Origin of the sequence: Micromonospora sp. DT15 (genome assembly GCF_049841475.1) — a bacterium.
Classification (GTDB): domain Bacteria; phylum Actinomycetota; class Actinomycetes; order Mycobacteriales; family Micromonosporaceae; genus Micromonospora.
The window spans coordinates 501,676-614,912 of sequence record NZ_JBNCKJ010000002.1; the positions used below are offsets into that span (position 1 = coordinate 501,676).

106 protein-coding genes and 1 riboswitch (2 of these 107 only partly in view) are annotated in these 113,237 nt (G+C 73.0%); of the genes, 50 read left to right on the forward strand and 56 right to left on the reverse strand.

The genetic code is table 11. The features are described 5' to 3' along the window. Positions 1–328, forward strand: partial view of a maleylpyruvate isomerase N-terminal domain-containing protein gene (locus ACLQ3F_RS06495; protein ID WP_357207459.1) — the 3' portion only. 239 nt of this gene lie to the left of the window's left edge; the window shows 328 of its 567 coding nt (coding positions 240–567); the start codon falls outside the window, past its left edge; it ends in the stop codon at positions 326–328. Positions 329–480: 152 nt separating this feature from the next. On the opposite strand, the gene ACLQ3F_RS06500 is transcribed toward ACLQ3F_RS06495, so the two are convergent. The 3 genes from ACLQ3F_RS06500 to ACLQ3F_RS06510 all read right to left on the reverse strand — a co-directional run bounded on the left by ACLQ3F_RS06500 (position 481) and on the right by ACLQ3F_RS06510 (position 2,986). Beyond that, positions 481–1,770, reverse strand: a complete 1,290-nt coding sequence (locus ACLQ3F_RS06500) for an MFS transporter (protein ID WP_425847076.1) — start codon at positions 1,768–1,770, stop codon at positions 481–483. Positions 1,771–1,922: 152 nt separating this feature from the next. Beyond that, positions 1,923–2,465: a GNAT family N-acetyltransferase gene (locus ACLQ3F_RS06505; RefSeq protein WP_425847079.1), complete on the reverse strand. Its 543-nt coding sequence runs from the start codon at positions 2,463–2,465 to the stop codon at positions 1,923–1,925. 32 nt (positions 2,466–2,497) lie between these two features. Next, positions 2,498–2,986, reverse strand: a complete 489-nt coding sequence (locus ACLQ3F_RS06510; RefSeq protein ID WP_357206560.1) for a DUF1992 domain-containing protein — start codon at positions 2,984–2,986, stop codon at positions 2,498–2,500. Positions 2,987–3,215: 229 nt separating this feature from the next. Between ACLQ3F_RS06510 and ACLQ3F_RS06515 the strand changes: the two genes are divergently transcribed. Then, a complete protein-coding gene (locus ACLQ3F_RS06515) occupies positions 3,216–3,866 on the forward strand; it encodes a LysE family translocator (protein WP_357258791.1) in 651 nt (216 codons plus the stop codon). Positions 3,867–3,875: 9 nt separating this feature from the next. On the opposite strand, the gene ACLQ3F_RS06520 is transcribed toward ACLQ3F_RS06515, so the two are convergent. The 3 genes from ACLQ3F_RS06520 to ACLQ3F_RS06530 are packed head-to-tail and all read right to left on the reverse strand — an operon-like array spanning position 3,876 to position 6,728. Further along, positions 3,876–4,697 carry an SDR family NAD(P)-dependent oxidoreductase gene (locus tag ACLQ3F_RS06520; RefSeq protein WP_357206556.1) on the reverse strand — a complete coding sequence of 274 codons (822 nt, stop codon included), beginning with the start codon at positions 4,695–4,697 and terminating at the stop codon, positions 3,876–3,878. After that, on the reverse strand, positions 4,694–6,025 hold the full coding sequence (locus ACLQ3F_RS06525; RefSeq protein WP_425847085.1) for a flavin-containing monooxygenase: 1,332 nt from the start codon (positions 6,023–6,025) through the stop codon (positions 4,694–4,696). The genes ACLQ3F_RS06520 and ACLQ3F_RS06525 overlap by 4 nt, the downstream gene beginning before the upstream one ends. Before the next feature lie 55 nt (positions 6,026–6,080). Next, positions 6,081–6,728 (reverse strand): TetR/AcrR family transcriptional regulator, encoded by a 648-nt coding sequence (locus ACLQ3F_RS06530; protein ID WP_357206552.1) that lies wholly within the window; start codon positions 6,726–6,728, stop codon positions 6,081–6,083. A 57-nt stretch (positions 6,729–6,785) separates the two neighbouring features. Between ACLQ3F_RS06530 and ACLQ3F_RS06535 the strand changes: the two genes are divergently transcribed. From ACLQ3F_RS06535 to ACLQ3F_RS06545, 3 genes are all read left to right on the forward strand, one after another. Continuing rightward, positions 6,786–8,135, forward strand: coding sequence for an MFS transporter (locus ACLQ3F_RS06535; RefSeq protein ID WP_425847089.1), 1,350 nt, complete (start codon positions 6,786–6,788; stop codon positions 8,133–8,135). 26 nt (positions 8,136–8,161) lie between these two features. Next, on the forward strand, positions 8,162–9,316 hold the full coding sequence (locus ACLQ3F_RS06540; protein ID WP_425847091.1) for a hypothetical protein: 1,155 nt from the start codon (positions 8,162–8,164) through the stop codon (positions 9,314–9,316). A gap of 231 nt (positions 9,317–9,547) precedes the next feature. Next, positions 9,548–9,889 carry an RNA polymerase-binding protein RbpA gene (locus ACLQ3F_RS06545; protein ID WP_091398247.1) on the forward strand — a complete coding sequence of 114 codons (342 nt, stop codon included), beginning with the start codon at positions 9,548–9,550 and terminating at the stop codon, positions 9,887–9,889. A 74-nt stretch (positions 9,890–9,963) separates the two neighbouring features. Here the strand turns inward: ACLQ3F_RS06545 and ACLQ3F_RS06550 are convergent, their stop codons facing one another. The 9 genes from ACLQ3F_RS06550 to ACLQ3F_RS06590 form a co-directional block, all read right to left on the reverse strand. Then, positions 9,964–10,482, reverse strand: a complete 519-nt coding sequence (locus ACLQ3F_RS06550; RefSeq protein WP_355007467.1) for an FxsA family protein — start codon at positions 10,480–10,482, stop codon at positions 9,964–9,966. 92 nt (positions 10,483–10,574) lie between these two features. Further along, positions 10,575–11,384 (reverse strand): polyprenol monophosphomannose synthase, encoded by an 810-nt coding sequence (locus tag ACLQ3F_RS06555; protein ID WP_425847095.1) that lies wholly within the window; start codon positions 11,382–11,384, stop codon positions 10,575–10,577. Positions 11,385–11,418: 34 nt separating this feature from the next. Beyond that, positions 11,419–13,116, reverse strand: a complete 1,698-nt coding sequence (gene lnt / locus ACLQ3F_RS06560) for an apolipoprotein N-acyltransferase (RefSeq protein ID WP_425847398.1) — start codon at positions 13,114–13,116, stop codon at positions 11,419–11,421. Positions 13,117–13,674: 558 nt separating this feature from the next. Next, positions 13,675–15,012 carry a glutamate mutase L gene (locus ACLQ3F_RS06565; protein ID WP_425847097.1) on the reverse strand — a complete coding sequence of 446 codons (1,338 nt, stop codon included), beginning with the start codon at positions 15,010–15,012 and terminating at the stop codon, positions 13,675–13,677. Then, positions 15,009–15,401, reverse strand: coding sequence for a hotdog domain-containing protein (locus tag ACLQ3F_RS06570; RefSeq protein WP_357223158.1), 393 nt, complete (start codon positions 15,399–15,401; stop codon positions 15,009–15,011). Before ACLQ3F_RS06570 ends, ACLQ3F_RS06565 begins: the two co-directional genes overlap by 4 nt. Then, complete coding sequence (locus tag ACLQ3F_RS06575) at positions 15,398–16,162, reverse strand: OAM dimerization domain-containing protein (protein ID WP_355007464.1); 765 nt, start codon at positions 16,160–16,162, stop codon at positions 15,398–15,400. Before ACLQ3F_RS06575 ends, ACLQ3F_RS06570 begins: the two co-directional genes overlap by 4 nt. Further along, on the reverse strand, positions 16,159–17,721 hold the full coding sequence (locus ACLQ3F_RS06580; protein WP_355007463.1) for a lysine 5,6-aminomutase subunit alpha: 1,563 nt from the start codon (positions 17,719–17,721) through the stop codon (positions 16,159–16,161). Before ACLQ3F_RS06580 ends, ACLQ3F_RS06575 begins: the two co-directional genes overlap by 4 nt. After that, complete coding sequence (locus ACLQ3F_RS06585; protein WP_425847101.1) at positions 17,718–19,283, reverse strand: amidohydrolase; 1,566 nt, start codon at positions 19,281–19,283, stop codon at positions 17,718–17,720. The genes ACLQ3F_RS06580 and ACLQ3F_RS06585 overlap by 4 nt, the downstream gene beginning before the upstream one ends. A 4-nt stretch (positions 19,284–19,287) precedes the next feature. Further along, on the reverse strand, positions 19,288–20,337 hold the full coding sequence (locus ACLQ3F_RS06590) for a zinc-binding alcohol dehydrogenase (protein ID WP_425847399.1): 1,050 nt from the start codon (positions 20,335–20,337) through the stop codon (positions 19,288–19,290). Between the two features lie 153 nt (positions 20,338–20,490). On the opposite strand from ACLQ3F_RS06590, the gene ACLQ3F_RS06595 reads away from it, so the two are divergent. Next, a complete protein-coding gene (locus ACLQ3F_RS06595; RefSeq protein WP_425847104.1) occupies positions 20,491–21,897 on the forward strand; it encodes a KamA family radical SAM protein in 1,407 nt (468 codons plus the stop codon). 54 nt (positions 21,898–21,951) lie between these two features. Here ACLQ3F_RS06595 and ACLQ3F_RS06600 read toward each other — a convergent pair whose 3' ends face one another. Both ACLQ3F_RS06600 and ACLQ3F_RS06605 read right to left on the reverse strand, forming a co-directional pair. Beyond that, complete coding sequence (locus tag ACLQ3F_RS06600; RefSeq protein ID WP_425847107.1) at positions 21,952–23,013, reverse strand: hypothetical protein; 1,062 nt, start codon at positions 23,011–23,013, stop codon at positions 21,952–21,954. Continuing rightward, positions 23,010–23,579 (reverse strand): RNA polymerase sigma factor, encoded by a 570-nt coding sequence (locus tag ACLQ3F_RS06605; protein ID WP_425847110.1) that lies wholly within the window; start codon positions 23,577–23,579, stop codon positions 23,010–23,012. The genes ACLQ3F_RS06600 and ACLQ3F_RS06605 overlap by 4 nt, the downstream gene beginning before the upstream one ends. A 167-nt stretch (positions 23,580–23,746) precedes the next feature. Between ACLQ3F_RS06605 and ACLQ3F_RS06610 the strand changes: the two genes are divergently transcribed. After that, complete coding sequence (locus tag ACLQ3F_RS06610) at positions 23,747–24,919, forward strand: low temperature requirement protein A (protein ID WP_425847112.1); 1,173 nt, start codon at positions 23,747–23,749, stop codon at positions 24,917–24,919. Positions 24,920–24,942: 23 nt separating this feature from the next. On the opposite strand, the gene ACLQ3F_RS06615 is transcribed toward ACLQ3F_RS06610, so the two are convergent. Next, positions 24,943–25,887 (reverse strand): polysaccharide deacetylase family protein, encoded by a 945-nt coding sequence (locus ACLQ3F_RS06615; protein ID WP_425847115.1) that lies wholly within the window; start codon positions 25,885–25,887, stop codon positions 24,943–24,945. Positions 25,888–26,119: 232 nt separating this feature from the next. After that, complete coding sequence (locus ACLQ3F_RS06620) at positions 26,120–26,314, reverse strand: CsbD family protein (RefSeq protein ID WP_088989634.1); 195 nt, start codon at positions 26,312–26,314, stop codon at positions 26,120–26,122. 156 nt (positions 26,315–26,470) lie between these two features. On the opposite strand from ACLQ3F_RS06620, the gene ACLQ3F_RS06625 reads away from it, so the two are divergent. Further along, positions 26,471–27,082, forward strand: a complete 612-nt coding sequence (locus ACLQ3F_RS06625; protein WP_355007454.1) for a histidine phosphatase family protein — start codon at positions 26,471–26,473, stop codon at positions 27,080–27,082. Here the strand turns inward: ACLQ3F_RS06625 and ACLQ3F_RS06630 are convergent. From ACLQ3F_RS06630 to ACLQ3F_RS06640, 3 genes are all read right to left on the reverse strand, one after another. Further along, positions 27,012–27,518, reverse strand: a complete 507-nt coding sequence (locus tag ACLQ3F_RS06630) for an Lrp/AsnC family transcriptional regulator (protein ID WP_112732312.1) — start codon at positions 27,516–27,518, stop codon at positions 27,012–27,014. The two genes, ACLQ3F_RS06625 and ACLQ3F_RS06630, sit on opposite strands and share 71 nt — an antisense overlap. A gap of 107 nt (positions 27,519–27,625) precedes the next feature. After that, a complete protein-coding gene (locus ACLQ3F_RS06635) occupies positions 27,626–28,768 on the reverse strand; it encodes an acyl-CoA dehydrogenase family protein (protein ID WP_425847119.1) in 1,143 nt (380 codons plus the stop codon). Next, positions 28,765–29,874, reverse strand: a complete 1,110-nt coding sequence (locus ACLQ3F_RS06640; protein WP_425847121.1) for a M24 family metallopeptidase — start codon at positions 29,872–29,874, stop codon at positions 28,765–28,767. The genes ACLQ3F_RS06635 and ACLQ3F_RS06640 overlap by 4 nt, the downstream gene beginning before the upstream one ends. 203 nt (positions 29,875–30,077) lie before the next feature. Here ACLQ3F_RS06640 and ACLQ3F_RS06645 point away from each other — a divergent pair, with 203 nt between their 5' ends. Then, positions 30,078–31,445 carry a glycosyl hydrolase family 18 protein gene (locus ACLQ3F_RS06645; RefSeq protein ID WP_357258828.1) on the forward strand — a complete coding sequence of 456 codons (1,368 nt, stop codon included), beginning with the start codon at positions 30,078–30,080 and terminating at the stop codon, positions 31,443–31,445. 63 nt (positions 31,446–31,508) lie between these two features. On the opposite strand, the gene ACLQ3F_RS06650 is transcribed toward ACLQ3F_RS06645, so the two are convergent. Next, a complete protein-coding gene (locus ACLQ3F_RS06650; RefSeq protein WP_357258831.1) occupies positions 31,509–32,396 on the reverse strand; it encodes a winged helix-turn-helix transcriptional regulator in 888 nt (295 codons plus the stop codon). A 313-nt stretch (positions 32,397–32,709) separates the two neighbouring features. Between ACLQ3F_RS06650 and ACLQ3F_RS06655 the strand changes: the two genes are divergently transcribed. The 3 genes from ACLQ3F_RS06655 (at position 32,710) to ACLQ3F_RS06665 (ending at position 35,288) form a co-directional block, all read left to right on the forward strand. Beyond that, the gene (locus ACLQ3F_RS06655; protein WP_355007449.1) at positions 32,710–32,937 is read left to right on the forward strand and encodes a hypothetical protein; all 228 of its coding nucleotides are present in this window, start codon (positions 32,710–32,712) and stop codon (positions 32,935–32,937) included. Between the two features lie 58 nt (positions 32,938–32,995). Next, positions 32,996–33,952: a 5'-3' exonuclease gene (locus tag ACLQ3F_RS06660; protein WP_357203352.1), complete on the forward strand. Its 957-nt coding sequence runs from the start codon at positions 32,996–32,998 to the stop codon at positions 33,950–33,952. 127 nt (positions 33,953–34,079) lie between these two features. Further along, positions 34,080–35,288, forward strand: a complete 1,209-nt coding sequence (locus tag ACLQ3F_RS06665) for a low temperature requirement protein A (RefSeq protein ID WP_425847126.1) — start codon at positions 34,080–34,082, stop codon at positions 35,286–35,288. Positions 35,289–35,300: 12 nt separating this feature from the next. Here ACLQ3F_RS06665 and ACLQ3F_RS06670 read toward each other — a convergent pair whose 3' ends face one another. Next, a complete protein-coding gene (locus tag ACLQ3F_RS06670) occupies positions 35,301–36,128 on the reverse strand; it encodes a hypothetical protein (RefSeq protein WP_425847128.1) in 828 nt (275 codons plus the stop codon). Between the two features lie 252 nt (positions 36,129–36,380). Between ACLQ3F_RS06670 and ACLQ3F_RS06675 the strand changes: the two genes are divergently transcribed. After that, positions 36,381–36,587 (forward strand): hypothetical protein, encoded by a 207-nt coding sequence (locus ACLQ3F_RS06675; RefSeq protein WP_007460667.1) that lies wholly within the window; start codon positions 36,381–36,383, stop codon positions 36,585–36,587. A gap of 78 nt (positions 36,588–36,665) precedes the next feature. Here the strand turns inward: ACLQ3F_RS06675 and ACLQ3F_RS06680 are convergent, their stop codons facing one another. Then, positions 36,666–37,055 carry a winged helix-turn-helix transcriptional regulator gene (locus tag ACLQ3F_RS06680; protein ID WP_425847131.1) on the reverse strand — a complete coding sequence of 130 codons (390 nt, stop codon included), beginning with the start codon at positions 37,053–37,055 and terminating at the stop codon, positions 36,666–36,668. A gap of 68 nt (positions 37,056–37,123) precedes the next feature. Here ACLQ3F_RS06680 and ACLQ3F_RS06685 point away from each other — a divergent pair, with 68 nt between their 5' ends. Then, positions 37,124–38,005, forward strand: a complete 882-nt coding sequence (locus ACLQ3F_RS06685) for an NAD(P)-dependent oxidoreductase (protein WP_425847134.1) — start codon at positions 37,124–37,126, stop codon at positions 38,003–38,005. Positions 38,006–38,180: 175 nt separating this feature from the next. Continuing rightward, positions 38,181–39,140: a TIGR03557 family F420-dependent LLM class oxidoreductase gene (locus ACLQ3F_RS06690; RefSeq protein ID WP_357203364.1), complete on the forward strand. Its 960-nt coding sequence runs from the start codon at positions 38,181–38,183 to the stop codon at positions 39,138–39,140. 211 nt (positions 39,141–39,351) lie between these two features. On the opposite strand, the gene ACLQ3F_RS06695 is transcribed toward ACLQ3F_RS06690, so the two are convergent. The 5 genes from ACLQ3F_RS06695 to ACLQ3F_RS06715 form a co-directional block, all read right to left on the reverse strand. Continuing rightward, the gene (locus ACLQ3F_RS06695; protein WP_425847137.1) at positions 39,352–40,839 is read right to left on the reverse strand and encodes a hypothetical protein; all 1,488 of its coding nucleotides are present in this window, start codon (positions 40,837–40,839) and stop codon (positions 39,352–39,354) included. A 174-nt stretch (positions 40,840–41,013) separates the two neighbouring features. Continuing rightward, the gene (locus ACLQ3F_RS06700) at positions 41,014–43,110 is read right to left on the reverse strand and encodes an amino acid transporter (RefSeq protein WP_425847140.1); all 2,097 of its coding nucleotides are present in this window, start codon (positions 43,108–43,110) and stop codon (positions 41,014–41,016) included. 87 nt (positions 43,111–43,197) lie between these two features. Beyond that, positions 43,198–43,599 (reverse strand): hypothetical protein, encoded by a 402-nt coding sequence (locus ACLQ3F_RS06705; RefSeq protein ID WP_425847143.1) that lies wholly within the window; start codon positions 43,597–43,599, stop codon positions 43,198–43,200. 373 nt (positions 43,600–43,972) lie between these two features. Further along, positions 43,973–44,743, reverse strand: a complete 771-nt coding sequence (locus tag ACLQ3F_RS06710; protein ID WP_425847145.1) for a DUF5995 family protein — start codon at positions 44,741–44,743, stop codon at positions 43,973–43,975. A 143-nt stretch (positions 44,744–44,886) separates the two neighbouring features. Continuing rightward, the gene (locus tag ACLQ3F_RS06715; RefSeq protein WP_425847147.1) at positions 44,887–47,784 is read right to left on the reverse strand and encodes a helix-turn-helix transcriptional regulator; all 2,898 of its coding nucleotides are present in this window, start codon (positions 47,782–47,784) and stop codon (positions 44,887–44,889) included. Positions 47,785–47,978: 194 nt separating this feature from the next. Here ACLQ3F_RS06715 and ACLQ3F_RS06720 point away from each other — a divergent pair, with 194 nt between their 5' ends. Further along, positions 47,979–50,231 (forward strand): AAA family ATPase, encoded by a 2,253-nt coding sequence (locus ACLQ3F_RS06720; protein ID WP_425847149.1) that lies wholly within the window; start codon positions 47,979–47,981, stop codon positions 50,229–50,231. 528 nt (positions 50,232–50,759) lie between these two features. Here ACLQ3F_RS06720 and ACLQ3F_RS06725 read toward each other — a convergent pair. The 5 genes from ACLQ3F_RS06725 to ACLQ3F_RS06745 form a co-directional block, all read right to left on the reverse strand. Continuing rightward, complete coding sequence (locus tag ACLQ3F_RS06725; RefSeq protein ID WP_425847151.1) at positions 50,760–51,326, reverse strand: dienelactone hydrolase family protein; 567 nt, start codon at positions 51,324–51,326, stop codon at positions 50,760–50,762. Positions 51,327–51,381: 55 nt separating this feature from the next. Next, the gene (locus tag ACLQ3F_RS06730) at positions 51,382–52,488 is read right to left on the reverse strand and encodes a nucleotide disphospho-sugar-binding domain-containing protein (protein WP_425847154.1); all 1,107 of its coding nucleotides are present in this window, start codon (positions 52,486–52,488) and stop codon (positions 51,382–51,384) included. Between the two features lie 76 nt (positions 52,489–52,564). Beyond that, the gene (locus ACLQ3F_RS06735; protein ID WP_425847400.1) at positions 52,565–53,548 is read right to left on the reverse strand and encodes an aldo/keto reductase; all 984 of its coding nucleotides are present in this window, start codon (positions 53,546–53,548) and stop codon (positions 52,565–52,567) included. A 104-nt stretch (positions 53,549–53,652) separates the two neighbouring features. After that, positions 53,653–54,960 carry a phenylacetate--CoA ligase PaaK gene (gene paaK / locus ACLQ3F_RS06740; protein ID WP_425847156.1) on the reverse strand — a complete coding sequence of 436 codons (1,308 nt, stop codon included), beginning with the start codon at positions 54,958–54,960 and terminating at the stop codon, positions 53,653–53,655. Positions 54,961–55,037: 77 nt separating this feature from the next. Then, on the reverse strand, positions 55,038–55,487 hold the full coding sequence (locus tag ACLQ3F_RS06745; protein WP_355007431.1) for a MarR family winged helix-turn-helix transcriptional regulator: 450 nt from the start codon (positions 55,485–55,487) through the stop codon (positions 55,038–55,040). Between the two features lie 135 nt (positions 55,488–55,622). Here ACLQ3F_RS06745 and ACLQ3F_RS06750 point away from each other — a divergent pair, with 135 nt between their 5' ends. The 7 genes from ACLQ3F_RS06750 (at position 55,623) to ACLQ3F_RS06780 (ending at position 62,180) form a co-directional block, all read left to right on the forward strand. Continuing rightward, complete coding sequence (locus tag ACLQ3F_RS06750) at positions 55,623–56,843, forward strand: MFS transporter (protein WP_425847160.1); 1,221 nt, start codon at positions 55,623–55,625, stop codon at positions 56,841–56,843. A gap of 141 nt (positions 56,844–56,984) precedes the next feature. Next, positions 56,985–57,743: a class I SAM-dependent methyltransferase gene (locus ACLQ3F_RS06755; protein ID WP_425847163.1), complete on the forward strand. Its 759-nt coding sequence runs from the start codon at positions 56,985–56,987 to the stop codon at positions 57,741–57,743. Between the two features lie 134 nt (positions 57,744–57,877). Beyond that, positions 57,878–58,351, forward strand: a complete 474-nt coding sequence (locus ACLQ3F_RS06760) for a fluoride efflux transporter FluC (protein WP_425847165.1) — start codon at positions 57,878–57,880, stop codon at positions 58,349–58,351. Continuing rightward, entirely contained in the window at positions 58,348–58,710 is a 363-nt protein-coding gene (gene crcB, locus ACLQ3F_RS06765) for a fluoride efflux transporter CrcB (RefSeq protein WP_425847168.1), read from the forward strand. The genes ACLQ3F_RS06760 and crcB overlap by 4 nt, the downstream gene beginning before the upstream one ends. A gap of 115 nt (positions 58,711–58,825) precedes the next feature. Continuing rightward, a complete protein-coding gene (locus ACLQ3F_RS06770) occupies positions 58,826–59,350 on the forward strand; it encodes a PadR family transcriptional regulator (protein ID WP_091398392.1) in 525 nt (174 codons plus the stop codon). After that, on the forward strand, positions 59,347–60,027 hold the full coding sequence (locus tag ACLQ3F_RS06775; protein WP_425847170.1) for an ABC transporter ATP-binding protein: 681 nt from the start codon (positions 59,347–59,349) through the stop codon (positions 60,025–60,027). The genes ACLQ3F_RS06770 and ACLQ3F_RS06775 overlap by 4 nt, the downstream gene beginning before the upstream one ends. Then, a complete protein-coding gene (locus ACLQ3F_RS06780; RefSeq protein WP_425847173.1) occupies positions 60,024–62,180 on the forward strand; it encodes an FtsX-like permease family protein in 2,157 nt (718 codons plus the stop codon). The genes ACLQ3F_RS06775 and ACLQ3F_RS06780 overlap by 4 nt, the downstream gene beginning before the upstream one ends. A gap of 3 nt (positions 62,181–62,183) precedes the next feature. Here ACLQ3F_RS06780 and cobA read toward each other — a convergent pair whose 3' ends face one another. The 12 genes from cobA to cobN all read right to left on the reverse strand — a co-directional run bounded on the left by cobA (position 62,184) and on the right by cobN (position 78,400). Continuing rightward, the gene (gene cobA / locus ACLQ3F_RS06785) at positions 62,184–63,887 is read right to left on the reverse strand and encodes a uroporphyrinogen-III C-methyltransferase (protein ID WP_425847176.1); all 1,704 of its coding nucleotides are present in this window, start codon (positions 63,885–63,887) and stop codon (positions 62,184–62,186) included. After that, positions 63,884–64,480 (reverse strand): precorrin-8X methylmutase, encoded by a 597-nt coding sequence (locus tag ACLQ3F_RS06790; RefSeq protein ID WP_425847179.1) that lies wholly within the window; start codon positions 64,478–64,480, stop codon positions 63,884–63,886. The genes cobA and ACLQ3F_RS06790 overlap by 4 nt, the downstream gene beginning before the upstream one ends. Next, the gene (locus tag ACLQ3F_RS06795) at positions 64,477–64,674 is read right to left on the reverse strand and encodes a DUF362 domain-containing protein (RefSeq protein ID WP_425847181.1); all 198 of its coding nucleotides are present in this window, start codon (positions 64,672–64,674) and stop codon (positions 64,477–64,479) included. Before ACLQ3F_RS06795 ends, ACLQ3F_RS06790 begins: the two co-directional genes overlap by 4 nt. Further along, on the reverse strand, positions 64,662–66,389 hold the full coding sequence (gene cobJ / locus ACLQ3F_RS06800) for a precorrin-3B C(17)-methyltransferase (RefSeq protein ID WP_425847182.1): 1,728 nt from the start codon (positions 66,387–66,389) through the stop codon (positions 64,662–64,664). Before cobJ ends, ACLQ3F_RS06795 begins: the two co-directional genes overlap by 13 nt. Then, positions 66,386–67,723, reverse strand: a complete 1,338-nt coding sequence (cbiE, locus tag ACLQ3F_RS06805) for a precorrin-6y C5,15-methyltransferase (decarboxylating) subunit CbiE (protein ID WP_425847184.1) — start codon at positions 67,721–67,723, stop codon at positions 66,386–66,388. The genes cobJ and cbiE overlap by 4 nt, the downstream gene beginning before the upstream one ends. Beyond that, on the reverse strand, positions 67,720–68,871 hold the full coding sequence (locus tag ACLQ3F_RS06810) for a cobalt-precorrin-5B (C(1))-methyltransferase (RefSeq protein ID WP_425847186.1): 1,152 nt from the start codon (positions 68,869–68,871) through the stop codon (positions 67,720–67,722). Before ACLQ3F_RS06810 ends, cbiE begins: the two co-directional genes overlap by 4 nt. Further along, complete coding sequence (cobM, locus tag ACLQ3F_RS06815) at positions 68,868–69,692, reverse strand: precorrin-4 C(11)-methyltransferase (RefSeq protein ID WP_425847187.1); 825 nt, start codon at positions 69,690–69,692, stop codon at positions 68,868–68,870. Before cobM ends, ACLQ3F_RS06810 begins: the two co-directional genes overlap by 4 nt. Further along, the gene (gene cobI, locus ACLQ3F_RS06820; RefSeq protein ID WP_425847188.1) at positions 69,689–70,462 is read right to left on the reverse strand and encodes a precorrin-2 C(20)-methyltransferase; all 774 of its coding nucleotides are present in this window, start codon (positions 70,460–70,462) and stop codon (positions 69,689–69,691) included. Before cobI ends, cobM begins: the two co-directional genes overlap by 4 nt. Continuing rightward, positions 70,459–71,814 (reverse strand): cobyrinate a,c-diamide synthase, encoded by a 1,356-nt coding sequence (locus ACLQ3F_RS06825; protein ID WP_425847190.1) that lies wholly within the window; start codon positions 71,812–71,814, stop codon positions 70,459–70,461. Before ACLQ3F_RS06825 ends, cobI begins: the two co-directional genes overlap by 4 nt. Further along, on the reverse strand, positions 71,808–72,419 hold the full coding sequence (gene cobO / locus ACLQ3F_RS06830; protein ID WP_112673096.1) for a cob(I)yrinic acid a,c-diamide adenosyltransferase: 612 nt from the start codon (positions 72,417–72,419) through the stop codon (positions 71,808–71,810). Before cobO ends, ACLQ3F_RS06825 begins: the two co-directional genes overlap by 7 nt. An 87-nt stretch (positions 72,420–72,506) precedes the next feature. Next, a complete protein-coding gene (locus ACLQ3F_RS06835) occupies positions 72,507–74,735 on the reverse strand; it encodes a putative cobaltochelatase (protein ID WP_425847191.1) in 2,229 nt (742 codons plus the stop codon). After that, on the reverse strand, positions 74,732–78,400 hold the full coding sequence (gene cobN, locus ACLQ3F_RS06840; protein ID WP_425847193.1) for a cobaltochelatase subunit CobN: 3,669 nt from the start codon (positions 78,398–78,400) through the stop codon (positions 74,732–74,734). The genes ACLQ3F_RS06835 and cobN overlap by 4 nt, the downstream gene beginning before the upstream one ends. A gap of 290 nt (positions 78,401–78,690) precedes the next feature. After that, a riboswitch (cobalamin riboswitch) is annotated at positions 78,691–78,867 on the reverse strand. A gap of 316 nt (positions 78,868–79,183) precedes the next feature. On the opposite strand from cobN, the gene ACLQ3F_RS06845 reads away from it, so the two are divergent. Beyond that, the gene (locus ACLQ3F_RS06845; protein WP_425847195.1) at positions 79,184–79,900 is read left to right on the forward strand and encodes an MBL fold metallo-hydrolase; all 717 of its coding nucleotides are present in this window, start codon (positions 79,184–79,186) and stop codon (positions 79,898–79,900) included. Positions 79,901–79,912: 12 nt separating this feature from the next. Here the strand turns inward: ACLQ3F_RS06845 and ACLQ3F_RS06850 are convergent, their stop codons facing one another. Beyond that, positions 79,913–80,248, reverse strand: coding sequence for a hypothetical protein (locus ACLQ3F_RS06850; RefSeq protein ID WP_357227379.1), 336 nt, complete (start codon positions 80,246–80,248; stop codon positions 79,913–79,915). 120 nt (positions 80,249–80,368) lie between these two features. Here ACLQ3F_RS06850 and ACLQ3F_RS06855 point away from each other — a divergent pair, with 120 nt between their 5' ends. From ACLQ3F_RS06855 to ileS, 5 genes are all read left to right on the forward strand, one after another. Beyond that, positions 80,369–80,950 (forward strand): RNA polymerase sigma factor, encoded by a 582-nt coding sequence (locus ACLQ3F_RS06855; protein WP_425847197.1) that lies wholly within the window; start codon positions 80,369–80,371, stop codon positions 80,948–80,950. Next, positions 80,943–81,662 carry a hypothetical protein gene (locus ACLQ3F_RS06860; RefSeq protein ID WP_425847199.1) on the forward strand — a complete coding sequence of 240 codons (720 nt, stop codon included), beginning with the start codon at positions 80,943–80,945 and terminating at the stop codon, positions 81,660–81,662. Before ACLQ3F_RS06855 ends, ACLQ3F_RS06860 begins: the two co-directional genes overlap by 8 nt. A gap of 13 nt (positions 81,663–81,675) precedes the next feature. Further along, positions 81,676–82,236, forward strand: a complete 561-nt coding sequence (locus ACLQ3F_RS06865; RefSeq protein WP_425847200.1) for a hypothetical protein — start codon at positions 81,676–81,678, stop codon at positions 82,234–82,236. 30 nt (positions 82,237–82,266) lie between these two features. Beyond that, positions 82,267–82,935 carry a hypothetical protein gene (locus tag ACLQ3F_RS06870; RefSeq protein WP_425847201.1) on the forward strand — a complete coding sequence of 223 codons (669 nt, stop codon included), beginning with the start codon at positions 82,267–82,269 and terminating at the stop codon, positions 82,933–82,935. Positions 82,936–83,214: 279 nt separating this feature from the next. Beyond that, a complete protein-coding gene (gene ileS, locus ACLQ3F_RS06875; protein ID WP_425847202.1) occupies positions 83,215–86,361 on the forward strand; it encodes an isoleucine--tRNA ligase in 3,147 nt (1,048 codons plus the stop codon). Positions 86,362–86,380: 19 nt separating this feature from the next. Here ileS and ACLQ3F_RS06880 read toward each other — a convergent pair whose 3' ends face one another. Next, positions 86,381–87,277: an aldo/keto reductase gene (locus ACLQ3F_RS06880; RefSeq protein WP_425847204.1), complete on the reverse strand. Its 897-nt coding sequence runs from the start codon at positions 87,275–87,277 to the stop codon at positions 86,381–86,383. A 73-nt stretch (positions 87,278–87,350) separates the two neighbouring features. Next, positions 87,351–88,604: an MFS transporter gene (locus ACLQ3F_RS06885; RefSeq protein WP_425847206.1), complete on the reverse strand. Its 1,254-nt coding sequence runs from the start codon at positions 88,602–88,604 to the stop codon at positions 87,351–87,353. Positions 88,605–88,763: 159 nt separating this feature from the next. Here ACLQ3F_RS06885 and ACLQ3F_RS06890 point away from each other — a divergent pair, with 159 nt between their 5' ends. Together ACLQ3F_RS06890 and ACLQ3F_RS06895 are read left to right on the forward strand one after the other, a co-directional pair. Next, a complete protein-coding gene (locus ACLQ3F_RS06890; RefSeq protein WP_425847208.1) occupies positions 88,764–89,756 on the forward strand; it encodes a LacI family DNA-binding transcriptional regulator in 993 nt (330 codons plus the stop codon). 91 nt (positions 89,757–89,847) lie between these two features. Next, a complete protein-coding gene (locus ACLQ3F_RS06895; RefSeq protein ID WP_425847209.1) occupies positions 89,848–90,555 on the forward strand; it encodes an alpha/beta hydrolase in 708 nt (235 codons plus the stop codon). Between the two features lie 33 nt (positions 90,556–90,588). On the opposite strand, the gene ACLQ3F_RS06900 is transcribed toward ACLQ3F_RS06895, so the two are convergent. Both ACLQ3F_RS06900 and ACLQ3F_RS06905 read right to left on the reverse strand, forming a co-directional pair. After that, on the reverse strand, positions 90,589–91,713 hold the full coding sequence (locus ACLQ3F_RS06900; RefSeq protein WP_425847211.1) for an FUSC family protein: 1,125 nt from the start codon (positions 91,711–91,713) through the stop codon (positions 90,589–90,591). 565 nt (positions 91,714–92,278) lie between these two features. After that, the gene (locus tag ACLQ3F_RS06905; protein ID WP_355007399.1) at positions 92,279–92,908 is read right to left on the reverse strand and encodes a TetR/AcrR family transcriptional regulator; all 630 of its coding nucleotides are present in this window, start codon (positions 92,906–92,908) and stop codon (positions 92,279–92,281) included. Positions 92,909–92,975: 67 nt separating this feature from the next. Between ACLQ3F_RS06905 and ACLQ3F_RS06910 the strand changes: the two genes are divergently transcribed. Then, positions 92,976–93,410: an FAD-dependent oxidoreductase gene (locus ACLQ3F_RS06910; RefSeq protein ID WP_425847212.1), complete on the forward strand. Its 435-nt coding sequence runs from the start codon at positions 92,976–92,978 to the stop codon at positions 93,408–93,410. A gap of 176 nt (positions 93,411–93,586) precedes the next feature. Then, complete coding sequence (locus tag ACLQ3F_RS06915) at positions 93,587–93,973, forward strand: FAD-dependent monooxygenase (RefSeq protein WP_425847214.1); 387 nt, start codon at positions 93,587–93,589, stop codon at positions 93,971–93,973. Here the strand turns inward: ACLQ3F_RS06915 and ACLQ3F_RS06920 are convergent. Further along, positions 93,943–94,407, reverse strand: a complete 465-nt coding sequence (locus ACLQ3F_RS06920; RefSeq protein ID WP_357199230.1) for an NUDIX hydrolase — start codon at positions 94,405–94,407, stop codon at positions 93,943–93,945. The genes ACLQ3F_RS06915 and ACLQ3F_RS06920 overlap by 31 nt on opposite strands. Before the next feature lie 140 nt (positions 94,408–94,547). Between ACLQ3F_RS06920 and ACLQ3F_RS06925 the strand changes: the two genes are divergently transcribed. The 17 genes from ACLQ3F_RS06925 (at position 94,548) to ACLQ3F_RS07005 (ending at position 111,191) form a co-directional block, all read left to right on the forward strand. Further along, positions 94,548–95,360 carry an LppM family (lipo)protein gene (locus ACLQ3F_RS06925; protein WP_425847216.1) on the forward strand — a complete coding sequence of 271 codons (813 nt, stop codon included), beginning with the start codon at positions 94,548–94,550 and terminating at the stop codon, positions 95,358–95,360. A gap of 143 nt (positions 95,361–95,503) precedes the next feature. After that, positions 95,504–95,839 (forward strand): hypothetical protein, encoded by a 336-nt coding sequence (locus tag ACLQ3F_RS06930; RefSeq protein ID WP_355007395.1) that lies wholly within the window; start codon positions 95,504–95,506, stop codon positions 95,837–95,839. A gap of 11 nt (positions 95,840–95,850) precedes the next feature. Then, positions 95,851–96,459: a glycine zipper family protein gene (locus ACLQ3F_RS06935; protein WP_357199237.1), complete on the forward strand. Its 609-nt coding sequence runs from the start codon at positions 95,851–95,853 to the stop codon at positions 96,457–96,459. Then, positions 96,456–97,154, forward strand: a complete 699-nt coding sequence (locus ACLQ3F_RS06940; protein WP_357227504.1) for a carboxypeptidase regulatory-like domain-containing protein — start codon at positions 96,456–96,458, stop codon at positions 97,152–97,154. Before ACLQ3F_RS06935 ends, ACLQ3F_RS06940 begins: the two co-directional genes overlap by 4 nt. A gap of 23 nt (positions 97,155–97,177) precedes the next feature. Next, the gene (locus tag ACLQ3F_RS06945; protein ID WP_357199243.1) at positions 97,178–98,428 is read left to right on the forward strand and encodes a phage tail sheath family protein; all 1,251 of its coding nucleotides are present in this window, start codon (positions 97,178–97,180) and stop codon (positions 98,426–98,428) included. Between the two features lies 1 nt (position 98,429). Continuing rightward, a complete protein-coding gene (locus ACLQ3F_RS06950) occupies positions 98,430–98,912 on the forward strand; it encodes a phage tail protein (RefSeq protein WP_030327509.1) in 483 nt (160 codons plus the stop codon). Next, complete coding sequence (locus ACLQ3F_RS06955) at positions 98,887–100,374, forward strand: hypothetical protein (protein ID WP_425847219.1); 1,488 nt, start codon at positions 98,887–98,889, stop codon at positions 100,372–100,374. Before ACLQ3F_RS06950 ends, ACLQ3F_RS06955 begins: the two co-directional genes overlap by 26 nt. Continuing rightward, positions 100,374–101,246: a hypothetical protein gene (locus tag ACLQ3F_RS06960; RefSeq protein ID WP_355007390.1), complete on the forward strand. Its 873-nt coding sequence runs from the start codon at positions 100,374–100,376 to the stop codon at positions 101,244–101,246. The genes ACLQ3F_RS06955 and ACLQ3F_RS06960 overlap by 1 nt, the downstream gene beginning before the upstream one ends. Then, positions 101,243–102,835: a contractile injection system protein, VgrG/Pvc8 family gene (locus tag ACLQ3F_RS06965; protein ID WP_425847221.1), complete on the forward strand. Its 1,593-nt coding sequence runs from the start codon at positions 101,243–101,245 to the stop codon at positions 102,833–102,835. The genes ACLQ3F_RS06960 and ACLQ3F_RS06965 overlap by 4 nt, the downstream gene beginning before the upstream one ends. Beyond that, the gene (locus tag ACLQ3F_RS06970; RefSeq protein WP_355007388.1) at positions 102,835–103,173 is read left to right on the forward strand and encodes a hypothetical protein; all 339 of its coding nucleotides are present in this window, start codon (positions 102,835–102,837) and stop codon (positions 103,171–103,173) included. The genes ACLQ3F_RS06965 and ACLQ3F_RS06970 overlap by 1 nt, the downstream gene beginning before the upstream one ends. After that, the gene (locus ACLQ3F_RS06975; protein ID WP_357199255.1) at positions 103,170–103,604 is read left to right on the forward strand and encodes a GPW/gp25 family protein; all 435 of its coding nucleotides are present in this window, start codon (positions 103,170–103,172) and stop codon (positions 103,602–103,604) included. Before ACLQ3F_RS06970 ends, ACLQ3F_RS06975 begins: the two co-directional genes overlap by 4 nt. Then, the gene (locus tag ACLQ3F_RS06980; protein WP_425847223.1) at positions 103,601–106,270 is read left to right on the forward strand and encodes a putative baseplate assembly protein; all 2,670 of its coding nucleotides are present in this window, start codon (positions 103,601–103,603) and stop codon (positions 106,268–106,270) included. Before ACLQ3F_RS06975 ends, ACLQ3F_RS06980 begins: the two co-directional genes overlap by 4 nt. Beyond that, entirely contained in the window at positions 106,251–106,766 is a 516-nt protein-coding gene (locus ACLQ3F_RS06985) for a phage tail protein (RefSeq protein ID WP_425847224.1), read from the forward strand. The genes ACLQ3F_RS06980 and ACLQ3F_RS06985 overlap by 20 nt, the downstream gene beginning before the upstream one ends. After that, on the forward strand, positions 106,763–107,692 hold the full coding sequence (locus tag ACLQ3F_RS06990) for a hypothetical protein (RefSeq protein ID WP_425847225.1): 930 nt from the start codon (positions 106,763–106,765) through the stop codon (positions 107,690–107,692). Before ACLQ3F_RS06985 ends, ACLQ3F_RS06990 begins: the two co-directional genes overlap by 4 nt. Next, on the forward strand, positions 107,689–108,150 hold the full coding sequence (locus tag ACLQ3F_RS06995) for a hypothetical protein (protein WP_425847227.1): 462 nt from the start codon (positions 107,689–107,691) through the stop codon (positions 108,148–108,150). The genes ACLQ3F_RS06990 and ACLQ3F_RS06995 overlap by 4 nt, the downstream gene beginning before the upstream one ends. A 30-nt stretch (positions 108,151–108,180) precedes the next feature. Continuing rightward, positions 108,181–108,936 (forward strand): hypothetical protein, encoded by a 756-nt coding sequence (locus tag ACLQ3F_RS07000; protein WP_425847229.1) that lies wholly within the window; start codon positions 108,181–108,183, stop codon positions 108,934–108,936. 50 nt (positions 108,937–108,986) lie between these two features. Then, complete coding sequence (locus ACLQ3F_RS07005) at positions 108,987–111,191, forward strand: hypothetical protein (protein WP_425847231.1); 2,205 nt, start codon at positions 108,987–108,989, stop codon at positions 111,189–111,191. A gap of 7 nt (positions 111,192–111,198) precedes the next feature. On the opposite strand, the gene ACLQ3F_RS07010 is transcribed toward ACLQ3F_RS07005, so the two are convergent. The 3 genes in view from ACLQ3F_RS07010 to ACLQ3F_RS07020 are tightly spaced (at most 4 nt apart) and all read right to left on the reverse strand, a layout consistent with a single transcriptional unit that may run on beyond the window. Further along, positions 111,199–112,044, reverse strand: coding sequence for a PmoA family protein (locus ACLQ3F_RS07010; protein ID WP_425847232.1), 846 nt, complete (start codon positions 112,042–112,044; stop codon positions 111,199–111,201). Further along, positions 112,041–112,661 carry a hypothetical protein gene (locus tag ACLQ3F_RS07015; RefSeq protein ID WP_425847234.1) on the reverse strand — a complete coding sequence of 207 codons (621 nt, stop codon included), beginning with the start codon at positions 112,659–112,661 and terminating at the stop codon, positions 112,041–112,043. The genes ACLQ3F_RS07010 and ACLQ3F_RS07015 overlap by 4 nt, the downstream gene beginning before the upstream one ends. A 4-nt stretch (positions 112,662–112,665) precedes the next feature. Next, positions 112,666–113,237, reverse strand: partial view of a carbohydrate ABC transporter permease gene (locus ACLQ3F_RS07020; RefSeq protein WP_425847235.1) — the 3' portion only. Its footprint extends 316 nt past the window's final position; only the last 572 of its 888 coding nucleotides appear in the window; the start codon falls outside the window, past its right edge; it ends in the stop codon at positions 112,666–112,668.

The window sequence follows — 113,237 nt, forward strand, 5'->3', positions numbered from 1 at the left end:
AGTGGTGCGGGCCTGCGCTGGTCTGCTGGCCGCCGCCGTCGACGCCACCTCGCCGGACGTGCGGGCCTGGCACTGGGGTCCGTGCGACCCGGCCGGTTTCGCCGCCATGGGCGTGGCTGAGACTCTGCTGCACACCCACGACATCACCCTCGGTCTCGGTGTGCCGTGGCAGCCGTCGCAGCGGCTGAGCGCGCTGGTGCTGCGCCGACTCTTCCCGGACGCCCCGCCCGGGTCGGCGCCCGAGGTGCTGCTCTGGATGACCGGCCGCGGCGAGCTGCCCGGCCGGGCCCGGCGCACCTCCTGGAGCTGGCGGGCCGCTGTCGACTGACTCGCACCGACGTTGCGGGGTGGGTGGTCGCCCGGAAGGCGACCACCCGGTTGGAGCGTCAGGGTCAGGTCCAGCTGATGCCACGGTTGCGAACGCTGCGCATGCCCTTCTCCTCTCCCCTCGGTGACGGCCCCCGTGCCCGCCAGGTGACCTCAGAGTCGGCCACTGCCTGCTTCGGCGGTAGGGATGTCGGCGTTCGAAGTCGTTCGGGCTTGTTCGACCGGGCACTCGGACGTCACAGCTCTGGGGTCGGGTCGCCGTGGCCACAGCGGCACGACAGCGAGAACCGCCACCAGACCCGACAATCCGCTGAACCCGATCACCGTGGTGGCCGGCCACCGGTCGGCGCCCAGACCCGCGAGGACCATGGCCGTCCCCTGGAGCCCACTGAGGCCGGTGATGGCCACCCCGAACGCGCGTCCCCGGTACTGCGTCGGCACCGCCCGGCCGAACAACGCGTTCAAGGGGATGGCGAAGGCGCTCGCGGCTCCGGCCAGCACCAACAGCAGGAGCATCATCCACAGCGGAGGGACCAACCAGGCCACCGTCAGCACGCCGGCCGACATCGCGGCCAGCGGCAGGATGAGCCGTGGCCGGGCCGCCGGTGGACAGAACCGGGTGAGCGCGACCCCACCGAGGGACATCCCCAACGGCGCCGCCGCCAGCAACAGCCCGACGGTGCCGGCGCCGCCGCCGTACTGTCGGGCCAGCGGCGCCATCAACCCCTCGGCCGCGTAGGTGAAGGCACTGGCCATCCACAGGACCAGAACGTAGGACCGCAGCCGCGAATCGGCGAAGATCACCCGCAGACCGACCGCCCGGCCCTGCCGGGTGGCGCCCGACCGTGTTCGAGGTGCCGCGCGGGAACGCACGCCGATCCCAATCAGCAGAGCCGAGACCAGGAACGTTCCGGCGTCCACCAGCAGGGCGCCGCGCAGCGACAGCAACGCCACCAGACTCCCGCCGACGGCGAAACCGACTACCTGCACCACCTGGGCGCAGATGTTGTCCACGCCGTTGGCCACCGCGTAGCGGTCGTCGTCGAGCACTTCCGGCATCAATGCCGCCCGCGCCGCCACGAACGGTGGCCGCATCAGGTTGACCACGAACAGGAGCACCACCAGGGCCGGCGCGGGGAGAGCCGGCAGCGCCGCCAGCGGGATGAGCGCCGCGCGGGCCAGGTCGCACGCGATCATCACGCTTCGCCGGGGGAACCGGTCGGCGAGACCGGACAGCAGCGGTCCACCGGTGAGCCAGGCCAGGTAGGAACTGGCGTAGGCGGCCGCCGCCAGTGCGGCCGAGCCAGTCTGGCTGAACACGAGATAGGCCACGGTCACGGCCGTGAGCTGGTCACCGGCCAGGGACAGCAGGTACGCACCGAACAGGTGGCGGTACTCGCGCACCGCGAACACCTCGGCGTACGTCGCGGCGCGCTCGGTCACGTCGCCCTGCCCCTCCCGCGCCGGCGGTCGTCTGGGCGCTCGGCGCAGACCGTATCCGCGTTCGCGTGGTCGCGGCCGGGAACGAGCGTTCGGACCTGTTCGGGTCCGTTCGCGACAGGTACGGACGGTCGACGCGGGAGGTGTCGACAGTGCTAGCCGGCGTGCAGCGAGTGCCGGTGGCCGTCGAGCGGGAAGGGCGGCCGGGCCGGCAACACCTCCTGGAACACGAAGCCGCACTTCTGCGCCACCCGGCAGGACGCCACGTTGTCCACCTGGTGCAGCAGGTCGAGACGCACCACGTCGGGGAACCGGTCGAACGCCCAGCGGCTCAGCGCGATGACCGCACGCGGGGCGACGCCACGGCCGCGTGCCCATGACGCCGTCCAGTAGCCGACCTCCGGGGCCGGGCGCTGCGCCGTGACCCCCTTGAGCACCACGTTGCCCACCAGCCGGACGCCGTCGGCCTGCTCTTCGAGGACGGCGAAGGTGTACCGCCGCCCGTCGGCCCAGTCGCGCAGCGCGCCTTCCAGCCACCGTCGGGCCTCGGCGGCGTTGGTCACCGGAGCTCTGGTCCAGCGGCGCAGGACCGGATCCCGGTACGCCCGCACCAGCTCATCCAGGTCGTCGGCGCACCACTGACGCAGGGCGACACCCGGCGTCGAGGGCGTGTCGGGTGACCGCGATTCGATCAGCATCTGCACAGAATGCCGTGGCGGTGGCCCGGCGGTCAGCCCCGACGGCGCCACCGCCGCCACCAGCTACGCCGGGGTCGGCGCGCGGGCGCCGGTACGTCCGCCGCTTCGGTGACGGTTGTGGTGACCTTGGGGCGGGCACGTTCGGCGCGCCAGCGGCGGATCACGTCCTCGGTGTTCACCGGGCGCACCGCGACCCGGGGGCCGTCGTCGGGGAAGCGCAGCCACGCCACGATCTGCGCGTTCAGCTGTCCCACGAAGTCGCGGACGGACTGTTCGGTGGGCAGGTCACGGACTTCGTCGGGGACCTGCTCGATGCGTCGGCGCAGTTGCAGCGACGTGGGCAGGAGCAGGTCACTGGGGAGCGCCTCGCGCTCCAGGAAGCTCTTGATCCACCACGCCTCGTCATACGGCGCCCCCCGACCGGGGATCGGCTTTCCCATGCCGGGCAGGCGGTCGAACTCGCCGCGCTGAACGGCATCCTGGATCTTCGCCTCCACTGACGCTTTCCACGCCTCGGTCACCGTGCGGCACCTCCCTGGCCACCGTAACGCGCCGCCTGCGACCGGCGACACGCCCTTGCCAGGGGTCAGCACGCCCGCGACGGTGAGCATTCCCGCCGACGGTGCTGCCGTCGCGCCGAACGTGAGTGGATCACTGCGGATCGCAGGCCACGGCCTGTCAGGTGGCCCTGGGTGGGGACGTTCAGCCCGATTACGGTCGGTGAGGGATCCATCGGACGGGGGAAGCATCATGGTGAGTACGGGTGCACTGCTGGGCATCGCGCTGGTGGCGTTGGGGCTGGTGCTCACGCCCGGCCCGAACATGGTCTATCTGGTCTCCCGCTCGGTGGCGCAGGGCCGCCGTGCCGGGCTCATCTCGCTGCTCGGGGTCGCCGCCGGCTTCGGCGTCTACCTGGTGGCGGCGGTCGCCGGACTGGCCACCGTCTTCGTCCTGGTGCCGACGTTGTACGCGGTGGTGAAGCTGGCCGGCGCCGGCTACCTGCTCTGGCTGGCCTGGCGGACGCTGCGCCCGGGTGGGCAGTCACCGTTCCGTCCCGCGCCGCTGCCACCGGACCCGCCCCGGCGGCTGTTCACCATGGGCCTGGTCACCAACCTGCTCAACCCGAAGATCGCGATCCTCTACGTATCGCTGCTACCGCAGTTCATCGACCCGACGCGGGGGCACGTGGCCACGCAGAGCCTGCTGCTCGGTCTGACCCAGATCGTCGTGGCGCTGAGCGTGAACGCGCTGATCGTGCTCAGCGCCGGCGCCCTCGCGGGGTTCTTCGCCCGCCGGCCGGTGTGGTTGCGGGTGCAACGGTGGGTCACCGGCACCGCGCTCGCGGCGCTGGCTGTTCGCATCGCCGCCGACCGCTCGCGCGCTGCCGTCGCCACGCCCTGACCCGGGCGGTCAGCGCTCCCGGTGGCGGTCGAGCATCCCCGCGGCCAGCGGCGCGGCGTCCAGGTCACCGGCGGCGAGCCGGGCGGCGAGGGTACGGCGTACCAGCCGGTCGGCCAGCGCGGGCGCGTGCCGGCCGACGGCCATCTCCAGCCGGCCGCGTGCGGTGGTCGCCACGTCCCGGGGCGCCCGCCGGGCGGTGGCGGTCCGCAGGATCGCCGCGACCACCCCTTCGACGGGCTCGGGGCGCGACACCCCTCGCAGGGACAGCCCGGCCTCGGCGGTGCTGTCGTGGATCGGTGAGGCGACCATGCTCGGGTAGACGACGCTGACCCCGACGTGGGTGCCCACCTCGTGGCGCAGCGCGTCGGCGTAGGCGACCAGGGCCCGTTTGCTCACCCCGTACGCGGCGGCGAGCGGCAGCGGCAGCACCGCCATCCGGCTGGCCACGAAGATCACCCGTCCCCGTGCGGTGAGCAGTGGGGGCAGCGCGGCGGCGGTGGTACGCCAGGCGGCGAGCAAATTGACCTCCAACTGCTGGCGGACCACCTCGTCGGGCGGCAACTCGGCCGGCGCGGGACCACCGACACCGGCGTTGTTGATCAGCAGGTCGAGCCCGCCGAGCCGGTCGACGGCGGCCCGCACCCCCGCCGGTACGGCGTCCGGATCGGTCAGGTCGCAGGCCAGCACCGGCACGTCGCCGTCGGAACGGGCGTGCAGGTCGAGCCCCACCACCCGGGCGCCGGCAGCGCTCAGCGCGGCGCCGAGGTGGCGGCCGAAGGTCCCGCTCGCCCCGGTGACCAGCACCCGCCGACCGGTCAGCGATCTCGTCACCGCCCGGCTCCGCTCGGGGTGGGGCGGGCACGGCGGGTCCCGACGCTCAACTCCCGGGCCAGCTCGGCCAGGTAGACGTCGAAGTCCACCCGCATCGCCGGGCGGCGCTGACCCCAGCGGGCGGTCGCGGCCCGCAGTTCGGCCCGGCACGCGGCGCGCTGTCGGGCCGGGTCCGGCAGCGCGTACCGGCCGGCGAGGTGCGCCGCGATCAGCTTCGCCTGCGCCTCGACCAGGGGGAAGGCGGAGCCGGTGGACTGCATCAACCCGACGAAGCTCAGCCCGGGGGCGTCGGGGTGGAACACGTGCCGGTACAGCGGCAGGGTGTCGGCGCCTCCGGCGAGCAACGCTGGGTCGAGGAACGGGATATCGACCCGGTAGCCGGTGCACCAGATGATCAGGTCGACGGTGTCGCTGCGGCCGTCGGTGAACTCCACCCGGTCGCCGTCGAGGGCGACGACGCCGGGTCGGGCCTCGACGTCACCGTGGGTCAGCCGCGACAGCAACCCGTCGGAGAGCGTCGGGTGGTCCTGCAGGAAGCCGTGCGTCGGCGTGGGCAGCCCGTAGCGGCTGGGGTTGCCGACGGTGGCGTTCAGCATCGTCTGGGTGATGCGTTGGCGCAGACGCCATGGCAGTCGGCGGGCCAACGCCCCGTTGAGGGTGTCCGAGGGTCGTCCCAGCAGGTACTTCGGTACCACCCAGACGCCTCGGCGCAGCGACAGCAGGGTGCGGGTGGCGGCGTACGACGCGTCGACGGCGATGTCCATCGCGGAGTTGCCGCCGCCGACGACCAGGACCCGCCGGCCGGCCAACTGCTCCGGACCCCGGTAGTCGTGGCTGTGGATCTGCTCGGCGGTGCAGGTGCCGGGGTAGCCGGGGTCGGGGAGGCGGGGCACCCGGTTGTGCCCGTTGGCGACGACCACGGCGTCGACGGTGACCTCGACCGGGCCCGTCGGGCCGCTGGCGGCCACGGTCCAGGTGCCGTCGGGGTGCTGGGTGACCCGCTGCACGGTGTGCCCCAGCCGGATGCTGTCGGCGAGGCCGAAGCGCGCGGCGTAGTCGGCGAGGTAACCGGCGACACGACTGTGGTCGGGGTAGTCGGGCCAGTCGGTCGGCATCGGGTGGTCGGCGAACTGGGTGCGACCACGGCTGGTGTTGAGGTGCAGCGTGCGGTACGCGGGCGAGTCCGGCGCCCCGTACACCCAGAGGCCACCGACCTGCTCGGCGGCCTCGAAGCCCACCGTTGCCACGTCGACGTCGCGAAGTGCCTTGACCGCGGCGAGCCCGGCGGCGCCAGCCCCGATCACCGCCACCCGAGGTGGTACGCCCATTGCCGCCCCCATTAATCCAACGTCTGATGGATAATCGTCGCGTGGCGGCGGCCCGTCAAGGGGTCGGCGATCCATAGAGCCCGTCGAGCAGGCGATGCACGAACACCCGGAACTCGCGCCGTTCCCGAGCGCCGGGCGCGCCCGCGGCCAGCGCCACCACATGCCCGTGCGTCGCCCACACCAGACTGCGTACGGTGATGTGCGGGGTCGGCTCGGCCAGCGCGCCGGTCGCCGCGGCGGCGGTGAGCAGCTCCGCGACCAGCCGGTACAACGGGTCGGCGTAACGCTGGTCCAACTCGGCGTGCCGCTGCGGTTCCAACCAGCGGCGCAACCACAGCGCGGTGGTCTCGGGGCGGTCCTCCAAAAAGTCGACGAAGACGTCGACCAGCTCGTGCAGGGCCCGTCGCGCCGCGTCCGGACCCGCGTCGAGAGCGGCACGGGCCTGCTCGGCGGCCTCGGTCAGCACGTCCCGCTCGGCGGCGAACACCCGGGCGAAGCACGCGTCGTAGAGCGCCGCCTTCGTACCCGTGTGGTGCGCGACAGTGGCGACGTCGACGCCGGCGGCGGCGGCGACCTCCCGCAGCCCGACGGCGTCGAAGCCCCGCTCGGCGAAGAGCGCGGTCGCCGCGGTGAGCACCACCTCGCGGGTCGGCCGGGTCTCGTCGCGGCGGGGCCGACCCGGGCGGCGGCGGGGCATGGTCATGGCCGCCATTCTGCCCCTAGAATCCAGCAACCGTTGGATTGCGGAGAGGATGCGGCGATGACCGGGCTGGACCGGCGGCCCGCGGCCGCCACCGAAACGACCCTGCCACGCGGCCCCCTGGCGGGCTTCGCGGCCGGCTCGCTCGGCATGGGCGTCTGGGTGACAGTGCCCGGCCTGCTGCTGCTCTACTTCCTCACCGACGTGCTGGCCGTCGCGCCGTGGCTGGCCGGCCTGGCGCTGCTGCTGCCGAAGGTCGCCGACGTGCTGCTGCACCCGTGGGTGGGGCACCGCGCCGACGTCGAGCAGACCCGACGCGGCGACCGTCGTCGCCTGCTGCTGATCGGCTGCGCCCTGCCGGTCGCGTTCGCCGCGCTCTTCGCGGTGCCCGGCGGCCTGACCGGCACGCCGGCCGCCGCGTGGGTGGCGGTGTTCTTCATCGCCGGCAACCTGCTCTTCGCCGCCTACCAGGTCCCCTACCTGGCCACCCCGGCCGACCTGCGCATCGGTTATGACGAACGCACCCGGTTGATGGCGTTCCGGATGGTGGTGCTGACCCTGGGCATCCTGGTCTCCGGGCTGCTGGCCCCGCTGCTCACCGGCGGCGACGCCGCGACGCGCGACGGCTACCAGCGGATGGGCGTGGTCCTGGCCGTGGGGATGCTGGTGGCCATGCTGGTCGGTGTCGCCGGCATCGCCCGGCTGCGCGGGTCCGCGCCGGCCAGCACCGCGTCCGGGCACGGCGGGTGGCGGGCGTTGCGCACGGCGCTGCGCGACAGGCAGTTCCGGTGGCTGGTCGCCGCGTACCTGGCGATGTCCACCACCACCCACCTGGTGCTCGCCGGGGTGCCCTACTACGCCGAGTACGAGTTGCGCGCCCCCGGCCTGACCACGGTGCTGGTGGCCGCGTTCGTGGCACCGGCGCTGCTGGTCACGCCGGCCTGGCTGGTGGTGGCCCGACGCGTCGGCAAGCAGCGGGCGCTGCTCGGCGCGCAGGGCGCGTTCGCGATCGGCTCCCTGGTGCTGGCGGTGGGCCGACCGGCCGGCCTGCCGGTGCTCATCGGCGCGGTGGCGGTGCTCGGGGTGGCGTTCGCCGGCATGCAGCTGTTGCCGTTCTCGATGCTGCCCGACGTGATCCGCAACGCCGGCGGCACCGGGGCCGGCACCTACACCGGGGTGTGGACGGCCACCGAGGCCACCGGCGCGGCCCTGGGCCCGTACGCGTACGCGCTGTGCCTGACCGTGGGTGGTTTCGTGGCCTCGACGGCCGGTGAGTCGCCGGTGCAGCCCGACGCCGCGCTCGCGGCGGTCCGCTACGGCTTCGGGTCGCTGCCGGCGGTGGCGATGCTGGCGGCGGTGCTGCTGCAACGCCGCTACACCCTGGACGCGACGGCCCGGGCGGCGAGCTGATGGGCCGGCACTAGACTTCGCCCTCGATGGACGCCCAGCCCAGCACCACCGAGACCCGCCCGTGCGCCCACTGTGGAGCGCCGGTGCCGCAGCGTGTCGGCGCGGGTCGACCGTTTCGCTACTGCCGCGACAACGACGGCGCCTGCCAGCGCGCCTCGCGCAACAGCCGGATGCGCCACCGCAACGCCCCCGGTCTGCCCGGGCAGGTGGCCCGCACCTGGGAGGCGGTGGACCGGCTCGACCAGATCGTCGAGACGTTGACCGAGTCGCTGCACGCCGAGTTGTCCCCGGTGGGTGTGCAGCGGCAGCTCGCGCAGGTCCGCGCGGAGGCCGCCAGCGAGATCGCGGCGGCGCAGACCGAACGCGACGAGGCCCGCGACGACGCCGAGAACGCGGCGGCCGACGCGGCGCGCGCCCGCGAGCAGGCCCGGGAGGCCCGCGCCGAGGCCGACGACGCCCGCCAGCGCGCCGAGCTGGCCCAGCGGCAGGGCGCCGCCGCCGACGAGCGGGCGCGGCACGCCGAGGCCGCCCGCGACCAGGCGCGCCACGACGCCAGCGCGGCCGAGGCGCTGCGCGCCCAGGCCGAACGCGACCGCGACCAGGCCCGCGCCGAGGCACGGGACCTGCGCACGGAGCGCGACACCGAACGGCAGCGGGTGGCCGACCTGGGCGTGGAACGCGACGCGCTGCGCGCCGAGGCCGACCGGGCCAGCCGGGCCGCCGCCGAGGCGACCGAGCGGGCCGGGCGGTGGCAGGCCGAGGTGCAGGACGTCCGCCGCCAGATCGAGCAGTCGCGCGCCGACGCGGCGCGGACCCGCGCCGAGGCCGCCGACGCCGCCCGGGCGCGCGAGCAGGCCGACCGGGCCCGCGACCGCGCCGAGGTCGCCGCCCGGCAGGCCGACGACGCCCGGCAGGAGGCCGCCGAGGTCGCGGCGCGGCTGCGCGCGGAGGTGGCGGCCCTCGCCGCCCAGCGCGACACGCTCACCGCCGAGCTGACCGTGGCCCGGCAGGCCGCGGCGACCGCCGAGGGTCACCGCACCGCCCTGACGGTACGACTCGACGCCGCCGAGACCGACCGGGATCTCGCGCAGCGGCGGGTGGCGCAGCTCGGCGACCAGGTCAGCGACCTGGCGTTGGCGCTGGCCCGCCTCGGCGCCACCACTACCAAGGACGCCACCTGACGATCGTGGCGCAACCTTCGGTAGGCTCAAGCGGTTAACCACCCCGGTGGCAGCGGACACGCACCGTCGTCCCGACCCGCCTGGGGATCACCTCACCGGGTGAGCGTCCCGGCCGGCTACCCTTGGTCCCGGCCCACCCGTGGACGCCTCACGCCCTCGGGCGGGAATGGCTCGACGGGGACGCACCGTTACACCCAGAAGACCAGCACCACGAACGAGGGGAAGTCGATCATGGGCGAGCGTATGCTGCGCGGAAGCCGCCTTGGCGCGGTGAGCTATGAATCCGACCGCAACACGGAGCTCGCGCCGCGTCAGACCCGCGAGTACCTCTGCGCCAAGGGCCACCAGTTCGAGGTGCCGTTCGCCGTCGACGCCGAGGTCCCGACGACCTGGGAGTGCAAGTTCGACGGCAGCGTCGCCCGACTCGTCGACGGCAACGAGCCGGAGCAGAAGAAGGCCAAGCCCCCGCGTACCCACTGGGACATGCTTCTGGAGCGGCGTTCCATCGCCGAGCTGGAGGACATCCTGGAGGAACGCCTGCAGGAGGTTCGGACCCGCCGCGGCCGCGCCTGAGCCGCACGACGTACGACGACGGCGCCCCCGGGGTTCTCCCCGGGGGCGCCGTCGTGTCTGTGTGTGGGGTGGTGTCAGTGCCGGCCGGGTTCGACGATCTCGCCCTCGATGGCGCGACCGCCGTCGACCACAACGGGCTGTTCCGGCTGCGGTGTCGGTTGCGGCGCACCCTGGCGCACCCGCACCGTGCGGGGCCCGAACAGGTCACCGGCGACCATCGACGACACCCGCCGCTCGGTGGCACGGCGCACCCCGACGCGGGCCAGTCGACGCACCGGCGGCACCAGCAGCAGCAACCCGACCAGCCCACTGACCAGGCCGGGCACCGCCAGCAACAGTGCCCCGGCCAGCCCGACCAGCCCGTCGGTCACCTGCCCACCCGGGGGTTGCCCGGCCGACGCCGCAGCCCGGAACCCACGCCAGGCGCGCATCCCCTCGCGGCGCAGCAGGACCAACCCCAGCAGGGACGCGGCGAACACCAGCAACACCGCCGCGCCGAACCCCAGCGCCCGTCCCACGCCGACGAACACCGCCAGCTCCAGCACCACCGCCAGCAACAGGGCCAACGGTACGAACCTCAGTCCTCGGCGCATCTCACCTCATCGCCATTCCTGCGGACACCACGGACGTGTTCCGCTCATCCAGCATGACACGGCCGCGTCCACGGCCACCGCGCCCGACCCGCTCACGGCCACCGCGCCTGGCCGGTGGCGGTGCCGTGCAGGCCCCGGCGTACCGCCTGGCGCCGGTCGCGCACCCCCCAGGCGGTGATCCGCCACAGCGCCTCGGCCACGATCTTCGGGCTCATCTTGCTGTCGCCGCGCTCCCGCTCGGCGAAGGTGATCGGGACCTCCACGATCCGTACCCCGGCCCGGTGCGCCAGCCGCGACAGCTCCACCTGGAACGAGTAGCCCTGCGAGGTCACCGACTCCAGGTCGATGGCGTCCAACGCGCTGATCCGGTACACCCGGTAACCGCCGGTGGCGTCCGAGACGGGCATGCCCAGCGCCAGGCGCGCGTACAGGTTGCCGCCGCGTGACAGCAGCAGCCGTCGCAGCGGCCAGTTGAGCACCCGCGCGCCACGGGTCCACCGGGAGCCGATCACCACGTCGGCGTCGCGGGCGGCGTCCAGCAGCGCCGGCAGGTCCTCCGGGGCGTGCGAGCCGTCGGCGTCCATCTCCACGACCGCCTGGTAGCCACGCTCGCGCGCCCACCCGAAACCGGCCAGGTACGCCGCGCCGAGGCCCTCCTTGCCCTGACGGTGCAGCACCTGCACGTGCGCGTCGCCGTCGGCGAGGGCGTCGGCGATCGCGCCGGTGCCGTCGGGGCTGTTGTCGTCGGCGATGAGGATCCGCACCGCCGGGGCGGCCCGCCGGACCCGGCCCACGATCACGGCGATGTTGTCGGCCTCGTTGTAGGTGGGGATCACCACCAGTACCCGGCCCACCCCGGGCACCTCGTCCGCGCGTCGGATCGTATCGGTCGCCTGGATCACGGTTCCTCCGCTCCCGCCGGCGTACCGGCTGTTGCTATCCGGGCCTGACCCGCTGCCGCCGGCGCAGCACCGCCGCGCCGACCAGGGCCGCCGCGGCCAGCGCGGCGAGCGCCACCTCGGGCCACCAGCCGAGGCGGGTGGCGAGGGTGCGTCCGTCGTCGAGCCGCAACTGCCGCACCACGACCTCCCGGGTGTTGAACCCGGTGGCATCGCTTACCCGCCCGTCGGGTGCGACGAACCCGGACACCCCGACCGTTGAGGCCATCAACGCCGGCCGTCCGTGCTCCACCGCCCGCAGCCGCACCATGGCCATCTGCTGGCGGGCCTCCGCCACGTCGAAGGTGGCGTTGTTGGTCTGCACCACCAGCAGTTGCGCGCCGCCGGTGACGGTGTCGCGGACCACCTCGTCGTAGGCGACCTCGAAGCAGATCACGTCACCGAGCACGGTGGGGCCGGCGCGTACCACGCCCGGGGTGCTTCCGGGCACGAAGTCGTTGCGGATCAGGTCGACCTTCTTGCTGACCATCCGGGCCACGTCGCGCAACGGCACGTACTCGGCGAACGGCACCGGGTGGCGTTTCGTGTACAGCTGCTCGAGGTCCGCGCCGGTGCCGGGGTGCCACAGGATGCCCGCATTGCGGACCTGCCCCGCGTCGGGGCCCAGCAGCACCGCGCCGACCAGGATCGGCGCGCCGATGGTGTCGGCGGCCTGGGAGATGCGCGCCCCGGCGGTGGGGTTGCGTAGCGGGTCGATGTCGCTGGAGTTCTCCGGCCACACCACCAGGTCGGGTCGCCGCTGTTGCCCGGAGGCGACCCTCTCGGCCAGTTCGATGGTGGCGTCGACGTGGTTGTTGAGCACCGCCTGCCGTTGGGCGTTGAAGTCCAGGCCCAGCCGGGGCACGTTGCCCTGCACGATCGCCACTGTCACGTCCGCGCCGGACCCGGCGGAGGCGACCGGCACCAGCAGCGCCCCGGCGGTCAGCGCGACGGCCACGACGGCCGGTACGGCCACCGGCGCCCAGCGACGCCCCGCGGCACCCCCGGCGCGTGCGGGGCCGTCCAGCGGGCTGTCAGCGCCCGGCACGGCGTCGCTCGCCGTGGTGGTGGGCTCGGGTGCGTGGTGCTGGGCGGTGACCCAGCCCTGCCAGACGGCGGTGACCAGCAACCCGCCGATGAGGGCCACGACGAAGGTGACCAACGGGGCGCCGCCCAGCGCGGCCAGCCGCAGCAGCGGCGAGTCGTCCTGGCTGAACGCCAACCGCCCCCACGGGAACCCGCCGAACGGGGTGCGGTCGCGCAGCGCCTCCTGCCCGACCCAGAGCAGCCCGGTCAGCGCCGGCCACGCCCAGCGGGCCCGGTCGACCAGCGGCGACACCCAGGCGGTGGCGGTGCCCAGCAACGCCACGTAGCCGGCCTGCAGCAGCGTCAGCAGCACCCACGGCAGGTAGCCGGTGTGCAGGTTCGTCCAGGCCAGCAGCGGGGCGAAGAACGCCAACCCGGTCAGGAAGCCCAGACCGGCGCCGGCGCGCAACCGCCGCCGGTGCGCGGCGGCGGCCAGCAACGCCACCCCGACCGGCGCGAGCGGCCACACCCCGTACGGGGGGAACGCCACCAGCAGGGCCAGCCCGGCGGCCACGGCCAGGGGCACGGCGACCCGCAGCGGCAGGGGCCGGCCCACGACGGCAGGCGCGCTGATCACCGTGGGGGCGGGTGTCTCATCCCGGTCCAGCATCGTCACCGCAGCTTCACCTCGATCACCCGGCGAAGGCTACCCGCCTGACGGTCCCGCTGGCCGGGCCCCCTGTTCGCCGATCCTGCACTTCCGGTGCCGACACAAGGGGCATTCCCGCCCACATCAACGACACAAACCGCAAGATCGCCGGGAGCGTGGGCGGGGGCATGAAATCGGGGCGCGGCTTTCGCCGCGCCCCGATGCTCCCAGGCCCTTCCCGGCCGGTGTGGCGAGGATGGGGCACGACGACCTTCGGACCGACCGGACGTGGACTGGCTGCCCCCGCCGGGCCGTTGTCTACTGGCCGTGCACCTCACCCTGCCCGTACACCGGTAACCGCGGCCGGTTCGCGCCGCCCCGCCGACCCCCGCCCGCTGGACCTGGCCGCCGCGACGATGACGCTCGAACATGTCGCTCGGCCAGCGGACGAAGGGACGAAGCGAACAACAGCCGCTTCCCGTGGTAGGACTCAAAGACGGTACGTGCCGACCCCCGTCGGTTGTCAACCCGCAGCCGGCCTGTCGTGTGTTGCGACACGGCGTGTCGGGTCGGCGAGTCTCAATGCGTACGCAGGTGCTCACGTAGCAGCGCCTGCGCGGCCGCCCGGTGCTCCTCGGCGAGCAGCCCTCCGGCGGCCAGCACGTAGTCGGCGTCGACCACCGCCGCGGCGGCGCGCGGCAGCGCCCACCCGCCGGCGTGGTCGGCCAGGACCGCCGTCAGCACCTGCCCGGACACGTCAGCCGGCGAGTGCCGCAGCACTCCACCGGAGCCCACCAGCATCCGCACGTCGCGCAGGTCCCGCCCGGCGCGCTCACCGGTGGCGGCGCCCCGGGCGTGCCGGCGCAGCGCCACCGTCGCGGCGAGGGTGGCGATACGCCGGTCCACGGACCGCTCGACGTCGTCGACGGCCAGGAACGCCGGGTCGGCCGCCCGGCGCGCCGCGGCGGCACCCAGGTCGTCGGCTTCGCCGGCGGTGAGCAGCCGTTCCTCGACGGCGGCCCGCACCACCCCGGGGGCGCTCCACCGCATGCCCAGATCGCCCTCCACGGTGCGGGCCCGCCACAGACTGCCGGCGACCTCCCGGCCCGGCCCGGTGGCCCGCTCGTCGGGCGTAAGCACCGAGTACACGTCGGTGGTGGCCCCACCCACGTCGACCACCGCCAAATCACCGCCGAGGGTGTCGGCGAGCACCTCCACACCGGTGAGCACCGCGTCGGGGGTGGCCGCCCGCACCAACCGCGCGAACCGGGCACCCCGCGACAGTCGTTTACCACCGATGACGTGGCGCAGGAACACCGCGCGGATCGCCGCCCGCGCCGACGCCGGGGCGAGCACCCCGATGCGCGGCAGGACGTTGTCGGCGTCGGTGACCGGCACCCCGGCGTCGCGCAGCAGCCCGGTCAGCTGCTCGCGCACGTCGGCGTTGCCCGCGTACACGACGGGCCGCCGCCACCGGGCCCGGGCCAGGCGGGTGGCGTTGTGGGTGATCGTGTCGGCGTCGCCGCCGTCGGTGCCGCCCACGAGCAGCACCACGTCCGGGCGGGCCGCCCGCAACGCCGTCAGGTCGGCCGCGCCGAGCCGCCCGGCCGCGACGTGCACCACGTGCGCGCCGGCGGACAACCCCACCCGCCGGCCGGCCTGCGCGGTGACCAGCGGCTCGTAGCCGATCACGGCCAGCCGCAACCCACCACCGGCCGACGAGCACACGTACCAGGGAACGTCGCGCACACCGAGCCCGGCGGTGGCCGCCGCGACCGCGGCGTCCAGGCCGTGCAGCACGTCGGTGCCCACCGTGGTGGGCGCCGACGCCGCGCCGACCAGGACACCGCCGGCCAGGTCCACCACCGCCACCTTCGTGTACGTGGAACCCACGTCGGCGCAGACCGCCAGGGTCACGACGCGGCGGGAACGACCACGGTGCCGGTCGCGGTGACCGCCACGATCGGCGGATCGAGGACCTCCGCGGCGGACGCGGAACGGTCCGGGCGACCCCGGCACACCACCGCGCAGCTCAGCTCCAGGGTGCGGCTGCGGCTACCCACCCGCGACACCCGCGCGGTGACCTCGACCACGTCCCCGGCGTGCACCGGCGCGTGGAAACGCACATCGGCGTACCCGGCGAACAGGCCCTCGTCGCCGTCGGTACGGATGCACACCTCCGTGGCGACGTCGCCGAACAACCCCAGCGCGTACGCCCCGTCGACGAGGTTCCCGGCGTAGTGGGCGTGCGAGTACGGCACATACCGCCGGTGCGTCACCGTCAACCCGAGCCGTGCGTCGGTCATGCCATCGCCTTCCGTTGCGTGATCAGGGCGTGCACGAGGTAGCTGGCCACCTCGCCGGGCGTGGTGCCCCGACCGAAGATCCGGTCCACGCCCAACTCGTCGGTCATCGTCTCGTCGAAGCGGGGACCACCGACGATCAGCAGCGGACGCCGCCCCGCCGGCATCGCCTCCCGGAACGCCGCCGACATCTCCCGGGTGTTGTGCAGGTGCGCGTCGCGTTGGGTGACCACCTGCGACACGAGCACCGCGTCGGCCTTCTCCGCCCGGGCGGTCTCCACCAGCTCCGGCACGCTGACCTGCGCGCCCATGTTGGTGACCTTCAACTCCCGGTAGTACTCCAGGCCCTTCTCGCCCGCGATGCCCTTGACGTTGAGGATCGCGTCGATACCCACCGTGTGCGCGTCGGTGCCGATGCACGCCCCGACCACTGACAGCTTGCGCCGCAACCGCTGCTTGATCACCGTGTTGACGTCCTTCGCCGACAGCAGCGCGAAGTCCCGTTCCACCACCTGCACGGCGTTGAGGTCGACCAGGTGGTTGACCCGCCCGTACACGACGAAGAACGTGAACCCGTCACCCATCGGCTTGGCGTGCACCACCATCGCCGGGTCCATGCCCATCTTGTTGGCCAACTGCACCGCCGCGCCCTCGGCGCGCTTGTCGTGGGTCACCGGCAGGGTGAACGACACCTGCACCATGCCGTCACCGGTGGTGTCCCCGTACGGCCGCACGATCTTCTTCGCGGCGTCGGCGGCGCTCATGCCGCGTCCCCTTCCAGGATGTCGGTGGCCGGGTTGCAGTAGTCGGCCTCGTGCGCGGCGACCCCGTCGAGGCCCTTGCCGCGGTCCGCGGGCCGCTTCATGATCCCGAAAGTGCCCTCGGCGATCGCCGTGAGCAGCGTCTGCTCACCGATGCGATCCAGCAGGTCCAGCGCCTCACCGAGGACCTGGTTGGCGCGGCGGCGGATGAACCCACCCGGCGCAGGCACGAAGTCCTCGTGCAACCCACCGGCCGCGCCGAGGACGTACCGCACGTTCTGCAGGGCGATGTCCCGGTCGGACAACCACGGCGTCACCACCGCCTCGGTCATCATCCCCACCAGCAGGATGCCCTGACCGGTCAGCGCACCGGCCAGGTTGAAGAACCCGTCGAGCAGGTTGCCCCGGAACACGTCACCGGTCATGTGCTTCGTCGGCGGCATCCACTTCAACGGCGCGTCGGGGAACAACTCCCGGGCCAGCAACGCGTGCGCCAACTCCAACCGGAACGACTCCGGCACCTCCGGATTGATCTCGAACGCGTGCCCCAACCCCAACTGCCAGTCCGCCAACCCCGCCTCGTGCGCGAAGAACTCGTTGAGCAGCTGCGACACCGTCACCGTGTGCGCCTCGTCGACGGCGTCGGCGGTGGTCAGGTAGTTGTCCTCACCGGTGTTGATGATGATCCCGGCGCGGGCGTGCACCTGCCGGGAGAACCGCTGGTCGACGAACGTGCGCACCGGGTTGATGTCGCGGAACAGGATCCCGTACATCGAGTCGTTCAACATCATGTCGAGGCGTTCCAACCCGGCCAGGGCCGCCATCTCCGGCATGCACAGCCCGGACGCGTAGTTGGTCAACCGCACGTAGCGGCCCACCTCCTTCGACGACTCGTCCAACGCCGCACGCATCAGCCGGAAGTTCTCCTGCGTGGCGTACGTGCCGGCGAACCCTTCCCGGGTCGCGCCCTCGGGCACGTAGTCCAGCAACGACTGCCCGGTGGAACGGATCACCGCGATCACGTCCGCGCCGGCGCGCGCCGCCGCCTGCGCCTGCGGAATGTCCTCGTAGATGTCGCCGGTGGCGACGATCAGGTAGATCCACGGCCGCTGCGCCGGGTCGCCGTGGCGCTTGACGAGGCGGTCCCGCTCGGCGCGCCGCCGGTCGATGCGCCGGATGCCCGCGCCGACGGCCTTACGCGCCGCCGACCGGGCCGACGTGGCCGCCCGCCCGGTCGGCTGGGTGAACCGCACCGACCCGGCGGCGGCCTTCTGCGCCAGCAACGTCACGTCGGTGCTGCCCTCCCGCACCAGGGCGTCGAACACCGGCACCGCCACCCCGTGGCCCAACCCCACATCCGCGGCGACCGCCTCGACGAGCCGGTTCACCCACGGAATGCCATCCGGGTCGGCGCCGGTCACCCCGGCCAACCGCAGGACCGCCCGCTCCACCGACACTGTGGTGTGGCTGCGGGCCAGGTCCACCACCGGCTGCCCGGCCCGACGCGCCAACTCCCGCGCCCGCGCCACCAGCACCGGATCAAGATCAAGCTTCCCGGTCATGATGACCCTTCCTCGTAGATGACCTCACCGCGCAGCACCAGACGCCGACACACCGGCAACGGCGTCGGGTCGTGCGGACCCCGCGCCTCCGGGTCCTCGGCCTGCAACACCGGCAGACCCCGCTCCACCCCCGCCGGCGTCGACCACACCGCGAACGTCGCCGGCGCACCCAACGCCAGGACCCCCTCGACGTCCAGGTGCACCGCCCGCCACCCGCCCCGGGTGTGCGCCGCGAACGCCGAGCGCACACCCATGCGCTGCGCCGGGTTGTGGTGCGCGACCGCAGCCCGCACCGACCCCCACGGGTCCAGCGGCGTCACCGGCGAATCCGACCCGAACGCCAACGCCACCCCCACCGAGTGCATCGCACCCATCGGGTTCGACTCCAACGACCGGTCCAACCCCAACCGCGTCTCGTACATCCGGCCCGCGCCACCCCACAAGCGGTCGAACGCCGGCTGCATGCTCGCCACCACCCCGTACTCCACGAACCGCGCGATCAACGCCTTGCTCATGATCTCCGCGTGTTCGATGCGGTGCCGGGCCGCGCGCAACCGCTCCACCCCCACCGTCCGCGCCGCCGCCGCGAACCCGTCCAGGACGGTGCCGATCGCCGCGTCACCGATGGCGTGGAAACCGCCCTGCATGCCGTGCGCCGCGCAGTCCAGCAAGTGATCACGCACCTGCTCGACCGACAGGTACCCGTGCCCGCAACCCTCACCGTCGCCGTACGGCTGCGACACGTGCGCCGTACGCGACCCCAACGCCCCGTCGGCGAACAGGTCTCCGCCGGCGCCGACCGCGCCCAACTCCCGGGCCCGCGCCGCACCACCCAGCTCACCCCAGTACCCGTACACCTCCGGCAGGCCCGCGCCGGAGATGCCCAGCAGACCGGTGAAGTCCTCCTCGTCGGAGATCTCCGGGCCACCGCACTCGTGCACCGCCGCGATCCCCAACGACGCCGCATGGGCCAGGGCCACCCGCTGCGCCCCGACCCGCTGCGCCCGACTCACCGACGCCTGCGCGGCCGCCCGCACCACGTGGTGCGCGTCGCGCCGCAACCAGCCCGACGCGTCGTACCCGGGCGCCTGCGCCGCCTGCGGACACGCCGCCAGCAACGCCGACGACACCAACGCCGAGTGGATCGACGCCTGCGACAGATACACCCGCCGACCACCGGCGGCCCGGTCCAACGCCGCGGCGTCCGGCAACGTCGGATCCGACCACCCCGACTCGTCCCAGCCGTGCCCGAGCACCACCGCGTCCGCCGGCAGACCCGCCGCGAACCCCGCCACCGCGTCGAGCAACTGCCCCGCCGAGCGCACCCCGGACAACGACAACCCGGACAACGCCAACCCGGTGTCGGTGGCGTGCACGTGCGCGTCGACGAACGCCGGCGTCACCAACGCCCCGCCCAGGTCCACCACCCGATCGGCCGGCGGCGCGTCACCGTCGGTCCCCAACCAGGCAATCCGCCCACCGGACACCAGCAGCGCGGTGGCGCTCGGGTCGGCGGGGCAGTGCAGCACGCCGCCGCGGTACAACGTCGAGGGGTTCGTCATGACCTCAGTCTGCCGCGATCCGCGCCGCGAACAGCTGACGCACCCCTGGGTCGGCCCGCAACAGCCCCAACGCCAACTCCGCGTGCCCCGGCACGTACCCGTTTCCCACCAGCATCGTCACGTCCGCCGCCAACCCCTCCGCGCCCAACGCCGCGGCGGAGAAGCTCGTCGCCATGGAGAAGAAAATCACGGTGCCGCCGTCAGCGGTGGCCAGCACCGCCCCGTGCTCACACCCCGGCACGTCCACGCAGACCACCGTCACGTCCGCCGGCACCCCCAACGCGGTGGTCACCGCCGTGGACAGCCCCACCGGGTCGCGCGCGTCGGCCAACGCCACCACCGACGCCAGGCCGGAGGCCGTCAGCGCGTCGCGCTCCGCCGCCACCGGCACCACCCCGACGGTACGCGCGGCGCCCGCCCGTCGCGCCGCAGCGAGCGACAGCGACCCGCTCTTACCCGCCCCACCGATCACCGCGACTCGCACCGGTGTCGGATCACCGCCACGCCGACGCTCCTCGACGTAGCGCGACACCACCCGGGCGGTCAGCGCGGGCGCACCGCACACGTCCAGCACGGCGAGGGACAACTGGGGGTCCTCGTCGTCGGGCAGCACCGCGGCGATGGAGCGCGCGAACAGGATCGCCCACCCGTCACAGGGCACCTGCTCGCTGCGCCCGTCCCAACGGGCCAACCCATCGGTGATCACCAGGGGCGTCAACGTCAACGACACCAGGGTCGCGACCCGCTCCCCCGCCCTGAGGCCCAGTGGGGACCGCCGACCGGCCTCCTCGACGGTGCCGATCAGCATCCCGCCCGACCCGGTCACCGGGTTCTGCATCTTCCCCCGGGTAGCGATGATCTCCAGCACCTCGGCGCGGACCGCGTCACCGTCGCCGCCGTGCTTCTCCGACAACTGCCGGAAGCTCGCCGCGTCCAGGTTGAGCCGCTGCACCCGGATCCGCACCTCGTTCGGCGCGATCGCCGCCGACGTGTCCAGGCGCCAGGCCGCCTGCGGCAGCACCCCCGCCGGTTGCACGACGCGGTGCAGTCCCACCGGTGACGTCACGCCGACCTCCCCTGTCCAGCCGCCCGAAGCCCCGGTCAAGGCTCGCGTAACGGGAAAACTTACGGCAGACTAGTTTCTGTACCGAATATTTTCCAGTAGCCTTCGGGCTTCGATGATCAGCCGCAACACCGAGGAGGGGCCGTGACCCAGACCCAACCGGTTGAGACCGTCCCTCAACCCCGTCACGCCCCGGTCGCCGTACCGACCGCCGGGCAGCCCTACGAATACCACCGCCGCCCCCTGGTCGAACCCGACTGGACCCGATTCCCCGGCTGGCGCCACGTCACCCGCGACCAGTGGGAATCCGCCCAGTGGCAACGCGTCAACTGCGTCAAGAACATCAAGCAGCTCCGCGCCGTCTTCGGCGACCTGATCGACGAGACCTTCTACGCCGACCTCGAAGCCGACCAGTCGGCAATGGCCACCATGTCCATGCTGGTGCCACCACAAATGATCAACACGATGGTGCCGTTCGCGACCCTCACCACCGAGGCCCTGCTCGCCGACCCCATCCGCCGCTACATGATCCCGGTCGCCTCCGACCGGCGCACCGACTGGCCCTCACACCCCTACGCCAGCCGCGACAGCCTCCACGAGCACGACATGTGGGTCGCCGAAGGGCTCACCCACCGCTACCCCACCAAGGTCCTCGCCGAGCTGCTCTCCACCTGCCCCCAGTACTGCGGACACTGCACCCGCATGGACCTCGTCGGCAACTCCACCCCCGCCGTCGACAAACTCAAACTCACCCTCAAGCCCGTCGACCGCTACGACGCCCACATCGCCTACCTCAAGGCCCACCCCGGCGTCCGCGACGTGGTCGTCTCCGGCGGCGACGTGGCCAACGTCCCCTGGCGCAACCTCGAGTCGTACCTCATGCGCCTGCTGGAGCTGGAAACGGTCCGCGACATCCGGCTCGCCACCAAGGCCCTCATGGGCCTACCCCAACACTGGCTGCAACCCGACGTCGTCGAGGGCCTGGAGCGGGTCGCCCGCACCGCCGCCCGCCGCGGCGTCAACCTCGCCATCCACACCCACGTCAACCACGCCCAGTCACTCACCCCACTGGTCGCCAAGGCCGCCCAGACCGCCCTCGACGTCGGCGTCCGCGACGTCCGCAACCAGGGCGTCCTCATGCGCGGCGTCAACGCCACCACCCCGGAACTGCTCGACCTCTGCTTCGCCCTCCAAGGCGAAGCCGGCATCCTGCCGTACTACTTCTACATGTGCGACATGATCCCCAACGCCGAACACTGGCGGGTCCCGGTCTGGCACGCCCAGCAGCTCCAGCACGACATCATGGGCTACCTCCCCGGCTACGCCACCCCCCGCATCGTCTGCGACGTCCCCTTCGTCGGTAAGCGCTGGGTGCACATGCTCACCGACTACGACCGTGAGCGCGGCATCTCCTACTGGACCAAGAACTACCGCACCTCCATCGAATCCGCCGATTTGGAGGCGCTCAACAAGCGCTACGCCTACTACGACCCGATCGACACCCTGCCCACCAACGGCCAGCAGTGGTGGCACGACCACCGCAACGACTGACCCACCGACGGCGGCACCCCCGGATGGTCTTGCCGGGGGCGCCGCCGTCCTCCGTCACCGACAGTCCAGGCCCTGGACGTATCCGGGCCGCAACGTCCCGGCCGCGATCTCGTCGGCGTACTCCCAGAACACCTCCGGCCAGTCGCCGGCCTTGTCCATGTCCCGCAGCACCCGCCACCCGTGACTGCTCCGCAACGCGTCGGCGGCCCGCCGCACCCCGGCCTCATCCCCACTCGACCTCGCCCGCTGCCACTCCGCGATCCACCCGCAACCCACCCGCGATGTCACAGCGGCACCGAAGTGGTAGGGATCGTAGATGCCGACATCAACCAGGGTCGCGACGTCGAAGCCCGGCGGAAGCGGCACGTCCGCGAGCACCTCGCCCGCCCGCGCCAACGCCCGCTCCGGAATGACGATCTCCGGCGGCAGCGCACCCAACCACGTACGCGCATCCGCCCGGACGACGTTCGCGAGAACCCGGGCGAACTCCTTCCGGGACCAGTCACCCCCGGTCTGCAACTCGACGAAGACCCCGTCACGGGGACGGAGCAACACCTCGAAGTCGCTGGCGGAATACTCGAACTGGTCACCCGGCCAGCCGTCGACCTGCACAGCCTTCGGACGATTGACGTGGAGCCGGTCGGCGTAACGGTCGGCGTAACCGTCAGCCGGATACCAGTCGAACTCCAACTCGCGTCCACCGTTGCGAAACGTGATGGTGCCCGTCTCCTGCGTGAACCCGTACACGGTGGTCGCCTTCCAGCCGGGCCGGTTGATCAGCAGCCGCGGATTCTTCTCCGCCACCCGCATCGCCACCGGCGAGTAGACGACCGGAGCACCGGCGCTGGGAGCCGAAGCCACCTCCCCGACCTCCTCGGGCTCGCCCGGCAGAACAGAGACGGCCACGACGCCGGCAAGGACCACGACCGCCGCCGCCACACCAGCGAAGCGACGCACACTCGGTCGCCCTCGCGGTGGTTCCACGAACCGATCGAGCGTCGACTCGGACATGATCTCCCCCAGGAGGGTCTGCTTCATCCCGTCGAACTGTCCGACGAGATCCAACCGAGCGGGATCGGCCTCTCGAACCAGCCGGTCAAGGTGTTCCTCGGTCATCTCTGGTCCTTCCGGGTCGCTGCGGTCAGCACGTCGAGTACATGTCCAGGCGGGCCGAGGTCGTCACCGACCAGTTCGCGCAGCCTGGCTCGCGCCCGCGACAGCCGTGTCCGCACCACTGTGGGACCCACCCCCAGCACCGCGGCCACCTCTCGCGGCTGCAAGCCCTCCCACACGGTGAGCATCAACACCTCGCGGTCCAGCTCACCCAGACCTGCCAACGCCGCCCGGACAGCGAGCCGCTCAGGCACCTCACTGCCCGGATCGGCGGCCACCACGACGGCGATCTGCTCACGTAACCGCTCACCCAACCGCTGCCGACGAACCCCACCCCGGTGATGATTGGCCAGCACCCGCCGGGCCACGCCGTACAGCCAGAGCCGAGCTTCACCGTCGGCCGGAATGTCATGCCTGCGCCGCCAGGCGACCAGGAAGGTCTCCGCGACGACATCCGCCGCGTCCTCGGGATGCGCGACACGCCGCAGCGCGTACGCCAACAACGGCTCAAAGTGCTCAAGATAGACACGCCGGAAGCGGTCCTCGTAGTACTCAATGCCGGAGCTCACATTCACTCCATGTCCGGTGGGGCCCCAACCGTGACAGCCCTCGAAAACCACCTCGCAACACTCGGCCCAGCAGCTGCCGGCACAGCCCACAACCACCCACGGCGCTCCCTCAGCGGAATCCTCAACCCGGGACCACCACACACCGCCGACGACTACCGTCCACCACCATGAGACACCCGCGGCCCGCTCCCAACACGGGCCCCGGCGACCGGGTCACACTCGACGAGGTCTTCTTCGACGTCGTCTTCGTCCTCACCGTCACCCAACTGGCCCACGCCCTCGAAACCCACCTCAACTGGGCCGGTTTCGGCAGCAGCGCCCTGATCCTCGGCCTGCTCTGGTACCTCTACACCGGCTACGCCTGGCTCAACAACCGCCTGCCACCACGACAGAACACCACCAGGCTGCTGCTCTTCGCCGGCATGGCAGGCTTCCTGCTCAGCGCCGTCGCCCTACCCGACGCCCTCACCGGCGGCGGCGCGCTCTTCGCCGTCGGCTACCTCATCGTCGTCGCCGTCCACCTCAGCCTGTTTCTGCACACCAACGCCCGCAGCGGCGCACTGCGACTCGCCCCCTACAACATCGGCGCCGCGCTCCTCGTCCTCGCTGCCGCCGCGTTCACCGGCCCCGCCGTACCCGCCCTCTGGGCCGCCGCCGTCGTCACCCAGTCCGTCCTGCCCTACCTGCTCCCCCGCCGCCTGTCCTGGACCGGCGTACCCGAGGCCTTTCACCTGCGCCCCGGGCACTTCGTCGAACGACACGGACTGCTCGTCATCATCGCCCTCGGCGAATCCGTCGTCACCATCGGCATGGGCGTACCCGCCGACCAGCTCACCGCCGCAACGGCCACCGCGATCGTGCTCGCCCTCGCCGTACCCGTCGCTCTGTGGTGGACCTACGTCGCGGACACCCGACCCGCCACCGCGGCCCTGGCCGCCGCCGACCCCGCCGCCCGCAGCCAGATGGCCGCCCGCACCTACGTACTCCCGCACTTCCTGCTGCTGCTCGGCGTCATCGCGACAGTCGCCGGTCTGCACACTGCCGTCGCCGGACCCGACGAACCGGCCACCGTCGGCGCCGCTCTCGCCCTCGGCGGTGGCGTCGCGCTCTACCTCGTCGGCATCGCCGCCGTACGCCGCGCCCTACGCCTGCCCATCCCCCCGGCCCGACTCGCCGCCGCGGCGGCGGCACTGGCCACCGTCGCCATCGGCGTCACCCTGCCAGCGACCGTCCAGCTCGTCACCACCATCGCCATCCTGGTGCTGATGCTGGCATATGACGCCCGACGGTCCACCCACGGCGACGACGAGAATGCACGGGTCGACGCGGAACGAGCGTGATGCCCCTGGCTGCCTCGGTCGCCTCAGCCGCCGGCCAGCACCTCGGACAACGGCGCCGGCACCAGCCCTCGCTCACGCAGCCCGGCCAGGATGTGCGGCAACGCCTCATCGGTCATCGCCGCGTTCGCCTCGGTCACATGCATGATCACCACCGAGCCGGGGCGAACATGGTCCAACACCGCCCGTACCAACGGCTTCCACGCCGTCGCGAACGGATCGCCACTGACCACGTCCCCGTCGACCACCGTCACGCCCAGCGGCGCCAGCGCGTCCAACGCCGCCGCGTCGTGGCACAACCCGGGAAACCGGAAGTACCGGGTCTGCCGACCGCCGTAGGGCGCAATCACCTCGAACGTCTTCGCCACATCGCCGGCCAGCTCGTCGACCGGCAACCGGGGCAGGTCGTAGCAGTCCGCCGTGAACGCCGCGTGCCCGTAGGTGTGGTTGGCCAACTCGAAGCGCGGGTTGCCGGCGATCCGCCGCGTCACGTCCGGATACCGCTGCACCCACTTACCGGTCAGGAAGAACGTCGCCGGCACCTGCTCCCGCTCCAGCAGGTCGAGGATGCGCAGGTTCGCGTACGACTTCACCCGGCCGGCCCGCAGGCTGGCCAACATGCCGTCGGTCATGTCCGCGTCGAAGGTCAGCGCGACCTTGGCGCCGCTGCGCGGCCCGTGATCCACCACCCGCGCCCTGGTCCCGATGGACGTCGCGCCCGGCACCGTGGCAACCACCACCGGCGGCGACGAGACGCTGGCCGACGGCACCTCCGAAGTAACACCCGTCGACGGCACCGCCGAAGAGGCACCGGCCGACGGCGCACCGGCCGGGGTGGACGAGGCCGACGACCCGACGAAGACGGGCCGGTCCGGCGGCGGCACCCGGGACGCCGTGCACGCGGCACCACCGACAACGGCCACCGCCGCGAGTACGCCACACCACAACGGACGAAGCCGACCTCGAATCACGCCGTCGATCATCCCAAACGCGAGCCACCCTCACTGCCCCGCCCGCACCCCGCCCCTGTCTCGCCCCCTGCCTCGCCGATCTTGCACTTGCGGTCGTCGGATTGAGCGGGCTGCCCAAAATGCCGCAACAGAAAGTGCAAGATCGGCGAGGCGTGAGGGCTGCCAAGGCAGGGGCCGCAGCGCGACGGGTCCCCGGGCGACTGTGCGCCCGGGGACCCGTGGACCGTTCAGGTCACTTCGTGAAGGAGTCCTTCACGTTGCGGCCAGCGTCCTTAACGTTCTGACCGGCCTGCTTGGCGCGCGCGTCGCTCTGCTGGCTGGCGCCCTCGCCACGCATCCGCTCGTTGTCGGTCATGTCGCCGACGCGCTCCCTCGCGGCGCCGGCCATCTGCTCAACCTTGTTCTTTGCCTTCTCGGTGAAGCTCATCGCGCCTCCTCGGTCTGGCGGTTGTCCTGGCTTGCTTGCCCGGTCTCCGGGTGCCGAAACCGGCAGTGCCGGTCGGCACATCCGCTAAAGCATCCTAGGAAGATAGGTAGTGGGAGGTCGGCTGTCGGCACCGACCCACGATGGTTAACTGACCGGATGGGAGAGCTCCTGCTGATCCGGCACGGCGAGACCACCTGGAGCGCCAGCCTGCGGCACACCTCGTACACCGATCTGGAGCTGACCCCCGACGGCGAGCGACAGGCCCGCACCCTGGCCGCGTTCCTGGCCGGCCGGCGCTTCGTCACAGTGCTGACCAGCCCCCGCTCCCGGGCGCTGCGCACCGCGCAGCTGGCCGGGCTCACCGTCGACGCCGTCGACGAGAACCTCAGCGAGTGGAACTACGGCGAGTACGAGGGTCGCACCACAGTCGACATCCACGACGACGATCCGCACTGGAACATCTGGACCGACGGCTGCCCCGGCGGGGAGTCCCCCGCAGAGGTGGGCGAACGGCTCGACCGGGTGCTGGCCCGCGTCACCCCGCTGCTCGACCGCGGCACCGTGGCGCTGGTCGGGCACGCGCACAGCCTGCGGGTGCTCGGTGCCCGCTGGATCGGCCTGCCCCCGTCCGCCGGTGGGCGGCTACGCCTGGACACCGCCACTGTCAGCGCGCTCGGTCACGAACACGGCCGGCAGGTCATCCTGCGGTGGAACCAGCCGGCTCCTCCGGCACCCGGGACCGCGACCGACTCGGTGCCGCAGAGCTGATCTTCGGCGGCCGGTTCTCGTACGGCGTGGACAACACCACTGTCGTCCGGGTCGTGACGTTCGCCGAGGTGCGGATCTCCTGGAGCACCCGCTCCAGGTCGGTGGGGCTGGCCACCCGCACCAGCAGCAGGTAGAAGTCCTCCCCCGCCACCGAGTAGCAGGAGTCGATCTCCGGCAGGTGGGCCAGCCGCTCCGGGGCGTCGTCCGGCTGCGACGGATCGAACGGCCGGATCGCCACGAACGCGGTGAGCGGCAGGTCCAGCGCCTCGAACGACACCCGGGCGGCGTACCCCTTGATCACCCCGCGCTGCTCCAGCCGACGGACCCGCTGGTGCACGGCGGACACCGACAGCCCCACCCGCTCGGCCAGGTCGGTGTACGACAGACGGCCGTCGGCGGTCAGCGCGGCGACGATAGCGCGGTCGATCTCCTCCACGGCGTGCAACCTACCGGGAAAACGGTCGCACGGCGACGAGGTACCCGAGTGGCGGACCGCGGTGGGCCGTGACGCACCCACCGCAGCCCCACCACCACGTACCGTCGTCAGCCCTTGGCCAGTGCCCGGGAGATCACCATCCGCTGGATCTGGTTGGTGCCCTCCACGATCTGCAACACCTTCGCCTCACGCATGTACCGCTCCACCGGGTGGTCGGCCACGTAACCCGCACCGCCGAGCACCTGCACCGCGTCGGTGGTCACCCGCATCGCCATGTCGGTGGCGAACAGCTTCGCCTTGGCCGCCTCGATGGCGTACGGCCGGCCGGCGTCGCGTAGCCGGGCCGCCGCCAGGGTCAGCGCACGGGCAGCGGAGATCTGGGTGGCCGCGTCGGCGAGGAGGAACCCCAGCCCCTGGAAGTCGATGATGGAACGCCCGAACTGCTGCCGCTCCCGGGCGTAGGAGACCGCGTAGTCCAGAGCGGCCTGGGCCAGCCCGACCGCGCACGCCGCGATGCCCAGCCGGCCGGAGTCCAGCGCGGACATCGCGATGGTGAAGCCCATCCCCTCGCCGCCGATCAACCGGTCGGCCGGCACCCGGGCCTCGTCGAAGGCGATCTGCGCGACCGGGGAGGCGCGCAGCCCCATCGTCCGCTCGGCCGCCTGCGGGGTGATGCCGGCCGTGCCCGCGTCGGCGAGCAGACAGGAGATCCCCTTCGGACCGGGCCCGCCGGTGCGGCAGAAGACGTTGTAGAAGTCGGCAGTGTGGGCGTGGGTGATCCACGCCTTGGTGCCGGAGACCAGGTACGCGTCGCCGTCGCGATCCGCCCGGGTGGTCAGCGCCGCCGCGTCCGAGCCACCCTGCGGCTCGGAGAGGCAGTACGCGCCCAGCAACTCGCCGCCGAGCATGTCCGGCAGCAGCTTGCGCTGCTCGTCGCTGCCGAACGCCACCACCGGGTAGCAGGACAGGGTGTGCACGCTGACCGCCTCGGCGACAGCGAGCCAGCGGCTGGCCAGGATCTCCAGGACCTGCAGGTACACCTCGTACGGCTGCGCCGCGCCGCCGTACTCCTCGGGGTAGGGCAGGCCGAGCAGGCCGGCGCGGCCCAGCGTGCGCAGCACCTCGCGGGGGAACTCGGCGCGTTCCTCGAAGGCCGCGGCCTTCGGCGCGAGCTCGCCGTCGGCGAGCTCGGTGGCGAGACCCAGCAGGTCGTGGGCCTCGTCGGTGGGGAGGATCCGGTCGACAGTCATAGCGCGATGAGCTCCGTGGGGGTGGTGTTGAGCCGTTGCACGCCGTCCGTTGTGCAGACGACGATGTCCTCGATGCGGGCGCCGTGCCGGCCCGCCAGGTAGATGCCTGGTTCGATGGAGAACGCCATGCCGGCGTCGAGGGGTCGGTCGTTGCCGGCCACCAGGTACGGCTCCTCGTGCCCGTCCAGACCGATGCCGTGGCCGGTGCGGTGCAGGAACGCGGGACCGTAGCCGGCGGCGACGATCGGCGCGCGGGCCTCGGCGTCGGCCGCCGCGGCGGTGATCCCGGGCCGCACCGCCTCGACGGCGGCGCGTTGGGCGTCGCGCAGCACGGCGTAGTAGTCCAGGAAGTCGGCCGGCGCCGACCCGCCCGCCAGGTAGGTGCGGGTGCAGTCCGAGCGGTAGCCCGACGCCATCGTGCCGCCGATGTCGACCACCACCGGCTCGCCGACGCCGATCGGCCGGTCGGAGGTGCCGTGGTGCGGGCTGGCCCCGTTGGGTCCGGCCGCCACGATGACGAAGTCGACAGTGACGTGTCCGGCGGCCCGGATCGCCGCGGCGATGTCGGTGGCGACCTCGACCTCGGTGCGACCGGGGCGCAGCCACTCGCCCATCCGCAGGTGCACCTCGTCGATCGCCGCGCCGGCCTCGGCGAGCGCCGCGATCTCCGCCGGGGACTTGCGGATCCGCAACTCGCGCAGGACCTCCCCGGCGAGCCGTTGCGCGGCGTCGGGCAGCGCCGCGCGCAGGCCGAGGACCTGCTCGGCCCACATCCGGTCGGCGAGCCCGACCGCCGCGACCGGGCCGTCGAGGGCGGCGACGACCAAGGGGTACGGGTCGGTGCCGTCGACGTGGTCGACGATGCGTACGCCGGTGTTCGGGGCGGCCTCCGCCGCGGGACGTTCCAACCTCGGTACGACCAGCGTCGGCTCACCGTCGGCGGGCAGCACCAGGCAGGTCAGCCGCTCCCCCGCGTGGGCGTCGTACCCGGTCAGATACCGCAGGTCGGAGCCGGGTGTGAGCAGCAGTGCGTCCAGGCCGGCGGCGGCCGTCGCTCGCTGCGCGGCGATCAACCGATCCGGCGGATACAGCTCGTCGATTCCCACCCCGCCAGCTTAACGGTCGTTTGGGCAAACCCCCTATTGGCACCGGATGGCCGGAAATCCATGGGCATTGATTGACTCGGACAGTTAACACTCTTTAAGATTTGGCTGCCTCGAGGCCCACCCGTCACTGCGTCCCCCGCACCGCCCGCCCGCGACAACCCTGCGCGGGCGGGTGTCGTCCCCCGCCCACGGGAAGGCCCCCGATGTCCTCACCACTGCGCCGCGCCCTCGCCGCCGGCCTGCTCGCGCTGGCTACCGCCGGCGCCACCCTCACCGTCGTTCCCACCGCTGCGCAGGCAGTGGTGCTGCCGAACAACTTCAAGAGCGTCGGCTACATGCCCTCCTGGGCCGGCAACATCAACACGATCCAGTACAACAAGCTCACCCACATCAACTACGCCTTTGTCCTGCCCAACAGCAACGGCACCCTGCAAGGGGTGGACGGGGCCCGGCTCTCCTCGCTGGTCTCGCAGGGGCACGCCAACAACGTCAAGGTCTCCATCGCCGTCGGCGGCTGGAACGACGGCAACGACTCCGCCTTCGAGGCGCTCGCCGCCAACGCCACCAGCCGCACGAACTTCGTCAACAACCTGATCAACTTCGTCAACCAGTACAACCTCGACGGCGTCGACATGGACTGGGAGTACCCCGACCCGGGCACCTCGGCCAACAACTACACGGCGCTCATGACGCAACTCGGCAGCGCCCTGCACAGCCGCGGCAAGCTGCTCACCGCCGCCGTGGTCAGCGAGGGCGGCAGCGTCCAGGGCGTCCAGACCGCCGTGTTCAACCAGGTCGACTGGCTCAACATCATGGCGTACGACGGCGGCAGCCCGCACGCCAACTACGACTGGTCGATCAACGCCATCAACGGGTGGAAGGCCCGCGGCCTGCCGGCCAGCAAGGCCGTCCTCGGCATCCCGTTCTACAGCCGCCCCGTCTACTACAACTACTCGTACCTGGTCGGGCTCGACCCGGCGAACGCCAACCGGGACTGCGCCACCATCAACGGATCGCAGCAGTGCTGGAACGGCATCCCCACGGTCAAGCGCAAGACCCAGTGGGCCCTCGCGAACGCCGGCGGCGTGATGAACTGGGAGCTGTCGCAGGACACCAGCGGCTCGACCTCACTGCTCAGCGCCATGTACGACACCATCATGGGCGGCACCACCCCGCCGCCGACCGGGCGCACCGGTCAGATCACCGGGATCGGCGGCAAGTGCGTCGACGTGGCCTCGGCCAGCACCGCCAACGGCGCCGCCATCCAGATCTGGACCTGCAACGGCACCAACGCGCAGACCTGGACCGTGGCCAGCGACAGCACGCTGCGCGCCCTCGGCAAGTGCGCCGACATCACCAGCGGATCCACCGCCAACGGCGCGAAGGTCCAGCTCTGGGACTGCAACGGCAGCGGCGCCCAGGTCTGGCAGGCCCAGTCCAACGGGACGCTGCGCAACCCGCAGTCGAACAAGTGCCTCGACGTCACCGACAACACCTCCGCCGACGGCGCCCGGCTCCAGATCTGGGACTGCTTCGCCGGCGCCAACCAGCGCTGGACGCTCCCGGCCTGACGCCGCGCGCACAGGGTCCTCGGACCAGCCTCGCTCGTAGGGCCCCCGGTCGACGCGTCGGCGTCAGCCGGGGGCCCCGGCGTGCTCACCGACCAGGTCGAGCATCTCCTGTACCGAGCCGGCCGGGTCGGTGACCGGGAACTGCACGGCCCGCACCACCGCCGTCGGGTCGACCAGCAGCGTCAGCCGCTTGAACCGGGTCACCCCGCCCGCGCGGAACACCGGCAGCAGCAGCCCCGCTCCCAGTCGGCCGTCCTGGTCGGACAGCAACGGAAACGGCAGTTCGGCGTACGCGGTGAAGTCGGCGAGCTGGTCGGGCCGCTGGGTGCTGATCCCGTACACCCGGACACCGGCGGTCACGAAGTCCGGATGACGCTTGGCGTAGGTGGTCGACTCCAGTGTGCAACCCCGGGCGCCGGGAATCTCCGCCCAGCCGGGGGGATGGCCCTGCGTCCCCGGCGCGTACGCCCCGGGGAACAGGTAGAGGACCGTCCACCCGTCCGTCGCGGTCACCGCCACCGGGTGCCCGTCAGCGGCGGGCAGGACGACCTCGGGCAACCGTCGACCCACCAGGTCGCGCACCCGGCGCGCCTCGGCCGAGTCGGCGTCCGCCGTGGCGGTCACGTCACCGTCACCCATCAGGTACCTCGTTCCCCAGTCCTGCAACGCGATCAGCACCGGCAACAGCCCCTCGCCCTTCCCGGTGAGCAGGTAGTCGTACCGCGGTGGGTGCAGCGAGTACGGCCGGCGCTCCAGCACACCGTGCTCGACCAGCGCGCCGAGGCGCTCGGTCAGCGCCCGACGGCTGACGCCCAACTCCCGTTGCAGCGCGTCGAAACGGGTCGTCCCGCCGGCGACGTCACGCACGATGAGGAACGTCCACCAGTCCCCCAGTACGCCGAGCGCCTGCGCGATGCCGCAGTCCGCATCGGCAAGATCTTCTCGCCGCACCCGCTACCTCCGTCGCTCCCACTCCGACTATAGTACGTTCCAGATTGGAACGCGCTGGCTCGGCGAACGGGGGACGGCGACATGCACGTCGACGACCGGGCCGGGGGGTTCTGGCGCTGGTGGACCGCCGGCACGACCAGCATGGTCGGGTCGGCGGTCGGCGGTCGGCGCGGTCGCACTGCCGCTGACCGCGCTCACCGTCCTGGCCGCCTCCGCGCACCAGCCCGCACTGTCGTTTTCCGGGCCGGCGCCTCCCCTGCGCCCTAGCCTGGGACCGGGCGCCCGTGCGGGCGACCTGACCGGGAGGACCGACGTGGCAGGGAACCAGACGAACCGGGCGGCGACCCGCCGTCGCCGCCAACTGTGGGCCGGAGTCCTCGCGCTCGTCGGCCTGGTCCTGCTCGTCATCGGCGTCACCGTCGCCGACGGCATCGCGGCCTGGGTCGAGGTGGTGGTCGCGATCCTGCTGCTGGTGACCAGCTACGTCGTGCAGCACCTGGCCCGCCGGGACACCGTCTACCAGCCCGACGAGCGACGCTGACACCACCAGCGGCCGGGCGTACCCCAGATCGTCGGACGGTTGTGCCAGGCTGTCCGGCGTGGCACACCGACCCCCGATCCTGCTGATCGACTCAGCCAGCCTCTACTTCCGGGCCTACTTCGGCATCCCGGAGTCCGCCGCCAGGGCCGAGGACGGCACCCCGGTCAACGCGGTGCGCGGCTTCCTCGACATGCTCGCCACCCTGATCCGGGTGCGGGGCGCCGACCGGATGATCTGCGCACTGGACTACGACTGGCGACCGGCGTGGCGGGTCGACCTGCTGCCGTCGTACAAGGCGCACCGGGTCGCCCCGCAGGGCGGCGAGATCGTTCCGGACACCCTCTCCCCGCAGGTGCCGATGATCCTGGAGGTGCTGACTGCGGTGGGCATCACCGCTGTCGGCGCGACCGGCTACGAGGCGGACGACGTGCTCGGCACCCTCTCGGTGACCCAGCCCGGCCCGATCGAGGTGGTCTCCGGCGACCGCGACCTGTTCCAGCTCGTCGACGACGCCCGACCGGTCCGACTGCTCTACGTCGGGCGCGGCGTCGCCAAGCTCGACGACTGCGACGACGCCGCCGTGCGGGCCCGCTACGGCGTGCCCGCCGACCGGTACGCCGACTTCGCCGCACTGCGCGGCGACCCGAGTGACGGGTTGCCCGGGGTGGCCGGCGTCGGCGACAAGACCGCCGCCCGGCTGATCGAGCGGTACGGCAGCATCGCCGGCATCCTGGCCGCGCTCGACGACTCCGACTCGTCCTTCGCACCGGGCCTGCGCGCCAAGCTGGTCGCGGCCCGCGACTACCTGGGCGTCGCGCCGACGGTGGTCCGGGTCGCCCTGGACGTGCCCCTGCCGGAGCTGCCCACCGCGCTGCCGAGCGCGCCGGCCGACCCGGACCGGCTGCTCGAGCTCGCCCAACGATGGAACCTGGCCGGCTCGGCCCGCCGCCTGGTCGACGCCCTCGCCGCGCCGCGCGGCGGCGAAAAGCCGTCGACATCGCCGCAGGCGCGGTAACCGCCCGGCACGACCCGGTTGGGGGACGAGCGGGTGAACGCGGGTTCCCGCGCTCCCCCGCTCGTTACCGTCCGTCAAGGTGGACCGGACAGGTCCATCGAGTCGAGCGGTTCCGCAGGAGTAACCCGTGCACCTCCCCGCGCCGGAGCCCGGATCGCCACAGGCCAGCGGTCCGCCGGTGCGCGACCCGGAGGGCCCGCGCCGGGTCACCCTCCTCGAACTCTTCTTCGACCTGGTGTACGTGGTCGCCCTGGCGCTCATCTCGCGGGGACTGGCCGAACGACTCGACTGGCACCGGGCCGCCGAGGCACTGATCATGCTGGCCGCCGTCTGGTGGACCTGGGCGATCACCACCCTGGTCACCGACCTGTACGACCCCGAACGCACCGAGATCAAGCTGCTGATCAGCGCCGTCATGTTCGGCGCGCTGCTGATGACCACGGCGATTCCGGAGGCGTTCAACAGTCGAGGGATCGTCTTCGCCGGCACGTACGTGGCGATCCACCTGGGGCGTGGCCTGTTCCTGATGCCGGCGGTACGCCGCGAACCGCAGACCCAGCGTCGGGCGGTCCGCATCTTCGTCTGGTTCGTGGTGTCGGCGATCCCGTGGCTCATCGGCGCATTCGTCAGCGGAGACGCCCGGATCGTGTGCTGGGCCATCGCGCTCGCCATCGACTACCTCGGCTTCCGACTCGCGTACCCGGTGCCGGGTCTCGGGGTGGTGCCCGAGAAGCAACGAAACGTCACGGCGGAGCATCTCTCCGAGCGCTACCAGCAGTTCTTCATCATCGCGCTCGGCGACGCCATCCTGACGATCGGCACCATGTTCAGCATGGAGCACACCGAGGCCGACAACATCGAGGCCTTCGCTGTGGCGTTCCTGACCACGCTGCTGCTGTGGCGGATCTACGTGCACAAGTCCGGCGAGCTGCTGCCGACCGCCATCAAGGCGGCTGAGTCGCCCAGCAAGTTCCTCTTCAGCGCGCCGTACACCCATCTGCTGATGATCGCCGGCGTGGTCGTCACGGCGGCCGGCTTCCACCTGGTACTGCACGAGCCCACCGGGCGGACACCGCCGTCCTGGCTGGCGGTGATCCTCGGCGGCCCGGCGCTGTTCCTGGCCGGCCGGGCCTCGTTCGAGTACGAGGTGTTCAGCCGGGTGTCGTGGTCCCGACCCGGTGGGGTGCTGGCGCTGCTGACCATCGCCCCCGCCCTGCTGTACGTGCCGCCGCTCTTCGCGTCCCTCGGCGGGCTGCTGGTGCTGGGCGGGGTGGCCTACGCGGACTTCCGGCGTAGCCACGGCAAGCCTCCGGAGGCCCCGTCACCGCCGCACTGAGCCGCCTGCCAGCTACACCAGCGCCCCGGCGTACCCCCGGACCTGCAGTCGCTCCCGGGCACCTCCGGCCAGGCGCACCTGGAGGCCGAGCGGCGCGGCGGCGCGGCGGACGTCGTCCACGTGCAGCGATCCGTGCCGGTCCACGGTGAGCACCGGCGGCTCTTCGAGGTCACCCTCCGGCGCGTGGAACGAGAGCAGGGTGACCGAGGTGGTGAGGTAGCCCGGGTACGCGGCGCGGGCGGCTGCCTCGTCCCGGTGGACCAGCACCACCAGATCGTCGAGGTGGGCGAAGTCGGCGGCGAGGTGGCCCGCCTTCCAGTGCGCCGGTTCCTCCGCCTCGCCGGTGAGATGCCGGGAGCGGTTCGCCGAGGTGATGTAGAGGTGATCCGTCGCGGTCTCGGCGAGCGCCCGCTCGAAGAAGGCGTTGGAGGGGCAGGTCAGCCCAGGTGCGATCACCTGGGTGGTCCGCATCCCCTGGTCGATCTGCGTGAGGTGGTCGGGAAGCCGGTCGGCGGCCGGCCCACGGAAGCCGAACGGCCCGGCCCCGTACAGGGCGTCCATCAGCGCCCGCACCCGACCGACCGGCAACCGCGGCGATATCCGCGTCCAGTCGAACATCCCGGGGATCCGGCCGATCGCCGTGGTGATGCTGCCGACCTGGTGGGCCGGTCGACCCTTGGCCAGGTTGACCCGGCGTACGGTGGCCGCGTCGGGGCGCGTCACGATGGCGTAGAAGTTGGCGAACGCCGCCGCGACGATCGCGCCGCCAGCAAGCGCGCGGGCCGCGACCGCGACGTCCTCGGGGCGGTCGATGTAGAGGGGCGGTGTCGGGGCGTCCATGAGTCCTCCTCGGCGGGGCCGTGAGGCAGTTCTACGTCCACTCACCCGGATGACGGCGAGGTCGGTCGCCGATCCGATAGCCGACAGGCGCTACCCGGTGCGGGCGGCGGATGCCCGGGCGGTACACAACGGCGGACGGCATCGGCCGGATGGGGGATCCGGCGGGGGTCTTAGCACGCAACCGTTAGCCGCGCGACCCGATTGGGTACAACGGCTGCACCTCAGATCCACCACATACCTCAGGAGGCAGCGATGCGCGGCACCTCGATTCTCGGAGTCATCGTCGTGATCTGGTTGGTGATCGGCGCCATCGCCGGTGGCCAGCGCGGTTACTACAGCGGCGACGACACCAACTGCGCCGAGGCGGGCACCATCCTGGTCACCATCGTGGCCGGGCCGTTGAACTACATCGGCGCCAACCCGAAGGTCGACTGCAAGCTGCCCGAGCCTTCCAAGTAGGCAACAGACGTAGACCGGCCCGTGCCCCCGCAGTGGGGCGCGGGCCGGTGCAGTTTTCGGCGAGGTCGCACCGGAGCCCTAGCCCGACTCCTCCCCCGACCGTCGAACGGTCGACCGGTCGCGTCCCCAGGCGGCCAGCGGCTCGAGGGCGTCGTTGAGGCGCGTGCCGTCCTCGGTCAACGAGTACTCGACGCGGGGCGGCACCTCGTCGTGGGAGACGCGGCGTACGATGCCGTCCGCCTCCATCTCCCGCAGGTGGGAGGCCAGCACCTTCTCGGTGACCCCCGGAAGCAGTCGACGCAGCTCGCCGAAGCGACGTAGGGGGTGCTCGTGAAGCGCCCAGAGGATCAGCACCTTCCATTTGCCGCCGATCACCTCCATCGCGGTGTCGATACCGCAGGCGTGTCCGTCCGCGGTGCCCGGCCGGTTCACCGTCGCCATGCCCACCCCTCCGACGTGCTCGCTCACCCCCGGGTAACCACGCACTCCGAAGTGCGTACTTGATCACCTGGTGGGCGATGACCAGCCTAATCGGCATGGAACCGCACACTGTGGAGAAGCCGTCCATCACGATGCTGGGACTCGGCGCGATGGGTACCGCACTGGCCCGCGCCTGGCTTGGCGCCGGCCACCCGCTCACCGTCTGGAACCGCACCCCGGCCCGCGCCGCCGCGCTCGCGCCCGAAGGGGCAAGGGTCGCGGACAGCGCCGCTCAGGCGGTCGCGGCGAGCACCCTGGTCGTCGTGTGCCTGCTGGACGACGGCTCGGTCGAGGAGGTGCTGGCCGGTGTGGACCTGACCGGCCGGGATCTGGTCAACCTGACCACCAGCACCCCGGCCCAGGCCCGCGCCCGCGCGGCCTGGGCACGCCGACACGGCGCGCGTTACCTGGACGGTGGCATCATGGCCGTCCCGCCGATGGTCGGCGTCCCGGGCGCCGGCGGCTACGTCTTCTACAGCGGCTCGCGAGCGCTCTTCGACCGGCACCGCACGACGCTGGGCGTCCCGGTCGGCACCACCTACGTGGGCGAGGACGCGGGCTTCGCGGCCCTGCACGACGTGGCTCTCCTCAGCGCCATGTACGGGATGTTCGCCGGGACCGCGCACGCATTCGCCCTGATCCGTCGGGAGGACATCGACCCGACGGCGCTCGCCCCCCTGCTCGCCGACTGGCTCGTCGCGATGATCCCGACGGTTCGGCAGACCGCCTACCAACTGCGCAGCGGGAACTACACCGACGGAGTCGTCTCCCCTCTCGCCATGCAGGTGGCGGGCACGCCGACCTTTCTGCGCACCGCCGAGCAGCAGGGCGTCAGCCCCGAACTGCTCCGCCCCTACTTCGACCTGATGCGCCGCCGCATGGCGGAGGGAGGTGGTGAGGAGGACCTGACGGGCGTCATCGATCTGCTGGTGTGCTGACGGCGTGCGGTGGCTGGAGGCGGTGCTCGGTGCTCGGTGCTCGCGGTCGCCCACCGCACACCGCACACCGCCTAAGGCATCCTAGGAGGCTGGTTTGCGGTCCTGCGGCGTTTGTCCACGCCGGGGCCGGGAACGGCCGGTGCCTCAGTCAGCGAACGGGATCGGGAGTGTGGGCATGCAGATCGGCTACAAGCTGGCGACAGAGGGGTACGGCCCGCAGGAAATCATCCGCCAGGCCGTCCTTGCCGAACGGGCCGGCTTCGACTTCGTCGAGATGAGCGACCACTTCCACCCGTGGCTGGACGCGCAGGGGCACTCGTCGTTCACCTGGAGCGTGCTCGGCGCCATCGCGGCCAGGACCAGCACCCTGCGCCTGGCCACCGGGGTCACCTGCCCGACCGTTCGCTACCACCCGGCGATCATCGCGCAGGCCGCAGCGACCATGGCGTTGATCTCCGACGGCCGGTTCACCCTCGGAGTGGGCGCCGGCGAGCGGCTCAACGAGCACGTGGTCGGGCAGGGCTTCCCCAGCGTTCGAGGGCGACACGAGCGACTACGCGAGGCGCTGGAGATCATCCGGCTGCTCTGGCAGGGCGGCTACCAGTCGTACGAGGGCCGGCACCTGCAACTGGAGGACGCCCGCATCTTCGATCTGCCGGACACCCTGCCCGTGATCGCGGTGGCGGCCAGCGGTGAGGTGTCGGCGCGGCTCGCCGCCGAGTTGGGCGACGGCCTGTTCGCCACCGAGCCGGACGCGTCGATCGTCGAACACTACCGACGCGCCAAGGGTTCGGGCCCGCGCTACGCCGAGGTGCCACTGGCCTGGGCCACCGACGAGCAACAGGCGGTGCAGGCGGTGTTGCAGACGAGCCGATGGATGGTCACCGGTTGGAAGGTGATGAGCGAACTGCCGAACCCGGTCAACTTCGACGCGGCCAGCGCGTACGTCGAGGAGAAGCACATCCGGCAGCTCTTCGCCATCGGCCCGGACCCGGAACCCCACGTCGCCAAGGTCCGGTCGTACGTCGAGGCCGGCTTCGACCACATCGTCCTGCAGAACGCCGGCCCGGACCCGGACGGCTTTCTCGACTTCTTCGCCGGCGACCTCTCCGGCCGCCTGCGCGCGATGGGTTGACGCGCCGTGACCCTGCGCGCGAGGGGCTAACGCCGTGACGACGCCGAACCCTCCGTCTCGACACCTGATCGCGGCGGCGTCGGTGGCCACCCGGTTCAGCGGTCGGTGAGGCCGAGGCGTCACGTGACGGAGCACCGCCCGTCCGGACGATCCGTCCGGACGGGCGGTGCACTCGGGATGAACGCGCTCGGGATGGTGCGCGGGTCGACGCTCAGCGGAAGCAGTGTGCGATCGGCACCTGGCTGCCCTCGCAGTTGGTCGGTTCGTTCTCGACCACCACGCTCTCATCGTCGATCTTGACCTGGGCGTGCATGCCGAAGATGCCGCCGGGCTTCACCGTCGACGCGTTGTGGGTGACCTTGCTGGTGTAGATCGCCACCGAGCCCGCGTTGGCATAGATGCCTCCGCCCTGGGACGCGGCGCCGACAGCCTCGTTACGGGTCACGTCACTGCCGCGGACCAGCAGGTTCGCCTTCTCGGCGTAGATGCCGGCTCCGAAGCCGTGGGTGGTGTTGCCGTCGATCACGCTGTCGTCGATCGGCGTCAGACCCTTCACCGTCGAGACACCGCCCCCGTTGACTGTGGACGTGTTGCCGCGGATGGTCATCGTGCGCATCACCAGCACCGCGTCGGAGTTGGCGGCACCGCCGCCGACCTGCGCGGTGTTGTTCAGCAGCTCGGTGTCGGAGACCTTCGTCCGGGCCGAGAAGCTGGCCAGCCCGCCACCCTGGACGGCGCTGTTCTGGGTGAAGGAGACGCTCTCCACGTCGGCGGCACCACGGTAGTTGCCCAGCCCGCCGCCGTAGGCGTTGGCGCTGTTGCGGTGGAACTCCGAGCGCTTCAGCGTCAGTACGCCACCGTTGAGCAGGCCCCCGCCCTTGCCCGCGGCGCCGGAGGCGCTGTTGCCGACGAACGTGGAGTCGGTGACCACCATGTTGCCGTCGTTGAAGATGCCGCCGCCGCCCCCCTCGGGCGACAGCGAGGTGCTCTGCGTGACGGTGACCCGTTCCACCACCGCGGTGGCGCCGTGCACCACGTGCACGCTGCCGCCCTCGATAGCCGATCGGCCGTTGTGCAGTTCCACGTCGCGCAGGGTCAGCTCGCCGCCATCGCGGACGGTGAAGAAGCGGAACGCGGCGGCCTGGGCGGCCCGGGAGATGGTCGCGCCCGCGCCGTCGATCGTGATCGCCTGGTAGATCACCGGCAGGCCGGCGGTGTCGTCGGCCGGGTTGTGCGGCGGCGCGTCGGCGTCGCCGGGGGTTTCCGCGGCGTCGGCGGCCTCCCGGGCGTCCCGGATCCCGCCGTCGTACTGGTCGGTCTCGTGGAACGCCTCGGTGAGGGTGTAGCGGCACTTGGGCGCGAGGCGGAGTTCGCCGCCGCCCTCGGCGTTGGCCGTGACCAGCGCCGCCACCAGCTTCGCGGCGTCGCACGGCACCGACACCACTCCTCGCTTGCCGGTGCCGGGGGTGGTGGGACGGGCCCGCTCGGCGTCCGGTTCGGGCCGGTCGCCGGTGCGGCGGTCGTCGTCGGCTGCCGGGGTCAGCCGGGCCAGACCGGGGAGGGCGAGGGCGCGGTCGGCGGCGGCGGCCGCTCCGGCCGCTCCCACGACCAAGCTCCCCGCCAGCAAGCCGCTGGCTAAGAGCCATCGGGACCGCCGTCTGGGTTGAGTCGCGCGGTCTCCCTCTCGGTACGTGGACATCAACGGTGCCTACCTTCCTGCGTACGTGACGTGACCGCGCGCCGATTCGGGCGCGGGGGGCTCGACGGGTTCGCCGGCTACCAAACGTCACGATAGGTCCGCAATACGGACAGGAAGGCGTGAACGTGAATAGTGCCCTCTTTCATCTTCAAAGCTGTCAGAGCGGCATCAGTGTCACCCGCCGACGTGGATGCCGGGTCGACGCAGCGGGTCCCGTTCGGTCCGGCGGATGATCTCTCGCACCACCGGCGGGGTGTCCCCCCGGCCCAGGATGAGGTAGCGCGCCAGGTGCGCGATCGGGCTGCCCTCCGACCACTCGAAGTGCGCGTGCGGCCGGACCCCGGTGGCGTCCCGCAGGGCCAGCAGGATCGCGGCGATCGCGTTCGGCGCGGCCGGGCTGTCGGCCCGCAGCACCCGGAAGCCGCCCACCTCTATGCCGTGCACGCGCAACACCTGACTGAACTCCGACGGATCGACCACATCGATCTCCAGGAACAACACGTCCGCGGCCCCGGGCACCGGATTCATCCCGCGCTGCGCCCGCTCCTTGAGCGTGTACTCCTTCACCGACCCCTTCTGCCGCTTGTTGGCGATCAGGTGCAGCTGCCCGTCGTGCGCCAGCGACTCGCTGATGAACCGACGGGCCGCCTCGTCGAACTCGATTCGCTCGGCGCGCAGCTCGGTGGTCCGGGTGACCCGGGAGACCAACGAGACCACGATGATGCCGAGGATGAACAGCGCGGAGATCGTGATGCCGTCCGGCTGTTCGATGACGTTCTCCAGCAGCGCGTACAGCAGCACCAGGGTCAGCACCGTGAAGCCGATCGCGGAACCCCGCCGGTGGTGACGGGCCGCGGAGATGGTCACCGCCACCGCCCCGGAGACCATCATCGCCAGGATCCCGGTGGCGTACGCCCCGGCCTGGGCGTTGACGTCGGCGCGGAAGGCGATCGTGATGGCGACGCTGACGACGGTGTAGACGATCACCACGGGGCGTACCGCCCGCGCCCACTCCGGGGCCATGCCATAGGACGGCAGGTAGCGGGGCACGATGTTGATCAGCCCGGCCATCGCCGAGGCGCCGGCGAACCAGAGGATGAGCACGCTGCTCACGTCGTAGACGGTGCCGAACACCTCCCCCAGGTAGGCGTGCGCCAGGAACGCCAGCGCCCGCCCGTTCGCGCCGCCGCCCGGCCGGAACTCCTCCTCCGGAATGAGCGCCGTGGTCACGAAGGTCGTCGAGATCAGGTACACCGACATGATCAACGCGGCGGTGGTGAGCAGCCGGCGCGTGTTGCGGATCCGCGCGGCGAGCCGGGCCTGCTTGTCCGGGCCGTCGGCCGCCACCAGGGGCATCATGCTGACCCCGGTCTCGAAACCGGACAACCCCAGCACCAGCAGCGGGAATGCCAACACGGCGGTGAGCAGCACCTGGCCCGGTCCGCCACCGGTCGCTGTCACCGCGGCCGTCCAGTTCGACACGATGCCCGGGTCCTCGACGATCCGACCCACCGCGACCACGACGATCACCGCGTTGAGCACCAGGAAGACCGCGACCAGCGGGATGGCCACCACCACCGCCTCGCGGAACCCGAGCAGGAACACCCCGCCGAGGATGAGCAGCAGCGCCACCGTCACCACGACCGGCACCACGGACCCGTGCAGGACGTCCGGCAGGTACGGGTTCTCCAGCAGGTGCACGGTGGCGTCGGCCGAGGAGAGGGTGATCGTGATGATCCAGGAGGTGGCCACGAAGCCGAGCAGCACGAGGACGAAGATCTTGCCCCGCCAGAACGGCAACAACCGCTCCAACATCGCCACCGAACCCTGACCGTGCGGGCTCTCGTGGGCCACCCGCCGGTACATCGGCAGCATGCCGGACAGGGTGAGCACGACGATCAACAAGGTCGCCAGCGGGGAGAGCGCCCCGGCCGCCACCGCCGCGATGCCCGGCAGGTACGACAGCGTGGAGAAGTAGTCCACGCCGGTCAGGCACATCACCTGCCACCAGGCGTGCCGACGGTTCTGCCCCTCGGTCGCCTCGGGGCCGGGCGGCTGCACCTGGTGCTGGAAGAGCCACCGGCGCAGCGGGCTGGCCGGCGGCGCCGAGCGGGCCGGTGTGGCCACGCGTTCGGGCACCACGACGCCCTGCCGGCCACCCCGATGTGGGCGGGCCGGATCGCGGGCCGCCCGCAGCGCCGGGTCCGGCCCGCTCGGCGCGTGTCGGCGCCCGCTCCAGCGCCGTGGTTTTGCCCGGTGCTCGTCACCCATCGCCAGTCCCACCCTCACAGGTCCTGATCTGACGGTAGGCGGTGCCCCGGCGTCCGATCGGCGGAACCGGGTACCTGTTCGGCCTGCTCAGGACAGGTCCGCGACGGCGAGCAGCCGGGCCAGCGCGGGTGGGTCGGCGACGGTGACAGTGGCCGCCGGGTGCCGGGGCCGTCCCCCGGGCACCAGCGCCGCCACCGGCACGCCGAAGCGCAGGCAGATCCCGCCGGCCACGCTGCTGCCGAAGGTCGCGCCGCCGTCGGCCAGCGACAGGTGCGGGCCGATCGCCCGCCACCAGCGGTACGGTCCGCTCAGCTCGACGGCGGTGACGTTGCCCCGCTCGGTCCGCAGCCGCCACGGCCCGTACCGGATCATCAGGTCCCGTTCGGTGACGGCGACCCAGGCCGTCGCCGGGCGGACCCCGAGCAGCGCCAGCACCGGGCGGAACACCGGATCGAAGCGGAACGGAAACCGGGCCACGACGCCGGTCATCGGGCGCCGGGCCGAGCGGTGGGTTTCGACACCGGGCCACCCGGCCGCAGCGGGCCGGGACGCGCGGGCCGGGGGCGGGCGGCGGGCCGACGCCGGGCCAGGACGGTCATGGCGCGGGCGTACCCGATCCGAGCCCGCCGACACCCCCGGATCCGCAGGCCCTCGACGCGACTCCCGCCCGGCGTTCCCCCACCGCCGGCCGACCCCCCCGGCCGGCCGACGGCGGCAGACGGTCGACACCCCCCGGGGCCGACCGGCTGTCCCCTGAGTGACCGACCCGACCTCGGGCGGCCACACGGGGTGGAACTGGTGGGACGCGCCTCCGCGCTCCGCCGCCCCCCACGGGGCGGAGCGCGGAGGCCCCCCGTCCCGGCTACTGCAGGAACGCCCCGAGGGGCGACAGCAGCAACCGGCCGAGCGCCGCGGCGTTGTCGTCCAGCCGTGTGCGCTCACACTCTCGGGCGTCCGGATCGTGCCGGCACCGCCAGATCTTCTGCGCGTTACGCCAGGCGACATCGCGGGTGTACTCGACCAGTTCCCCCTGGTACCAGTCGTCGATGTCGCCGTTGAGCATGTCGATGAGCAGCTGCCACCGCTCCAGGTAGCCCCGGCGCAGGCCGGGGATCTTGTCCGCGAAGATTTTGTTGATCTCGAGGTAGTCGTGGTGCTGGTCGCTGCCGTCGACCGGCTCCGACTCCAGGTGATCGAACGTGGTCACCAGGGCGAACGGCAGGTCGAAGTTGATGTGCGCGTTCACCCCGGCCGCCGCCGACGGCAGCGGCCGGGCATCCGGCCCCCGCATCCGCTCGAAGAGGCACGACCACGCCCTCGGGGTGCCGGGGCTGGAGTCGGTCCACAGCCGCATCGCGTCGAAGTACCGGGCGGCGAACTCGACGTCGAGCCGGGAGAGGAAGACCGGGTCGACGAAGCGGTCGTCGTACAGCCCGTCCAGCACGCTGCTGGTGATTGTCAGATAGAGCCTGTTGAAGTCGGCCAGCGGACAACTGGCTTCCAACGGTGGCAACCGAACCAGCATGTCCTGAAGCTTGGTCAGATGATCGACCACGGCCGGCACGTCCGCGGGATGATCGGCGAGCAGGTCGACGATGTCCCGGTGCACGGGCCCCCAGACCGGTTCGATCATTTCTCCTCCATTGTGGTCGGCGGCATCCCCCGTGCCGTCGTCGACGCGGCCCAGCCTCTCAGCCGACACCCGGCCACCGGATCAGTAGAACGACGTATCCCGGCGCGCACACGCGCCGGGATACGTACGCAAGGTGGAGTCGGTCAGCCCCGTTGGTTGCGCAACTGGATCGCGCTGGCCTGCACGCGGGTACGGACCTGGAGCTTGTCGAAGATGTGCGACACGTGCACCCCGATGGTCCGCTCGCTGATGAACAGCCGCTGCCCGATCTCCCTGTTGGTCAACCCCTCGGCGACCAGGGCGAGCACTTCCCGCTCCCGGGCGGTGAGCGCCGCCAACTCGTCGTCGGACGCCTCGACCGGGACGCCGCGCGCACCGCTGATGCTGTCGCGCTCGTCCAGCGACACCCGGGCCCGCCCGGCCAACTCGCGGATCTCCGAGGTCAGCGGCACCGCGCCCAACCCCTGCGCCACCCGGTACGCCTCCCGCAGGAGCTTGCCGGCGGTGGCCACCCGGCTGCGCCGAGCCAGCAGCGCCTCGGCCTGCCGCAGGCGCGAGTACGCCGCCGGATAGGGATGATTGCGTCGATCCCACTCGGCCGCCGACGCGGCCCACAGCTCCGGATCGCTGCCGTCGAGGCGGCTGACCTCGGCGGCGCACAGCGCCAGGAAGCCCTGCACCACCGAACGCACCGGCCGGGCGGCACCGGCGCTCTTGCGGGCCACCCTCTCGGCCACGTCGCGCAGCCTGCGGACCGCCGTCGGGTCCACCTCCACGGTGCGGCTGGCGTGCGCCTCAGCCTCGGCGCGCAGGCCGTGCCAGACCAGCGCGGAGAGGATCATCACGTCGTCGGAACGGCTCTCGGTCAGGCCGCGCTGCACCGCCTGCCGCGCCACGTCGTGCCGGCCCTCCCACATGGCCAGCCCGGAGCGCAGGGTGAGCAGCGGAATGACGTGTCGCGCCCCGCCGCCGGCGAGCAGGGTCGCCACCGCGTCGAGGTCCCGACCGGCGGCCTCGATGTCGCCGTAGCCCACCGACAGCCGGCACCGGGCCAACAGCAGCTCGACGGCGTCCGCACCGGACGGTCGGTGCCGCAGGGCCGCGGCCACCACCTTCTCCGCCTCGGCCCACTGGCCCACCCGGAACAGCCCGTTGATGGCGATGGCCAGCAGCCGGGTGCCCCAGGTGCGGCCCAGGCCCAGCTCGGTCACCCGTTCGGCGCCCCGCCGGGCCACCACCACGCCTTCTTCGAGGACGTTCAGCGGCCCGGTCAGCAACTCCGCCAGGTGCAGGTACGCACACGCCACGTCCTCGGGCTGGCCGGCACGCTCGGCGGTGTCGAGGGCGTCGCGCATGACCGCCAGACCAGCGTCCGGGTCTTCCAGGCAGGCGTCGCTGAAGCCCAACGCCGAACTGGCCAGCACCACCTCGGTGGCCGAGCCCGCCACGTTCTCGGCCAACGCCAGCGCCTCGCGGGCCCGCTCACCGGCGTCGGCGTAGCGACCCAGGTGCAGCAGCAGCTCGGCCAGGCGGGCGGCGGCGCTGGCCCGGTCCCGAGGGGAGCAGTCCGCCGCCTTCAGCGCCCGCTGGTACTCCTCCTCGGCCAGCGCGGAGCGACCGGCGGCGGCCAGGTAGCGGGCGCGGCGGATGTGCAGCGCGCAGCTCGGCTCGCCACCCCGCAGCGCGGCCAGCTCCTCCAGCAGGGCCAACGCGCGGGCGTGCTCCCCACAGTGGTGGGCCGCCTCGGCGGCGTTCCCGAGCAACTCGACCCGGTCCACCGTCAGCGGGCCCGGCTCGGCGGCCAACTGCAACGCCGCCGACCAGTGCCGGTGCGCCTCGGCGTAACCGTGCAGCCGCTCGGCCTCCTGAGCGGCTGCCACCGCCGCCGGCAGGGCGCGCGCCGGCTCGCCGGCCAGGCGCCAGTGGTGCGCCAGCCGGGCCTGGTGCAACTCACCCGGCGCGGTGGTCAGCGCCTCGGCGTAGCGGCGGTGCAGCCCGGAGCGTTCGGCCGGCAGCAGCTCGTGCGCCAGCACCTCGGCCACGAGGCGGTGCCGCAGCCGGTAGCCCTCGTCGGCGCCGACCAGCAGCCGGTGCGCCACCGCGGCCCGGGCCGCGGCGATCAGCTCGTCCTCCGGCATCCGCAGCACCTCGGCCAGCAGCCAGTGCTGCACCGGTTCGACCCCGGCGGCCACCGCGTGCACCACGGCGTGCGCGTGCTGGGGCAGCGCGTCGACCCGGTCGAGGAAGATCTCCCGCAGCGTCTCGGACAGCCCGTCGCGGCCGTCGCGCAGATCCCGGGCCAGTTCCTCGATGACGAACGGGTTGCCGCCGCTGCGCTGCCACACCTGCTCGGCCGCGTCGGCGCTCAGCGTCCGGCCGACCACCGCGGCGGCGAGCGTCTCGGTGTCGGCCCGGCCCAGCGGTGCCAGGTCGAGCACCCGCACCGTGCGGAGCCGACGCAGCTCGGTGAGCACCCGGCGCAGCGGGTGAGCGCCCTGCAACGACTCGGCGCGCACCGCCGCCAGCACCGACAACTGAAGATCACCCAGGCCGGCGAGCAGGTAGAGCAGGAGCTGCCGGGTGCTGCGGTCGACCCACTGGAGGTCGTCGAGGATCAGCACCAGCGGGCGACCCTCGGCGATCAGGTGCAGGCCACGGGAGACCCGCTCCAGCAACGCGCCGGCGCCGTCCGGGCTGGCGGTCTCGTCGGCGAACATCTGCAAAAGCCCCCGCACCGCCGAGGAGGTACGGGCGGGTGAGGTGGACACCTCAGCGTCGAACCGGCGCAGCGCCTGCAACAGCGGGTGCAACGGAGAGGCGTCGCCGATGTCCAGGCAGCTGCCGGTGAGCACCACGGCGCCCCGCTCCCGCAGGCGGTCACCGATCTCGCCCAACAGCCGGGTCTTTCCCACACCGCTCTCGCCGGTCAGGAAGACCGCTGCGGTCTGCCCGTGCGCGGCTTCACCGAGCAACGCGGACCGAACCGTCTGCACCAGCTCGGCCCGGCCCACGAGCGGTGCGGTGTCCACATCGCTGGCCATGCCACGCAGCCTAATCACAGGGCCCCACACCGTTCTACGGCCGCCCACCGGTTCTGGTACTCCTCGCGTCGACTTTGCGACTAAAGGTTGCAGGTGGCCGACATACGTCGTTCGGCAGATCCCCCGTCGGCCCAGTAATGCCAATCTCCGGAGGTGATCAGGCAACAGCGGGGAGAGAGGCCGGTGCGACACCCATGACCACCAGCATCATCGTCGACACGCAGCGGACCGTCACCCCGCTCTGGCCGGTACCCCAGGAGAGGCGCGTCGTCACCGTCCTCTTCGCGGACATCGTCGGATCCACGGCCCTGGTGGACCGGCTCGACCCCGAGGACGTCCGAGCGTTGCAGCGGGCCTACTTCGACACCGTCGCCGGTGTGCTGCACCGCTGGCACGGGGTGGTGGAGAAGTACATCGGCGACGCCGTGATGGCGCTCTTCGGCGCCCGGCACTCCGACGGCTTCGACGCGTACCGGGCGGTGCGCGCCGGGCTCGAGATCCAGGCCGCGCTGGACCGACGGCCCATGGTCGACGGCATCAGGCTGCGCGTTCGGGTCGGTGTCGCCACCGGCGAGGTGGTGGTCGACCTGGGCGACGCCGTCACCGGCGGGCACGGCCTGGCCAGCGGGGCGGTGATCACCACAGCGGCCCGCCTGCAGGAGTACGCCGCGCCCGGCGCCGTCGCACTCTGCGCGGCCACCGCCCGCGCCACCGCCGGCCTGATCACCCAGCGTCAGCTGACGCCGACGCCCGTCGCCGGCCGGGTGTCGCCGGTGCCGGTCTGGCACGCCATCGGTCCGGTTCGCCCCGGCGCCGACCGGCACGACGGCCCGTTGATCGGTCGACGCCGCGAGCTGGCCACCATCCGCGACCAGTTGGGCTCGGCCATCCGAAACCGGACACCACGCTGGATCTCACTGGTCGGCCCCACCGGCAGTGGCCGCAGCCGGCTGCTGCACGAGCTGACCCGTGGGCTGACCACGGTGGACCGACTGCCGGTCCGCTGGTGCGTGGCGACCTGCCAGCCGTACCCCGACCAGGTGTTGGCGCCGGTCGCGCACCTGCTCCGCGGCCTCGCCGGGATTCGGCACAGCGACGGCCCGGCGGCGGTCCACGACCGGCTCGTCGCCGCCCTGACCCCGCTCTTTCCGCCGACCCGGGTGGCCACCGCGGTTCCGGCGCTCCAGCGGATGCTGACCACCCCGGACGGCTCGGCCACCGCCCTCACCGGCGCGGCGATCTGCCGCGAGGTCCTGCTGCGGCTGGCCGCCCACCAGCCGCTGATCGTGGCCGTCGACGACCTGGACCGGGCCGCGCCCGCGGTGAGCCGCTTCCTGCACGCGTTGTACGACGCGGCGACGGAGCGTGAGCTGCCGCTGGCCCTGCTCACAGTGCACCAGCCGCAGTGGACCGACACCCGGCCCGGCCCGGCCCGCCAGATGACGATCGGACCCCTGGCCACGGTGCAGTCCGGACGGCTGCTGCGCCACCTGCTCACCCGGGCCGGACAGCCGGTGGCCCTGGTCGACCGGCTGCTGCCGCTGATGGGCGGCCGCCCCGGGCACGCGGCGGCGTACGTCACGTCGCTGGTGGACGGTGCCGACCCGGCTGCGCTCCCGCTGCCCGAGGCCGTACGCCGGGCCGTCGGCGCGGAGCTGGACCACCTCGACGGTGAGCGGCGGGCGGTGCTGATGGCCGCCGGCACCCTCGGTGGTCTGATCTCCGGGGCGGCCGTGGACCGGGCACTCGGCTGGACACCCGGCCGGTCCGCGCCCGCGCTCCGCGAGCTGGTCACCGCAGGGCTGCTGCTCCCCCACCACGTCGACGGGTACGCGTTCGCCGCTCCCGCGCTGCGCCAGGTCGCCGTCGAACGGTTGCCCCGCGCCCTGCGGGCCGTCTTCCAACGCCGGACCGCCGCCGTGCCGCACCTCGACACGGTGCACCGGGACGCCGGCCCGCCCGCCACGCTCGCTGGTGCGCCCAACGGCTCGCCGGCGAGGAGCGCGCAGATCGTGCGCCTCGACACCGTTGGCGCTCGGACCGGCCGCCTCGATGACGTCTTCGCGTCGCTGGCTTCGGCAGGGGCGGGCGGTGCCACCGGCCCGACCCCGCTGAGGCGAGGCAGCCCCACCCCGACGATGGCCACCCGACCCGCCGCGTCGGGTCCCGCCACCAACCGTACGGCGGGCCCACGCAGGCTCCGAGCCGTCGCCTCGGCGAGCGACGTACCGCCGACGCCGGCCGCTGCGGCGTCCCGACCTCGGCGCCGCGCGAGCGGTGACCGATTCCGGGACGTCGGACAACCCGCAACGCCCATCCGCCCCACGCCGGCGAGTTCGGCCACGCAGTGGACATTCGCGGACGCCGGCACTCCGCCGGGCGTAGCACGGGCAGCACCCCGCCCACAGTTGATCCGCCCCCTGGACGACCTACCCGCCTCCGCCTAACCACCCCCACCCTCACCCCCGCCTCGCCCTGCCCGGCCCCGCCCCGCCCCGCCTCGCCCTGCCCCGCCTCGCCTCGCCTCGCCCTGCCCTGCCCCGCCCCGCCCCGCCCCGTCGATCATGGAGTTGTGGTGGGTGACAAATGCCCCGAAGACCAAGAAGTCCGGCACCACAACTCCATGATCGACGGTTGTGGGCGGCGATCTTGCACTTGCTGTCCCGGCATAAGCGGCATCCCACTGATATCGGCAACCGAAACTGCAAGATCGGCGCGGTGAAGGGCGGGGCGCGGGGGCCGGGGGGTGGAGCGGGGGGGTGGTTAGGGTGCGGAGGCTGAGGCTAGTAGCGCTTCGGTGGGCAGCGCGAGCAGGCCGTCGGGGCCACGGTAGCGGGCGGTCAGCTCGTCGTAGGCGGCACGAATGCGGCTGATCACTGCAACCGGCTGGGTCTCCATCACCAGACCTGGCTTGCTGACGCCGTTGGCGGGGCCACTCCACCAGGCCTCCGGGTCGGTGCGGTGCGGCCGGGCGCTCAGCCGGCAGCGAGGAAGGCCAGCACGCGCGGCCAGCACGCCGCGGTGGCGTCCGGGGAATACTCGGCCAGGTCCGGGTCGGTGAACAGGTGACCCACGCCCGGATAGCTGAAGACCGTCAGATCGGCACCGGCGTCGGTCATTCCCTGCTGCCACTCGTCAACCTCGTCCGGCGCGTCGTACGGGTCGGGGCCGGCGAGGTGCAGCTGCACCGGCAACCCGGGTGCGACCGCGTCCGGGGCACCACCGGTGCCGTGCAGCAGGAGCAGACCGGCGGCGGCCGGGCGCTCGGCGAGCAGCGCCCCGGCCACCCCGGCGCCCATCGAGAAGCCGGCGAGCACCGTCTCCGGTGGCAGGTCACGCAGCGCGGCGCGGGCCCGGTCCAGCACCACCTCCTGGCCGATCTTGTCGAGCAGCGCGAAGCCCTCCTCGACGGTGTCGGTGGCCGGGACGCCGTACAGGTCGGGGGTGCTGACCTGGTGCCCGGCGGCGCGCAACCGGTCGGCGGCGGCGCGCACGGCGGGTCGCAGCCCGTACACGGAGTGGAACAGCACGACGTGTCGCATCCGGCCATCCTGCCGCAGTCGACAGTGCATCCGGGGTGGCCACGCGGGGTGGACGTCAGGCCAGTGCCGTCAGCCGCCCGACCAGGTCCGTCGGTGGCGGCATCGCGGCGATCTCGCTGCTGACCTGCGCGGCAGCGGTGCGCAGGCGCTCGTCGGTGAGCAGCTGGGTCAGTGCCCGCGCGGTGATGTCCCGGGGACGCAGCGCCAGGCCGGCACCCCGGCGGGCCACCAGCTCGGCGTTGTGCCGCCGGTCCCCGGCACCCGTGGTGGCCAGCTGGGGCCGGCCTGCGGCGAAGGCACCGAAGGCACTACCCGCACCACCGTGGTGCACCAGGGCCGCGCTCGCCGGCAACGCCTCGTCGAGCGGAATCCAGCCGACCACCCGCACGTTGCCGGGCACCGATCGGGCCGACCGCTTGTCGGGGCGGACCAGCACGATCTCGGCGTCCACCTCGGCGGCGGCGGCCACCACGGCGGGCATCGGCCCCCGGTCTCCGGGGCCGGTGAGGGTGCTGCGGGTGACCAGGATCCGGGGGCGCTCACCCGGCTCGCGCAGCCAGGCCGGCAGTTCCCCGCCGCCGACATAGGACGTGTAGCGCATCGGCCAGCCGCCCTGCGTGGCAACGCTGGGCGGCGCCACGGCGAGGGCGGCGGCCGGCGCGGGCAGTTCGGTGAGGCCGTGGCGGCGCAGCGCCGCGCCGAGTCGGGCGACGGTGGCGCCGACCAGGTCCCGGCCGTCGAAGAGGGCGTTCTCCTGGCGGACGGCCGGCACGTCGAGCCTCGCGGCGGCCACCGCGCCGGCGACCGCGAACGGCTCGTACAGCACCAGATCCGGCCGCCACCGGGTGGCCAGCGCGACCACCGGGTCGACGAGTTGGTCGTTGAGCGCGCCGAACAGCAGGCCGGCGCCCCGGGTGCCGGCGGTGCCGGCCAGCTCCGCCCGCGCGATCAGCGGATGACGGGGAAGGACCCGCAGCGCGATCCGGCCGAAGTCGAAGCCGGGCGCGATGTCGTGCACCGGCAGACCCGCCTCGGCGGCGGCCAGCGCTCCGCCACCGGTGGCCACCAGCACATCGTGGCCGGCATCGCGGAGGGCGACCGCGAGCGGCACCAGGGGGAAGACGTGACCGACGAGCGGGGCGGAGACCACCAGCACGCGCATGGACCCGATCCTATGTCGACCACAGCCACACCAAGGGCCCCTTGCTGCCCGTCGGCGTCACCGACGGGTAACCGACTCACCAGGCGTAGGACTGTGGGGCTTCTCCCGGCCCGGGCCAGATCTGGTCGAGTCGTTCCACCACCTCGTCGTCCAGCCGCACGGACAACGCGTCGAGGTCCAATCGCAGTTCGTCGATCGTCGTCGCGCCGACGATCGTGGTGGAGACGACCGGGTTGCGCAGCAGCCAGGCCACAGCCACGGCCGCCGGCTGTGCGCCCAACTCTCGACACAGCCCCTCGTAGGCAGTGAGCTGGGCGCGGTGCGCCTCGACGCGTTGCCGGGTCGAGGGGTCGGTGGTGCGGCCCTGATCCAGGGCGTCGAGCGCGCCGGCGAGCAGGCCGGCGTGCAGAGGGCTGTACGGGATCAGTCCGACGCCGAGGTGACGCAGGGCGGGGACGAGCTCCTGCTCGACGGCGCGTACGGCAAGGTTGTAGAGGCTCTGCTCGCTGGTCAGGCCGAGAAAGTGGCGTGCTGAGGCAGCGGCCTGGGCGAGCGCCACGTCCCAGCCGGCGAAGTTGCTGCTGCCGACGTAGGTGATCTTGCCCTCGCGGACGAGCTGCTCCATCGCCTGCCAGATCTCCTCCCACGGCGTGGCCCGGTCCACGTGGTGCATCTGGTACAGGTCGATGTGGTCGGTCTCCAGTCGCCGCAGGCTGGCCTCGCAGGCGCGGCGGATGTGGTAGGCGGACAACCGGCGGTCGTTCGGGCCGACCCCCATCGGCTGGTACACCTTCGTCGCCAGGACGATGTCATCACGGTGCCCACTGCGCCGCAGCCACCGGCCGACGGTCTCCTCCGCGATGCCGTAGCCCTTCTGCATCTCCGGTGACTGTGGCCCGCCGTAGACGTCGGCGGTGTCGAAGATGTTGATGCCAGCGTCGACGGCGGCGTCCATGACCGCGAAACTGGTCGCCTCGTCCACCGTGTACCCGAAGTTCATGGTGCCGAGGCCGATCCGGCTGACCAGCAGACCTGAGCGGCCCAGGTGTCCGTACCTCATGGTGTCCACCAGCCGAGCGTAGGGCGGGGCCGGGCAATGCAGCCGGTGGGGATGGCCGGCGGCCTATCCGCCCGCAGCTTCCGACCCGGAACGTCGGTCAGCGGTCAGCCGGACGGTCGCTGGTCGACGATGCGGCGCATCTTGCCCATCGACCGTTCCACGGTGTCGGGGGCGAGGACGTCGACCGCGACGCTGACGCCGATGGTGTTCTTGACCAGTTGAACCAGCGTTCCGCCGGCCCGCTCGGCGGCGTCCACGTCGACGCCGGCCCGCCGCTCCACCCGCACCGTGAGGGTGTCCAGCCGGCCGTGCCTATCGAGAACGCACTGGAAGTGCGGCGAGAGCTGCGGGGTGCGCAGGATCAGCTCCTCGATCTGGGTGGGGAAGATGTTCACTCCACGCAGGATCATCATGTCGTCGGTGCGGCCGGTGATCTTCTCGATCCGGCGCATCGGGCGGGCGGTGCCGGATAGCAGCCGGGTCAGGTCGCGGGTGCGGTAGCGCACCACCGGCATCGCCTCCTTGGTCAGGGAGGTCAACACCAGCTCACCCCGCTCGCCGTCGGGCAGCACCGCCCCGGTGACCGGGTCGATGATCTCCGGGTAGAAGTGGTCCTCCCAGAGGTGCAGGCCGTCCTTGGTCTCGACGCACTCGGTCGCCACGCCGGGGCCCATCACCTCGGAAAGTCCGTAGATGTCGACGGCGTGGATGTCCAACTGCTGCTCGATCTCGCGGCGCATGTCCTCGGTCCACGGCTCGGCGCCGAAGATGCCCACTCGCAGTGAGGTGGCCCGTGGGTCGACGCCCTGGCGGCGCATCTCGTCGACGATGGCCAGCAGGTAGCTGGGCGTGACCATGATGACCTCGGGCTCGAAGTCGCGGATCAGCATGACCTGACGCTCGGTCATGCCCCCGGAGACCGGGATGACGGTGCAGCCCAGTTCCTCGGCTCCGTAGTGCGCGCCCAGACCGCCGGTGAAGAGCCCGTAGCCGTACGCGACGTGCACCCGGTCGCCGGGGCGGCCGCCGGAGGCGCGGATCGAGCGGGCCATCAGTCGCGCCCAGGTGCGCAGGTCGTCGCGGGTGTAGCCGACGACTGTCGGCCGGCCGGTGGTGCCGGAGGAGGCGTGCAGGCGGGCCACCCGCTCCCGGGGTACGGCGAACATGCCGAACGGGTAGTTCTCCCGCAGCTCCGCCTTGCCCGTGAACGGGAAGCGCGCCAGGTCGTCGAGATCCCGGCAGTCGTCGGGGTGCACCCCGGCCGCGTCGAACGCCCGCCGGTAGTGCGGCACGTTGTCGTACGCGTGCCGCAACGACCAGCGCAGTCGGTCGCGTTGCAGGGCGCGCAGCTCGTCGATGCCGGCGCGCTCGATCGGCTCCAGCTCCTCGGGACGAGGGGTGCGATCCTGCATCGGCTGCCTCCTTGGCGCGGCGGTCCCGGTGGGGCTGCGGGTACCGTACGCCCGCTGCCGCGCCGGCCGCCGGGCGGTCAGCGGGTGGCTGGCAGCCGGTGCAGGGCGTCGACGAGCGGCGCCAACTCGGGGGCGGCCTCCGCCTGAGCGAGCGCGTCGGTGAGCACCCGGTCGTGGGTGGGTCGGGTCTGGGCGAGCAGCTCGGAGCCGGCCGGGGTCAGCTCGGTGTAGATGCCGCGCCGGTCGTCGGCGCAGAGGATGCGGGTGAGCAGCCCCCGTTGTTCGAGGCGGGTGACCAGCCGGGTGGTGGCGCTCCCGGAGAGCGCGGCGGCCCGGGCGAGCTGGCTCATCCGCATGTGCCAGCCGTCCTGGCGGGAGAGCGCGTCGAGCACCGTGTATTCGACGACGGAGAGTTCGTGGTAGGCCTGCAGCGCCCGCTCCAGGGATGTCTCGATCAGCGCGTGCAGGGCGGCGAGGGTGCGCCAGCCCTGGGCGCGGATCTCGACCGCGTCGTCGGCGATGCCCATATTGGCCTCCTCGGTGTGATCTGAACGGACCCCAGACTAGCACGCTTGCGCCGATATAAAGCGCGTGCAAGTATTTCGTTGTTGGCGCGTGTAGTTGCACGCGCCGCGTATCTGCCTCCACTCGATGGGAAGACCATGTCCGTACCCCAGAAGTCCCTGCCGCCCGGCCTGATCGCGCTGGCCATCGGTGCCTTCGGCATCGGTCTCACCGAGTTCGTGATCATGGGGCTGTTGCCCGAGGTGGCCGCCGACTTCGCGGTCACCGAGCCGGTGGCCGGCTGGTTGATCTCCGGCTACGCGCTCAGCGTGGCCGTCGGCGGGGTCGCCCTCACCGCGGCGGTCACCCGCCTGCCGCGCAAACCCGTGCTGCTCGGCCTGATGGTGCTCTTCATCATCGGCAACCTGCTGTCCGCCGTCGCCGACGACTACGCCGTGATGATGGCCGGCCGGGTCGTCGCCGCGCTCTGCCACGGCGCGTTCTTCGGCATCGGCGCCGTGGTCGCCGCCGGCCTGGTCGCACCGGCCCGACGGGCGGGCGCCATCGCCATGATGTTCGCCGGTCTGACCATCGCCAACGTGCTCGGCGTGCCGTTCGGCACCTTCCTCGGGCAGCACTTCGGCTGGCGGTCGACGTTCTGGGCGATCACCGCCATCGGGGTGGTCGCCCTGATCGGGCTGGCCCTGCTGATCCCGGTGGGCGACACCACCAACGCCGACCGGCCGGCCGGTGGGCTGCGCGGCGAGTTGCGCGCCTTCACCCACCCGCAGGTCTGGCTCTCCCTGGTGATCACCGTCCTGGGCTTCGGTGGGATGTTCGGCGCGTTCACCTACATCGCCTACACGCTGACCGAGGTCAGCGGCTTCGCCTCCAGCACCGTGCCGTGGCTGCTCGTCCTCTTCGGCGTGGGGCTCTTCGCGGGCAACCTGCTCGGCGGCCGGGCGGCGGACAGGTCACTGTCGCGCACGCTGGTCACCGTCCTGGCGGTGCTCACCGTGGTGCTCGTCGGCTTCGCGCTGACGGCCACAAATCCGGTGCTGACCATCGTCGCGCTGGTGCTGATGGGCGGGTTCGGCTTCGCCACGGTGCCGCCGCTGCAAATGCGGATCATGCGGTACGCCCACCAGGCGCCGACCCTGGCGTCCGGGGCGAACATCGCCGCGTTCAACCTCGGCAACGCGTTGGGCGCGTGGATCGGCGGGGTGACCATCGCCGCCGGACTCGGCTACACCTCGCCCATCTGGGCCGGCGCCGCGCTCACCCTCATCGGTCTGGTCGTACTCCTCGGCGCGCTGCGGCTGGCCCGCCGCGACGAGCCGGCGGGAGCCGAGGCGGAGCTGGCGGGGACCGCCGTCTGACCCGCCTCGACGACAACGCCGGGCCGGGCGGATGCCCGGCCCGGCGTCGCTTCGATCATCGCCCTGCCATCTTCTCGCAATTGCAAAAGATGTGCAACAAGGTCTGGACAACGCGTCGGCGGCGTAACTAGCCTGGTCGCCATGAGTCCTTACATCGCGGATCCCTGGGCCTGGCAGGAAAGCTGGGACCGCCAGCAGGAAGCGTTCATGCCGGACCGTGAGCACCGGTTCACCGCCATGCTCGACACCGTCGACGCGGTCCTCGACGACCGACCGCCACGCGTGCTCGACCTGGCCGGCGGCACCGGCACCATCTCGCTGCGGACCCTCGCTCGCTTCCCCGCCGCCGAGACCACAGTGGTCGACCTCGACCCGGCGCTGCTCGCCATCGCCGACGCCTCGCTGGCCGACCGGGCCACCATCGTCACGGCCGACCTCGGCACCCCCGAGTGGCGCTCCACGCTGCCGCACCAGGAGTACGACGCCGTGCTCACCGCCACCGCCCTGCACTGGCTGCCGGCAGACCGGCTCGGCCAGCTCTACGCCGAGCTGCGCGACGTGCTGCGGCCGGGCGGCGTCTTCGTCAACGCCGATCACATGCCCGACGACTCAGTGCCGGAGCTGACCAAGCGGCTGATGGACCGGGCCCGGGACCGTCGCAACGCCCGGTACGCCGCCGGCTCGGTGCTGTCCTGGTCGGACTGGTGGCAGCGCGCCGGCGCAGACTCGTCGCTCGCCCCGCTGGTCGCCCAGCGACACGCCATCTACCCGACCGGGCACAGCCCAGAATGGAACCCACCGGTCTCGTGGCACCTCGCTGCGCTCACCGCGGCCGGATTCAGCGAGGTGGGCACGGTCTGGCGAGGCGGCTCGGACGCCGCCGTCGCGGCGGTGCGCTGACCCGGCCGCCGCCGGCGGTGCGCTGACCCGGCCGCCGCCGGCCGTGCGCTGACACCCCTGTCGCCGGCCGTGCGCTGACGCCCTGTGGCGGCGGTGCGCGGACGCCGCCGTCGCCGGCACTACGCTCAGGAGCCGTGCCAGAGCCGTTCGAGCCGCGTACCGACCCCGACGTCGACCTGCGCGTCCCCGCCGACCGCCGCGAGTTGACCGCGCGCCCCGCGACGATCCTCGCCGCCATCGCGGCCGGCGGGGCGCTCGGCGCGCTGGCCCGGGCCGGCCTGCAACACGCCGTTCCGCACCCACCGACCGGCTTCCCGTGGGCCACGTTCACCATCAACACGGCCGGGTGTCTGCTGATCGGCGTACTGATGGCGGTGCTCGGGCACCTCGACGGTGGGCCCCCGCTGGCTCGCCCGTTCCTCGGAGTCGGGGTGCTCGGCGGGTTCACCACCTTCTCCACCTACGCGGTCGACGTGCAGCAGGCGATCGTCCTGGGCGCACCGGGCACGGCGCTGACGTACCTCGCCGCGACGGTGCTCGGTGCGCTCGTGGCGGTCGCCCTGGGCGACGCTGTCACCGCCGGGCTGCTGCGTCGGGTGACCCGATGACCGTCCTGCTCATCGCACTGGGCGCGGCGGTCGGCGCGCCGCTGCGTTACCTCACCGACCGGGCCGTGCAGTCCCGGCACGGCTCGGCGTTCCCCTGGGGCACGCTGCTCGTCAACGTGGCCGGGTCGCTGCTACTGGGCGTCCTGGTCGGGTGGCCGGTCGGCCCGGCGGTGAGCGCGTTGCTCGGCACCGGGTTCTGCGGCGCGCTGACCACCTACTCCACCTTCAGCTACGAGACGCTGCGGCTGACCACTGACGGTCATCGGCTCCTCGCGCTGGCCAACGTGCTTGGCAGCGTGGCGGCCGGGCTCGCTGCGGCCACCACCGGCTACGCAGTGGCCCGCACCCTGACCGGCTGACGGCACGCCGGCCGCGCCGCGCCCGATTCGATCTCCACCAACGCCTGGACCAGGGCCGATCCACAAAACACCGAGGGTATATACGCGAGGTATACCCTCGGTGTAGTCTGCTGGCATGAGCGTGCCACTGACCCTTCTCGGCCTCCTCGAACGAGAGCCCAGCCACGGTTACGACCTGAAGCGTGACTACGACGCCTTCTTCGGCCGGGGCAAGCCACTGCCGTTCGGCCAGGTCTACTCCACCCTCAGCCGACTGGCCCGCGACGGCAAGGTGGTGATCAGCGACGTCGCTCCCGGCTCCGGCCCCGACCGCAAGCGCTACATCATCACCGACGTCGGCGCGACCGAGGTCGAGCAGTGGCTGACCCAGCCGGTCGACCCGGAACCGCACCTGCAGACGGTGCTCTTCGCCAAGGTCGTGCTCGCGCTGATGCTGGACCGGCCGGCCGCCGAATACCTCGACACCCAGCGCAGCGCGCACCTGCACCGGATGCGTGAGCTGACCGAGATCAAGCGCGCCGGCAGCCTGGTCGACGCGCTGCTCGCCGACCACGGCCTCTACCACCTGGAGGCGGACCTCCGATGGATCGAGATGACCGGCGCCCGCCTGGACGCCCTCCGGAAAGAGGTACGGCCGTGAGCGTCGTGATCGAAGCGCGCGACGTCGAGTTCTCCTTCGGTCAGACGCCGGCCCTGCGTGGCGCCAGCGTCGCCGTGGAGGCGGGCGAGATCCTCGCCGTCATGGGCCCCAGCGGCTCGGGCAAGTCCACCCTGTTGCACTGCCTGGCCGGCATCCTGGTGCCCGACTCCGGCGAGATCCTCTTCGACGGCGCCCGGGTGCACGCCATGGCCGAGACCGAACGCAGCAGCCTGCGCCGGGACCGGTTCGGTTTCGTCTTCCAGTTCGGTCAACTCGTCCCCGAGCTGACAGCTGTGGAGAACGTCGCGCTGCCGCTGCTGCTCAGCGGCGTACACCGTAAGCAGGCGCTACCCAAGGCGACTGCCTGGTTCGCGCGCCTCGGTCTGGACGGCCTGGAGCACCGCCGCTCGGGCGAGCTCTCCGGCGGGCAGGCGCAACGCGTCGCCCTGGCCCGGGGCCTGGTCGCCGAGCCGCAGGTGCTCTTCGCCGACGAGCCGACCGGCGCGCTGGACTCGCTCACCGGCGAGCACGTCATGGACCTGCTGGTCAGCGCGGCCCGTGAGCAGGGCACCGCCGTCATCCTGGTCACCCACGAGGCCAGGATCGCCGCGTACGCCGACCGCGAGGTCATGGTCCGCGACGGACGCGTGAACGCGCCGGCCCGGATCGCCTCGTGATCCGCTTCGGGCTCCGCCTCACCGTGGCCGGCGGCCGTGAGGCGCTCACCCGCCTGGTCGTCATCGCCGCCGCCGTCGCGATCGGCAGCGGGCTGCTACTGACCACCCTCGCCGGGGTCAACGCCGTCGACGCGCAGCTCACCCGGTACGCGTCGATCTATCCCCACGCCTCCACGACCGGTGCTGCGGACGAGCTGTGGTGGTCGACCCGGGACGACTACTTCCACGGCGAGCAGATCATCCGGATCGACGTCGCCGCCACCGGATCGACCGCGCCCGTCCCGGCCGGGGTCCCGACCACTCCCGGCCCCGGTGAGTACTACGTCTCGCCGGCACTGCGGCACCTGTTCGCGGCACAGCCGGCCGATCAACTCGCGGACCGGTACCCGGGGCGTGACCTCGGCACCGTCGGACCGTCCGGGCTGACCTCACCGGACACCCTGCTCGCCATCGTGGGCGGCACACCGGACAGCGTCGGCAAGCTGCCCAACGCACGGCAGGTCGACGACGTCGGTGACACACCCGTGCTTCCCGAAACCACTGTGGACCTCATCCTCGGTGTGGTCGCCGGCGGGTTGCTGTTCCCGGTGCTGATCTTCATCGGCACCGCCACCCGGCTCAGCGCCGCCCGCCGGGAGCAGCGGTTCGCCGCGATGCGCCTGGTCGGCGCGACACCCCGGCAGATCTCGCTGGTCGCCGCCGTGGAGGCGGGCCTCGCCGCCGTCGTCGGCACCGCCGTCGGCTTCGGCCTGTTCTACGCCTTCCGCGACCCGCTCGCGAGCATCCCGTTCACCGGTATGCCGTTCTTCCCCAGCGACATGTCCCTCACGGGGGGGGACATTTTGCTGGTGGCGCTCGGCGTCCCGGCCGGCGCGGCGCTGGCGGCCCAGATCTCGCTGCGCCGGGTACGGATCTCGCCGCTGGGCGTCACCCGACGGGTCACCCCCCGTCCACCGCGCGCGTACCGGCTGATCCCGATGGTGCTCGGCGTCGCCGTGCTGGTTTTCGCCATCGGCTTCCGGCCCGAGACGTCCGACGGCCAGGCGGCGGTGTTCCTGCCCGGCCTGTTGCTCATCATGGCCGGCCTGGTGTTCGCCGGTCCCTGGTTGACGATGGTCGGCGCCCGGGTGATGGCCCGGTACGCCAACCGCCCGGCCACGCTCATCGCCGCGCGCCGCCTGGCGGACAATCCGAAGGCCGGCTTCCGGGCGATCAGCGGCATCATGCTCGCGCTCTTCGTCACGAGCGTGTCCGTCGGCGTGATCACCACGATCGTCGCCAACCGCGGCCCGGCACCCACCGGCTCGACCGACGCGGGCACGGTGACCACCGTCTTCGACGAGGGGACAGCGTCGGTGCCCGACACGCTCTTCGCCGAGCTGCGGGCGATCACCGGGGTGCGCTCCGCGACCGCCATCCGCGAGAACCCGGTGGTGACCGACTCGGGCGAGGTCGGGGTGATCGCGTGCACCGACCTCCCGAGCGAATACGGTCGGTGCGCCGACGGCGCGGGCGTCATCGAGGTGCCGTTGGGCCTCAGCCGCTGGCGGGAGTCGGCGTCGTCCGCGACGGTCTGGCCTGCCGCGTCGCTCACCCTCGACGAACTCCAACGGCTACCGGTCGGGGCGATGGTCGTCGGCACGGACGGTTCCGCCGCCGCCGTCGAGCGCACCCGTACCGTGCTGGAGGTCGCCTTCCCGACCTTCTGGGTGGGGCCGAACGTGCCCGGTGACTTCGAGTCGGACTTCGCGAACACGCTGCGCGGCTGGGAGCAACTGGCCAACGTCATCATCATCGCCAGCCTCGCGCTCGGTGGGTGCAGCCTCGCGGTCAGCGTCATCGGCGGTCTCACCGAGCGCCGACGCCCGTTCAGCCTGCTGCGCCTCAGCGGGGCTCCGGTGCGGATACTGCGTCGGGTGGTGGCGTTGGAGAGCGCCGTGCCGATGCTCGCTGTCGCCGCCGTCGCCATCGGGATGGGCCTCCTCGCCGCCCACCTGTTCCTCCGGGCGCAGATGGGCTACACGCTGGTCGCGCCGGAGCCACGCTTCTACGTGATCGTCGTGGTCGGGTTGGCAGCCTGCCTCGGCGTCATCGCCTCCACCCTGCCGCTGCTGGAACGCATCACCGGCCCGGAGACCGCCCGCAGCGAGTAGTGGTCACCCCGTCGGCCCGGTGGTGGTGAGAGCTACCACCGGGCCGAGGACGAAGACGGCGGGTGGGCCGACGCCCTCCCGGGCGGCGACAGCGCCGATCTCGTCCAACCGGGCGGGCACCGATCGCTGGTCGGGCAGCCCGGCGTCCTGCACTGCCAGCACCGGGCTCTCCGGGGCACGACCGTGCTCGATCAGCACGGTCGCGATCTTGGCGATGGTGTCGACGGCCATCAGCAGCACGACGGTGCCCCGGGCCCGGGCCAGCGCCGCCCAGTCGACAAGGGAGTCCGGGTGCCCGGGTGGCAGGTGCCCCGACACGACTGTGACGTCGTGCGCCACGCCCCGGTGGGTGACCGGCACGCCGGCGAGGGCCGGCGCGGCGAGGGCGCTGCTCACCCCTGGCACCACAGTCACCGGCACGCCGGCCGCCACGCAGGCCTGCACCTCCTCGTGGCCGCGCCCGAAGACGTACGGGTCACCGCCCTTGAGCCGGACCACCCGGCGGCCGGCGCGGGCGTGCGACACCAGTGCCTCGTTGATCGCCTCCTGGGCCATGGACGGGCCACGGGGCACCTTCGCGGCGTCGACGACCAACACGTCGGGGCGCAGCCCGGCGAGCAGCCCCTGCGGGGCGAGCCGGTCGACCACAACGACGTCAGCGGCGTCGAGCAGCGCCTTCGCGCGTACCGTGATCAGGTCGTCGGGCCCCGGCCCGCCGCCGACCACGGCGACCGAGCCGTGCCCGTGGTCGTGGTGCGCGTGCCCGTGGTCGTGCCCGTGATGGTGATGGTGGTGACCGACCGGGTCGTCGGGGTGGTCGTGCGGGCGTTGCGGACGACCCACCTTGTCCGCGAAGCCGGGCATCAACACCCGGTACGCGCAGGTGTCGCAGTTCATCCGGATGTCCCCGCCCAGCGCCTCGGCATACCGCTCCAGGACGAGGTCGGCGAGGGCGTCACAGTCGCCGATCACTTCGGCGACGCGGACGTCCAGGTCGGGGTGGGCGGCGGCGAACTCCGCCGACTGGGCGACGATCCGGTCCGGCAGCACCCCGGCGAACAGGAAGTACGGTGCCACCACGATCCGCCGCGCGCCGAGGCGGCGCAGGCGCTCCAGCACGGCCGGCACCGACGGCTGCGCCAGAGAGATGAACCCCGGCTCCACGCCCGCGTAGCCGCGTCCCTCCCAGAGCAGCCGGGCGACCTTGGCGACCTCGGCGTTGGCGTCCGGGTCGGTGGACCCCCGCCCGATCAACGCCACCCACGTGCCGGCCCGGTCGGCGCCAGCCGGCTCCGTGTCCGCCCGGTCGGCACCGGACAGCACCGTGTCGGCCCGGTCGGCACCGGACAGCGCGGCGTCGATGCGCTGTTCAAGGGCTTCGTTCAGCAGCGGGTGGGGGCCGAGCGGACGGCCGTAGCGGTAGCTCAGCCCGGGATGGCGCTGCTGCTCCCGGGCCATCGCGGCGGGGATGTCGCCCTTGCCGTGACCGGCGCCGGTGAGCACCAGCGGCAGCGCCACCAGGGCGCGGTGCCCACGGGCGACGAGCGCGCCGACCGCGTCGGTCAGCGGTGGACGGGACAGCTCGATGAAGCCGCCCTCGACGTCGCCGATGTCACCGCGAGCGCGGACCCGCTCGACGAGAGCGGCGAACTGTTCGACCCCGGCCGCGCTGCGCGTACCGTGCCCGACGATGACCAACCCGGTCATGACTTCTCCTCGACGTAGAGCAGGGCGTTGAGGGCGGCGGCGGCGACCGCCGAGCCACCCTTCTCCCCCACGTTGGACACGGCGGGCAGGCCGCTGGCCCGCAGCGCCGCCTTCGATTCGGCGGCCCCCACGAAGCCGACCGGCAGGCCCACCACGAGCGCCGGTGCGGCGTCCACTGTGAGCAGTTCGACAAGTGCGGTGGGCGCGCAGCCGACCACCCAGACCGCCCCGGACCCGACCCGATCCAGGGCGATCCGGACGGCCGCCGCCGAGCGGGTGATCCCGGCCGAGCGGCCCAGCGCGGCGGCGGCCGGCTCGGCGACCGGGCAGACCAGTTCCAGGCCGGCCCGGGTGATGCCGGCGGCGACCATCGCCACGTCGGTGACCACTGGCGCCCCGGCGCGCAGCGCCGTCAGCCCCGCTTCCAGGGCGGCCTCGTCGCAGACCAGTTCGTCGACGTACGCGAGGTCGGCGCTGGCGTGCACCACCCGCTCGGTCACCGCGCGGGTCAGCGGCGGCAGGTGCGACAGGTCGACGCGCTCGCGCAGGATGCGGTACGACTCGGCCTCGATGGGGTGCACGACCCGGCTCATCGGGCTCCTTCGCGGGGGTCGGGCTCGACGACGCGGATCGCGTCGACCGGGCAGATCTCCAGGCACTCCAGGCAGCCGGTGCACCGGTCGGCGCGGACCGTGAGGCCACCGGCGACCGGTCGGATCGCGTGGGTGGGGCAGGTGAGCAGGCACGCGCCGCAGCCCTGGCAGGCGTCGATCGTCACGAACGCCACCGGTACCCCCGGGGTGTGACCATCCGGCCGGCGACCAGCCGCGTGTCGCTGCTGCCCACGACCACGACGCTGTACATGTCGACGATCGCCGGATCGAGTGTGGCCACTGTGGCGAGGTGCACCCGTTCGCCGGGGCGGCTGGCGTTGCGCACCACGCCCACCGGGGTGTCCGGTGACCGGTGCGCGGCGAGGATGCCGAGCGCCTTGCCGAGCTGCCAGTCGCGGGCCCGGCTGCGCGGGTTGTAGAAGAGCGTCACGAAGTCGCCCTCGGCGGCGGCGGTGACCCGCCGCTCGATGACGTCCCACGGGGTGTGCAGATCGGACAGGCTCACGTAGGCGTGGTCGTGGCCGAGGGGCGCGCCGAGCAGCGCCCCGGCGGCGAGGGCGGCGGTGACCCCGGGGACGCCCACCACCTCGATCCGCTCGTCGGCGTACTCGAGGGCGGGGCTGGCCATCGCGTACACCCCGGCGTCGCCGGAGCCGATCAGCGCGACCGCCCGGCCGGCGGCGGCCTCGGCGACGGCGGCGCGCGCCCGCGCCTCCTCCGCGCCGAGCCCGCTGGAGAGCACCCGGGTGCCGGGGCGGAGCACGTCGCGGACCTGCTCCAGGTACTGGTCGAGGCCGACCACCACGGCGGCGCGCCGCAGCTCGGCGACCGCGCGGGGGGTGCGCAGGTCGGCGGCGCCCGGCCCGAGGCCGACGACGGCCAGCCGGCCGCGTGGCGCGTGCCGGGCCACCGCGACGGTGGCCATCGCCGTCGCGGTCTTCCCCACCAGCAGCGTCGCGTCGTCGGCCCGGCCGTCCGGGCCGAGCAGGGCCGCGGCCTCCGCCACGCTCGGCGTGCCGACCGCGGCCCGGACCACCTCGCTGGGGTGCGGCACGTCGACCGCCGCCAGCCGCGTCGCCGGCCAGGTCACCAGGGGTACGCCGAGCGCGTCGACGGTGCTGCGGATGCCCGCCTCGTCGGCCTTGATGTCGGCGGTGGCCAGGCAGCGCAGGCTCGCCGGATCGAGGCCGGCCTCGGCCAGCACCCGGTGCAGCAGCTCCGCCACCTCGGCGGCGGGTACGCCCCGACTCGCGCCCACGCCGGCGACCAGCGACGGCGGACGCAGCACGGCGGTCCGCTCGTCGAGCGACACGACCCGGTCGGTGACCAGCAGCCGGTACCCGTCGTCCGTCGGGTCCTCGTCAGCCGGGCGCACGTTCGGGGGCAGGGCGGGTAGCGGCCAGTCGGCGTCGGCGATCAGCCGGACCGGCTCGCCGTCCAGGATGGCCCGGGACACCGCGGCGACAGCGCCCTGCACGGGCCAGCCGAGGGTGTCCAGCCCCGGCAGGTCGACCGCGTCGGTGGCCGTGGTGATCACCGGTCGGGCGTCCAGCAGGGCGGCGACCTGCTCGGCGAGGGCGTTGGCACCGCCGGCGTGCCCACCGAGCAGCGCCACAGCGTGCCGGGCGGCCTCGTCGACGACCACCACCGCCGGGTCGGTGCGCTTGTCGTCGAGCAGCGGCGCGACGATCCGTACCACCGCCCCGGTGGCCAGGAACGCGATGACCGCGTCACATCCGGCCCAGGCGGTCCGCAGCGCGTCGGCGACGGTCTCCCCCTCGACCAGCCGGGCGTGCGGCCAGGCGGCGGTCACTGTGTCGGCGTGCCGGCGGCCGGCTGCGGTGGCCGCCACCAGGCCGATCCGGGCGGGCGGGTTCTGTTCGGTCACTGGCGCTCCCCGGTGAGGACGACCACCGGGTTGGTGGCCGCGAGGCGGATCGACCCGCCGGGCAGGTCGGCGAGGCGGGCGGCGGAGAGCTGGCTGCCCTCGACCGTGTAGCCGGCGGCGCGCAGCAGACCCACGGACGGTGCGACCCGGTCCAGTGCGGCCAGGGTGAGCACCACCCGCTCGGGTTGGCGGGCCGCCACGGCGGTGAGGACGTCGACACCGCCACCGCCGACGAAGACTGCGTCCGGCTCGGGGAGGCCGGCCAGCGCCGCCGGGGCACGTCCGCTGATCAGTCGGACGTGCACGGCGTGCGCCGCGGCGTTGGCCCGGATGGTGGCACCGGCGTCGGCGTCCTGTTCGACGGCGAGCACTGCCGCGCCGAGCAACGCGCACTCGATGCCGACCGAGCCGCTGCCCGCCCCGATGTCCCAGATCAGCCGGCCCAGTCGGGGGCGCAGCCGGGCGACGACGAGGGCGCGCACCTCCGACTTCGTGATCATGGAGTCACGGTGGGCGTACCGGTCCTCCGGCAGCGCCCAACCGCCGGCCGGCGCGGCGGCGGGCTGGTTGTCGGCGCGCATACCGGCCGTACCTCGGTCAGGCGGGGCGTCTGCGGACCAGGCGGGCCCGGCGGGGATTGACGTGGACCCGGCGGGCGCGGCGTCGGCGGGTGCGGACCTGGCCGGCACCGGGTCGGCGAGGCTGAGCAGGACGTGCGGGTCGGCCCAGGTCTCGGCGGCGGCCTGCTCGGGGGTCACCGCGCGGATCCGTTCGGCGGTGGTGCCCAGGTGCTCGGCGACCAACAGACGGCGGGACCAGCCGATCAGGCCGGCGCCCAGCTCGGCCGCGCCGGCGCCGGGCGCGGTGAGCACCGCGACCAGTGGCAGCGCCCGGCAGGCGTTCAACGCCGGGCGCGGATCGCGGCCGTGCGCGGTGACCACGGCGGCGCCGTCCCAGGGCAGCCCGGCGCGGGCGAACGCGGCGGCCACGCTGGACACCGCCGGCACCACCCGCAGCGGCAGCCCGGCCGCGCGCAGCCGCCGGACGATGCCGAACAGGCCGGGATCGCCGCTGGCCAGCACCACGGCCGGCACCCCGGCGTCGACGGCCTCGGCGAGGCGGCGCAGGGCGGGGGCGAGCGGCCCGAGGGCGATGGTGTCCGCGCCGGCCGGTACGGGCACCGCGGCCAGGTGCCGGGCGGCCCCGACCACCAGCCCGGCGGTGGCCAGCACCGGTGCGAGCGCGGGGTGCGGGGGTGCGCCCGCCGCGTCCAGGCCGACCACTGACACGGCGGCCACCGGGGCCGATGGGGTCGCCGAGGCCATCCGCGTCATCGAGGCCACCGGCCGGACGACGCGACGACGTGCGCTCCGGCGAAGTCGACCATCGCCACGTCCACTGTCACCGTGGGCCCGGCGAAGCGCCGCAACACCGCCTGGACCCGCTGGCAGAGCAGGTCGCCGGCCGGGGCGAGCAGCCCGGCGGCCTCCCACAGCTCGTACGCGTGTCGCCCGGTGTTCGCAGCGGTCACGGCGGCGACGAGCGACGGGTCGCCGCCGGCCTCGGCGGTCACCGCGCCGAGCAGGGAGAGGTCCACCTTGGATCGGGTGTAGTGGGTCATCAGGATGCCGGCCGCCAGTTTGGCGAGCTTGCCGGCCATGCCGACGAAGACCAGACCGGTCATGGCGTCACCCACCGCAGCGGTCACCGCGGCCCCGGTGAAGTCGCCGACCTCGACGAAACAGACCTCGGGCAGGTCGGGCAGGAGCGTACGGGCGGCCCGCTCGGTACGCCCACCGGTGCAGAGCACCACTGTCGGCTCGCCCTGGGCGGCCATCACGTGCACGGCCTGCACGACGCTGGCCCGCCACGACGCGGTGGAGAAGGGGCGGACGATCCCGGTGGTGCCGAGGATCGAGATGCCACCGAGGATGCCGAGGCGACGGTTGGTGGTCTTGCGGGCCATGACCTCGCCCCGGGGCACGCTGATCACCACCCGGACTCCGACCTCGCTGAGGTCGACCACCTCGGCCACGGCGTCGCCGATCATCTGGCGGGGGGTGTCGTTGATCGCCGGGCCGCCGACCGCGAGCCCGAGGCCGGGTTTGGTGACCGTGCCGACGCCGGCACCGCCGGCCAGCCGCAGGCCGGGCACGTCGGTCCAGTTCACCGTGGCGGTCAGCTCGGCGCCGTGGGTGACGTCCGGGTCGTCCCCGGCGTCCTTGACCACCACCGCCTCGGCCCGGACCGGTGGGGTGCCGGTCACCTCGCAGCGCTCGACCGGGAAACGCACCCGGCGTCCGGCCGGCAGCCCGATCTCCACCTCCTGCTGGCTGCTGCCGCTGACCAGCGCGGTGACCGCGGCCTTCGCCGCCGCCGTCGCGCACGCGCCGGTGGTCCAGCCGGTGCGCAGCGCTGTGGGCCGGACCTTCGCGGTACGCGGCAGGTCCGGTTCGCGCAGCGGCGGCTCGGCGTACGTCATGGGGTTTCTGTTTCTCCGGCGCGGGCGCGGCGCAGCTCGGCGCGGGCGGTCGGCTCGGCCCGGCGGAAGGTGTGGAAGTGCCCGGGGTGGTACAGGTGCGAGCGGGTGCCCTCGGCGGTGAGGGCCGGGCCGACCAGGAAGAGGGTGTGCTTCCACAGCTTGTGCTGCTTGACCGTCGCCTCCAGGGTGCCGACGGTGCAGCGCACCACCAGTTCGTCGGGCCAGGTCGCCTGGTACGCCACCACGGCCGGCGTGTCGTCGGGGTAGCCGCCGGCCAGCAGTTCGGCCTGCACCTGCCCGGAGCGGGCGGCGGAGAGGAACAGCGCCATCGTGGTGCCGTGCCGGGCGAAGTCCCGGACCCGCTCGCCGGGCGGCATCGGGGTCTTGCCGCCTTCGAGGCGGGTGAGGATGACCGACTGGGCCACCTCGGGCACTGTCAGCTCCCGCCCGATGATCGCCGCGACGGCGGTGAACGAGGACACCCCGGGCACGATCTCGACGGCCAGGCCGAGCGCCCGGCACAGGTCCAGTTGCTCCTGCACCGCGCCCCACAGCGCCGGGTCTCCGGAGTGGATCCGGGCCACTGTCAGCCCCTGCTCGGCGGCGCGCTGGTAGAGCGGCAGCACACCCTCGATGGGCAGCTGCGACGAGTCGACGATCTCCGCGTCGGAGCGGGCGTGGTCGAGCACGTCGGCGTGCACCAGGCTGGCCGCCCAGATCACGATGTCCGCCTCGGAGATCACCCGGGCGGCCCGCAGGGTCAGCAGGTCCGCCGCCCCCGGGCCGGCTCCGACGAACCACACGGTGCCGTCGCTGGTCACAGTTTTCCTCCTCGGTGCTCGCGGCGGGCCGGAACCAGCAGCGTCGACAGGTACGGCAGGTCGTGCCCGGTGTCGTCGACCGGGCCGACGCGTTCGCCGGGGAGCCCCAGGCCGCGTCCGAGCACGGCGTCGGCGAGGCGACCCTGCCGGCGCAGCTCGGCGAGCAGTTCCGGGTGCCGCCGCCAGCCCTTGTAGACCACCACGGTGCCCGGCCCGGCGAGGGCGTCGGCGAAGAGCGCCAGGCCGGCGGTGGCCGGGAGCAGGGTGAGCGGTTCGCGTCCCTCACAGAGCGGGGTGCCGCTGCGCGCCGCCAGCTCCTGCATGGCGGTGATGCCGGGCACTGTCGCCACCCGCACCGCCGGGCGCAGCGCGCGGACACTCTGGGCCAGGTAACCGAAGGTGGAGTAGACGTTGGGGTCGCCGATGGTGGCGAACGCCAGCGACCGCGCGCCCGCGTCGATCGCCTCGACCACCACCCGGGCGGCGTCGTCCCAGGCCGCCGCCCGGCGCGGGGTGACCCCGCCCCGGTCGTCGAGCGCGAACGGCAGCCGGCGCAGCCGGTCGGTCGTGACGTGCTCCCGCACTGTCGCCTCGGCCCGCCCGGCGTCCGCACCCGGCGGCGTCGCGTCGGCGGTCGCGGTGGGCGTGACCCGGTCCGCCATCACGGGTACGAAGACCAGGTCGGCCTCGCGCAGCAGCCGCACCGCCTTGACGGTGAGCAGTTCCGGGTCGCCCGGGCCGACGCCGACCCCGGTGAGCGTGGCGCTCATCGGGCCGCCTCGACCAGTCGGCGGGCCGCGTCCGGGTGACCGGCCCAGTGGGTGTGCAGGTAGGAGGCGTGCACCCGGCCGGCCACGAAGCCGTGCGGGGTGTCGTTCCACTGCCACGCCGGTGTGTCGCCGTACCCCGGGTCGGTGGTGGTGCGGTGGAACTCGTGGCCGCGTACCGGCTCGCCGGCGCGCGCCACCGGGGAGTCGGTGACGGCGAGGGCCTCCCGGTAGCCGAGGGTGAGCCGGTCGGTCATCCGGGCGGTCAGGTCCAGCCGACCGCACATCGGTACGCCGTCCAGGGAACGCCCGAGGTAGAGCAGCCCGGCGCACTCGGCCACGATCGGCCCGTCGAAGTCGGCCAGCTCCGCGCGGAGCGCGGTGTTGTCGGCGAGCGCCTCCGCGTACGCCTCGGGGAATCCCCCGCCGATCACCACAGCCCGGGTGCCGGTGGGCAGAGCCGGGTCACGCAGCGGGTCGACGGTGACGACGTCCGCGCCGGCCGCGGTGAGCAGTTCGGCGGTCTCGGCGTACGAGAAGGTGAAGGCCGGGCCACCGGCGAGCGCGACCCGTGGTCGTTCGAGGCCGACCGGCCCGCCGACGGCGGCGACCGGGTCCCACGCCGGGGTGGTCAGCGGCGGGGCGGTCCGGGCCAGGTCGAGCACGGCGTCGAGGTCCACTGTGGCCTCGACCAGCTCGGCGAGCGCGGTGACGATCGCGACCGATTCGGGTGCCCGCTCGGCGACCGGCACCAACCCGAGGTGCCGTGCCGGCGCGGCCACCTCGGCGGCGCGGGTCACCGCCCCGAGCACCGGTACGCCCACCTCGGCGAGGGCGTCACGCAGCAGCGTCTCGTGCCGGGGTGAGCCGACCCGGTTGAGGATCACCCCGCCGATCCGTACCGCCGGGTCGAACGCGGCCATGCCGAGGGTGAGCGCGGCGGCCGACCGGCCCTGCGCGGTGGTGTCCAGCACCAGCAGCACGGGTGCCTCGATCAGCCGGGCGACGTGCGCGGTGGAGGCGAAGTCGCGGCGGCCCACCGCGCCGTCGTGCAGGCCCATGACGCCCTCGACGACGGCGATGTCGGCGGGCGTGGGGACGCTCGCGCCGTGTCGCAGCAGGGCGACGATCCGGTCGGCTCCGACGAGGAACGGGTCGAGGTTGCGCCCTGCCCGCCCGGCGGCGAGGGCGTGGTAGCCGGGGTCGATGTAGTCGGGCCCGACCTTGTGCGGGCTGACCGTCAGGCCCCGCCGGCGCAGCGCGGCGAGCAGCCCGGTGGCCACAGTGGTCTTGCCGTGGCCGCTGGCCGGCGCGGCGACCACCACCCGGGGCAGCGCCCAGTGCGCGCTCACCACTCGATGCCCTTCTGGCCCTTCTGGCCGGCGTCCATCGGGTGCTTGACCTTGGTCAGCTCGGCGACCAGGTCGGCGGCGGCGACCAGGCGCGGGTCGGCGTCCCGGCCGGTGATCACGACGTGTTGGAAGCCGGGGCGGTCGGCCAGGGTGGCGACCACCTCGTCGACGTCCACCCAGCCCCACTTCATCGGGTAGGTGAACTCGTCCAACACGTACAGCCCGTAGCGCTCGGCGGCCAGGTCACGCTGGATCTGCCGCCAGCCCTCCAGGGCGTCGGCGGCATGGTCGGCGTCGCCGCCGCGCTGGATCCAGGACCAGCCCTCGCCCATCTTGTGCCAGGCCACCGGCGCGCCCTGGCCGGTGCGCTCGTGCACCTCGCCGAGCGCCCGGAAGGCGTTCTCCTCCCCCACCCGCCACTTGGCGCTCTTGACGAACTGGAACACCCCGACCGGAAGACCGGCCGTCCAGGCCCGCAACGCCAGCCCGAAGGCCGCCGTCGACTTCCCCTTCATCTGCCCGGTGTGGACGATCAACAGTGGCCGGTGCCGCCGCTGCCGGGTCGTCAACCCGTCAGCGGGCACCGAACTCGGCTGTCCCTGCGGCATCAGTCCGTCCCCCGTCCCGCGGCCACTCCCGTGCCCGCCTCTTCCGCGATCTTGCAGTTTCTGTTGGTCATATGTGCACTTGGCCCTTTATGCCGCGACAGGAAGTGCAAGATCGCGGGGGTGGGGGTGGGTGAGGGCTTCCAGGGGAGTTCGGGGGGCACTGAGCTGGGTGGCCAGGCGGGCGGCCAGGTGCAGGCGGACCGGGCCCGTCTCGCAGTCGACGACCACGCACGGCGCGCCGGTGGCGGCCAGGACCGCCGCCGCCGCTGCCGCCCGGTCCAGCGGCCGGGTGCCCGCCGTGGCCCTCCCGTCGGTGACGATGAGGACCAGCGGGCGGCGCTTCGGGTCGCGCAGGCGCTCCACCCGCAACAGGTCCGCGGCAGCGAGCAGCCCCTCGGCCAGCGGCGTACGCCCGCCGGTGGGCAGCTCGGCCAGCCGGGTCGAGGCGGCCAGCACCGACGAGGTCGCCGGCAGCAGGGTCCGGGCGCCGGCACCCCGGAACGCGATCACCGCGACCTTGTCCCGCCGCTGGTACGCGTCGGTGAGCAGGGCGAGCACCGCGTCCTTCACAGTGGCCATCCGCTGCCGCGCGCCCATCGAGCCGCTCGCGTCCACCACGAACAGCACCAGGTTGCCCTCGCGCCCCTCACGAACCGCCTCGCGCAGGTCGTCCCGGCGCAGTCGCAGCGGACCGGTGAGCCGGCCCCGGGCCGCCTGGTGCGGCGCGGCGGCGCGGATCGTGGCCGGCAGGTGCAGCGCGCCGACCCGACCCGCCGGTACCCGGGCGCCGGTGGTGCGACCCCGCCCGGTGCGGGCCCGAGACCGTCGGCCCGGCACCCCGTCACCCAGGCCGGGCGCGGTGAGCACCCGCGCCCTCAACCCACCCCGGGGTACGGCCACCGGCTGGGACTCCCCGCCGCGGGTCGGGTCGTCGGCACCGGTCGCCGAATGCCCGCCACCAAGCGGGCGCGAGTCCGGGCCGTCGTCACCCCGATCGGCCTGCTGGCGCTGCGGCCAGCCGCCGGTGCCGTCCGGCCCGTCGGTGCCAGCGCCATCACGCGCCGTCGGGTGCTCCGCCGAACCCGGTTCACCCTGGTCGCCTCCCTGCGGGCCGCCGCCCTGTGGTCCGCCCCCGTTCGGGCCACCGCCACCGGCCGGGCCACCGCCCTGCGGGCCGCCGTCCGGGTCACTGCCGTCGGGGCCGCGGTCGTCGGGGCCGGCGTCGTCCGGGTCGTCGGGGTGGGCATCCTGGGCGCGCTGCAACGCCTCGTCGAGGCGCTTCTCGTCCAGCCCCGGGGTGTCGAACGGGTCGCGGCGGCGGCGATGCGGCAGGGCCAACCGGGCCGCCACCCGGACGTCGTCGATGGTGACCCGGTCCCGGCCGTGCCAGGCGGCGTGGGCGAGGGCGGTACGGGCGGTGACGATGTCGGCCCGCATCCCGTCCACGTCGAACGCCGCGCACACCTCGGCGATCTGCCGCAACGCGGCGTCCGGCAGTCGTACCCCGGGAAGTCGGCGGCGGGCGGCAGCCACCTGGTCGGCGATCTCCGCGTCGGCGTCGGCCCAACGGGCGGCGAAGCCGACCGGGTCCGCGTCGGCGGCCAGCCGGCGGCGGACCACCTCGACCCGGATCTCCGGGTCCCGGCTGGCGCCCACCTCCACAGTGAGCCCGAACCGGTCAAGCAGCTGCGGGCGCAGCTCCCCCTCCTCCGGGTTCATCGTGCCGACCAGCAGGAACCGGGCGGCGTGGCTGACCGAGACGCCCTCCCGCTCGACGTGGCTGCGGCCCATCGCCGCCGCGTCGAGCAGCAGGTCGACGAGGTGGTCGTGCAGCAAGTTGACCTCGTCGACGTAGAGCACACCTCGGTGCGCGGCGGCGAGCAGGCCCGGCTCGAAGGCGCGTACCCCCTCGCCGATCGCCTTCTCCAGATCCAGCGCACCGACCACCCGGTCCTCGGCGGCGCCCACCGGCAGCTCGACGAGGCGGGCCGGACGGGTCTCGGCGGCGACGTCGGCCGGGTGCGGGCCGTCCGGGCAGGCCGGGTCGGGCTCGGCCGGGTCACAGCCGAAACGGCAGCCGGCGACCCGCCGCACCGGGGGCAGCAGCGCGGCGAGGGCCCGCACGGCGGTGGACTTGGCGGTCCCCTTCTCACCCCGGACCAGCACCCCACCGATCGCCGGGGAGACCGCGTTGAGCAGCAACGCCAGCCGCATGTCGGCCATGCCGAGCACCGCGCTGAACGGATAAATCGCCACTGCGCCTTCTTTCGTTCGCGACTGCGGGGCTCGCAGAACCGGCTCACTCCTCGCGCTCACAACCGGTCCTCCAGGTCGCCCTCACTGGCCAGGTACGTGTCACGCAGCCGGTCCAGGGTGGCCGGCTCCGGCTTGGCCCACAGCCCCCGGTCGGCGGCCTCCAACAGGCGTTCGGTGATGCCGCGCAACGCCCACGGGTTGGACTGCTCCAGGAACTCCCGGGTGGTCTCGTCGAAGAGGTACGCGGCGGCCAGGTGCTCGTACATCCAGTCGTCGACAACACCGGCGGTGGCGTCGTAACCGAACAGGTAGTCCACTGTGGCCGCCAGCTCGAACGCGCCCTTGTAGCCGTGCCGGCGCATCGCCGCGATCCACTTCGGGTTGACCACCCGGGCCCGGAACACCCGCCGGGTCTCCTCACCCAGCGTGCGGGTGCGCACGTCGTGCGGCATCGCCGAGTCACCCACGTACGCCTGTGGTGACGTGCCGGTGAGGTGGCGGACCATCGCCACCATTCCGCCGTGGTACTGGAAGTAGTCGTCGGAGTCGACGATGTCGTGCTCACGGGTGTCCTGGTTCTTCACCGCCACCGCGATCCGGGCGAACGAGCGCTCCATGTCGGCGCGCGCCTCCCGCCCGTCCAGTCCCCGGCCGTACGCGTAGCCGCCCCACACCGCGTACACCTCGGCCAGGTCGGCGTCGCTGCGCCAGGTCCGGGCGTCGATCAGGGGCAACAGACCAGCGCCGTACGCGCCGGGCTTGGAACCGAAGATCCGGGCGGTGGCCCTTCGCTCGTCGCCGTGCTCGGCGAGGTCGGCGGCGACGTGCGCCCGCAGGTAGTTCTCCTCGTCCGGCTCGTCCAGGGCCGCGACCCGCCGGACGGCGTCGTCGAGCAGCGCCACCACGTGCGGAAACGCGTCGCGGAAGAAGCCGGAGATGCGCACCGTGACGTCGACGCGCGGGCGGCCCAGCTCGGCGGTCGGCACCACCTCGATGCCGGTCACCCGCCGGGACCTGTCGTCCCAGACCGGCCGGCAGCCCAGCAGCGCGAGCACCTCGGCGATGTCGTCGCCCTGGGTGCGCATCGCGCTGGTGCCCCAGACGGTCAACCCCACCGAACGGGGGTACGCGCCGGTGTCGGCGAGGTGCCGGGCCAGCAGTGAGTCGGCGAGGGCCACCCCGACGTCCCAGGCGTTGCGGCTGGGGATGGCCTTCGGGTCGACGGAGTAGAAGTTGCGGCCGGTGGGCAGCACGTTGACCAGGCCCCGGGTGGGTGAGCCGGACGGGCCGGGCGGCACGAACCTGCCGTCCAGCGCCCCGAGGGTGTTGGTCAGCTCGTCGGTGGTCCGGTCCAGTCGGGGCACCAGCTCGGTGGCGGCGAAGTGCAGCACCGCGGCGACGTCCGGCATCGACCGACCGGTCACCTCCGTCACCACGGCGTCGATGGTGTCCACTGCCCAGTCCAGGGTCTCCATGCCGACGACCAGCCGCCGGGCGAGGGCCTCGATCAGGTCGATCGCGTCGGCGGCGGTGCCGGCCGGCCCGTCCACCACGTCGGTCAGCGCCGCGGGCAGCGCCAGTCGCTGTCCCGGCGTCGCGAGCAGTTCCTGCTCGTCGAGGGAGTACGCGACGGCGAGGGCCTGTCGCAGGCCGGGTAGGGCGCGGGCGCCGCCCCAGATCTGCGGGGCGCGCAGCACCGCGAGGACCAGGTTGACCCGGGGCTCGCCGGTGGGCGCGTCGGCGAGGATGTGCAGCCCGTCGCGGATCTGCACGTCCTTGACCTCGCACAGGTACCCGTCGAGGTGCAGCACGAAGTCGTCGAAGTCGTCCGCGTCGGGCATCGCCTCGGCGTGCAGGTCGTGGTGCAGCTCGGCGGCGCGCACCAGGTCCCAGATCTGCGCCCGTACGGTGGGCACCTTGGCCGGGTCGAGGGCCTGCACCGTCGCGTACTCGTCGAGCAGTTGTTCCAGTTTGGCCAGGTCGCCGTAGGTCTCGGCGCGGGCCATCGGCGGGACCAGGTGGTCGACGACAACTGCGTGCGCCCGCCGCTTGGCCTGGGTGCCCTCGCCGGGGTCGTTGACGATGAACGGGTACACCAGCGGCAGGTCGCCGAGGACCGCGTCGGGCGCGCAGTCGGCGGCCAGGCCGAGGCCCTTGCCGGGCAGCCACTCCAGGGTGCCGTGCTTGCCCAGGTGCACCACGGCGTCCGCGCCGAAGCCGCCGTCCGCGACCGGCGCGGTCAGCCAGCGGTACGCGGCCAGGTAGTGGTGACTCGGCGGCAGGTCCGGGTCGTGGTAGATGGCGATCGGGTTCTCCCCGAAGCCGCGGGGCGGCTGGATCAGCAGCACCACGTTGCCGAAGCGCAGCCCGGCGAGCACGATGTCCCCGCCCTCGGTGTACAGCTCGCCCGGCGGCTCACCCCAGTGCTCCCGCATCCGCTCGCGCAGCTCGGCCGGCACCTGGTCGAACCACCGCTGGTACGTCTGCCCCGATATCCGGGCCTCGGCCGCTGCCAACTGCTCCGGGGTGAGCCACTCCACGTCGTGACCGCCGGCGGCGATCAGCGCGTGGATCAGCGCGTCGCCGTCGTCGGGCGGCGGCGCGTCACCCAGGTCGTAGCCGGCCTCGGCCAACGCGGCGAACAGCCGGACCGCCGACGCCGGGGTGTCCAACCCGACGGCGTTGCCGACCCGGGAGTGCTTGGTGGGGTACGAACTGAGCACCACGGCGATGCGCTTGTCGGCGTGCGGCACGTACCGCAGCCGGGCGTGGCGTACCGCGATCCCGGCGACCCGGGCGGCCCGCTCGGGATCGGTTGCGTAGATCGAGAGCCCGTCCGCGTCGATCTGCTTGAACGAGAACGGCACTGTGACGATCCGGCCGTCGAACTCGGGGATGGCCACCTGCATGGCGGCGTCCAACGGGGACAGGCCGGCGTCGCTGTCGGCCCACTGCGCGCGGGTGCTGGTGAGGCAGAGCGCCTGGACGACCGGCACGTCCAGGGCGGCCAGGGCGCCGACGTCCCAGGCGTCCTCGTCGCCGCCACCGGAGGCGTCGGCGGCGACCGCGCCGCCGGCCGCGAGCACTGTGACCAGCAGCGCGTCACAGCGGGCGAAGAGCCCGAGTGGTGCGGCGCCCGCGGTCAGCCCGCGCAGCGAGCCGCAGAAGATCGGCAGCGGGTTGCCGCCGGCCTGGCGGACCGCGTCCGCGAGCACGTCGACGAATCCGGTGTTGCCGGCGAGGGCGTGCGCCCGGTAGAAGACGATTCCCACTGTGGGCCGATTCGGGTCGGCGGGGTGGTCGCCGTGCACGCCGTACGCCGGGGTGGGCGCGGGTGCGGCGAACCCCTCGCCGGTGAGCAGCACCGTGTCGGAGAGGAACCGGGCCAACTGTCCGAGGTTGTCCGGGCCGCCCTCCACGAGGTACGCCAACGACTGGGTGACGACCCCGGACGGCACTGTGGAGATGGCCATCAGCTCCGCGTCGGGCAGCGCCTCACCGCCGAGCACGACAGTCGGCACGCCGGTGGCGAGCACCGCGGCAAGACCGTCCGGCCACGCCTGCCGACCGCCGAGCAGGCGTACGACGACGAGGGCGACCCCGTCGAGCAGGGCGGGCACCTCCTCGGCGGCGACTCGGGCGGGGTTGGCCAACCGGTAGTCGGCGCCGCTGGCGCGGGCGGCCAGCAGGTCGGTGTCGGCGGTGGACAGCAGCAGGATGCGCACGGCAGGCTCCGGAAAGTGACGTCGGCGCGTTCGCCGAGGCGATCGGGCGACGAAGGATGGGCGCGGGGTTGAGCAGGCACCGCGACCCGGGCGACTCACCGACGCGGGGCCGGCGGCGACGGGTGGCGCGGTGTCGAACTCAGCGGTGAACGGCGCGGGAGCGTGCGGATGCCGGCGCGGCGGCGCGGCCGGGTCGGGGCGCGGCGGGGCGTCCGCCGCTCGGCTCACGACGGTGATCGTCGGTGACAGAGACGCCGTGCGTCATCGGGTCCTCCTCGGGTGTCCACGCCCTGGGGTACATCCCGACGGCCGAAGTATCCTGGCTTCCGGATCGACGCTCTCCCCCGGCCTTCCAACCGCAGACACACGGCCGTGACTCACGAGGGGGGATCGCTCCCCGGTGACAGTGGCGGGACCGCGTCGGATTCGCACCGACTTCCTTCACTGCCGTCAGGCCGCGAATGCTGCCACACCCCTCCGCCGCCGGTCAACGCCGCCCCGGCCCCGCCAGGCGGACACCAACCATCGAAGCTTGGCGATCGACGCAGGCGGGGCTCCGCACCACGCGACGCCACAGATCAATGTGCGCCGCCCTTTGCTCTGCTTACCTATCTGCACCAGACACGGAGCGTCACCGGTGCAGATAGGTAAGCAGAGCAAAGGGCGGTCTAAGGCGTCGTGGCCTGCGCCGATCGTCCGGCGGGACGGTGCCCTGCGGTGCGCTGACCTAGGATCGGCGACACCACGCCCGTGATCCGCGATCAATCTCGGAGATCGATTACCATGGTCGCTCCGCAGTTCCACCACCTGGCGGGTCGTGTCTGGATCTGTCCGGGCGACTCCGAGCCCGAGGCGGTCCAGGCCGGCGTCGCCGTCGTGGCCGACGATCGCGGCAGTGTGATGATCGACGCCGGGCAGAGCCCCGCGCATGCCCGCGGCATCCAGGCCGCGCTCGCCGCAGCCGGACTTCCGAAGCCACGCTGGCTCGTCTACACCCACCACCACTGGGACCATGTCTGGGGAGCCTGCGCCTGGCCCGGCGTGGAGATCGTCGGGCATGAGACGGCTGTGCCGCTGCTGCGCGCCGAAGCCGCACAGCCGTGGAGCCACCACTATCTGGACGAGCGGGTACGCGCCGACCCTCGTCTCGGCCCGAGCTTCCGGGGGCGGGCACGCGCGATGGACTCCTGGGAGGATTTCGCGATCCTGCCACCAACCCGGACGTTCACCGATGTCGACGAGTTGCCAGTGGGCGTCGAGCTACGACACGTCGGAGGCGCGCACGCGCCGGACTCGACAATTGTGCTGGTGCCGGACTCGGGCGTCATGCTGCTGGGCGACTGCTTCTACCCGCCGCCCGCGCACCTGCGCCAGCCGGAGGATGGCCTCGATCTCGACCTGATCCGGCGACTACTCGACGGTGACTACCACTGGTACGTCTCCAGCCACGCGGAGCCGGTGACGTTCGAGCAGGCCCGCACGGCCGTGGACGACGCCTGAGCCCGGCGGCCCTCAGCGGGCGTGGCGTTCCGGGTGTGCCCGGCTCCAGGTCCGCATCCGTTCCGGGTAGCCGGTGCGCCCGGCCTCGTACAGCGGCACCGCGTGCTTGCGGGCAATCGCCCCCGCCGCCCTGGGCGTACCGGTGCGCCGGCGGATCCACTCACCGTCGTGGGCGATCGCCACCACCGTGGTGTCCGTCGCCGTGGTCTCCGGCTCCAGGTAGAACTCCACGCCTCGCCGGCTGGCGACGAACGCCTCCAGCGCCGCGAGGTCCTCGCGGGTCGCCTCCCGGTCCAGCTTCGTCGGGGTCGCCTCGGCACCCCGTGACCGGCGACTGAACCAGCTCATGACCAGCCCCTCTCCTCGACAACTCTCCCAGTGCACCACCAAATCCTGGCAATACGCTGCACGGCGGATGGGAGCAACCTGACCCACGCCGGGTGGAACCCGCGGCGGGTTGGCGGTGTCATGAGTGTGATCCGAACGGAGGCTCCCCTGGACGACGAGACGCTCGTCACCCGCGCTCGGGCAGGTGACCTGGAGGCGTACGACCTCCTGGTCGCCCGGCACACCGCGTCCGCGTACCGGACAGCGGTGCTGCTCGGCGCGGGCTCGGACTCCGAGGACGTCATCCAGGAGGCGTTTGTGAAGGCGTACCGGAAGCTGTCCCGTTACCGGGGTGACGCGTCCTTCCGGTCGTGGCTGCTCGCGATCGTCGCGAACGAGACCCGCAACCTGCACCGCTCCCGTGGCCGGCGCGACGGGCTCGTCCTGCGGGCGGCGGCAGCGGACCCGAGGTCTGAGATCGCCGAGGACGACGCGGTCGCCGCGGTCCTCGCCGGGGAGCGCCGGAGGTCGCTGGTGCAGGCGCTGCGGCAACTGCCAACACGGGACCGCGAGGTCATCGTCTGCCGGTTCTTCCTCGACCTCACCGAGGAGGAGACGGTGTCGGCTCTGGGCTGGCCCCGGGGCACAGTGAAGTCGCGTACGTCCCGGGCGCTGGCGAAGCTCCGCGGCCTGCTCGACAGTGCGGAGGTCCGGCATGGGTGACCTCGAACGGGAACTGCGCGACCTGTCCGCCTGGCTGGAAACCCCCGAGCCGCCCGACGTGACCGCCCGTGTCCGCGTACGACTGGGCACGCCCGCGCCCCGGCGGCGCCGGTGGCGGTCGCTCGCCGCGGCGGCGTTCGTCGCCCTGCTGGTGGCGCTGTTGCCGCCGACGCGTGCCGCGATCGCCGACGCCGTCACGGGGCTGCTGCGCTTCGCCGGGGTCAGCATCGCCACCTCACCCGCCCCGGTGCCGCCCGGCGGCACCGCGTCGCCGTTGCCCGGCCAGCGGACCGTCGCCCTGGCCGAGGCCCAGCGGGCGGTGCGGTTTCCGATCCGCCTGCCGGCGAAGCTGGGCCCGCCCGAACAGGTACTGGTCGCCGACCCCGACGCCACGGGCCGGTACCGGGTGGCGACGCTGCTCTACGACGGAGGCGCGCTGCGCGTCGACGCGTTCGACGGTCACCTCGACCTGGCCTTCCACAAGGAGATCACCCCGCCGGGCGCGAACTGGGTCCAGGTGAACGGCGACTTCGCCGTCTGGGTCGACGGCCCACACGCGTTGTCCTACGTGGACCGGGCGGGTGAGATCCGCAGGGAGACCGCCCGACTTGCCGCCTCGACGCTGATCTGGCAGGACAACGACGTGAGCTACCGGCTGGAGGGGGCCCTCACCAAGGCCGAGGCGATCGAGATCGCGCGCTCACTGGGCTAGGAACCCGACGGGCGTGGGCGGTGTCGGAAAGGTGGACGAGTCGTCGACGCGTACCGGAAGGAGCGAGATGGTTTCCTGGGGCAGGTTGATGCTGGCATCCTCGGTGGTCCTACTGGCGGGGTGCACGACCACGACCAGCGGGGCGGCGCCGACGGCGGGTGCGGCCACCACGACGAGCACCGCGACCGCCTGCGCGGCGCGGGTCGAGACGGGGTCCCTGCCGGACTGGGCGGACGCCGGGTTCAGCGGGGACGCGCGGGCTCCGCACGTCTTCGGCGCGAAGGGCGACATCGTCGCGGTGCTGTTCGCCCACCCACTGCGGCAGGTCCGGACGGACGGGTCGAACAACAAGATCCTGTGGGTGGCCCGCGCCGCCACGACCTCCCCCGACCCGACCGCGCCGGCGACCCTGGAGATCACCGCGAGGCTGGACGGCACCGACACCCGGGTGATCCGGGAGGTCCCCGGCGGCCCCGGTCCGTCGATCGTCGACCTTCCCGAGGCTGGCTGCTGGCGCCTCGACCTGCGCTGGTCCGGGCACACCGACACGATGGACCTGGTCTACGCCCCCTGAGCCAGCGCCGGGCCACCTAGGCTGCCTGACGTGCAGGAGGACGAACGGGTAGCGGCGGCGGCCCGCAACAACGCCGAGTGGTGCGACATCGTCTGCGGCAGCCAGGGGTTGGCCGGACGTACCGACGCCGACGCCTGGTGGGTCCCCCACCGTTCGCCGCGGTGGTACCCGGACGCGGTCACCCTACGGCCGGGCGTCGACGCCGAGGCCCTGCTGGCCCGGATCGACGCCGGGCCTGGCGCGTCGGTGAAGGACAGCTTCGCCGACCTCGACCTGTCCGGGTACGGGTTTCGGGTGCTTCTCGACGCGCAGTGGATCCATCGGCCACCGACGGCACCACCTGTCGACACACCGCTGGCCCCGGTCACCACACCCGACGAGTTGGCGGCCTGGGCGGCGGCCCACGGCGGCGGGGACCTGTTCCGCCCCGCGCTCCTGGCCGACCCCCGCGTACGGGTGCTCGCCCGCCACGACGACCGGGGTGTGGTCACCGGTGGTGCGGTGCTCAGCGGCGACGGCCCGTACGGCGTCTCCAACCTGTTCGCCCGCGTCGACACCGCCCTGGCCATCTGGCGCGCGGTGTGTGCCACAGTGCCCGACGCGCCGCTGGTCGGCTACGAGAGCACCCCGGAACTGGCGCCGGCGCTCTCCGCTGGTTTCACCACCACCGGCCCTCTCCGCATCTGGCTGCACGGCTAGCGCTCCGGCCACGGGCCCCGCGCACGGACAGCTATGCTGCTTGGCATCGGCACCGATCCGGCCATCACCGGGGAGCCTCCGGAAGAACGGGCAGTTCGACCGCCCAAGTAGAACCGGACGTAGCGGCACGTCACGTCGAGAAATTGAGCGGCGCCTGCACCGTCGAGGCGCAAGCGGGGTGGTACCGCGGAGTCCTGGCCATACGCCCGGCGCTTCGTCCCCGCGTGGGCAGTGAGCTGATGCCCCCGCGAGCGGACGTGAAGTGTAGGGAGAACGTCGGTGCCGGACGGTCCGTCGAAGTCGCCATTCGTGCCACTGCCCACCAAGATCGACCTTGGTGGGATGGACCGTGCGGTCATCGAGTGGTGGCAGGCCAACAACGTGTTCAACCGGAGTCTGGAGCAGACGGCCGACGGCCCGCCGTGGGTGTTCTACGAGGGCCCGCCGACCGCCAACGGCACGCCGGGCACCCACCACATCGAGGCGAGGGTCTTCAAGGACCTCTTTCCCCGGTACCGGACGATGCGGGGCTTCTCGGTGCCGCGCCGTGCCGGGTGGGACTGCCACGGCCTGCCCGTCGAGCTCGCGGTGGAGAAGGAACTGGGGCTCAGCGGCAAGGCCGACATCGAGAGGATGGGCGTCGCGGAGTTCAACGCCCTGTGCCGCACCTCGGTGCTGCGGCACGTCGACGAGTTCGTCCAGCTCAGCGAGCGTATGGGTTACTGGATCGACCTGGAGCATCCGTACCAGACCATGTCCCCGGAGTACGTGGACAGCGTCTGGTGGTCACTGAAGCAGATCCACGACGGCGGACGGCTGGTGGAGGACTTCCGGGTCGCGCCGTACTGCACCCGCGACGGCACGACCCTGTCCGACCACGAGGTGGCGCAGGGGTACGAGACCGTCACCGACCCGTCCGTGTACGTGCGGTTTCCGGTGCGCGGGGACGTGGCCGGACACAGCGGCGTCGACCTGCTGATCTGGACCACCACACCGTGGACCCTGGTGTCCAACACCGCCGTCGCCGTACACCCCGGGGTGACGTACGCCCTCGCCCGTACCGGGCAGGGCACGTTCGTCGTCGCCGAACCGCTGGCCCGGCGGGTCCTCGGCGACGAGGCGGAGATCCTGGCGACCGTACCCGGGTCGGCCCTGGAGGGACTGCGGTACGAGCGGCCGTTCGACCTGGTGGACATCCCGGACGCGCACCTCGTGGTCCTCGCGGAGTACGTCACGACCGAGGACGGCACCGGCCTGGTGCACCAGGCGCCGGCGTTCGGCGCGGACGACCTCGCCGTCTGCCGCGCGTACGGGTTGCCGCTGGTCAACCCGGTCGCCCCGAACGGGCGGTTCAACGACGGCATCGACCTGGTCGGTGGGGTGTTCTTCAAGGACGCCGACGCGTTGCTGATCGACCGTCTCAGGCAGTCTGGTCGGTTGTTCCGGCACGAACCGTTCGAGCACCCCTACCCGCACTGCTGGCGGTGCCACACGCCGCTGATGTACTACGCGCAGCCGTCCTGGTACATCCGGACTACCGAGGTCCGCGACGAGCTGACGCGGGAGAACGAGAACACCAACTGGTTCCCGGAGCACATCAAACACGGCCGCTACGGCGACTGGCTGAAGAACAACATCGACTGGGCGGTGTCGCGTTCCCGGTACTGGGGCACCCCGCTGCCGCTGTGGCGATGCCCGGACAACCACGTGACCGCCGTCGGTTCCCGTACTGAACTCGGGGAGCTGGCCGGCGCCGACCTGTCCGAGCTGGACCCGCACCGCCCGTACGTCGACGAGATCACCTTCGCCTGCCCGGACTGCGGCCGGACCGCCACCCGGGTCCCGGAGGTGATCGACGCCTGGTACGACTCCGGGGCCATGCCGTTCGCGTCGTTGGGCTACCCCCACGTGCCGGGTAGCAGGGAGATCTTCGAGCGCACCTACCCGGCCCAGTACATCTGCGAGGCGATCGACCAGACGCGGGGGTGGTTCTACACGCTGATGGCGGTGGGCACGCTGGTCTTCGACCGGTCCCCGTACGAGAACGTCGTCTGCCTCGGGCACATCCTGGCCGAGGACGGCCGCAAGATGAGCAAACACCTGGGCAACATCCTGCTGCCGATCCCGTTGATGGACACGCACGGCGCCGACGCGGTGCGCTGGTTCATGGCCTGCTCCGGCTCACCGTGGTCGCCGCGCCGGATCGGCCCCGGCCCGCTCGACGAGATCGTCCGCAAGGTGTTGATGACGTACTGGAACACCGCTGCGTTCTTCTCCCTCTACGCGGCGAACTCGACGTGGGCGCCCCAACTGGCGCAGCCGGTCGCCCAGCGGCCGGTGTTGGACCGGTGGATCGTCGGCGAGGTCCACGCCCTCGCGGCCGCCGTCGACGAACGGATGCAGAACTACGACACGGCCCGCGCCGGCCGGCTGCTCGCCGACTTCATCGACGACCTGTCGAACTGGTACGTGCGGCGGTCGCGGCAGCGTTTCTGGGAGGGCGACCCCGACGCCCTCACCACCCTGTACGAGTGCCTCGACATCCTCACGCGGCTACTGGCACCGTTCATTCCCTTCGTCACGGAGGAGGTGTGGCAGCAGGTCGTCCGGCCGGGTGCCGCGACGGCTGCGGAGTCGGTGCACCTGGCGACCTGGCCCACACCGGACACCACACTGATCAGTACGCAGTTGTCGGCCCAGGTGGCCACGGCGCGGGCGTTGGCCGAGGCGGGACGGTCCGCGCGTAAGGCGAGCAGCCTGCGGATCCGTCAGCCGTTGAGCCGGGCGCTCGTAGGGCTGCCGGCCGGCGCCGTTCTCCCGCAGGCGTTGCTGGACGACATCGGCGACGAGTTGAACGTCAAGGTCCTCCAGCCGCTCGACGCCCAGAGCGGGGTCATCGACGTGCGGGTCAAAGCGAACTTCCGGACCCTGGGCCGCCGGTTCGGCAACCGCACCCAGCACGTCGCGACGGCGATTGCCGCCGTCGCCCCCCGCGACCTGGTCGACGGCGTCCGGGCGAACGGGTCGTACCCGCTGTCGGTCGACGGTACGCAGGTCGAGGTGGGCCTGGACGACATCCTGATCACGGAGGTGCCGCGCACCGGTTGGGTCGTGGAGTCCCAGCGTGGCGCGACGATCGCGTTGGACACCGAGATCACCCCCGAACTGGCGGCCGAGGGCGTCGCACGCGACGTCGTCCGCATCATCCAGCAGGCCCGCCGCGACGCCGACTTCGAGGTCTCCGACCGGATCACGGTGTCGATCGCCGCCCCCGCGGACGTCGCGGCGGCGGTCTCCGCGCATCAGAAGCTCATCGCGCACGAGACCCTCGCGCTCCAGCTGACGGTCACGGACGCGTTGTCGGAGGGGTTCTCCGGCACTGTGGGCGATGGTCAGGAGATTGTGGTGCACGTCGTGCGGGCCTGAGCGGTGACGGGGTGGACGATCAACGGAGACGGGTCAGGTCTTCCGGGGTCAGGCGTAGGGCTCCAGCGGCGACGTTCTGCGCCAGGTGCTCCGGGTCCGCGGTGCCGGGGATGGCGAGCACGTGAGGGCCCTGGTGCAGGGTCCAGGCGAGGCGTACCTGCTGCGGGGTGACGCCGTGGGCGCGGGCGACCGCCTCGACGGCCTCGCCCTGCGCGGTGCTCGCGCCCGCCTCCCGCCCGGTGCCGGCCAGCGCGAAGAACGGCACGTAGGCGATGCCCCGCTCACCGCAGAGCCGGACGAACGCGTCCTGCTCCCGGTAGGCGTCCACCCCGTAGTTGTTCTGCACGCAGACCACCGGCGCGATGCCCGTCACCTCGTCCAGCTGTTCCGGCCGGACGTTGGAGAGCCCGAGGTGCCGGATCAGCCCGGCGGCCCGCAACTCGGCGAGCGCGCCGAACCGGTCGGCCACCGGCACCGCACCCGGCCCTCTGCCGAGGCGCAGGTTCACCACGTCGAGCTGGTCGCGGCCGAGCCGGCGAAGGTTCTCCTCCACCTGGGCCCGCAACTGCGCCGGGGTGAACGCCTCGGTGAAGCCCGCCTCCGGGTCGTACCCGAAACCGACCTTGGTGGCGATCACCAGGTCCTCCGGGTACGGGGCGAGCGCCGCGCGGATCAGCTCGGTGGCGTAGCGGGCCGGCCCGGTGCCGACACGTAGGGTGCCGCCGGGCGAGACGTAGAACGCGGCGGTGTCGATGTGGTTGACGCCCAGCTCCACGGCGCGGCGCAGCAGGGCGACGGCCCGGTCAGGGTCGGGGTTCGCGGTGATCCGCATGGAGCCGAAGCCCATCCGGCGCACGGTGCGGTCGCCCAGGGTCCAGGTGCCCGCCGCAGCGGCGGTGATCTCGTCGGTTGGCATCGGGCGACCCTAACCAGCTCGGGTACGTGACGCAGTCGGCCACGCACCCGATACCGCCCGACGGCGGAGTGGGTTAGTTTTTAGTGGCGGAGGAAACCGCGTGCGGCGGGCGCAGCACCGGCACCAGCAGCAGGGTCGGCAGCAGCAGCAACGGCACCGCCAGCAACGCGCGCAGGGTGCCGACCTCGTCGCCGACCAGCCCCAGCAACGGCGGGCCACCGAGGAACGCGGTGTAGCCGATCACCGCGACCACGCTCACCCGCACCGCCGCGTGCGCCTCGTCGTCGGCCGCCGCGCTCATCCCGACCGGGAAGCCCAGCGACGCACCCAGGCCCCACAGCGCGACGCCGATGACAGCCACCGGCCCGGAGCCCGCCAGCACCGCCAGGCCGGCGCCGACCACGGCGAGGCCGATGGTGCCGCTGAGCACCGGCACCCGACCCCACCGGTCCAGGGCGATGGTGCCGACGGTGCGTCCGACGGTCATGCCGACCACGAAGACCGCGAAGACCGCCGCGCCGGCGGCCTCGCTCAGCTCCCGTCCATCGATGAACGCCACGGCCAGCCAGTCGTTGGCGGCACCCTCGGTGAACGCCGCCACCAGCACGAACAGCCCGATCAGCAGGGTGCGCGGCTCCCGCCAGGCAGCGAGCTGAGCCCGGCGGCGGGCAGCCGGGGTGGCGTCCGCCGGGTCGCCGGTGTGATCGCTGCCCACGGGCAGGAACGTCCGGGCGGCGAGCGCGGTGCCGGTCAACACGACAACCGCCACAGCGACGAGATGCGCGCCGACCGACACGTCGAACCGGGCCGCCCCGGCGCCCAGCGCCGCTCCGGCCACCGAGCCGAGGCTCCACCCGGCGTGGAAACGGGGCATGATCGTACGAGCCAGTCGCCGTTCCACCGCCGCGCCCTCGACGTTCATCGCCACGTCGCAGGCGCCGGAGCCGTAGCCGAGAGCGACGAGTCCCAGGGCGACGACGGCGAACGACCCGGTCATCGTGGCGCCCAGGCCCGCCACGGTCAGGCCGACCGCGACCACCCCGGTGGCGAGGGTGACGGTGCGGGCCGCGCCGAGACGCTGGGCGAGCAGGCCGGCCGTGGGCATGGCGAGCAACGCGCCGACGCTCATCGCCAGCAGCAGCAACCCGAGTCGGCCGGCGGAGAGGTCCAACGCCTCCCGGACCGCCGGAACGCGGGAGAACCAGCTACCCACGGCCAGCCCGTTGAGGGTGAAGGTGACAGCGACGCCATTGCGGGCGAGCCGCACCGTCCGCAGGGTCGGCGACGCGGTTTCCGGGGCTAACGGGCGACTGGTGGGGGCGCTCACGAGGGTAAGTCCTCTTTCTCGGGGTGATCTGCTGGCACGATCGCACACCTGAGAGCGCTACCACCACAACCGGGCACCGCCCCTTACCGCTGCTGGACCGGCCGGGGCATGATGGGCAGGCGTTGGTCCCCACCTGACGGGCCGCCGAAGGAGGCGACGATGACGACAGCGGCACACCGACCGGCCACTCTTGAGGACGTGGCCCGGGTCGCCGGGGTGTCCCGGTCCACGGCGTCGCGGGTGATCGCCGGCACGGGATTCGCCTCGCCGGCCGCCCGGAAACAGGTCACGGCGGCCGTCGACCAGCTCGGCTACGTGCCCAACCCGGCCGCGCGGGCGCTGGTCCACGGCCGAGGCGGCGTACGCCTGGTCGTTGCCGTTCTGGGCACCAGCGCCGCCGTGCTGGACGACCCGTACGTGAACCAGGTGGTCGGCGCGGCCGCCCGGGTGTGCACGCCCGCCGGTGTCGGGGTGGCCCTGTGCTGGCTGCCGTTCGGCGACCCCCGCAGCCTCGACCAACTCGACGGCGATCGCAGTGTGTGCGGGGTGATCCTGGTCAACACCACCGAGGAGCTGCTGGCGGCGGTGCCCCGGTCGCTGCGCGGTCGGGTGGTCTCGATCGGCATCGGCTCGGCGACAGTGCCCTCGTTCGACGTTGACAACGCCGCCGGCTCCGAGGCGGTGCTGCGTCATCTGTACGCCTCGGGGCGCCGCCGGATCGCCATGGTGACCGGCCCCCGGTGGCTGCCCTGCGCGCAACGCCCCGTGCAGACGTACCGCCGGCTGATGGCCGAGGCCGGCCTACCGGAGCGGATACTGCCCGGGGACTTCCGGGCGGCGCGCGGCCGGACGGCGGCCGGCGAGGCGCTGCGCCGCTGGCCGGACATCGACGCCATCTACGCGATCAGCGACGACACCGCGCTCGGGGTGATCGCTGGCCTGCGCGACGCCGGCGCGCAGGTGCCCGGCGACGTCGCGGTGGCCGGCTTCGACGACATTCCGTTGGCCGGGATGACCGCCCCGGCGCTGACCACTGCGAGTCATCCGGTCGGGCGGATCGCCGGCGCCGCAGCCACCGCTCTGCTGGAGGGGCGCCCGGCTGCCCCGGTGACTTTCTTCCCGTCCGCACTGGTGGCACGGGCCAGCGCGTGAGTCGACGTCCGGTCGAGCACGCTCACGGTTAACCAGTGGCGGGCCGGGTAACCGCGTCGGACCTTCCGTCCACCGTGAGGAGCGCCGACCCGTGTCCGACTCCGCGCCGTCGCACTGGGACCCGGCGCCGAGCCCCCGGGACGGCCGGTTGACCGTCCGCCGGCACCCTCCGGTGGCGCCGGGCCGCACCGGGCTGGCGCCGATGACCGGCCCCGACGGTGACCGGCTGGCCCTGGGGTACGCCCCGGAGCCGGCGACCGACGGTTCGGCGTACCGGTTGGTGCTGCTCCTGCACGGTGCGGGCGGCTCGGCGCGACAGGGGCTGGACCTGCTGTTGCCGGTCGCGGACGCGCATCACCTGCTGCTGGTCGCCCCGGACTCGTCAGCGGCCAGTTGGGACCTGATCGCCGGTGGCTTCGGGGCGGACGTGGGGCGCATCGACGGGCTGTTGGCGACCGTCTTCGACACCTACCCGGTGGCCGACGTGACGGTCGGCGGCTTCTCCGACGGTGCCTCGTACGCGCTATCGCTGGGCTTGGCGAACGGGGATCTGGTCGACGCGGTGCTGGCCTTCTCCCCCGGTTTCGCCGCGCCACCGGTCACCCACGGCCGGCCACGGATCTTCGTCTCGCACGGCGTCGACGACCGGGTGCTACCCATCGACGTGTGCAGCCGCCGTCTCGTCCCCCACCTGCACGACCTCGGCTACGACGTGACCTACCAGGAGTTCCCCGGCGGCCACGACATTCCCGCCCCGATCCGCGACGCCGCCACCACCTGGCTGACCGCCCATCCTTGAAGGTCGGGGAACCAGCGTTGAGCAGTGCGGACATCAGACCGGTGGGAGGCCCAGGGCTTCGTCGACGCGGCCGAGGACGGCGGCGTCGTCCTCCGGGTTGACGCCGCGCAGCAGGTCGATGGCCGTCGCCCGGACCTGACCGATGATCATCGCTAGGGGGAGGGTCTGCGTGGGGCCGAAGAGCTGCCCGGCGGCGTGCACCGCGGCCAGCGCCGACTCGTCGGCCCGACTGGCGTGCCCGTCGGCGGTCTCCTCCTGCCCGTCGAGGTCGGCGGCGAGGGCGGCACCGGCCTGACGGACCGCCTCGGCCAGTGACCGCAGGGCGACGCCCAGCTCGGGCGGAACAGGAGTGTGCAGCCGGCTGAGGGTCACGCCCGCACGGGCCAGCACGCGGACGTTGCGGACCGCGTAGTCGATCTGTCGGATCGACTCGTCCACCGAACGCAGCCGACCGATGTGCCGACGTCGACGGACGTTGAGCCGCAGCGCCTCACCGGCGGCCAGCACACCGTCGCGCAGCCCGTCCACCCGGGCGTCCATCCCCCGCGCCTGCCTCAGCGCGGCGACCGCCGCCGGCTCGTCACGGTCGTTCAGCGCGTCGGCGATCCCGCCCAGCAGACCGGCCAGCTCGTCGAAGGTCCGCCGCACCTCGGCGACCAGCGGGGCCAGCGGATGCCGGGCGTCGACCAGCAGGCTGGCCGCGAGGGCGACCACGCCGCCGACCAGCGCGTCGACGAAGCGGAACGGCACCAACGAGCCGTCCGGCGGTGCGACCACCACCAGGTAGAGCGCGGAAACGGCGGCCTGCACCAGCGTCACGCCGGTGGCGCCGAAGGCCACCGCCAGGAAGACTGTGAGCAGGATGACGGTGAACACCGTCCAGGTGCTGCCCGGGCCGAGCGCCTGCACCACCAGGTCCGCGACGAGCACCCCGGCGGCGACCCCGAGGATGACCTCGACGGCCCGGCGGATGCGCTGCCCCCGGGCCTGTCCGAGGACGATCAGCGCGGCGGCCGGCGCGAAGAAGGGCTGTGGGTGCCCGAGCAACCGGGTGGCCAGCAGCCAGGCCACCGTCGCCGCGACGGTTGCCTCCAACACCGGCCGCCAGCCGTGCCGCAGCCGGCCGCCGGCCGTCCGCAGGCCCCTGAACCGCACCATCGCCCAACCTCTCCACCCCGCTGGGCCACCCGCCAGACCGCCCCAATGCCAAGCCGCCAGGCCGCCAGGCCGCGAGGCCGCGAGGCCGTCACGCCGTCACGCCGTCACGCCGTCACGCCGTCACGCCGTCACGCCGTCACGCCGTCACGCCGTCACGCCGTCACGCCGTCAAGCCGTCAAGCCGTCAAGCCGTCAGCTCACCACATCCGCCACCAGCTCACGCCGGCACACCGCAGCACGCCGTCCACTCGCCCTTTGGAGCTGATGTCATAAACGAATCAGGCGCGATGTCGTAAACGATTCAGCTCCAAAGGGCCGGCCCACCGCACCATGCCGGCGGCCACGGCATCCCGTGGCGATCAGTCTCCCATCCCGTGTCGGACCTGATCACCGGGCTGCTGTGCGACCCAGCCGGGTGCAAGCGCGCAGACGGGCCCGCACGCCGTCGGGCCCACGCGCCACCAAGCCCAAGAGACCATCGGGCCTGCGCGCGGCCGGCCCAAGACACCATCGGCCCGCGCGCGGGCAGGCGCGGCGTCCCGCTCGGCGACCGGCGCCGGTCGGGTCAGCTTCCGGTGAGGGCGCGCAGCAGCGTACGGACGGCGGCGCTCAGGTCGGCGCGGCTGGCGACCGTACCGGGCGGTGGGGCGCTGAGCGCGCCCGCGCCGGCCAGACGGTCGAAGAGCAGCCCGTCCACGAACGCCACGAACTGGTCGCCCTGCCGATCAGGGTCGGTGGCCCCGGCCCGGGTCAGCAGGTCCCGGGCCTGCACCCGCAGGCCGGTGCCGTGCTGCAGGATGCCGCGCAGCTCGGGCCGGTGCACCGCCTCCAGGAGGCACGCGTAGCGGGCGAGGCTCCGGCTGCGTCCGGTGCTCAACCAGCGGTCGAGCACCTCGGCGACGCCGGCGGCGAGCGCGTCGAGGTCGCCGCTGTCGAGCCGGGGCGCAGGGGTCGGGGGTGGCGGGCCGGTCGGCAGGTCGTACGCCGCCAGGTCGGCCCGGTCCCGCTCGGCGAGCCGTCCCACCACCGCCTCGATCAGCGCCTGCCGGGTCCGCAGGTACGCGGAGGTGGTGCCCGGCGGCATTCCGGCGCGGCCGTCGACCGCCCGGTGGGTCAGGGCTCGCATACCACCGTCGGCGATCAATTCGATGGCCGCGTCGGTCAGTGTCGCGATCCGGTTCCCCCGCGCCGTCATGGCACTCCTCCCTCCCGGTGGTCCGGAGGTAGTATCGCTCTTCTACAGGTGTAGAAGGAGGATCGACATGGACGACTCACACGCGGTGGTGGTCGGCGCCGGCATCGGCGGGTTGAGCGCGGCACTCGCCCTGCACCAGCACGGATGGCGGGTCACCGTCCTGGAGCGCGCCCCCGAGATGCGCGAGGTCGGTGCCGGCCTGAGCCTGATGGCGAACGCGGTGCGCGCGCTGGACGCCCTCGGACTCGGCCCGGCCCTGCGCCGGGGTGGACACGGTGAGGCGCCCGGCGGAATGCGCGACCGGCACGGGCGATGGTTGTCCCGGGTGGAGGCCGCGGAAATGATCAGGCAGCTGGGCACCACGGCGCTCGGCGTGCACCGGGCCACGCTGCACCGCACCCTGCGCGAGGCCCTGCCGGCGTCGTCCCTGCACACCTCCGCCACGGTGGAGCACGTCGAGTCGGGGCCCGGACAGCGCCGAGGTGCGCTATCAAAGCCCTGACGGCCCTCACACGGTCACCGCCGATCTGGTGGTCGAGGCCGACGGCCTGCGCAGCCGGGTCCGCGCCCAACTCTGGCCGCAACACCCCGGTCCGGTGTACGCCGGATCGACGACGTGGCGGGCGGCCATCACCTTTCCCCATCCCGGCGCTTCTCGCGGCAACTCCACCCGACGTCGTGCTGCGCAACGACATCCACCACCTGGCTGAGCCGCTGCCCTCGTACGTGCGGGGGCGGGTGGCCTTGCTCGGCGACGCGGCCCACCCGATGACGCCCAACCTGGGGCAGGGCGCCGGACAGGCGATCGAGGACGCTGTGGTGCTCGGCGCGGTCTGCGCCGGCGGCGCAGGGCACGTGCCCGTTGCCCTGGCGGCGTACGACGAGCAGCGTCGACCACGCAGTCAGTCAGTTGCCCGTGCCTCCTACGTCGCTGGACGGTTCGGACAGCAGCTGCACAACCCGGTCGCCTTCGCGATGCGGACCGTCGCGTTGCGGCTCATCCCGAGCCGGCTGGCCCTGCGCAGCATGGCTCGCTACGCGGACTGGCGACCGCCGGCGGTCTGAGCCGGGCCAGCGATCCGGCCGGTGGCCAGGGCGGCGTACTCAGCCGAGGCGAGGAACTCGGTCAACACCTCCACGGTGCCCGGCGTCCAAGGACGACCGTCGAGCACCTCGGCACCCGGGACGAAGAGCATCGCCGCGCCCTCGCCGAGCACCACGTCCTCCTGCCGGGCCCTGGTGGTGCCGAGGAAGTAGTGCTTCACCCGGGCCAGCTCGGGCAGCGACTGCACGGCGACCGGTTGCAGTGGCCCGTCGGCCCGCAGGCCGGTCTCCTCCAACAACTCCCGCTCGGCGGTCTGCTCCGGCGTCTCCCCCGGCTCGCCGTGGCCGCCGGGCAGCCCCCACACGTTCGGGTGGTGCGTCGCGTCGCCGTCGCGCAGTTGCAACAGCAACTGCCCGTCGGGATCTACCAGCAGGACGCACGCGACAATTCTCATCCGGCCAGACTACGGCCGGCGAGGAGCCGTCGTGGCCCCAAAGCTCCAGAATAGTCATTCGGGGCGTCGGCGGCACTAATCAAAGGCGACAGTGCGCCGGTACAATCGGCGACTTCGTTGTGACCGATCGCTGACTGCTGATGGTGAAAGCGATCACACACACTGAGCCCATGAACAGGAGAGTCAACCGCGGTAGGGCACTCCGCGTCGCGGTGTGCCTCCTTCTTCTCGCCGCGCTGAGCGGCTGTATGCAGCTCAACATGGGGTTGACCGTCAACGCCGACGACACTGTCGACGGGCAGCTCCTGCTGACGGCCCAGAAGTCCGTGCTGAGCAGTCGCAACAAGAACCTCCCGGTCGCCTTCGCGGAGTTGCGGCAGAACATCCCCGCCCTGCCGGCGGGCGAGGAAACCCTTTACCAGGACGACACTTTCTACGGCTCCCAGATCAGTTACCGCAAGGCGCCGCTGGCTGGTTTCGACACCGAGAGCGTGAAACTGGTCAGGGACGGCGATCTTTACCGCTTCACGCTGCCGCTCGATCCCAAGAAATATGGCGGAAAGGTTGCGGAACAGAATCCGCAGAACCAACAGGCGTTCCTCAAGCTCATGTCGTTCGAGATCTCGGTGACATTTCCCGGCCGGGTGATCGACAGCAATGGCTCCGTCAACGGCCGGTCGGTCAGTTGGAAGGTCGATCCCAACCAGGACAAGCCAGCCGAGCTGCGGGCCGTGGCCGAGGCGCCACCACGACCGTCCACCTCGCCGGTTGCCGCCGGCGAGGAGGACGACGGCGGATTCCCCTGGCTGTTCGTCGTCGGCGGTGTCCTCCTCCTGCTGCTGCTCGCCGCGGTGGGCGTACTCCTGATTCGCCGCCGTCACCCCGCGGCGCCGGCGGCGCCCGGTCCGACCCCGCCGCCGGGCCCTCCCGCCGGCGCCCCGGGGCCCGGCTGATCCACCTGGTGGCCGGCTCGGCCGGCCACGCCCGGCCCCGGCCGCCCCCGAGACGACGGCGACCGGCCCCGGTGCTCCCCGCAGGGGCACCGGACCTCACCACCACCACATCCCGGTCGCACCATCGCAGAAGGGGGATCGTCATGAACGATCTCTTCACCTGGGCAGCCCTGGGGACCATCGCCGGCGCGAGCGCCGCCACCCTGCTGGCCACCAACGTCATCGGCGGGCTGATCGGCCCGAGCGGCGACAAGCTCCGCAAGTGGATCGCCATCGCCATCGCGTTGCTGCTGTCCTACGTGACAGCGGCGTTCGCCGACGAGGCCGGCGGCGAGAAGTGGGTCATCGCGTTCTTCAACGCGCTGGTCATCTTCTCCGCCGCGCTCGGCGTCAACCAGTTCCCGCCCGGCAATCGACAGGCGACGCCGACCCAGGTCGCGAGCGGTCGTGAGCCCCGAGTCTTCCGTTCCTGGGTCTGAGGGGTGCCGTCATGGTCTTCGGAATTCTCAGCGCAGCCGCTCACGTCGGCTTCGGCGCCCTGCTCGGCTTCCTCGCCGGTGGCCCCATCGGGCTGCTGATCGGCGCCGTCGTGGGCCTGGTGGTCGGCGCGGTCTTCGGCTGGTCGGTGGCCTCCGCCGGGGTGTACGGCTCGGACGCCCGCGGCATCTTCCTCTTCGTCGTCGACCACACCTGGAGTCTGCTCAACACTGTCGTCGGCGCGATCTACCTGACGGTGCACCTGATCTTCGGGCACTCACTGGACCGGCCCACATCACTGAACAGCGGCCGGGTCAGCGTCGTGGAGGGAGTGTCGCCCCGCTACGCCACCACCATCGGCACCGTCTGCGCCGGCTCCACCTCCGGCATCCAGCGGCACGAGGACGTGCACATCTTCCAGGGTCGTCTGCTCGGGCCGCTCTACATCCCCCTCGTCCTGGCCAACTACGTCCTGTTCACCATCGCGCCGGTGTGGCTGCTCTACCACGACCACACCAACGCGCCGATTAACCGCTTCACCCGGTACTTCGAGATCGGCGTCTACCCGCACGTGTGGAACGAGGCCATCGCGTACCGGATCCAGGGGACGCCGCCGCGATGACCACCCACGGGCGCGGACCGATCGAGAGCGCCACCGCCGAGCTGGTCGCCTGGGTGACCAGCGCGGCGGGGGAACCGGTCCCGATCGGCCCGCCCCGCGCGTGCGACGACGCCGACGGGCTCACTCTCTGGCCCCTCGAACTGCGCCCGGCCCGGCAGACCCGCTCCAGCGGCGCGGTCCGCGAACCGTATCGATTCACGGTCCGCCACCTGCTCTGCGTCACCGGTCCGGCCGGGTTGCCCCGGCTGGACCGGGTCCTCACCGCCGCGACCAGCGACGGCAGTTACCCGGTCGTACTGGAGGCCGGTGATCCACCGCTGTGGACGGCGTTCGGTACCGCGCCCCGACCGGCGCTGCTGATCGACGTGGCGGCGCAGGTGGACCACCCCACTCCGGCCGCGCCGCCGGTGCTGCAACCGCTGCGGTTGCGGCAACTCGACGTGCGCAGCCTCAGTGGGCGGGTCGTCGGCCCCCAGGAGCAGCCACTGGCCGCGATGCGGGTCGAGCTGCCCGCCACCGGCTCCGCCACCCGCACCGACACCGAGGGCCGGTTCCTGATCGTCGGTGTCCCGCACGACCCCGAGCACCCGAGCCCGGTCCGGCTGCGGCTGAGCGGACGCGGGCTCGTCCTCACCGCCGACGTCGACCCGGCCGAGGACGACATCGTCATCGTCTGCGCGCCACCGACCCACTGACACCCACAGGCACAGGAGGACCGATGCCCAGTTACTTCTCCCCCGGCATCTATGTCGAGGAGGTCCCCAGCGGCGCCCGACCGATCGGGCCGGCGAGCACCAGCATCGCCGCTTTCGTCGGCGTCGCCCCGGATCGCTCCGCCCATCTGGGCAAGGCGGTGCCGGTCAACAACTGGACGGAGTTCCTGCGGCTCTTCGCCAGTGGGGAGCGGGTGGAGAGCACCCCGTTGGCACGGGCGGTCTTCGGCTTCCTGGACAACGGGGGCGCCCGCTGCTGGGTGGTCAACGTCGGCGAGGGTGGCGCGATCACCGGCTCCGGGCAGCGGCGCGGGGGTCTGCAACTGCTGGAGGCCGTCGACGAGATCTCGATCATCGCCGCGCCCGGCTTCCACGACGTGGTGTCGCACGAGGCGCTGCTCAGCATGGCCGAGCGCACCCGCACCATGGTCGCGATCTGCGACCCGGCGCCGGACATCGACGACATCTCCGCGTTGACCCGGGTGGCCACGCCGTCCTCCGGCAAACCCCCCAAGCCCGCCGAGGGTACGGGCGGCGGTCCCGGCGGCGGCGCGGCCCAGCCGGGCGGTTCCGGCGGCCACGAGGGGGCCGCCTACCGGCCGCGCCAGTCCGAGTTCGGCGCGTTCTACTACCCCTGGCTGCGGGTGCGCGACCCGATCAGCGGCGAGTTGGAGCTCACCCCGCCGAGCGGGCACCTGGCCGGCATCTGGGCCCGCACCGACGCCCTGCGCGGGGTGCACAAGGCACCCGCCAACGAGCCGGTGCGCGGCGCCGTCGACCTGGGCTACCTGGTCACCCGACCGGAACACGACGTGCTCAACCCCAAGGGTGTCAACGTGATCCGCTACTTCGCCGGCGAGGGCATCCGCGTCTGGGGCGCCCGTACGCTCGCCGCCGAGGCCAGCGAGTGGCGCTACCTCAACGTCCGACGCCTCAGCATCGCCATCGAGCAGGCCATCGCCAACGGCACCCGGTGGATGGTCTTCGAGCCCAACGACTTCACCCTCTGGCGTTCGATCCGGCGCGACATCGGGGCGTTCCTCACCCGGGTGTGGCGCGACGGCGCTCTGCTGGGGCGCAGCCCGGAGGAGGCGTTCTTCGTCAAGTGCGACGAGGAGACCAACCCGCCGGACGTCCGCGACGCGGGCATGGTGATCGCCCACATCGGCATCGCGGTCGTCAAGCCCGCCGAGTTCGTGGTGTTCAAGCTGAGCCAGTGGGCCGGCGGTACCGAGACCGAGACGATCGGAGGCTGACATGCCCACCACCGCCACCCCGCAACCCGGGGCCCCGGTCGACCCGTACCGGGCGTACAACTTCCGACTGCTCATCAACGGCGTCACCAACGGCCACTTCACCGAGATGACCGGGTTGGAGGTGAACATCCCCGGGCAGCCGTACCGGGAGCACGGCCTGGGTCGGATGCGGATGGTGCCAGGCCAGGCCGAGTACGAGCCGGTGACGCTGCACTTCGGCCTCACCGCCTCCCGCGAGTTGTGGGACTGGGTGAACGCCACCGCCCAGGGCACCCTCAACCGGCGCAACGTCTCCGTGGTGCTGCTCGACTCGGTCGGGACGGCCGAGGTGCTGCGCTGGAACCTGATCGACGCCTGGCCGACACGGTGGCGCGGGGCACACCTCAACACCCTCAGCCACGAGATCGCCATCGCCTCGCTGACCCTGCGCTACGAGGGCCTGGAGCTGGAGACCGGCGGTGCCACCGCGCCGACGCCCGCGTAGCTGGCTGGCCGGCCGACTGCGCTCGGCGGCCGGAGCGGTGCAGCGCCTCGCCGGGCGGGTCGAGCCTGCCGGCCACCTTCCGCCGCCGTCGCAGACGCCCGAGGCGGCCCCACGCCGTTTCGGGGAACCGCCGCGGCACTGGCTGGACCTGGTCGCCGCCCACGCGCCCGGGCTGCTGCACGACCTGGACCTCGACCCGCCCCCGGCCGGCAACGCCGGGGCCGGGGTCCGGGACGGCGGGCAGGGCGACCCGACCGGTCGAATCGACGCCGAGGGCGCGGACCCGGTCGCGAACGCCAGGTCCGGCAGGCTCAGCGGGCTCGGCGGATCCGGCAGGCTCGGCGGGCTCGGCGGATCCGGCAGGCTCGGCGGGCTCGGCAATGAGGTGGGCGTGGGCGGTCCCGGTGCGAGCGGGGACAACGGGCCGACCAGGTCGCGGGCCGAGGGCCGCACCGGCAGGGCGGGCCGTCCGTCGCGAGCCGGTGACCAGCCCGACGGTACGCGGACCGATGCTGCCGGCCCGCCCGGCGACGGAACGCCCTCGTCCAACTCGGACCTGACCACCCCGCCGGCGGGATCCACCTGGCCGGACGCGTCGACCCCGCCAGCCGGATCGACCTGGCCGGCGGAACCGGGCGCGGCGGTGCCTCCGGTACGGCGGACGGCCCGCGTCGACACCACTGCCCACGACACCACGGCCCCCGACGCCACGGCCCACGATGCCGCGACCGTCGACAGCACGGCCCTTGACGCGAGCGGGCTGCCCCGGGCGGACGGACCCCGACCGCCGGTCCGTTCCATGGTCTTCGGGCCGCACGGTTCGCCGAGCGACCGCCCGCACCGGGTCGAGGCCACCCGAACCACCTCACACCCACTCCGGGACGCACGGCGGTCCGGCGAGGTCGACCACCGGCGTTCCACCGGCGCGATCCCCGCGCGACCCACCACCGACCGGCTCCCGGGTGGCCGCGACGGGTTCGGGGGCCACCCGGACGGTCAGCGCTGGCCCAGGGAGGACCGGAGCGGGCACCCGCGTGGTGATGCGCAGGACGCGGCCTGGACGTCTCGAGGGGACGCAGCGGCTGTGCGGGGCAGCAACGGGAACGGGCCGATCCGGGGCGGGGTCGACCCATCCTGGACCGGGTGGACGGCGACGAGCGCCGAACACCCGTCGGCCTCTGCGCGCGGCGACCTGGATCGCCTGGCGGACGGTGGACCGTGGCTGGCCCTGCCCGGTGAACCGGCGCCACCCGGGCACCCGGCCGCACGGCGCGACGCGGGGACGGGAGCGGCCGGCGGCGGACGACCGACGGGCATCGACGAGCCGCCGCCCCGCCCAGCGGCCCGGAGCGTCGACCCGTGGCCGGCACTGCCCGACGACTCCGCACTGTGGTCGGTCGCCGGGGCGGCGCTGGACGCCGCCCAGCTGACCCGACTGGACCGGGAACAGGCGGGTGACTGATGGAACGCGTCGCCTTCCTCATCGACTCCTCCGGCGTTCGGGTGGACTGCCTGCTCAACCCGGAGACCGTGCAGGTGACCCGGCTCGCCGGCGTACGGCAGCGGGGTGCCGGCGGCGGGCAGCTCACCGGGGCCGGTCTGGCCGACGACCCGCTGGTCTTCACCGGTGGTGGCCGTACCGAGCTGGTGCTCGACCTGCTCTTCGACGTGGACTTCGTGGAGGCGCAACTGCGTCCGGCCGACGTTCGGGTGCTCACCCGTCCGCTGTGGATGTTGGCGGAGAATTCCACTGCCGAGCACGGCTGGCTGCGACCGCCGTTGGTCCGGTTGGTCTGGGGCAAGACCTGGAACGTGCCAGGTGTGATCGTCGCCGTGGCGGAACGGTTCGACGCGTTCACCGGCACCGGGTCGCCGCGGCGGTCCTGGCTGCGGCTGAAGCTGGTCCGCGCCGCCGAGACGGCCGATCAGGCCGAGGCCGGCTTCGCCGAGGAGTTGGCCGCCGCGAGCACCCCGACCGCCGCGCCGGGCAGCGCGGTGATCGCCGCCGGTGACGGCGCGGCCGAGCCGGGTCGCTCCGGTGTGCGTTTCGATCTGCTGGCCAACGACGCGCTGGGCTCGCCGCTGCGCTGGCGGCTGCTGGCCGAACACAACCGGATCACCGATCCCCTGGCCGTGCCGGCCGGCACCACCCTCGCCGTGCCACCGAGCGCCGGCACCGCTCCGGTGACCGGGTTGGCGCGGGCGGTGGCGGGTGTGGTGGGCGCGGGAGCGTCGTACCTGGGCGCCTCGATCGCCGACGCGCCGTGGAACGCGCCGACCGGCCCGACCGCTGCGGCTCCGAGCGCGTCCGGCAGTCCCGGGGGTACGCCGTGACCAGCCTCGCGCCCCGGGCATTGGTCGTCCTGCTGGACGGCGTCGAGCTGGTCGGCGCGGCTCGTCAGCGGGTCCGCTCGGTGCGGGTGGCGGCCCGGCTCAACCAGCCCACCCAGGCCGAACTGGTGCTCGCCACCACCGCCGGGACCGGCGCGTTCGACCCGCCGGTACGCCCCGGCACGGCGCTCGACGTCCGGCTCGCCGACCACGAGGACGCCCTGTTCGCCGGTGAGGTCACCTGCGTGGAGGTGGAGTTCGCCGCCGACGGGGCGGCGGTGCTGCGGTTGCGGGCGTACGACCCACTGCACCGGCTGCGCAAGCGGCAGGGGTTGCGGGTCTTCACCTCGGTGACCGCCGCCGAGCTGGCGCAGGAGTTGTGCGGCGCGGTGGGGCTGGCGGTGACCGCCGAGGTCGACGGCCCTCGGTTGGAGCGGCTGCTCCAGCACCGGCACAGCGACCTTGAGCTGCTGCGCGAGGTGGCCGGCCGGGCCGGGCTGCACCTGGCCGCCGACGGTGACGGTGTCCGGCTGGTCACCCTCGCGGGCTACGGGGAACCGGTCACGTTGACGCTCGGCGCGGGGGTGCACAGCCTGCGGCTGTCCACCAACACCGACCAGGCCAGCGGTGCCAGTGCGGCCCTGGGCTGGCACCCACAGCGGGCCGAGGTGATCAGCCAGCAGGTCGACGAGGCGCGCTGCGGCCGACCCGCCGACGACCGCCCGGACCCTGCCGATGTGGGCGCCGACGGCGTTCGCACCGCTGTGGACCAGCCCGGCCGCAGCGACGACGAGTTGGCGGCGCTGGCCCAGGCCCGCCTCGACAGCCGCGCGGCGGCGCTGGCAACGGCCGAGGGGGTGGCCGAGGGCGACCCGGCGCTACGGCCGGGCCGCCGCGTCGACCTCGGCGGGGTGCCCGACCCGGTCGCCGGCACGTACGTGCTGACCGAGGTCGTGCACACGGTGGACGGCAACGGGCACCTGACCCGGTTCTCCACTGTGCCGCCGGCCACCCCGGCGACCCCGACCGGCGGCGCGGTGGTCACCCTCGGCAGCGTCACTGACGTCGCCGACCCGGACGGGCTGGGCCGGGTCCGGTTGACCCTGCCGGCGTACGGGGACCTGGACGCCGGCTGGCTGGCCGTGCTCTGTCCCGGGGCCGGGCCGGGCAAGGGCCTGGTGGCGCTCCCCGATCCGGGCGACACGGTGCTCGTGGTGCTGCCCGGCGGCGAGCCGGCCTCGGGCATCGTGCTCGGCTCGCTGTTCGGCGCGGTCGAGCCGTACGACGCGGGCATCGACGACGGAAAGGCCCGCCGCTGGACGATGCGCACAGCCGGCGGGCAGTCGATCGTCGTCGACGACGTGCGGCGCAGCCTGCGGCTGGGCACCGAGGGCGGCAGCTTCCTGGAGCTGACCCCCGACCTGGCCACCCTGCACGCGGCGTCCGACCTGGTGATCTCCGCACCCGGCCGGGCCATCGTGGTGCGCGCCCGCAGCGTGGACTTCCTGCACGCCGCCTCGACCGAGGACCCGACCACCGCGGCGGAGCAGGCCCGAACGCTTGCCCGCGCCCACCACGAAGGAGGCGGCTGATGCGCTGGATCCACCGGGACTCCGTGATCACCTGCGATCACGACGGCCGGGTCGAGAACCGGCCCTCGCGGGAGTGGGTGACCGTCACCGGTGTGCCCGTGCTCGTCGACGACGACCCGGAGGGACGCAAGATAGTCGCCTGCCCGAACTACGGCCCGACCATCAAGCCGTGCACCACGACACTCACCGTGCGCGTCGGTTACAGCGACTGGGTTCGCGTCGACGGGCACCGGGTGGTGCTGTCGCACCTGGAGGGGTTCACCAACGGCACACCGCCGGGGCTGGTCAAGCACACGGTGCGCGACCCCCGCCAGCAGTTCCTGGGGGCGGACCGATGAGGGCGTTCCGCTTCGTCGGCGCCGGCTTCGACGCCGGCCGCACCGGCGGGTTGGCGCTCACCGCTGCCGGCGGCCTGGCGATGACCGATGGCGACGAGAGCGTACGGCAGGCGCTGTTCCTGCTCCTGTCGACCACGCCGGGCGAGCGGCTGATGCGACCCGGGTACGGCTCCCGGCTGCACCGGTTGGTCTTCGCGCCCAACGACGACACGACTGCCGGTCTGGCCATTCACTACGTCCGGCAGGCCATCGCCCGGTGGGAGCCCCGGGTCGAGGTGATCGACGTGGACGCCGGGCCGGACCCGGACGACGCGTGGCGCCTGGTGATCCGGTTGGACTACCGGGTGCGGGCCAGCCTGACACCCGGGCAGCTGGTCTTCTCCGTGGATCTGCTCCCCGTCGACGAGCCCGCTGAGGGAGGAGCGTCATGACGCTGCCCGTGCCGCACCTGGACGATCGCGGTTTCCTCGACCTGGTCACCGAGGCCCGGGAACGGATCCGGCAGTCCTGCCCGGCGTGGACCGACCTGTCGGCGCACGACCCCGGCATGGCGCTGGTGGAGACGTTCGCACACCTCACCGAGGTGATGATCTACCGGTTGAACCAGTTGCCGGAGAAGGCGTACGTCTCGTTTCTGAACCTGCTCGGGGTCACCCGGCACGCGCCGACAGCGGCCTGGGCGGACGTCCGGTTCACCCGTACCGGCACCGACCGCGGTGCGGTCCGGATCCCGGCCGGGCTGCGGGTCGCCGCGGCCCGGGGCGCGGACCCCCGGCCGGTCGTGTTCGTCACCACCGAGCCGACGCTGCTGCCCGCCGACGAGACGTCGGTGACGGTGCGGATGCACCACTGCGAACCGGTCGAGGCGGAGCTGCTCGGGGTGGGCACCGGCCAGCCGGGGCAGGTGCTGCGCGCGACGCACGCGCCGCTGACACGCACCGCCGAGGCGCTGGACCTGCTGCTCGGGGTGGAGGTGGCGGCCGGCACCGTCGAGCTGGGCGCGGCGGCCCGCGAGCACGACGGTCGCACGTTCGAGATCTGGCAGCCCGTCGACAGCTTCGCCGGGCTCGGTCCGCAGGCAAAGGCGTACCTGGTCGACCGGTGCTCCGGCACTGTCGTCTTCGCCCCGGCCCTCGACCTGCGCACCCCCGCCGGGACGACCCCGCACGCCGAGGCCACCGCCGACGCGGCCGCACCGATGAGCACCCCGCCGGTGACCGTTGCGGCGGTGCCACCGGCCGGACGGCAGATCCGGCTCTGGTACCGCGCCGGTGGCGGGCCGACCGGCAACGTGGCGGCGGGCACGCTGACCAGCCTGCGCGACCCACTACCCGGGGTACGCGTGGACAACCCCACGCCGGCGGCCGGCGGCCGGGAGATGGAGGCGCTGGAGTCGGTGCTCCTGCGCGGCCCGTACGAGTTCTTCGCCCAGCAACGGGCGGTCACCGCCCGCGACTTCGAGGTCCTCGCGACCAGCTCCGGCGCGGTGGCGCGGGCGCGGGCGTTCACCCGCGCGGCGGTGTACAGCTTCGCCCGGCCGGGCGAGGTCGAGGTGGTGCTCGTGCCGTACGTGCCGGAGGCGGCCCGACCGGGCGGGCGGCTGCCGGTGGCGGTGCTGCGCGAGCACGAGGTGCCCGAGGCGCGCCACCGGGTCGAGGCGGACCTGGAGGAACGCCGGATGGTCGGCATCCGCTCCCGGGCCACCTGGGCACGGTTCAAGGCGGTGTCCGTGCGGGCCCGGGTGGTGGTCCGCCGGGAGGAGGACGTGGACGCGGTCCGCCGCCGCATCCACGACCGGCTGCACCAGACGTTGAGTCCGCTGCCCACCGCGCTCAACCCGACCGGCTGGCCGTTCGGCGAGCCACTGCGGGCGTCCAACGTGTACCGGCTGCTGGAGCACGCCGAGCCGGGGGTGCGCTACGTCGAGTCGGTGCGGTTCGTGGTCGACGAGGCCCCCGACGCCGACGTCCGCGCCCTCGCCGTGGACCAGTACCAGCCGCGCACCTGGTACGCCGGGCGCGGCCCGGTGCTGTTCCGCTCCAGCAACGGAGGCGCCGGTTGGGAACCGGCCGGTCGCTTCGACGACGAGACGGTGCTGCGGGTGGCGCCCGCGCCCGCGCCGGTACGGCCGGGCATCGTCGCGCGTCCCGGCTCGGTGGCCGTGGTGACGCTGCGCGCCTCGGGCGGCTCCCGGGTGCACCTGAGCACCGACCTGGGCGAGACGTGGTCGCTGCTCACCGACCTCGACTCGCGGATCTCCGACGTGGCCTGGCTGGACCGCGACGGCGCGGGCGCGCTGCTGGTGGCCACCGACACCGGCCTGTACGAGGTGTCGCTGCTGCCCGGGGCGGTGCCGTTGCAGATCCTGGTCGACCCGTCCGACGCCGACCGGGGCTTCTACGCGGTCCGCACGTTCGTGTCCGAGCGGGGTGCGCCGGGGGTGGCGGTGGCGGCGCAGGCCAGCTTCGGGGTGTACCTGTCGACGACCGGCGGCCGACCCGGCAGTTTCACCCACGTCGGCCTGGCCAACGTGGACAACCGGGTCCTCGCCGTGCAGTACGACGGCCCAGCCACCCTGCTCTGGAGCGGCGCGGGCGAGCCGGATCCGAAGAAACCCGGGCAGGGCTGCCACCGCACCCGGCTGTTCGAGTCGGATGTGAAGTGGCAGTCGATGCAGAGCGGGTGGATCGGCGGCACCTGCCGGGACCTCGCGTTCGTCGGTCAGCAGGCGGTGGCGGCCACGCAGAGCGGTGGGGTGCTGCGGCTGGACACCCTGGCCGCCCAGCCGCAGTGGCAGGCGGTGTCGGTCAACTGCGGGCTGCCGTTGCGGGACCGGACCCGGTTCGTGCCGGTCGACGCCATCGCGGTGAGCGGCCCGACGGCCGGAAGCGCGGCCGCTGGCGGCACCGGCGCGGCGGAGCGGCTGATCCTGGCCAGCGGCGAACGCGGCGTGCACCGCAGCGCCGACGCCGTCACCTGGACGCCCAGCGCCAACCAGGCCACCGCCGACGTGGTGACCGTCCCCGATACCTGGCTGCTCTGCTCCGGCGAGCACGACATCGAGGTGGTGCGCCAGGATGCGACGTTCGGCGATTGAACGGCTGCTGCCCGCCGCCTACCAGCGGGCCTGCGTGCCCGGCAGCGTGCTCTGGGCGCTGCTGGAGGTGATGGAGGGGCTGCACGCCCCGGACGAGGCGATCCTCGCCGAGGTGGATGCGCTCTTCGACCCGTACCGGGCGCCGGACGGGCTGGTCGTGCGGTTGACCCGCTGGGTGGCGATGGATCACGTGGTGGCCTCGCCCCGGCCGGACACCCCGCTGCCGCTGCCGGTGGGTCGGCTGCGCGACCTGGTGGCCAACGCCGCCCTGCTGGCCCGCTGGCGCGGCACCCCGTACGGGATGCGCCGGGCCCTGGAGTTGGCCACCGGGATGTCGGGCTTCGCCATCGACGAGCCTCCCGAGCGGGCCTTCCACGTCGTGGTGCGGGTGCCGGTCGCCGCCGCCGGTCAGCTCGCCGTGATCACCCGCATCGTCGAGGCGGAGAAACCCGCCTCGGCCACTGTCGAGATCGTCCTGGAAGAGGAGTCGTCATGACCACCGAGTGGGCGGTCGTCGCCGCCGCCGAGCAGTTCACCCTCGACCCGCGCAACAGCGGCGAGCTGACCTTCACCGTCTCCAACCCGGGCAACGCGCCGGACACCGTGGTGTTCGACGTGGCACCCGGTGACGGCTCGCAGCGGGCCTGGTTCACCGTCGCCGAACCCCAACGCGTGGTACCCGGGCAGGGCTCGGTGTCGTTCCTGGTCAAGCTCGCCGTGCCGGCGGGCACCGCGCCCCGGCGCTACGACATGACCGGGTTCGCGTACTCGGCCAACACCGCGCCGGAGGAGAGTTCCCGCTCCAGCGGCCGGGTCACCTACGAGGTGCGGGCGGTCGCGCCGCCACGGCGTACCCCGTGGTTGTGGATCGCCGCCGCGGCGGCGTTGGTGCTGGTGGTGGTCGCCGTGGGGGTGGTGTTGCTGACCCGCGACGGCGAGCCGACCCCCGGCGAGCCGCGGGTGGTCACCGTCGAGGCGGAGAGCCTGGTGGAGGGCGCGCTGGTGGAGTCTCCGAATAAGAGCGCCGCGAAGGTGGAGGCGCAACCCAACTGCTGCGGGGTGACCTGGTCCGGCGACAAGCAGTTGTTCTTCCAGGGGTTGGCCATCGGCGACAAGGTCACCGTGACGGTGCAGATCCCGGCCGACGGCACCTGGCGTTTCGCCACGGTACGCACCACCTCCCTCGACTACGCCAACACCGTCTTCGTCATCGACGGCCGCCCGGTCGGGGGGACGTTCCTCGGCTTCACCCCGACGGTGCGAAAGACGGAGTTCCTGGACGTCGGCACTGTCCAACTCGCCAAGGGCCCGCACCAGGTCACGCTCCTGGTGGTCGGCAAGACGCAGGGAACGAACCGCTACTTCGCGGGCGTCGACGAGATCCGGTTCACCGAGGTCGTGGCGCAGGCCGTGGCGCGATGAGTGGACGGCAGAAGGCGCTGCTGGGACTGTTCGCCGTCCTGCTGGTGGCGCTGTTCGTGGTAGCGGTCGGGGCGGGCCGCGACGACCGGGGGGATCCGGGGGCCCGGCACGGGTTCGTCGACCGGTTGGGCGCGCTGGGCGGCGAGCGGTCCGCCGTGGATCCGCTGACGGTCAGCGCCGACTGCGCCGACGAGACCGGCCGGCTGGCGTTCTCCGGCAGTTGCGTGGTGCGGGTGGCCGATCCCGGCGGGCTGCGCACCCTCGTGCTGCGCAGCACGGCACGGTTCACGGTCGTCGCCCCGGCGCCCGGCGACGCCGACCTGACCATCCGCGACGAGGTCGAGCCGGCCGCGGACGGCACCGGCGCGGTGGCGAAGATCGCCGTCGACCAGGCCACCGAGGTGGGCCTGACCTGCCCCGGCCTGGGCGGCTGCACGGTCGTCGTGGCCACGTCCTGAATCGACAGGGACCGAGAGGAAGGTGCCGCCGTGGGTGACCTGCGCAAGCCGTTCCTGCTGATGGCCATGCTCGCCATCGTCCTGGCGATCGGGGTGGAGCTCGGCGCTGGGCTGCTGCTCGGCGGCGCCGACGCCGGCGCGGCCCTCGCCGACAGCGCCGGCTCGCTGGACGTGGAGATCGACGACGTGTCCGGGGTCAGCGAACCGTCCGGTCGGGGCACCGGCTACCTGGCGCTGATCGACGCGGTGGCGGTCTGGACCACCGGGCTGTTCTGCCTGGGGCTGCTGCTGCCCGAGCGCGTCCAGGGTCGGGTGCAGGGCGTCGCCAGCCTGATCTTCTCGATCATCCTGATCATCGTCGGGTTGGTCGCGCTGGTCGTCGCGTTCGTCGAGCTGATGATCATGGTGTCGCTGTTCCTGGCCGTCCCGTTCGGCACCCTGGCCTATCTGGCGCTGTGGGGCTTCTTCCCGGTCGGTGAGGCGGCGGTGCTGCTCGGGCTGGTGCTGCTGCTCAAGCTGGTGTGGGCCGGGATGCTGGTGCTGGCCCAACCGCGTTTCCTGCAGAACAAGGGCCTCGTCCTGCTGATCCTCACCACCCTGCTGTGCACTGTCGTGCTGGAGTTCCTGCACAACCTGGTGCCGGTGATCCTGGTCAGCATCGTCGACGACGTGGCGGCGCTGGTCTTCGCGATCATCGCGATCATCTGGGGCCTGGTGCTGTTGATCGGCTCCATCCCGGCGATCGTCAAGGCCATCCGGGTAACGGCCGCCCTTCCGAGCCGTTGACCTTTGCGGTATCGGCAGCGCCTGGCTGGATTGTCTGTGACCCTGACGGCGTGGACGAGACGCCGGGCCGCGACGCCGTGGAGCTGCGCGTGCACGGCATCTCCGGCGTCACCGCCGAGCGGATCCTCGACCACCCGATCGTGACCCGGGTCGCCGGGAACACGCATGCGGGCTTCTTCCGGCCCCGGCCGGGCAGCGGCACCGCCGGCGGGGCCACCGACGGGGTTGCCGTCGAGGCGTACCGCTGGGGTTCGCTGACCGCCGGCGCGGCGGTACGGACGGCCTCGATGTTGCTGCTGCTGCCCTTCATGTTGAGCAACCTGGCGATCTGGCTCCGGCCGGCGGGGCACGACAGGTGGGGGCTGCTCGGCCTGCTGTGCCGGGTGCTCGCCGGCACCCTCACGGCCACGTTCGTGCTGGCGGCGGTGGGCGTCACACTCGACCTGGTCGGCTGGCAGTGCGTGCCGTACCCCGGGTGCCGGGCCAGCCGCCCCTACCTGGCCTGGTTGCACACCGTCCCGACCGGGCCCCGGCTGGCCCTGCTGTCGCTCGTTCCCCTGCTGGCGCTGTGGGTCGTCTGGGCCATCGGCACCCGGTCGGCGCGGGCCTTCGAGGGGTTCGGCCCGTCGGCGGCGCAACCCCGGTCCGACGACCGGGACCAGAGCCTCACCGACGCCGGTTTCTGGCAGGACGCGCACGTCACCGGTTGGCTACGGCAGGTCCATGTGGTGCTCGGCATCGGGACGCTGAACGTCGCACTGCTGGCCGGCGTCGCACCGGGCGGGATCGGTCACGTCGTGCTGTTCGTGATCGCCGTCGGCCTGCTCGGGGCTAGCGTGGTGCTCCTCGCCCTGCCCGTGCCGACCAGCCCGGTGCGGGCCCGACGGATCCTGCGAACCCTGTGGGCGACCACAGCGGTGACGACCGTGTTGTGCCTCGGCTCGGCCACGCTGGCGGACGCGACACCGTCCGGCTCGGGCAAGCTGCCCGGGTACGAGGGCGCCGCCGCCGGGGTGGTCGCCACGCAGGGTGTCCTGCTCGTCGTGCTCACCGTCGTCACGTACACCCGCCAGCGTGCCGCCCCCGGCGACGAGCGTCCCGTCCTGCGCGGGCTGGGCACCCCGGTCATGGCTGCGGCGGCGGTGAGCATCGGCGCTGCCTTCACCGCGACTCTGGTCTACCGCGTCGCCGACGCCCTCGACCACGGCGACATCCCCGACCCGATCCGGCCCAACCCGCCGATCGTCGGCCCGCTGGACCCGCCGGTGGCCTACTGGTGGGCAGCGCTCGCCGGGCTCGCCGCGCTGCTGATCGGCGCGGCGGTGACCTCGGTGACCCTCCTGCTGAGCCGGCGACGGCGACGGCGGTTGGCGGCACGGATCATCGAACGGGACTACCCCGACGTGCCGGCGGCGGACGCGCACCGGCTGCGCCTGGTCCGGGAGACCATCGCCCGGTCCCGGGTCACCGAGGAGCTCGGCCCGGTGCTGCTCGCGTTCCTGTTGATCGCGTCGCTCGGGCTGGCCACCGTCGCCTTCGACGTGATCGGGATCGGTCCCACCCAGCTCGCGGACCGGCTGGGCGGGGACGGCCGCGCGGCCGTCGTGCTCGCCTACGTCACCGACGCCGGTGTCTGGGTGATCAGCCTGCTGGTGATCTGCCTGCTGATCCTCGGGTTCCGCGCGTACCGGTCGGCGCAGACCCGGCGGGTGGTGGCGGTGCTGTGGGACCTGGGCACCTTCTGGCCCCGGACGGTCCACCCGTTCGCGCCGCCCTGCTACGCCGCCCGCGCCGTCCCGGAGCTGGCGAAACGGGTCACCGGGCTCACCGCGCGGGGCCCGGTGGTCATCTCCGGGCACAGCCACGGCTCGGTGCTCGCCGCCGCCACCATCCTGCACCTACCGCCGGCCGTGCTGACCCGGGTGTCGCTGTTGACCTACGGGTCACCGCTGCGGCGCACCTACGCGCGGCTCTACCCCGCGTACTTCGGACCGCGGACGCTGCACGACCTGGGTGGGCGGATCGGATGGCGGTGGCGCAACCTGTGGCGGGACACCGACCCGATCGGCGGGCCGATCTTCCCTCCGGTCTCGCCCGGAACACCGCCGGACGTCGACGTCCGACTGCGTGATCCCCGCAGCCTGACCATCGACCCGGCGGACACCGTGCCGCCGCCGATCGAAGGACACTGGCCGTACCACACCCAGGCCGCGTACCAGGTCGCGATCCGTGAGCTGATCGACCGGTCCGGTTGATCCGCACTCACGGCGTCAGCGCGACCAGGGCCGTCACCGCGTCCCGGTCCAGGGTCCCGTCGGCCACCCACACCCGGTATTGGCCGTGCCGGCTCCCACCGGCCGGCACCACCGCCGGACGGTCGAACGCGAACGCCACACAGACCCCCGGATACATCCCGGTCCGCACGAACCACCTGTCGTCGCGGCCGAGCCCCGAGAAGACCAGGGTGTACGCCCCGCCGCCCGACCGGGCGCCGGTCAGCGCGAGCCACGACGCCGCGCTGCCGTTGACCGTCTCCTCCCCGACCGCGTCGGCGGTGAACACCGCCGGTTCGCCGTCGGCGGCGGCCCGCCAGAAGAACCCGCCGTAGCCGGCCCCACCCGGGCGGCCGTTGGTGGCCGGACTGCCCAGCGGGATCTCCCGGTCGTCCGGGGCGACGAGGACGGACTCCACGTCGAGGCGCCAGGCGTCCGGCGTGACCACCGACGCGGCGAGCCACCTCCGCTCGGTCAGCAGCACCCCGCCGGTCCGGTCGCGCCACTGGAGATCGTGCGCGTACCGGCCCGGGGACCGTTCGACCTCACCGGTGTGCGCGATGACGCCGTGGTCGTCGCGCCAGGTGTAGCCGACGTCGCGGACGTAGGTGCGCCCGCCCCAGAGGTTGCTGCCGTCGACGTCCTGGACCGCGAGGGACGCGCCGAGGTGCCACACGTGGTCGGCGGGGAGCGCGTCGGTGACCACCGTTCCGCCGAGCGTACGCACCGGGTGCAGGTACGGCCGGGGACCGTGCCGCGCGTCCAGCGCCGGGTCGAGCACGTACTCGGCCACCTCCGTGGCCCCGACCGTCAGCCGCACCGGCTCCCCGCTCACGGCAGCTCCCCAGGACCGGCGACGGCGACGGAGACCGGCCGGCGATTGGCGACGGCGTGCAGGGCTGCCACCGTGTAGCCGGCGAGGATCGGCACCGCGACCGGGGTGACCAGGACGGTGAGCAGCCCGGCGAGCGTGACGAGCCCGGTGAGCGCCGCCCAGCGGGAGGGCACGTCGAGGCAGGCGCGCGCGGCGGAGCGGGCCGAGGCCCGCCACCGCACGCCCCCGTTGCCGCCCACCTCGACGACGACCAGCCCGGCGTACCCGGCCAGGCCGGCCGCGACCAGCGCCGTCACCAGCAGCGCAGCCGGCCCGCCCGGCACCCGGCCGGTGGCCAGCGCCGCCAGGTCGGCGGCGAGCAGCGCGGTGGCGGCGAGCGCGAGCAGGCTGACCGGCACACCGGGCAGCACCGCGCGGCCGAACCGGCGCGCTGTCGTGCGTGCCGAGGGCCAACTGCCGGTACGCGTCCAGTCGTGCACCGCCGCGCTGGCCGTTCCCGCCGCCGCGGCGGCGGTGAGCAGGGGGACCGCCGCGAGGGTCAGCAGGATGCCCAGCAGTGCCAGGTCCGCGGCGTCGCGGGCGACGTCGCGCCAGTCCCGCCGCCCGCCGGTGTCCACAGGTTCAGCCCTTGATGCCACTGGTGTTGATCCCCTCGACGAGCATCCGCTGGAACGCGACGAAGAACAGGAAGACCGGCAGCAGCGACAGCACCGACATGGCGAACATCGGGCCGACCGCGCTCTGGCTGGTCGAGTCGATGAACAGGGTCAGCGCGACCGGGACGGTGTAGTCCTCCAGTTGGGACAGGAAGACCAGTTGGCGGAAGAAGTCGTTCCAGGTCCAGATGAACGAGAAGATCGCCGTGGTGACCAGCGCCGGGCGGCTCAGCGGCAGGATGATGTGCCGGAAGATGCCGAACGGGCCGGCGCCGTCGATGCGGGCCGCCTCGTCCAGCTCCCGGGGTACGCCCCGCATGAACTGCACCATGAGGAAGACGAAGAACGCCTCGGTGGCCAGGAACTGCGGGATGAGCAGCGGCAGGTACGGCCAGTCACCGCCGACCAGCCCGAGCGTGCGGAACAGGATGTACTGCGGCACGATCAACACGTGCTGCGGCAGCAGCAGCGTGCCGATCATGACGGCGAACCACATGCCGCGCAGCCGGAACCGCAGCCGGGCGAAGGCGTACGCGG

Bases quoted from the DNA above. Each gene is read 5' to 3' on its own strand.
- ACLQ3F_RS06600 (WP_425847107.1), bottom strand. From the start codon at position 23,013: ATGACCGAGGAACACCTTGACCGGCTGGTTCGAGAGGCCGATCCCGCT.
- ACLQ3F_RS06585 (WP_425847101.1), bottom strand. From the start codon at position 19,283: ATGACGAACCCCTCGACGTTGTACCGCGGCGGCGTGCTGCACTGCCCC.
- ACLQ3F_RS06515 (WP_357258791.1), top strand. From the start codon at position 3,216: ATGGTGAGTACGGGTGCACTGCTGGGCATCGCGCTGGTGGCGTTGGGG.
- ACLQ3F_RS06550 (WP_355007467.1), bottom strand. From the start codon at position 10,482: ATGCGCCGAGGACTGAGGTTCGTACCGTTGGCCCTGTTGCTGGCGGTG.
- lnt (WP_425847398.1), bottom strand. From the start codon at position 13,116: ATGCTGGACCGGGATGAGACACCCGCCCCCACGGTGATCAGCGCGCCT.
- ACLQ3F_RS06960 (WP_355007390.1), top strand. From the start codon at position 100,374: ATGGAACGCGTCGCCTTCCTCATCGACTCCTCCGGCGTTCGGGTGGAC.
- ACLQ3F_RS06770 (WP_091398392.1), top strand. From the start codon at position 58,826: ATGAGCGTGCCACTGACCCTTCTCGGCCTCCTCGAACGAGAGCCCAGC.
- ACLQ3F_RS06850 (WP_357227379.1), bottom strand. From the start codon at position 80,248: ATGAGCTGGTTCAGTCGCCGGTCACGGGGTGCCGAGGCGACCCCGACG.
- ACLQ3F_RS06645 (WP_357258828.1), top strand. From the start codon at position 30,078: ATGTCCTCACCACTGCGCCGCGCCCTCGCCGCCGGCCTGCTCGCGCTG.
- ACLQ3F_RS06670 (WP_425847128.1), bottom strand. From the start codon at position 36,128: ATGGACGCCCCGACACCGCCCCTCTACATCGACCGCCCCGAGGACGTC.
- ACLQ3F_RS06725 (WP_425847151.1), bottom strand. From the start codon at position 51,326: ATGCGACACGTCGTGCTGTTCCACTCCGTGTACGGGCTGCGACCCGCC.
- ACLQ3F_RS06690 (WP_357203364.1), top strand. From the start codon at position 38,181: ATGCAGATCGGCTACAAGCTGGCGACAGAGGGGTACGGCCCGCAGGAA.
- cobI (WP_425847188.1), bottom strand. From the start codon at position 70,462: ATGAGCGCCACGCTCACCGGGGTCGGCGTCGGCCCGGGCGACCCGGAA.
- ACLQ3F_RS06930 (WP_355007395.1), top strand. From the start codon at position 95,504: ATGAACGATCTCTTCACCTGGGCAGCCCTGGGGACCATCGCCGGCGCG.
- ACLQ3F_RS06985 (WP_425847224.1), top strand. From the start codon at position 106,251: ATGCGACGTTCGGCGATTGAACGGCTGCTGCCCGCCGCCTACCAGCGG.
- ACLQ3F_RS06880 (WP_425847204.1), bottom strand. From the start codon at position 87,277: ATGCCAACCGACGAGATCACCGCCGCTGCGGCGGGCACCTGGACCCTG.
- ACLQ3F_RS06860 (WP_425847199.1), top strand. From the start codon at position 80,943: ATGGGTGACCTCGAACGGGAACTGCGCGACCTGTCCGCCTGGCTGGAA.
- ACLQ3F_RS06540 (WP_425847091.1), top strand. From the start codon at position 8,162: ATGGACGCCCAGCCCAGCACCACCGAGACCCGCCCGTGCGCCCACTGT.
- cobO (WP_112673096.1), bottom strand. From the start codon at position 72,419: ATGCCGCAGGGACAGCCGAGTTCGGTGCCCGCTGACGGGTTGACGACC.
- ACLQ3F_RS06925 (WP_425847216.1), top strand. From the start codon at position 94,548: ATGGTGAAAGCGATCACACACACTGAGCCCATGAACAGGAGAGTCAAC.
- ACLQ3F_RS06635 (WP_425847119.1), bottom strand. From the start codon at position 28,768: ATGACTGTCGACCGGATCCTCCCCACCGACGAGGCCCACGACCTGCTG.
- ACLQ3F_RS06685 (WP_425847134.1), top strand. From the start codon at position 37,124: ATGGAACCGCACACTGTGGAGAAGCCGTCCATCACGATGCTGGGACTC.
- ACLQ3F_RS06790 (WP_425847179.1), bottom strand. From the start codon at position 64,480: ATGAGCCGGGTCGTGCACCCCATCGAGGCCGAGTCGTACCGCATCCTG.
- ACLQ3F_RS06710 (WP_425847145.1), bottom strand. From the start codon at position 44,743: ATGATCGAACCGGTCTGGGGGCCCGTGCACCGGGACATCGTCGACCTG.
- ACLQ3F_RS06750 (WP_425847160.1), top strand. From the start codon at position 55,623: ATGTCCGTACCCCAGAAGTCCCTGCCGCCCGGCCTGATCGCGCTGGCC.
- ACLQ3F_RS06920 (WP_357199230.1), bottom strand. From the start codon at position 94,407: ATGAGAATTGTCGCGTGCGTCCTGCTGGTAGATCCCGACGGGCAGTTG.
- ACLQ3F_RS06535 (WP_425847089.1), top strand. From the start codon at position 6,786: ATGACCGGGCTGGACCGGCGGCCCGCGGCCGCCACCGAAACGACCCTG.
- crcB (WP_425847168.1), top strand. From the start codon at position 58,348: ATGACCGTCCTGCTCATCGCACTGGGCGCGGCGGTCGGCGCGCCGCTG.
- ACLQ3F_RS06905 (WP_355007399.1), bottom strand. From the start codon at position 92,908: ATGACGGCGCGGGGGAACCGGATCGCGACACTGACCGACGCGGCCATC.
- ACLQ3F_RS06675 (WP_007460667.1), top strand. From the start codon at position 36,381: ATGCGCGGCACCTCGATTCTCGGAGTCATCGTCGTGATCTGGTTGGTG.
- ACLQ3F_RS06610 (WP_425847112.1), top strand. From the start codon at position 23,747: ATGAGACACCCGCGGCCCGCTCCCAACACGGGCCCCGGCGACCGGGTC.
- ACLQ3F_RS06720 (WP_425847149.1), top strand. From the start codon at position 47,979: ATGACCACCAGCATCATCGTCGACACGCAGCGGACCGTCACCCCGCTC.
- ACLQ3F_RS06530 (WP_357206552.1), bottom strand. From the start codon at position 6,728: ATGACCATGCCCCGCCGCCGCCCGGGTCGGCCCCGCCGCGACGAGACC.
- ACLQ3F_RS06810 (WP_425847186.1), bottom strand. From the start codon at position 68,871: ATGACGTACGCCGAGCCGCCGCTGCGCGAACCGGACCTGCCGCGTACC.
- ACLQ3F_RS06890 (WP_425847208.1), top strand. From the start codon at position 88,764: ATGACGACAGCGGCACACCGACCGGCCACTCTTGAGGACGTGGCCCGG.
- ACLQ3F_RS06730 (WP_425847154.1), bottom strand. From the start codon at position 52,488: ATGCGCGTGCTGGTGGTCTCCGCCCCGCTCGTCGGTCACGTCTTCCCC.
- ACLQ3F_RS06910 (WP_425847212.1), top strand. From the start codon at position 92,976: ATGGACGACTCACACGCGGTGGTGGTCGGCGCCGGCATCGGCGGGTTG.
- ACLQ3F_RS06545 (WP_091398247.1), top strand. From the start codon at position 9,548: ATGGGCGAGCGTATGCTGCGCGGAAGCCGCCTTGGCGCGGTGAGCTAT.
- ACLQ3F_RS06625 (WP_355007454.1), top strand. From the start codon at position 26,471: ATGGGAGAGCTCCTGCTGATCCGGCACGGCGAGACCACCTGGAGCGCC.
- ACLQ3F_RS06705 (WP_425847143.1), bottom strand. From the start codon at position 43,599: ATGACCGGCGTCGTGGCCCGGTTTCCGTTCCGCTTCGATCCGGTGTTC.
- ACLQ3F_RS06620 (WP_088989634.1), bottom strand. From the start codon at position 26,314: ATGAGCTTCACCGAGAAGGCAAAGAACAAGGTTGAGCAGATGGCCGGC.
- ACLQ3F_RS06995 (WP_425847227.1), top strand. From the start codon at position 107,689: ATGAGTGGACGGCAGAAGGCGCTGCTGGGACTGTTCGCCGTCCTGCTG.
- ACLQ3F_RS06970 (WP_355007388.1), top strand. From the start codon at position 102,835: ATGCGCTGGATCCACCGGGACTCCGTGATCACCTGCGATCACGACGGC.
- ACLQ3F_RS06525 (WP_425847085.1), bottom strand. From the start codon at position 6,025: ATGGGCGTACCACCTCGGGTGGCGGTGATCGGGGCTGGCGCCGCCGGG.
- ACLQ3F_RS06975 (WP_357199255.1), top strand. From the start codon at position 103,170: ATGAGGGCGTTCCGCTTCGTCGGCGCCGGCTTCGACGCCGGCCGCACC.
- ACLQ3F_RS06945 (WP_357199243.1), top strand. From the start codon at position 97,178: ATGCCCAGTTACTTCTCCCCCGGCATCTATGTCGAGGAGGTCCCCAGC.
- ACLQ3F_RS06735 (WP_425847400.1), bottom strand. From the start codon at position 53,548: ATGAGGTACGGACACCTGGGCCGCTCAGGTCTGCTGGTCAGCCGGATC.
- ACLQ3F_RS06700 (WP_425847140.1), bottom strand. From the start codon at position 43,110: ATGGGTGACGAGCACCGGGCAAAACCACGGCGCTGGAGCGGGCGCCGA.
- ACLQ3F_RS06695 (WP_425847137.1), bottom strand. From the start codon at position 40,839: ATGTCCACGTACCGAGAGGGAGACCGCGCGACTCAACCCAGACGGCGG.
- ACLQ3F_RS06935 (WP_357199237.1), top strand. From the start codon at position 95,851: ATGGTCTTCGGAATTCTCAGCGCAGCCGCTCACGTCGGCTTCGGCGCC.
- ACLQ3F_RS06990 (WP_425847225.1), top strand. From the start codon at position 106,763: ATGACCACCGAGTGGGCGGTCGTCGCCGCCGCCGAGCAGTTCACCCTC.
- ACLQ3F_RS06755 (WP_425847163.1), top strand. From the start codon at position 56,985: ATGAGTCCTTACATCGCGGATCCCTGGGCCTGGCAGGAAAGCTGGGAC.
- cbiE (WP_425847184.1), bottom strand. From the start codon at position 67,723: ATGACGCGGATGGCCTCGGCGACCCCATCGGCCCCGGTGGCCGCCGTG.
- ACLQ3F_RS06580 (WP_355007463.1), bottom strand. From the start codon at position 17,721: ATGACCGGGAAGCTTGATCTTGATCCGGTGCTGGTGGCGCGGGCGCGG.
- ACLQ3F_RS06505 (WP_425847079.1), bottom strand. From the start codon at position 2,465: ATGCTGATCGAATCGCGGTCACCCGACACGCCCTCGACGCCGGGTGTC.
- ACLQ3F_RS06845 (WP_425847195.1), top strand. From the start codon at position 79,184: ATGGTCGCTCCGCAGTTCCACCACCTGGCGGGTCGTGTCTGGATCTGT.
- ACLQ3F_RS06900 (WP_425847211.1), bottom strand. From the start codon at position 91,713: ATGGTGCGGTTCAGGGGCCTGCGGACGGCCGGCGGCCGGCTGCGGCAC.
- ACLQ3F_RS06980 (WP_425847223.1), top strand. From the start codon at position 103,601: ATGACGCTGCCCGTGCCGCACCTGGACGATCGCGGTTTCCTCGACCTG.
- paaK (WP_425847156.1), bottom strand. From the start codon at position 54,960: ATGCAGGATCGCACCCCTCGTCCCGAGGAGCTGGAGCCGATCGAGCGC.
- ACLQ3F_RS06570 (WP_357223158.1), bottom strand. From the start codon at position 15,401: ATGACCGACGCACGGCTCGGGTTGACGGTGACGCACCGGCGGTATGTG.
- ACLQ3F_RS06950 (WP_030327509.1), top strand. From the start codon at position 98,430: ATGCCCACCACCGCCACCCCGCAACCCGGGGCCCCGGTCGACCCGTAC.
- ACLQ3F_RS06940 (WP_357227504.1), top strand. From the start codon at position 96,456: ATGACCACCCACGGGCGCGGACCGATCGAGAGCGCCACCGCCGAGCTG.
- ACLQ3F_RS06745 (WP_355007431.1), bottom strand. From the start codon at position 55,487: ATGGGCATCGCCGACGACGCGGTCGAGATCCGCGCCCAGGGCTGGCGC.
- ACLQ3F_RS06855 (WP_425847197.1), top strand. From the start codon at position 80,369: ATGAGTGTGATCCGAACGGAGGCTCCCCTGGACGACGAGACGCTCGTC.
- ACLQ3F_RS06575 (WP_355007464.1), bottom strand. From the start codon at position 16,162: ATGAGCGCCGCCGACGCCGCGAAGAAGATCGTGCGGCCGTACGGGGAC.
- cobA (WP_425847176.1), bottom strand. From the start codon at position 63,887: ATGACCGGGTTGGTCATCGTCGGGCACGGTACGCGCAGCGCGGCCGGG.
- ACLQ3F_RS06715 (WP_425847147.1), bottom strand. From the start codon at position 47,784: ATGGCCAGCGATGTGGACACCGCACCGCTCGTGGGCCGGGCCGAGCTG.